89 protein-coding genes and 2 pseudogenes (1 of these 91 running past the window's edge) are annotated in these 115,343 nt (G+C 37.4%); 45 read left to right on the forward strand and 46 right to left on the reverse strand.

Features of this window, described 5'->3' with window-relative positions; translation table 11 throughout:
- Window positions 1–137 precede the first annotated feature (137 nt).
- The 3 genes from ACFIMC_RS01810 to ACFIMC_RS01820 all read right to left on the reverse strand — a co-directional run bounded on the left by ACFIMC_RS01810 (window position 138) and on the right by ACFIMC_RS01820 (window position 4,436).
- Window positions 138–923, reverse strand: a complete 786-nt coding sequence (locus ACFIMC_RS01810; protein WP_375612973.1) for a BA14K family protein — start codon at window positions 921–923, stop codon at window positions 138–140.
- Window positions 924–1,553: 630 nt separating this feature from the next.
- Complete coding sequence (uvrB, locus tag ACFIMC_RS01815) at window positions 1,554–3,863, reverse strand: excinuclease ABC subunit UvrB (RefSeq protein ID WP_375612972.1); 2,310 nt, start codon at window positions 3,861–3,863, stop codon at window positions 1,554–1,556.
- A 258-nt stretch (window positions 3,864–4,121) separates the two neighbouring features.
- Window positions 4,122–4,436 carry an SH3 domain-containing protein gene (locus ACFIMC_RS01820; RefSeq protein ID WP_375612971.1) on the reverse strand — a complete coding sequence of 105 codons (315 nt, stop codon included), beginning with the start codon at window positions 4,434–4,436 and terminating at the stop codon, window positions 4,122–4,124.
- A gap of 338 nt (window positions 4,437–4,774) precedes the next feature.
- On the opposite strand from ACFIMC_RS01820, the gene greA reads away from it, so the two are divergent.
- Together greA and ACFIMC_RS01830 are read left to right on the forward strand one after the other, a co-directional pair.
- Window positions 4,775–5,248 carry a transcription elongation factor GreA gene (greA, locus tag ACFIMC_RS01825; RefSeq protein WP_007347010.1) on the forward strand — a complete coding sequence of 158 codons (474 nt, stop codon included), beginning with the start codon at window positions 4,775–4,777 and terminating at the stop codon, window positions 5,246–5,248.
- A gap of 17 nt (window positions 5,249–5,265) precedes the next feature.
- A complete protein-coding gene (locus ACFIMC_RS01830) occupies window positions 5,266–6,324 on the forward strand; it encodes a glycosyltransferase family 4 protein (protein ID WP_375680705.1) in 1,059 nt (352 codons plus the stop codon).
- A 1,210-nt stretch (window positions 6,325–7,534) separates the two neighbouring features.
- Here ACFIMC_RS01830 and ACFIMC_RS01835 read toward each other — a convergent pair.
- A complete protein-coding gene (locus ACFIMC_RS01835) occupies window positions 7,535–8,929 on the reverse strand; it encodes a TrkH family potassium uptake protein (RefSeq protein ID WP_375631664.1) in 1,395 nt (464 codons plus the stop codon).
- Window positions 8,930–9,239: 310 nt separating this feature from the next.
- On the opposite strand from ACFIMC_RS01835, the gene trxB reads away from it, so the two are divergent.
- Entirely contained in the window at window positions 9,240–10,196 is a 957-nt protein-coding gene (trxB, locus tag ACFIMC_RS01840) for a thioredoxin-disulfide reductase (protein WP_375612968.1), read from the forward strand.
- Between the two features lie 42 nt (window positions 10,197–10,238).
- Complete coding sequence (locus tag ACFIMC_RS01845) at window positions 10,239–11,144, forward strand: LysR family transcriptional regulator (RefSeq protein WP_273791217.1); 906 nt, start codon at window positions 10,239–10,241, stop codon at window positions 11,142–11,144.
- A gap of 1,161 nt (window positions 11,145–12,305) precedes the next feature.
- Here ACFIMC_RS01845 and ACFIMC_RS01850 read toward each other — a convergent pair.
- The 3 genes from ACFIMC_RS01850 to carB form a co-directional block, all read right to left on the reverse strand.
- A complete protein-coding gene (locus ACFIMC_RS01850; RefSeq protein ID WP_375671835.1) occupies window positions 12,306–13,508 on the reverse strand; it encodes a pyridoxal phosphate-dependent aminotransferase in 1,203 nt (400 codons plus the stop codon).
- Window positions 13,509–13,830: 322 nt separating this feature from the next.
- The gene (locus ACFIMC_RS01855; RefSeq protein ID WP_012754908.1) at window positions 13,831–14,040 is read right to left on the reverse strand and encodes a cold-shock protein; all 210 of its coding nucleotides are present in this window, start codon (window positions 14,038–14,040) and stop codon (window positions 13,831–13,833) included.
- 247 nt (window positions 14,041–14,287) lie between these two features.
- Entirely contained in the window at window positions 14,288–17,773 is a 3,486-nt protein-coding gene (gene carB / locus ACFIMC_RS01860) for a carbamoyl-phosphate synthase large subunit (protein ID WP_375680706.1), read from the reverse strand.
- An 817-nt stretch (window positions 17,774–18,590) separates the two neighbouring features.
- Between carB and ACFIMC_RS01865 the strand changes: the two genes are divergently transcribed.
- Window positions 18,591–19,115: a methylated-DNA--[protein]-cysteine S-methyltransferase gene (locus ACFIMC_RS01865; protein WP_375611196.1), complete on the forward strand. Its 525-nt coding sequence runs from the start codon at window positions 18,591–18,593 to the stop codon at window positions 19,113–19,115.
- Here the strand turns inward: ACFIMC_RS01865 and ACFIMC_RS01870 are convergent.
- The 9 genes from ACFIMC_RS01870 to thiC form a co-directional block, all read right to left on the reverse strand.
- The gene (locus ACFIMC_RS01870) at window positions 19,112–21,433 is read right to left on the reverse strand and encodes an ATP-binding protein (RefSeq protein ID WP_375620708.1); all 2,322 of its coding nucleotides are present in this window, start codon (window positions 21,431–21,433) and stop codon (window positions 19,112–19,114) included. The genes ACFIMC_RS01865 and ACFIMC_RS01870 overlap by 4 nt on opposite strands.
- A 286-nt stretch (window positions 21,434–21,719) precedes the next feature.
- Entirely contained in the window at window positions 21,720–24,347 is a 2,628-nt protein-coding gene (gene pepN, locus ACFIMC_RS01875) for an aminopeptidase N (protein ID WP_375680707.1), read from the reverse strand.
- Window positions 24,348–24,420: 73 nt separating this feature from the next.
- On the reverse strand, window positions 24,421–25,260 hold the full coding sequence (locus ACFIMC_RS01880) for a uracil-DNA glycosylase family protein (RefSeq protein WP_375671832.1): 840 nt from the start codon (window positions 25,258–25,260) through the stop codon (window positions 24,421–24,423).
- Between the two features lie 448 nt (window positions 25,261–25,708).
- Window positions 25,709–26,467 carry a hydroxymethylpyrimidine/phosphomethylpyrimidine kinase gene (locus ACFIMC_RS01885; protein ID WP_375671850.1) on the reverse strand — a complete coding sequence of 253 codons (759 nt, stop codon included), beginning with the start codon at window positions 26,465–26,467 and terminating at the stop codon, window positions 25,709–25,711.
- Window positions 26,458–27,063 (reverse strand): thiamine phosphate synthase, encoded by a 606-nt coding sequence (locus ACFIMC_RS01890; protein WP_375659684.1) that lies wholly within the window; start codon window positions 27,061–27,063, stop codon window positions 26,458–26,460. Before ACFIMC_RS01890 ends, ACFIMC_RS01885 begins: the two co-directional genes overlap by 10 nt.
- A complete protein-coding gene (locus ACFIMC_RS01895) occupies window positions 27,060–27,833 on the reverse strand; it encodes a thiazole synthase (RefSeq protein WP_273791116.1) in 774 nt (257 codons plus the stop codon). The genes ACFIMC_RS01890 and ACFIMC_RS01895 overlap by 4 nt, the downstream gene beginning before the upstream one ends.
- Window positions 27,834–27,837: 4 nt before the next feature.
- Complete coding sequence (gene thiS / locus ACFIMC_RS01900) at window positions 27,838–28,035, reverse strand: sulfur carrier protein ThiS (protein WP_375671831.1); 198 nt, start codon at window positions 28,033–28,035, stop codon at window positions 27,838–27,840.
- Window positions 28,036–28,038: 3 nt separating this feature from the next.
- Window positions 28,039–28,989 (reverse strand): FAD-dependent oxidoreductase, encoded by a 951-nt coding sequence (locus tag ACFIMC_RS01905; protein WP_375671830.1) that lies wholly within the window; start codon window positions 28,987–28,989, stop codon window positions 28,039–28,041.
- Window positions 28,986–30,821, reverse strand: coding sequence for a phosphomethylpyrimidine synthase ThiC (gene thiC, locus ACFIMC_RS01910; RefSeq protein ID WP_375668210.1), 1,836 nt, complete (start codon window positions 30,819–30,821; stop codon window positions 28,986–28,988). The genes ACFIMC_RS01905 and thiC overlap by 4 nt, the downstream gene beginning before the upstream one ends.
- Before the next feature lie 1,864 nt (window positions 30,822–32,685).
- Here thiC and ACFIMC_RS01915 point away from each other — a divergent pair.
- Window positions 32,686–33,660, forward strand: a complete 975-nt coding sequence (locus ACFIMC_RS01915; protein WP_375671829.1) for a tail fiber protein — start codon at window positions 32,686–32,688, stop codon at window positions 33,658–33,660.
- A gap of 1,128 nt (window positions 33,661–34,788) precedes the next feature.
- Here the strand turns inward: ACFIMC_RS01915 and ACFIMC_RS01920 are convergent.
- The 5 genes from ACFIMC_RS01920 to ACFIMC_RS01940 form a co-directional block, all read right to left on the reverse strand.
- Window positions 34,789–35,622, reverse strand: coding sequence for a heme ABC transporter ATP-binding protein (locus ACFIMC_RS01920; protein WP_375612959.1), 834 nt, complete (start codon window positions 35,620–35,622; stop codon window positions 34,789–34,791).
- On the reverse strand, window positions 35,619–36,716 hold the full coding sequence (locus ACFIMC_RS01925; protein ID WP_375671828.1) for a FecCD family ABC transporter permease: 1,098 nt from the start codon (window positions 36,714–36,716) through the stop codon (window positions 35,619–35,621). Before ACFIMC_RS01925 ends, ACFIMC_RS01920 begins: the two co-directional genes overlap by 4 nt.
- A 5-nt stretch (window positions 36,717–36,721) precedes the next feature.
- The gene (locus ACFIMC_RS01930) at window positions 36,722–37,624 is read right to left on the reverse strand and encodes a hemin ABC transporter substrate-binding protein (RefSeq protein WP_375649502.1); all 903 of its coding nucleotides are present in this window, start codon (window positions 37,622–37,624) and stop codon (window positions 36,722–36,724) included.
- An 18-nt stretch (window positions 37,625–37,642) separates the two neighbouring features.
- Window positions 37,643–38,686: a hemin-degrading factor gene (locus tag ACFIMC_RS01935; RefSeq protein ID WP_375638087.1), complete on the reverse strand. Its 1,044-nt coding sequence runs from the start codon at window positions 38,684–38,686 to the stop codon at window positions 37,643–37,645.
- 263 nt (window positions 38,687–38,949) lie between these two features.
- The gene (locus tag ACFIMC_RS01940) at window positions 38,950–41,127 is read right to left on the reverse strand and encodes a TonB-dependent hemoglobin/transferrin/lactoferrin family receptor (RefSeq protein ID WP_375680708.1); all 2,178 of its coding nucleotides are present in this window, start codon (window positions 41,125–41,127) and stop codon (window positions 38,950–38,952) included.
- Between the two features lie 243 nt (window positions 41,128–41,370).
- Between ACFIMC_RS01940 and ACFIMC_RS01945 the strand changes: the two genes are divergently transcribed.
- Entirely contained in the window at window positions 41,371–42,141 is a 771-nt protein-coding gene (locus ACFIMC_RS01945) for an energy transducer TonB (RefSeq protein WP_375671849.1), read from the forward strand.
- A 976-nt stretch (window positions 42,142–43,117) separates the two neighbouring features.
- On the opposite strand, the gene ACFIMC_RS01950 is transcribed toward ACFIMC_RS01945, so the two are convergent.
- Entirely contained in the window at window positions 43,118–45,208 is a 2,091-nt protein-coding gene (locus ACFIMC_RS01950; RefSeq protein WP_375671826.1) for a lytic transglycosylase domain-containing protein, read from the reverse strand.
- Window positions 45,209–45,458: 250 nt separating this feature from the next.
- Here ACFIMC_RS01950 and dapA point away from each other — a divergent pair, with 250 nt between their 5' ends.
- Both dapA and smpB read left to right on the forward strand, forming a co-directional pair.
- Window positions 45,459–46,343, forward strand: coding sequence for a 4-hydroxy-tetrahydrodipicolinate synthase (gene dapA / locus ACFIMC_RS01955; protein WP_375612952.1), 885 nt, complete (start codon window positions 45,459–45,461; stop codon window positions 46,341–46,343).
- Between the two features lie 18 nt (window positions 46,344–46,361).
- Window positions 46,362–46,838 carry an SsrA-binding protein SmpB gene (smpB, locus tag ACFIMC_RS01960; RefSeq protein WP_012231306.1) on the forward strand — a complete coding sequence of 159 codons (477 nt, stop codon included), beginning with the start codon at window positions 46,362–46,364 and terminating at the stop codon, window positions 46,836–46,838.
- A 48-nt stretch (window positions 46,839–46,886) separates the two neighbouring features.
- Here the strand turns inward: smpB and ACFIMC_RS01965 are convergent, their stop codons facing one another.
- Entirely contained in the window at window positions 46,887–47,555 is a 669-nt protein-coding gene (locus ACFIMC_RS01965; RefSeq protein ID WP_375630891.1) for a uracil-DNA glycosylase, read from the reverse strand.
- Between the two features lie 570 nt (window positions 47,556–48,125).
- On the opposite strand from ACFIMC_RS01965, the gene rpoZ reads away from it, so the two are divergent.
- The 11 genes from rpoZ to panB all read left to right on the forward strand — a co-directional run bounded on the left by rpoZ (window position 48,126) and on the right by panB (window position 57,525).
- Window positions 48,126–48,524 (forward strand): DNA-directed RNA polymerase subunit omega, encoded by a 399-nt coding sequence (gene rpoZ / locus ACFIMC_RS01970; RefSeq protein WP_273791104.1) that lies wholly within the window; start codon window positions 48,126–48,128, stop codon window positions 48,522–48,524.
- A 128-nt stretch (window positions 48,525–48,652) separates the two neighbouring features.
- Window positions 48,653–50,878 carry a RelA/SpoT family protein gene (locus tag ACFIMC_RS01975; protein ID WP_375612951.1) on the forward strand — a complete coding sequence of 742 codons (2,226 nt, stop codon included), beginning with the start codon at window positions 48,653–48,655 and terminating at the stop codon, window positions 50,876–50,878.
- A 16-nt stretch (window positions 50,879–50,894) separates the two neighbouring features.
- Entirely contained in the window at window positions 50,895–51,473 is a 579-nt protein-coding gene (gene pyrE, locus ACFIMC_RS01980; RefSeq protein ID WP_375613047.1) for an orotate phosphoribosyltransferase, read from the forward strand.
- A gap of 93 nt (window positions 51,474–51,566) precedes the next feature.
- Complete coding sequence (locus ACFIMC_RS01985; protein WP_375606309.1) at window positions 51,567–52,157, forward strand: DUF2062 domain-containing protein; 591 nt, start codon at window positions 51,567–51,569, stop codon at window positions 52,155–52,157.
- A 20-nt stretch (window positions 52,158–52,177) separates the two neighbouring features.
- Window positions 52,178–52,579: a holo-ACP synthase gene (acpS, locus tag ACFIMC_RS01990; RefSeq protein ID WP_375612950.1), complete on the forward strand. Its 402-nt coding sequence runs from the start codon at window positions 52,178–52,180 to the stop codon at window positions 52,577–52,579.
- Window positions 52,580–52,658: 79 nt separating this feature from the next.
- A complete protein-coding gene (gene lepB / locus ACFIMC_RS01995) occupies window positions 52,659–53,471 on the forward strand; it encodes a signal peptidase I (RefSeq protein ID WP_375611213.1) in 813 nt (270 codons plus the stop codon).
- Window positions 53,452–54,159: a ribonuclease III gene (gene rnc / locus ACFIMC_RS02000; RefSeq protein ID WP_375612949.1), complete on the forward strand. Its 708-nt coding sequence runs from the start codon at window positions 53,452–53,454 to the stop codon at window positions 54,157–54,159. The genes lepB and rnc overlap by 20 nt, the downstream gene beginning before the upstream one ends.
- Window positions 54,152–55,054 carry a GTPase Era gene (era, locus tag ACFIMC_RS02005; protein WP_375631705.1) on the forward strand — a complete coding sequence of 301 codons (903 nt, stop codon included), beginning with the start codon at window positions 54,152–54,154 and terminating at the stop codon, window positions 55,052–55,054. Before rnc ends, era begins: the two co-directional genes overlap by 8 nt.
- A gap of 28 nt (window positions 55,055–55,082) precedes the next feature.
- The gene (gene recO, locus ACFIMC_RS02010) at window positions 55,083–55,829 is read left to right on the forward strand and encodes a DNA repair protein RecO (protein WP_375638092.1); all 747 of its coding nucleotides are present in this window, start codon (window positions 55,083–55,085) and stop codon (window positions 55,827–55,829) included.
- Between the two features lie 23 nt (window positions 55,830–55,852).
- Window positions 55,853–56,713 carry a pantoate--beta-alanine ligase gene (gene panC, locus ACFIMC_RS02015; RefSeq protein WP_375671825.1) on the forward strand — a complete coding sequence of 287 codons (861 nt, stop codon included), beginning with the start codon at window positions 55,853–55,855 and terminating at the stop codon, window positions 56,711–56,713.
- Entirely contained in the window at window positions 56,710–57,525 is an 816-nt protein-coding gene (panB, locus tag ACFIMC_RS02020; RefSeq protein ID WP_375671824.1) for a 3-methyl-2-oxobutanoate hydroxymethyltransferase, read from the forward strand. The genes panC and panB overlap by 4 nt, the downstream gene beginning before the upstream one ends.
- Before the next feature lie 98 nt (window positions 57,526–57,623).
- Here the strand turns inward: panB and ACFIMC_RS02025 are convergent.
- The 3 genes and pseudogenes from ACFIMC_RS02025 to ACFIMC_RS02035 form a co-directional block, all read right to left on the reverse strand.
- Window positions 57,624–57,766, reverse strand: a pseudogene (locus ACFIMC_RS02025) (integrase); the annotation flags it as partial.
- Window positions 57,767–58,117: 351 nt separating this feature from the next.
- Window positions 58,118–58,735, reverse strand: a complete 618-nt coding sequence (locus ACFIMC_RS02030; protein ID WP_375610152.1) for a YfbR-like 5'-deoxynucleotidase — start codon at window positions 58,733–58,735, stop codon at window positions 58,118–58,120.
- Window positions 58,728–59,600: a YgfZ/GcvT domain-containing protein gene (locus ACFIMC_RS02035; protein WP_375629274.1), complete on the reverse strand. Its 873-nt coding sequence runs from the start codon at window positions 59,598–59,600 to the stop codon at window positions 58,728–58,730. The genes ACFIMC_RS02030 and ACFIMC_RS02035 overlap by 8 nt, the downstream gene beginning before the upstream one ends.
- Window positions 59,601–59,664: 64 nt before the next feature.
- Here ACFIMC_RS02035 and ACFIMC_RS02040 point away from each other — a divergent pair, with 64 nt between their 5' ends.
- Window positions 59,665–60,993 carry a dihydroorotase gene (locus ACFIMC_RS02040; protein WP_375612943.1) on the forward strand — a complete coding sequence of 443 codons (1,329 nt, stop codon included), beginning with the start codon at window positions 59,665–59,667 and terminating at the stop codon, window positions 60,991–60,993.
- A 417-nt stretch (window positions 60,994–61,410) separates the two neighbouring features.
- Here the strand turns inward: ACFIMC_RS02040 and ACFIMC_RS02045 are convergent, their stop codons facing one another.
- A complete protein-coding gene (locus ACFIMC_RS02045) occupies window positions 61,411–61,779 on the reverse strand; it encodes a TIGR02301 family protein (RefSeq protein ID WP_375612942.1) in 369 nt (122 codons plus the stop codon).
- A gap of 497 nt (window positions 61,780–62,276) precedes the next feature.
- Here ACFIMC_RS02045 and cysS point away from each other — a divergent pair, with 497 nt between their 5' ends.
- From cysS to pssA, 5 genes are all read left to right on the forward strand, one after another.
- Window positions 62,277–63,785, forward strand: a complete 1,509-nt coding sequence (gene cysS / locus ACFIMC_RS02050) for a cysteine--tRNA ligase (protein WP_375611222.1) — start codon at window positions 62,277–62,279, stop codon at window positions 63,783–63,785.
- Between the two features lie 39 nt (window positions 63,786–63,824).
- Window positions 63,825–64,496: a DUF421 domain-containing protein gene (locus tag ACFIMC_RS02055; RefSeq protein ID WP_375611298.1), complete on the forward strand. Its 672-nt coding sequence runs from the start codon at window positions 63,825–63,827 to the stop codon at window positions 64,494–64,496.
- A 115-nt stretch (window positions 64,497–64,611) separates the two neighbouring features.
- Window positions 64,612–66,495, forward strand: coding sequence for an ABCB family ABC transporter ATP-binding protein/permease (locus ACFIMC_RS02060; protein WP_375620728.1), 1,884 nt, complete (start codon window positions 64,612–64,614; stop codon window positions 66,493–66,495).
- 117 nt (window positions 66,496–66,612) lie between these two features.
- Entirely contained in the window at window positions 66,613–67,311 is a 699-nt protein-coding gene (locus tag ACFIMC_RS02065; protein ID WP_375612939.1) for a phosphatidylserine decarboxylase, read from the forward strand.
- Window positions 67,312–67,319: 8 nt separating this feature from the next.
- Window positions 67,320–68,159 carry a CDP-diacylglycerol--serine O-phosphatidyltransferase gene (gene pssA, locus ACFIMC_RS02070; protein WP_375611225.1) on the forward strand — a complete coding sequence of 280 codons (840 nt, stop codon included), beginning with the start codon at window positions 67,320–67,322 and terminating at the stop codon, window positions 68,157–68,159.
- 70 nt (window positions 68,160–68,229) lie between these two features.
- Here pssA and ACFIMC_RS02075 read toward each other — a convergent pair whose 3' ends face one another.
- The 9 genes from ACFIMC_RS02075 to rpsF all read right to left on the reverse strand — a co-directional run bounded on the left by ACFIMC_RS02075 (window position 68,230) and on the right by rpsF (window position 77,153).
- Window positions 68,230–68,979, reverse strand: coding sequence for an SDR family NAD(P)-dependent oxidoreductase (locus tag ACFIMC_RS02075; RefSeq protein WP_375613045.1), 750 nt, complete (start codon window positions 68,977–68,979; stop codon window positions 68,230–68,232).
- A gap of 2 nt (window positions 68,980–68,981) precedes the next feature.
- Window positions 68,982–70,475: an amidophosphoribosyltransferase gene (purF, locus tag ACFIMC_RS02080; RefSeq protein ID WP_375671823.1), complete on the reverse strand. Its 1,494-nt coding sequence runs from the start codon at window positions 70,473–70,475 to the stop codon at window positions 68,982–68,984.
- Between the two features lie 82 nt (window positions 70,476–70,557).
- Entirely contained in the window at window positions 70,558–71,133 is a 576-nt protein-coding gene (locus ACFIMC_RS02085) for a CvpA family protein (protein WP_375612938.1), read from the reverse strand.
- Between the two features lie 142 nt (window positions 71,134–71,275).
- Window positions 71,276–72,652, reverse strand: coding sequence for a DNA repair protein RadA (gene radA, locus ACFIMC_RS02090; protein ID WP_375612937.1), 1,377 nt, complete (start codon window positions 72,650–72,652; stop codon window positions 71,276–71,278).
- Window positions 72,653–72,658: 6 nt separating this feature from the next.
- Window positions 72,659–74,149: a replicative DNA helicase gene (locus tag ACFIMC_RS02095; protein ID WP_375610161.1), complete on the reverse strand. Its 1,491-nt coding sequence runs from the start codon at window positions 74,147–74,149 to the stop codon at window positions 72,659–72,661.
- A gap of 596 nt (window positions 74,150–74,745) precedes the next feature.
- The gene (rplI, locus tag ACFIMC_RS02100) at window positions 74,746–75,342 is read right to left on the reverse strand and encodes a 50S ribosomal protein L9 (RefSeq protein WP_273791080.1); all 597 of its coding nucleotides are present in this window, start codon (window positions 75,340–75,342) and stop codon (window positions 74,746–74,748) included.
- Between the two features lie 25 nt (window positions 75,343–75,367).
- Window positions 75,368–76,348, reverse strand: a complete 981-nt coding sequence (locus ACFIMC_RS02105) for a hypothetical protein (RefSeq protein ID WP_375640129.1) — start codon at window positions 76,346–76,348, stop codon at window positions 75,368–75,370.
- A gap of 149 nt (window positions 76,349–76,497) precedes the next feature.
- Window positions 76,498–76,746 carry a 30S ribosomal protein S18 gene (gene rpsR, locus ACFIMC_RS02110; RefSeq protein ID WP_012754957.1) on the reverse strand — a complete coding sequence of 83 codons (249 nt, stop codon included), beginning with the start codon at window positions 76,744–76,746 and terminating at the stop codon, window positions 76,498–76,500.
- Entirely contained in the window at window positions 76,746–77,153 is a 408-nt protein-coding gene (rpsF, locus tag ACFIMC_RS02115; protein ID WP_375612935.1) for a 30S ribosomal protein S6, read from the reverse strand. The genes rpsR and rpsF overlap by 1 nt, the downstream gene beginning before the upstream one ends.
- A gap of 335 nt (window positions 77,154–77,488) precedes the next feature.
- Here rpsF and ACFIMC_RS02120 point away from each other — a divergent pair, with 335 nt between their 5' ends.
- From ACFIMC_RS02120 to gmk, 7 genes are all read left to right on the forward strand, one after another.
- Window positions 77,489–78,076 (forward strand): undecaprenyl-diphosphatase, encoded by a 588-nt coding sequence (locus tag ACFIMC_RS02120; RefSeq protein WP_375612934.1) that lies wholly within the window; start codon window positions 77,489–77,491, stop codon window positions 78,074–78,076.
- A 77-nt stretch (window positions 78,077–78,153) separates the two neighbouring features.
- Complete coding sequence (fabD, locus tag ACFIMC_RS02125) at window positions 78,154–79,098, forward strand: ACP S-malonyltransferase (protein WP_375612933.1); 945 nt, start codon at window positions 78,154–78,156, stop codon at window positions 79,096–79,098.
- Window positions 79,099–79,116: 18 nt separating this feature from the next.
- Window positions 79,117–79,854, forward strand: a complete 738-nt coding sequence (gene fabG / locus ACFIMC_RS02130) for a 3-oxoacyl-[acyl-carrier-protein] reductase (RefSeq protein WP_375612932.1) — start codon at window positions 79,117–79,119, stop codon at window positions 79,852–79,854.
- Between the two features lie 261 nt (window positions 79,855–80,115).
- Window positions 80,116–80,352, forward strand: a complete 237-nt coding sequence (locus ACFIMC_RS02135; protein WP_004860281.1) for an acyl carrier protein — start codon at window positions 80,116–80,118, stop codon at window positions 80,350–80,352.
- A 101-nt stretch (window positions 80,353–80,453) separates the two neighbouring features.
- A complete protein-coding gene (gene fabF, locus ACFIMC_RS02140; protein ID WP_375612931.1) occupies window positions 80,454–81,716 on the forward strand; it encodes a beta-ketoacyl-ACP synthase II in 1,263 nt (420 codons plus the stop codon).
- 96 nt (window positions 81,717–81,812) lie between these two features.
- Window positions 81,813–82,922: an endolytic transglycosylase MltG gene (gene mltG / locus ACFIMC_RS02145; RefSeq protein ID WP_375680709.1), complete on the forward strand. Its 1,110-nt coding sequence runs from the start codon at window positions 81,813–81,815 to the stop codon at window positions 82,920–82,922.
- Window positions 82,923–83,228: 306 nt separating this feature from the next.
- On the forward strand, window positions 83,229–83,906 hold the full coding sequence (gene gmk, locus ACFIMC_RS02150; protein ID WP_375634333.1) for a guanylate kinase: 678 nt from the start codon (window positions 83,229–83,231) through the stop codon (window positions 83,904–83,906).
- 29 nt (window positions 83,907–83,935) lie between these two features.
- Here gmk and rsmA read toward each other — a convergent pair whose 3' ends face one another.
- The 6 genes from rsmA to lptF all read right to left on the reverse strand — a co-directional run bounded on the left by rsmA (window position 83,936) and on the right by lptF (window position 91,475).
- On the reverse strand, window positions 83,936–84,766 hold the full coding sequence (rsmA, locus tag ACFIMC_RS02155; RefSeq protein WP_375671821.1) for a 16S rRNA (adenine(1518)-N(6)/adenine(1519)-N(6))-dimethyltransferase RsmA: 831 nt from the start codon (window positions 84,764–84,766) through the stop codon (window positions 83,936–83,938).
- Entirely contained in the window at window positions 84,757–85,770 is a 1,014-nt protein-coding gene (pdxA, locus tag ACFIMC_RS02160; protein ID WP_375671820.1) for a 4-hydroxythreonine-4-phosphate dehydrogenase PdxA, read from the reverse strand. The genes rsmA and pdxA overlap by 10 nt, the downstream gene beginning before the upstream one ends.
- Window positions 85,770–86,726 carry a SurA N-terminal domain-containing protein gene (locus ACFIMC_RS02165; protein ID WP_375620739.1) on the reverse strand — a complete coding sequence of 319 codons (957 nt, stop codon included), beginning with the start codon at window positions 86,724–86,726 and terminating at the stop codon, window positions 85,770–85,772. Before ACFIMC_RS02165 ends, pdxA begins: the two co-directional genes overlap by 1 nt.
- 109 nt (window positions 86,727–86,835) lie before the next feature.
- The gene (locus ACFIMC_RS02170; RefSeq protein ID WP_375680710.1) at window positions 86,836–89,196 is read right to left on the reverse strand and encodes an LPS-assembly protein LptD; all 2,361 of its coding nucleotides are present in this window, start codon (window positions 89,194–89,196) and stop codon (window positions 86,836–86,838) included.
- Window positions 89,197–90,288: an LPS export ABC transporter permease LptG gene (gene lptG / locus ACFIMC_RS02175; RefSeq protein WP_375671818.1), complete on the reverse strand. Its 1,092-nt coding sequence runs from the start codon at window positions 90,286–90,288 to the stop codon at window positions 89,197–89,199.
- Entirely contained in the window at window positions 90,285–91,475 is a 1,191-nt protein-coding gene (lptF, locus tag ACFIMC_RS02180; protein ID WP_375671817.1) for an LPS export ABC transporter permease LptF, read from the reverse strand. Before lptF ends, lptG begins: the two co-directional genes overlap by 4 nt.
- 396 nt (window positions 91,476–91,871) lie before the next feature.
- Here lptF and ACFIMC_RS02185 point away from each other — a divergent pair, with 396 nt between their 5' ends.
- The 3 genes from ACFIMC_RS02185 to ACFIMC_RS02195 are packed head-to-tail and all read left to right on the forward strand — an operon-like array spanning window position 91,872 to window position 92,750.
- Complete coding sequence (locus tag ACFIMC_RS02185) at window positions 91,872–92,318, forward strand: DNA polymerase III subunit chi (protein WP_375629226.1); 447 nt, start codon at window positions 91,872–91,874, stop codon at window positions 92,316–92,318.
- Complete coding sequence (locus tag ACFIMC_RS02190; RefSeq protein ID WP_375629223.1) at window positions 92,318–92,497, forward strand: hypothetical protein; 180 nt, start codon at window positions 92,318–92,320, stop codon at window positions 92,495–92,497. The genes ACFIMC_RS02185 and ACFIMC_RS02190 overlap by 1 nt, the downstream gene beginning before the upstream one ends.
- The gene (locus tag ACFIMC_RS02195) at window positions 92,487–92,750 is read left to right on the forward strand and encodes a hypothetical protein (protein ID WP_375629333.1); all 264 of its coding nucleotides are present in this window, start codon (window positions 92,487–92,489) and stop codon (window positions 92,748–92,750) included. The genes ACFIMC_RS02190 and ACFIMC_RS02195 overlap by 11 nt, the downstream gene beginning before the upstream one ends.
- Here ACFIMC_RS02195 and ACFIMC_RS02200 read toward each other — a convergent pair.
- On the reverse strand, window positions 92,747–94,036 hold the full coding sequence (locus ACFIMC_RS02200) for an MFS transporter (RefSeq protein WP_375620745.1): 1,290 nt from the start codon (window positions 94,034–94,036) through the stop codon (window positions 92,747–92,749). The genes ACFIMC_RS02195 and ACFIMC_RS02200 overlap by 4 nt on opposite strands.
- Window positions 94,037–94,606: 570 nt before the next feature.
- On the opposite strand from ACFIMC_RS02200, the gene bafA (ACFIMC_RS02205) reads away from it, so the two are divergent.
- The 5 genes and pseudogenes from bafA (ACFIMC_RS02205) to ndk all read left to right on the forward strand — a co-directional run bounded on the left by bafA (ACFIMC_RS02205) (window position 94,607) and on the right by ndk (window position 107,119).
- Complete coding sequence (gene bafA, locus ACFIMC_RS02205; protein WP_375680711.1) at window positions 94,607–100,096, forward strand: BafA family autotransporter; 5,490 nt, start codon at window positions 94,607–94,609, stop codon at window positions 100,094–100,096.
- A 363-nt stretch (window positions 100,097–100,459) separates the two neighbouring features.
- On the forward strand, window positions 100,460–103,024 hold the full coding sequence (gene bafA, locus ACFIMC_RS02210) for a BafA family autotransporter (protein ID WP_375632648.1): 2,565 nt from the start codon (window positions 100,460–100,462) through the stop codon (window positions 103,022–103,024).
- Between the two features lie 314 nt (window positions 103,025–103,338).
- Window positions 103,339–103,570 (forward strand): annotated as a pseudogene (locus ACFIMC_RS02215) (integrase); the annotation flags it as partial.
- Window positions 103,571–103,851: 281 nt separating this feature from the next.
- Window positions 103,852–106,428 (forward strand): BafA family autotransporter, encoded by a 2,577-nt coding sequence (gene bafA / locus ACFIMC_RS02220; RefSeq protein WP_375680712.1) that lies wholly within the window; start codon window positions 103,852–103,854, stop codon window positions 106,426–106,428.
- 268 nt (window positions 106,429–106,696) lie between these two features.
- The gene (gene ndk / locus ACFIMC_RS02225; RefSeq protein WP_375612918.1) at window positions 106,697–107,119 is read left to right on the forward strand and encodes a nucleoside-diphosphate kinase; all 423 of its coding nucleotides are present in this window, start codon (window positions 106,697–106,699) and stop codon (window positions 107,117–107,119) included.
- 329 nt (window positions 107,120–107,448) lie between these two features.
- Here the strand turns inward: ndk and pgsA are convergent, their stop codons facing one another.
- The 3 genes from pgsA to ACFIMC_RS02240 form a co-directional block, all read right to left on the reverse strand.
- On the reverse strand, window positions 107,449–108,030 hold the full coding sequence (pgsA, locus tag ACFIMC_RS02230; protein ID WP_273723320.1) for a CDP-diacylglycerol--glycerol-3-phosphate 3-phosphatidyltransferase: 582 nt from the start codon (window positions 108,028–108,030) through the stop codon (window positions 107,449–107,451).
- A gap of 72 nt (window positions 108,031–108,102) precedes the next feature.
- A complete protein-coding gene (gene uvrC, locus ACFIMC_RS02235; protein ID WP_375638105.1) occupies window positions 108,103–110,082 on the reverse strand; it encodes an excinuclease ABC subunit UvrC in 1,980 nt (659 codons plus the stop codon).
- A 399-nt stretch (window positions 110,083–110,481) separates the two neighbouring features.
- Window positions 110,482–111,345, reverse strand: a complete 864-nt coding sequence (locus ACFIMC_RS02240) for a 23S rRNA (adenine(2030)-N(6))-methyltransferase RlmJ (protein WP_375612916.1) — start codon at window positions 111,343–111,345, stop codon at window positions 110,482–110,484.
- A gap of 1,644 nt (window positions 111,346–112,989) precedes the next feature.
- On the opposite strand from ACFIMC_RS02240, the gene tatA reads away from it, so the two are divergent.
- The 4 genes from tatA to serS all read left to right on the forward strand — a co-directional run.
- A complete protein-coding gene (tatA, locus tag ACFIMC_RS02245; RefSeq protein ID WP_375612915.1) occupies window positions 112,990–113,292 on the forward strand; it encodes a twin-arginine translocase TatA/TatE family subunit in 303 nt (100 codons plus the stop codon).
- A gap of 55 nt (window positions 113,293–113,347) precedes the next feature.
- Complete coding sequence (locus ACFIMC_RS02250) at window positions 113,348–113,752, forward strand: twin-arginine translocase subunit TatB (protein WP_375631753.1); 405 nt, start codon at window positions 113,348–113,350, stop codon at window positions 113,750–113,752.
- Window positions 113,749–114,531 carry a twin-arginine translocase subunit TatC gene (tatC, locus tag ACFIMC_RS02255; protein ID WP_375612913.1) on the forward strand — a complete coding sequence of 261 codons (783 nt, stop codon included), beginning with the start codon at window positions 113,749–113,751 and terminating at the stop codon, window positions 114,529–114,531. Before ACFIMC_RS02250 ends, tatC begins: the two co-directional genes overlap by 4 nt.
- A 61-nt stretch (window positions 114,532–114,592) precedes the next feature.
- Window positions 114,593–115,343 carry the 5' portion of a serine--tRNA ligase gene (gene serS / locus ACFIMC_RS02260; RefSeq protein WP_375612912.1) on the forward strand. 527 nt of this gene lie beyond the right edge of the window, so 751 of the gene's 1,278 nt are visible here — the first part of the coding sequence; it begins with the start codon at window positions 114,593–114,595; its stop codon lies beyond the right edge, outside the window.

Here is a 115,343-nt window from a genome sequence, read left to right on the forward strand (position 1 = left end):
CATGGTCCCAAAAGTAGCATAGGCTATGAGCGCCAAAATAATCCTTTTCTTCAAGATTTTAATATATGAGCAAATAAAAAACGCTTTGAAGCGTTTTTTTGTGCCATTTAAGACTTTTTAGTAGGACGGAACAGAAGTTAATTTATTGGGGCATAACAAATGTGTTCCAAACCATTACGGTCTCGAAAGGTCCCTGTTTTAGGGTTAAAGGAACGGTATTTTTTCTTGCAATAGTTAAGCCAATCAGATTCTAATGATTGCTGGAGTGGCTCATATGCCACTGTTTGCTGCACTTGATAAACTCTTTGATTTTGCGGAACTTTTTGATAAATTACCTGATTTTGTGGTACTATTTGATAAACCACTTGTGGCTGTTCTGGTTTTTTTAAAATTGTACCAAGAATCGTACCTGTTGCAAGACCAAGAATACCCACCGCTAAAGCATCTCCTGAGTTATCTATATGAATATTACTGTGTTTTGTCTTTTTGCGCTCGACGTAATGATATGTTTTGTTTTCAACATGATGATAATGGTGGTGGTGGTGATGATGATGTTGTTGTTGTTCCGTCTTACTCTGTTTGGCTACAGACCTTTCATGTTTGGCTTTAAATCTTCTCTTGTCGTCATCAGAACTTTTGTGGAAATCATCAACAAACTTTTGGAAATCATCAGATAAAAAGCTACGTTTTTTATCAGAACAATGGGAGCGAGAAAAACCGCAAGGCAGAATATCAGCTTTCTTCCTCATTTCCCTTATCGCATCATCTGTTTCTTTACGCATCTTCCTCATCATATCATCTATTTCTCTCGAGATAGAGTCACTACGATTCCATGCCATATCCGCAAGCGTTGCATTTAGCGGCATCAAAACGGTCACAGTTGACATTGCTGATAATACCGCTAACCTGATCACTTTTTTCATAATGATGCTCCTTGTGTAAATTCGTATTTTTCACATCCTACACGTTTCAAACTGAATAGAGCCTGAACAATTTTGGGCTTTATTGTGACAAAAAAAATAAAAATTTATTTAGTTAAATCTATCGCGGAGACAGTAAAATGAAATCATAACAGAATTTTGATTTCAATTAATGTACTCTGCTTGAGGTTAATTAATAAGTTTGTATTGAGAGTCCACGATTTTTTACTATGGAATATAAACTCTTTATTTAGGGATAATTTTTTATTGTTTGGTACAATATGAATTGAACAATAGGGATATGAATAAAAGTTATCATTTTTTATCATAGGCTTATGGTTCTATGAGAAAGTCTTATTTTACTTTATTTGTGTTATAGGACAGTGTCCTATTTGAATATTTTCTTGTAAGGATAAATAATATTGAGTTAGATATCAGAGTATAACTGTATAAAGATAATATATTTTAGAAAATTTTTATAAAATGTTCTCTCTCATGTTGTTTTAGACAAATTGAAGCACCCTTGATGTTGGAGGTTGTCTATTTTTCGGATAACGCTGTTTGCTTTTGAGCTTTCGTCTTTTTTTAGAAGAACTGAAGATTATTTTATGCGGTTTGAAATTTTTTGCTCCTTCATTGATTGCGTTTTTTTCGTTTTATTGTTGCTTGATTAGGGGTGTTTTTACGAGATTTTCCTTTTTGATTTTCCAAAATACCAGTGTCCATGGTTGGTCCCATGTGTGCAAGGTTTGGTTTGGAGAAAAGACTTGGTTGTAATACGCGCTCATGGGTGGATTGTTCGCTATGATGTGTTAAGGGATTTTCCGCGAGTTCTAGTTCTATCTTTTGTAATTGTTTGATTTCATCGCGAAGGTGTGCTGCTTCTTCAAAATTAAGATCAGCAGCTGCTTCATGCATTAATTTTTCGAGGTGTTTAATATGAGATGCTAAATTGTTGCCAACCATATTTTTTTTCTCGATGACATCAGGGATATTTGTACGAATATGGTTGTTTTCATAGCCTGAATTGAGAATATCTCCGATATTTTTTTTGATACTTTTCGGTGTGATATGGTGTTCTTCATTATAGGCTATTTGTTTTTGTCGACGTCTTTGTGTCTCCTGTAAGGCTCGTTTTATGGAACCAGTGATCGTATCTGCATAGAGGATAACACGGCCATCTACGTTACGTGCAGCACGTCCGATTGTTTGTATGAGGGAAGTTTCAGAGCGCAAAAAGCCCTCTTTATCGGCATCTAGAATGGCAACAAAACCACATTCTGGAATATCTAAGCCTTCTCGGAGCAAGTTGATACCGATGAGGACATCAAAGGTGCCAAGCCGAAGATCGCGTAGAATTTCAATGCGTTCTAATGTATCAATGTCGGAATGCATATAGCGTACACGAATACCTTGTTCGTGGAGATATTCCGTTAAATCTTCGGCCATACGCTTGGTTAGGACGGTCACTAGTGTGCGGTAGCCTTTTTGAATTGTTTTACGAATTTCATTCACAACATCATCGACTTGATTTTTGGCTGGACGAACCTCTGTTGGTGGGTCAACAAGCCCTGTGGGGCGAATAACTTGTTCTGCAAAAGTACCGTGAGATTGTTCTATTTCCCACCGTCCAGGTGTTGCGGAGACAGCAATCGTTTGTGGGCGCATAGCATCCCATTCTTCAAAGCGCAAAGGACGGTTATCCATACAAGAAGGGAGGCGAAAACCATATTCTGCTAAGGTTGCTTTTCTGCGAAAATCACCTCGGTACATACCACCAATTTGGGGAATGGTTACATGGCTTTCATCGATAAAAACAAGAGAATTGAGTGGAATATATTCGAATAAAGTTGGGGGTGGTTCACCGGGATTTCGTCCTGTTAAATAACGTGAATAATTTTCAATTCCCGGACATGAACCGGTGGTTTCCAACATTTCCAAATCAAAAACTGTACGTTGTTCTAAACGTTGTGCTTCTAAAAGACGTCCAGCTTCGTTCAACTCATCGAGGCGTTGAACGAGTTCCATTTTGATAGATTTCATCGCTTGGTTAAGTGTTGGGCGTGGTATTACGTAGTGTGAGTTGGCATAAATTTTAATTGATTGAAGATCGCCTGTTTTTTGTCCGGTGAGAGGATCAAATTCCGTAATTGTTTCCACTTCATCGCCAAAGAGCGAAATACGCCAAGCACGATCTTCGAGGTGGGCAGGGAAAATTTCGATTGTATCCCCTCGTACACGAAAGGAACCACGAACGAAGTTGATATCTTGTCGATAATACTGTTGAGAGACTAAATCAGCCAAGAGTTTTCGTTGATTGAGTTTGTCCCCTTTTTCTATTTCGAAGGTCATGGCCGTATAGGTTTCTACGGAACCAATTCCGTAGATGCAGGAGACAGATGCGACGATAATAACATCATCACGCTCTAAGACAGCGCGTGTTGCAGCATGGCGCATACGGTCGATTTGTTCATTAATTGAGGATTCCTTTTCAATATAAGTGTCTGAGCGTGCAACATAGGCTTCTGGTTGATAATAGTCATAATAGGAAACAAAATATTCGACGGCATTATGGGGAAAAAAACTTTTAAATTCCCCATAAAGCTGCGCTGCTAGAGTTTTATTGGGAGCTAATATTAAAGCTGGACGCTGTGTTTTTTCAATGATATTGGCCATTGTATAGGTTTTCCCTGAGCCGGTAACACCCAAAAGCACTTGTGTACGTTCATTTTTTTGAATTCCCTCAACCAGAGTTTTAATGGCTTGAGGTTGATCTCCCGCTGGTTTAAAAGATGTTTCGAGTTGAAATGGAATACCACCTTCAGATTTTTCAGGACGAATGGGGCGGTGAGGTGTCCATAATGCACCATTCTTAAAAAGAGGATTACCTGAAGCAATAAGAGCAGAAAGAGCTTCTACTGTTGCAGTAACACCATTTTTCATTGTTGTATCCTTTGATAGAAAAGTGCTGGTGATTTTAAAGAAAATACTAATTTTTACAAATTTATTACGACAACAGCAAAACGTTATTGAACAGATTTATTTTGGTTTATTAGAGCTTTCATTAGGATATTGATCAAGTTTTTTATGAGACAAATTCTTCGAAGTATTTCTTTGGAAGGAGCATATTTGTGGTTGTTCGTGAACACTATTGCATTTTTGCCATGATGATATTCAAGAGGGCATAAGTTATTATAGCTGTTATGGAGAATAATCGGTACGTTTGGGCATTAAAGACATTGTATATGTGTGATAAAGATCATTTCCATCTTTAAATGAAAGATAACGAGATGACACCCAACCTATTTGAGTGTTATATCGGATATGGCACCAATTTCCTTCACAGTTTTTAACAAAAACTAATTCTCCAGCAGAGATTAAGCCGCAAAGTGCATATTGAGTGCTGGGACCTGTTCTAAAATTAAGATTTCTCGTAACAAAAGCATCTGCTGCCTCTGATATTGTTGTGGCTAAAAAGAAAGAGCCAAACATAAAAAAAATGACGATTTTTTTCATTTTTCTGTAAAGAATTTCTTTAGAGATTTTCTATCCTTCTCTCTTCATATTCTATATAATTTCTTTTACTAGATTATGATAAAACAGAAAAAAATACAATTCTTTCTTCTTTAGGACACTTTAAAGAGAAGAGTGAAGTTTAACGTTTTAAACACCAAAATGAGATGTTTTAATCACTATTTGTGCATGTTTTGTTTCCTTTATTTATTTTTGTATGGAAAACAGTGATACTGTACTATATAATAAAAAAGATCGTAGTTTTCGGATTCCAAAAGTAATTTTGGAAGCCGTTTTTTGTATTTTTATTAAACCTTCCGTGTAATAGAAAGGGACGGATTATGGAAAAAGTTCCGATGACTACAGCTGGTTTTGAGAGTCTTAAAGAAGAGTTGCGTTGGCGTCAACAACAGGAGCGTCCGCGAATTATTGAAGCAATTTCTGAGGCGCGTGCGCATGGTGATTTATCTGAAAATGCTGAGTATCATGCAGCTAAAGAAGCGCAAAGTCATAATGAGGGGCGTATAAATGAGCTTGAAGATTATATCGCACGAGCAGAAGTTATAGATGTCTCGCGTCTTTCAGGTGACAAAATAAAATTTGGTGCAACCATTAAACTCTTGGATGAGGATACTGAGGAAAAAAAAGTGTATCAGATCGTAGGAGATCAAGAAGCTGATGTAAAGGTTGGAAAAATCTCTATTTCTTCGCCTATCGCACGTGCACTCATTGGCAAGCAAGAGGGTGATGTGATTGAGGTGAATGCACCAGGTGGTGCGCATAATTACGAGATCATTAAGGTTCAGTACATCTAAATAACATATGGATTATTATGCGTGTATCTTTGGACGAAACTGAAATTATTGCGCCTCACTTTAAAAGGCGTTTATCGGGAGTAACATCTACGATTATTCAGCTTATTCCACTGCAACGCGAACAAGGTGTGCGTATATCCACTTTGGGGTTTGGTTTACCACGAACTTTGCCAACTCTTGCCTTTAGGGACCTTTTCGGACTTTGGAAAAGTCCGAAAGGGAAGCCATTTCGTATTTGGCATGCACGACGCAATATTGAGATGCTTTGTGGGATCTTTTTGCGCGATGTTTTGCGAATGAAGCTTAAACTCATCTTTACTTCGGCTTCACAACGTCATCATAAGCCTTTTACCAAATGGTTGATTCGCTGTATGGATAGGGTTATAGCTACCAGTACACGTACGGGCGCTTATCTAGAAGTGCCTCATAAGGTTATTATGCATGGGGTGGATGTGAGGCGTTTTATTCCACCACACACTCTTGATGATTGCTTTTCTTCGACAGGATTTCCAGGAAAATATGCGGTAGGATGTTTTGGGCGTCTGCGCTACTCAAAGGGAACAGATTTATTTGTTGATGCCATGATAGCATTATTGCCTGACTATCCTGAATGGACAGCACTTATCGCTGGTCGTACGACAGAGCAATATTATCATTTTGAAAAAGAATTACGCCAAAAGATTGCTAAGGCTGGTCTGGATGATCGCATTATTTTTCTTGGTGAGATTCTGGACATCCCTTTATGGTACCGTCGTTTAACACTTTATGTTGCACCCTCTCGTACAGAAGGTTTCGGTTTAACACCATTAGAAGCAATGGCATCACAGGTTGCGGTTGTAACGAGTGATGCAGGAGCTTATAAAGAATTGGTTGTAGAAGCGACAGGAACAGTTGTAAAAGCAGGAGATGGAGCGGCTTTAACAGCAGCAATTGAACCTTATTTTGCTGATGTAGAAAAAACATTGGCATCCGGAAAGAAAGCTTTAACCCATGTTCGTACGCACTTTCCTTTGGAAAAAGAGGCAAGCAAGATTGAAAGTGTTTACAAAGAACTGTTTGCAGAAAAAAGACTTTGATTATTATATCAAAAATCTTCTTGAGGAATGATAAAAGTATTTTCCTTAAAGGTTTTTCATAGTTATCAAGAAAACAGCTCAATGATATAAATGTTATTTTACAAAATTTATATTGTCTTTAGTAGAACACTATAAGAAGTTCCCAAAATTTTGGATAAAAGATTAAAAATGTATACGCTTGAGAGCGATATGTAGTTTATGATAAAGCATACTAGGAGAGAAGAAAGCTACTTTTATTCATTGATATTTTAGAATAAGAAAATAATGCTTTAACTCAAGTCTGGGGATTTATGCACTATCTTATACGGTGTCGTGCTGATATTGTTGGTTTTGTAAGACTTAAATAGATAGCAAAAAAAACGTTTTCTTGTCTTAAAAAGATAATGATGGTATCTCCATGGATAAAATAGTCGTACATATTTTCAATAAATTCATGATAAGATGGATTTAAGATCAATATATATATATATGATTTTTATAGATAATTTACCTTTTCAATTTGAATAAGAGCTTTGAGTAGCGTAAGATTTTCTTATGTCAAATCTGTTGATATTAACAATGAGAGCTATCTTCTTGCACATCACAATTGGAAGAAGGCATGTGGTGGATAAAAACTATTGAAGACAGGGTGTAAAGAGATTTCTTATAAATTGTCTGAAATGCAGGCTGTTACGACATTAATAGAAAGAAAATAATATGGTGGTACTAATTTATATCTTATTTTTTGGTACCGACTTGCACCTTATTGTTATTTAAGTAAAAATGATGGTGCCCATTTTATATCTTTCATGAGGGCTGTCGTGAAATGGGGGTGATGAGTATTGTGAGATGTTTTTTACAAGCTTGTGAGTTCGTAATATAATAGCATTTTTTTCTATAAGGGTGTAACTCTATTAAAGAGAAAAAACACTTTTATCAGCAAATATTCATATTTTTTGCATGAGAGATTATTCGTAAAAAAGAATGTTCTATGCGTCCACTTTATTTGATAAAGAAGATCAATAAAGTGAAGTTTTATATGTTATGGCTTTGAGAATATCGGTATTTGATTGTTTTTGTTGAATTATTTTTATATCATTGATATGATGTTTTGTATGAAATTTTAGGAAATCTTCAGTAGATTGGGTGAGGAGTGAATATTATGACGCATACTGTTCTCGCCTTTTTATCTTGTAAATTTTTTATCATGGTAGCATAAAATATCTCTGCATTAGAATTGTTCACGCCAGAAAGCGGGAATAAAAAGGACGAATATTGTTATGATTTCAAGGCGTCCAGCTAACATTAGAAAACTTAAAATCCATAAAGCATGATCGTTGATTGTAGAGAAATTACCAGTGGGGCCAATAATATCTCCAAAGCCTGGACCAACATTTGAAAGTGCGGTTAAGACCCCCGTAAAGGCAGAGGTAAAGTCAAGACCGGTTGTAAGCAAAAGTGCAGTGCCGATAACAAGGCAAAACATATAAAGACAGACAAAAAACAAAACGGCTTGAGCAACATCATTTGATATATTTGAGTGATCGTAGCGCGCTTTTACAACGACATTAGGAGAAAGAAGTTTTTCTATATTTGTTTGTGTAATACGCCAAAGAATAATGAGGCGATTGATTTTCATGCCACCAGAAGTAGAACCAGCACATCCGCCTGTAAAAGAAACAATAAAGAAAATTCCAAGCGCAAACGGTCCCCAAAGTTGATAATCTTCAGCGCTGTAACCGGTGGTGCTAATAATGGATGAAAGGTGAAAAATGACATCAAGGAAAATCAAGTGGAACGCGCGATGATCATAAAACCGTAGCCATGCCGCTAAAGCAAAGCTGAAAAGGAGAACGATATGGAGAAAAACAATCACTTGTGGGTCAAGGAAGCGTTTAGAGTGTCCAGGAAGGACTAATTTAACATAAAGTACGAAAGGTAAAGCAGAAAGCAACATGAAGATTGTTGAAATAATTAAGATGGCTGGTGTATCAGAAAAATAGCCAAAAGAAGCATCATGCGTTGAAAAACCAGCTGTTGCTACTGTACTCATTGCATGGTTAATGGCATCAAATAAATTCATGCCTGCAGCAAAATAAGAAAGCATACAAGCCAATGTTAACCCAACATAAGCGATGATAATTCCGTTAGCAATTTGGTTGATGCGAGGCAATATTTTTTCAGATTTATCAGATGATTCCATATGAAAAAGTCGCACGCCACCCACACGCAGTGAAGGCAAAATTAAGAGGGCTAAACCGATAAAACCAATGCCCCCAATCCAGCATATAAGAGAACGCCATAATAAAATACTTCGCGATAAATTATCAAGATCAGAAAGGACTGTGGAGCCTGTTGTTGTAATTCCAGAAACAGATTCAAAAATGGCTCCTGCTAGAGAAATGGGAAGAGGAGAAAGATAAAGAGGTAAGGCACCTACGATGCTTCCTGTAAGCCAAAGACAAACAGTGAGCATAAAGCCAAGCCGTGCTGAAAAGCGACAAGTAGCTCCCTTAGTTGCTAAAAGAATCAGCGTTGCTAACATGGTGGTTATGGCACAAGAATAGAGAAAGCTTATCCAATTACGATTGTTGTCGTGCAAATCCACAAAAATTGGCAAAAGCATTGCTCCTCCCATGATTAAGGCAAAACGTGCACAGACATTGATAATAAATTGAAAAATGATCGTTCCCTATCTTTGTATCTCTTTTTATTATGGTTTTGTGCTCATAAGAAGTTACATTTTTCTCTTTATAGGATAAGGATTAATTCTTAACATTAGCGTGCCTTGATGAATTAGTAATCAGACCTTTTCATAAAACTTGAAAAGAAGTATACATAACATAATTAGGGCTCTTGAAAAATATTTTTTTAAAAGGCTGCATTCCGTTATCATTTATAGAATAATTAATTTATAATAAAGTGAAGGGGATTTAATGGTACAATCGCATATTCGTCTGCTAATTATTGGCTCAGGTCCGGCTGGTTATACAGCGGCGGTCTATGCAGCAAGAGCAATGCTTAAGCCGGTTTTGGTGACGGGCTTGCAGCAGGGGGGACAATTGACAATTACAACTGATGTTGAGAATTATCCAGGTTTTGCAGATCCCATTCAAGGACCATGGTTGATGGAACAAATGGCAAAACAAGCTGAGAATATGGGGACAAAAATTGTCTATGATACAATTATAAAGGCTGATTTGTTGAAGTATCCTTTTGTCTTATATGGGGATTCAGGAACACAATATTCTTGTGATGCACTGATTATTGCAACAGGAGCTCAAGCGCGCTGGCTTGGTTTAGAAAGTGAACAGACCTTTATGGGCGGAGGTGTTTCCGCTTGTGCTACATGTGATGGCTTTTTTTATCGTGATAAGGACGTTATTGTCGTGGGAGGAGGAAATACGGCTGTTGAAGAAGCACTTTATTTATCGCATTTGGCTAAGAGTGTAAGCGTGGTTCACAGGCGGGGACAGTTTCGGGCAGAAAAAATTTTGCAAGATAGGTTGCTGGCTTGTAATAATGTGCGTGTTCTTTGGGATCATGTGGTTGAAGAAATTGTGGGGCTGCCAGCTCAAGATTCAAAGGGCGCTGTTGTAACAGGGGCACGTCTGAAAAATGTTAAGACAGGTCACGAGATGAAAGTGAATGCAGAGGGCATATTTATTGCCATTGGGCATGATCCTGCTGTTTCTCTGTTTGAAGGACAGCTGAAACAAAAACGAGGCGGCTATTTATGGACAGCACCCGACTCAACAGCAACAAGCATTGCTGGTGTTTTTGCTGCTGGGGATGTGACAGATGAAACATTCCGCCAAGCTGTAACAGCTGCGGGAAGAGGATGTATGGCAGCGTTGGAAGCAGAACGGTTTTTGGATATACCCAGGCGTTAGTCACTCATTGAGAACATAGAGAATATAGAGGTAGAATTAATTGTGGCGCCACCGTTGGATTGGGATAAGTTAAGGGTTTTTCACGCTGCAGCAGAAGCGGGATCTTTTACGCATGCTGCTCAAAAACTTCATTTATCTCAATCAGCCGTTTCACGACAGGTTTCGGCTTTAGAACAAGAGGTTGGGGTATCCTTATTTCAACGTCATGCGCGTGGTTTGATTCTTACAGAACAGGGAGAAACTCTTTATCGTACAGCTCATGATGTTTTGATGAAGCTTGAAAGTGTGCGTTTGCAATTAAGTGAAAGCTATGCAAAACCAACGGGGCACTTGCGTGTGACCTCGACCTTTGGAATGGGGGCAGGGTGGATTGCAGAGCGTATGCCAGAATTTCTTAGTCTTTATCCTGATATGCAGGTTCAGCTTTTGCTTTCCGATGAAGAGCTTGATTTGACAATGTGTCATGCGGATTGTGCTGTTCGCTTACATCAACCCAAACAACCTGATCTTATACAAAGAAAACTCTTTACAATTCATATGCATGTCTATGCTTCGGAAAAGTATATTGCAAATTATGGAAAGCCGGAAAAATTGTCTGATCTCGATGAGCATCGTATTATTTCGTTCGGTGAACCTGTTCCACCTTATTTGTCTGGTTTAAATTGGTTGGAAAAGGCTGGTAGAAGTGATGGATCATTGCGCGTTTCAGTTTTACAAATCAACAATATCATCTCAATAAAGAATGCGCTTATGCGTGATCTTGGGATTGCTGTGCTTCCTGATTATATCGTCAATAATGATGAGCATTTAGTGCGTCTTTTTCCTGATATGGTTGATATTCCTTCTTTTGATACTTTTTTTTGTTATCCTTATAATTTAAAGAATTTGGCAAGGTTAAATGCTTTTCGAGATTATATTTTTTTAAAAGCTCGCCAGTGGTCTTTTTAATATTAATATCTTAATTTATAAGGAATAATTAGCTGTTTTGCAACTTGAGACTCCCGTAATATTCTTTCGTTTCAAATTTGCCTATATTGAATCAATTAAAATTATTTGTTGCACATTAAAAGTGGAGGGAGTCCGTACGGGTAAATATTTTTGAAAAGAGGGATAAATGTTTTTTATGAATACTAGCAACCGTGAGGGTTATTATATATTGAAAAATGGACAATCGTGTGATGGTGTAGTTAACATTTTTACTATTTAATTAAAGAGAGTGGTACATGATGGAGACAAATTTAAAGCTATGTGTTTATTGCATAGCAGATACGCTTAAGTCTTTATTGTGCTTTTCCTTATAAAATGACATAGAATACTATCTCTTGATTATGTTGCCTCCCAGTTTCGTTTTCTTGAGTGTTCCCTTACGAAGATCTATCAGATTGATTTTATCTCTGAGGATTTTCCAAATTTGCCGGACATATGTCCGGCTTTTTTTTAATTTTTGAAAGAGTCCCTAGAAATTGCAATATATGGGAAGATGATAAAGAAAAAATTTCGAAACTGGTGGATATCCAACAATTTTTTTAAGAATACTAAAATTCAATGAGGAGTTTGAGAGGGGATATTCTATTGTACTGTAAAAGTCTGTCTTTTAGGGGTGTGATATAAAATATTTAAAACCTTATACATGAAGTGCTTTTTATTAGAATGTGAGGTGAATATTTAAGGCAGGTCTTGTTCATAAAGCCTATGAAGTAAATCAAGTAGTTATTAAATAGAACTTAAAGGAAACTGGATTGCTTACACAACGATGGGAGGTGGCTTCTTCTTCGTTTTAGGACGAAGAAGAAGCTGAGAAATAGAAGAGATTTTATTGTAAGGGCCTTTGATTATAAGGGCAATTGTGTTTAAAAGTGCTCGGTCTTTTTTAGAGTTATAAATTGAATGGAGAAAGTAGAATAGGCTTGTCATCTCTTATGATAATAGACCGATTCATTTATTTGATAGCTAAATTTTTTTGATCTTTATCTACAGCATCTATTTTTGTGTTTATTCATAGATATTTTTGCTGAATCGATAGATTTAGACTATGACACAGTTTCAGATATTTTCTCGGATATACTAACATTCGGCAAAAAACAATCACAAGAGATGATATTAAAAATTTTAAATTAAACTGTTGCAAAAACGCTGTATACGTATACAAGCTTTTTCAAGTAATTCTTCTGATGTTGCATAAGAAATACGAAAAGTTGATCCAAGTCCAAAAGCAGATCCTTGGACGACAGCAACAGCTTCTGTTTCTAGAAGCGCTATGGCAAAGTCTTTATCATTCGTAATACGTTGACCATTGGGTGTTTTCTTTCCAATAAGTCCGGTGCAAGAAGGATAAACATAAAAAGCACCCTCAGGCGTTGGACAGTGAATGCCAGGAGCTTGATTTAGCATGGAGACAACGAGATCACGGCGTGCTTGAAAAATACTTTTATTTTTAGCAATAAAGTCTTGTGGCCCGTTGAGTGCTTCAACCGCAGCCCATTGTGAAATGACACTTGTTCCAGATGTTTGCTGTCCTTGAATGGTATCCATGGCTTTAATTAATTCTTGTGGTCCGCCTGCATAACCGATTCTCCATCCCGTCATCGCATAGGCTTTAGAAACACCATTCATTGTGAGTGTACGCTCATAAAGCGCTGGTTCTACTTGAGCTGGAGTCACAAAGGTAAAACCCTCATATGTGAGATGTTCATATATATCATCGGAAAGGATATAAACATGAGGATATTTTACTAAAACATCTGTAAGTTTTTTCAATTCATTATGTGTATAAGCGGCACCTGATGGATTTGAAGGAGAGTTAAAGATGAACCATTTGGTTTTGGGGGTAATGGCAGCTTCTAGCTCTTGTGGTTGGAGTTTATAAGAAAATTCGGCTTTTGTTTCTAAAAAGACAGGCGTACCATCGTTGAGTGCGACCATTTCTGGATAACTAACCCAATAAGGGGATGGAATGATGACCTCATCTCCTTTATTCAAAGTTGCCATGAATGCATTAAAGAGAATTTGTTTTCCACCGGTACCAACAATAATTTGTTCTGGTTGGTAAAGAAGGTTATTTTCTCTTTTAAACTTTGCAGAAATTGCTTGGCGCAATTCTGGAATTCCTGATATGGGAGGGTATTTTGTTTCTCCCCTTCGAATAGCTTCAATAGCCGCGTTTTTGATGTTGTCTGGGGTATCAAAGTCTGGCTCTCCAGCACTTAAAGCAATAACATTGCGCCCTAATGCTTTTAAATGGCGGGCCTTTTGAGAAGCAGCAATTGTTGCAGAAGGTTTGATACGAGACAGTTTGTCGGCAATAAAAGCCATAATTTTAAATCCTTATATTATATCAACAAATGGTTATTGCTTTAAGGATATTCTATAAGAGATTATATTGTATGCAATAAAAAACTTCCAAAATACTCTTACACGGGCTTTATATTCTTCTTTTTTGAGATATTTTACAAGATAATCTCTTCGTAGATTTTATGAAAGTTTTTGAGGAAGTATAAGAGAGGTTTGATAAATTGTGCAAAGGAGATAAGCAGTCTTTTATTTTAACAAGGTAAAATAATGCTTTATACAAAATAAAAAAATCTTCGTCTTTACAGACGAAGATTTCTAAATAAAATATTGCAGAATTTAAACTTTAAAGTGCTGCAAGGTTACCAGCGGCAAATTTTCCTGAACGACGATCTTGAAGAACATCATAAGAGATTTTTTGCCCTTCATTAAGACTGTTTAGACCTGAACGCTCGACGGCAGAAATGTGTACAAATACATCTGCACTACCATCGCTAGGCTGAATGAATCCGAAACCTTTTGTTGTATTAAACCACTTAACTGTTCCTGTAGACATAGGAAACTCCTTAGAATATATAATTATATTGAGCATTGAAGCTTTCATTTCTTCAATACGGTTGTAGATCGAAATTAGGTGGGAGAAGTTTCGTCGAAAGTGCAGATTGCACAGGAAAGAAAGTCACGTAACCGAAAATTCGATGAAACCTCTATAAAAGTTTTTAGAACAAAAAGCAAGTCTTAATCAATTTTTATATAAAGAAAAAATAAGAAAACAGTGTATATTTTGCTAAGTAGAAAAAAATTCAACTAAAATAACTTTGTAGTGAACGTACCTCAAGGTGCCTTTTTTTGAGTGCTTTGATCGCTTCTACGACGGCTTCGGCTCCAGCTATTGTTGTATAATAGGGAACATTTTGCATGAGTGCTGCATAACGTAATGATTTTGAGTCTGAGATGGCACTGGCAGTGCTAGTTGTATTAAAAATCAATTGAATTTGGCGATTACGAATAGCGTCTTCAATATGGGGGTGTCCCTCTAGAACTTTGTTAATTTTTTTTGCTTCAACGTGGTGTTCGGTGAGAAATTTTTGTGTTCCACTTGTGGCGACAACAGAAAAGCCAAGCTCAGTTAAACGTTTTACAGGATTTAAGATGCGTTTTTTATCTTCATCCCTTACAGAAACGAACAAAGTTCCCTCTTTAGGGAGTTTTACACCAGCTCCAAGTTGGGCTTTAGCAAAAGCAAGCGAAAATTCATAGTCAAGTCCCATAACTTCACCGGTTGAGCGCATTTCTGGACCAAGAAGTGTATCAACACCTGAAAAACGAGCAAAAGGAAATACTGCTTCCTTGACGGCAATATGTTGTTTTTTTTGCAAAGAAGGTAATCCACCATAAGCTTCAAGAGCATCATGAAGCGTTTCTCCTGCCATAATACGTGCAGCCATTTTAGCAATAGGGCGACCAATCGTTTTTGCAACAAATGGGACAGTACGTGAAGCACGGGGATTGACTTCTAAGACATAAATGGTGTCATCTTTTATAGCATATTGTACATTCATTAAGCCGCGAACATGAAGTGCTTGTGCTAATGCTTTGGTTTGGCGCTCTAATTCAGTAACTATTTTATTTGAGAGCGTATGGACTGGTAGAGAACATGCTGAATCACCAGAGTGGATACCAGCTTCTTCAATATGTTCCATAATACCAACGATTAGTGTTTCTTTGCCATCACATAGACAATCAACATCTACTTCAATTGCTTCTGTTAAATAGGTATCAAAGAGAAGCGGATTTTTACCAAGCAATATATTGATTTGTCCTGTTGTGTCGTTAGGATAACGGACTTTGATATCTTCTGAAATTAATTCAGGGACACTCTCAAGTAAATAATTTTGTAAGCTACGTTCATCACGAATAATTTGCATAGCACGTCCTCCTAAAACATAAGAGGGACGTACAACCAAGGGGAAGCCTAGTTCGTGGGCAATGAGGCGTGCTTGTTCAATGGAGTGGGCAATACCATTTTGAGGTTGTGTTAAATTAAGTTTAAATAACAGTTTTTGAAAGCGATCTCTATCTTCTGCTAAGTCGATAGCGTCAGGTGAAGTACCTAGGATGGGGATGTTGTGTTTTTCTAGAGCGCTTGCCAATTTCAAGGGTGTTTGTCCGCCAAATTGGACGATGACTCCAACCAAATCTCCTTTTTCCTGTTCTGCTTCTAAAATAGCGATAACGTCTTCTGTTGTTAAAGATTCAAAGTAAAGGCGATCAGAGGTATCATAGTCGGTTGAAACTGTTTCAGGATTACAGTTAATCATAATCGCTTCAAATCCTGCATCACGCAGTGCAAAAGCAGCGTGGCAGCAACAGTAATCAAATTCAATACCTTGCCCAATGCGGTTTGGTCCACCGCCTAAAATAGCAATTTTTTTGCGTTCAGAAACGTGTGCTTCCGAGTGCTCTACACCTGCAAAGGGAACTTCATATGTTGAATACATATAGGCTGTAGGAGAAGAAAATTCAGCGGCACAAGTATCAATCCGTTTGAAGACGTGTTTAACATTCAGTGATTTACGTAAAGCTGCGATATAATCGGGTTCTTTCCCTGTAAGGGAGGCTAATCGCGCATCTGAAAAGCCCATAGCTTTTAACATACGTAAATTATCTGCGTCTTGGGGTAATCCATGAATGCGGATACGCTGCTCCATTTCAATGATGGAGGCTATTTGTTCTAAAAACCACGGATCAATTTTGCTAATTTGGTGAATCTCATTTAAGGGTAAGCCTGTGCGCATGGCTTGAGCAATATAGCGTAGACGATCAGGGCTTGGTATGGCAATGGCTGAGCGTATAGAACTTTTTTCATCACCTTCAGCATGCTCTGGAATCATAATTTCATCAAGACCCGTAAGCCCTGTTTCAAGTCCACGGAGTGCTTTTTGTAACGATTCTTGAAAAGTGCGTCCAATTGCCATGACTTCTCCTACAGATTTCATCGCAGTTGTGAGGACAGGTGATGAACTGGGAAATTTTTCGAACGCAAAACGAGGAATTTTTGTCACAATATAGTCAATAGAAGGTTCAAATGATGCTGGTGTTGCACCACCCGTGATATCATTTTTTAATTCATCAAGTGTATAACCAACAGCCAGTTTAGCCGCTACTTTGGCAATGGGAAACCCCGTTGCTTTTGAGGCAAGCGCTGAAGAGCGAGAAACACGCGGATTCATTTCAATAACAATGAGGCGCCCATTTTCAGGATTGACAGCAAACTGTACATTGGATCCCCCCGTTTCAACACCAATTTCTCGCAAAACAGCAATCGAAGCATTACGCATACATTGATATTCTTTATCGGTTAAGGTGAGAGCAGGTGCTACAGTGATCGAATCACCGGTATGAATCCCCATCGGATCAATGTTTTCAATAGAACAAACGATGATACAATTGTCGTTCTTATCACGAACAACTTCCATCTCATATTCTTTCCACCCTAAAACACTTTCTTCAATTAATACTTCTGTTGTTGGTGAAGCTTCAAGCCCACGTTCAATAATTTCATAGAATTCAGAGCGGTTATAAGCGATTCCACCACCAGTTCCACCAAGGGTGAATGAAGGACGAATAATAGCTGGAAGCCCAACAACATCAAGAGCTTGAACTGCTTTTGCTGTTGCATGAGCGATATAATGTTGTTTGCGATCAGCTTCGGTATGTCGCCAGTTGCGCTCAAGTTCTTCGAGTGCTTTGTCAAGCGCAGCACCAGAAAGCTTTGCTTTAAGTTCAGCACACGTTTTTGCGTGTTGTTGGCGATTTTCTTCTTTCAGTTCTGTTGCATTGGCTAACATAGAGCGTGGCGTTTCCAAACCGATTTTTGCCATCGCTTGGCGGAATAAAGCACGATCTTCAGCTTTATCAATAGCATCAGCATTGGCTCCTATCATTTCAACATGATAGCGGTCTAAAATACCCATACGCTTTAATGATAAAGCAGTATTGAGGGCTGTTTGTCCTCCCATAGTGGGTAAAAGGGCATCGGGACGCTCGTGAGCAATAATTTTGGCAACTATTTCAGGAGTAATGGGCTCTATATAAGTTGCATCAGCTAGATCTGGATCTGTCATAATCGTGGCAGGATTAGAATTTACCAAAATAATTCGGTAACCTTCTTCTTTTAATGCTTTACAGGCTTGAGTGCCTGAATAATCAAATTCACATGCCTGACCAATGATAATAGGTCCTGCTCCGATGATAAGAATAGATTTTATATCTGTGCGTTTGGGCATGACTTTTTCCTATGACAAATATCTGTGTGCGATTGTTGCGGGCAAAATATTTTAGTTCTGAGGCTACCGTCATTTTATAAGTTAAGTGAAAAAGAAAGTAAGCATTAAAATACCTTTTCCATGCTTTTTTTCATAAAATTGAAGATAAATTTCTTTTTTGAGTTGAGTCATCTCGTCAGTTTATCAAAAGTATGACCTTTGATAAAAAATAATAACAGTGCTCCAACAAATTAGAATATTCAAGCATACTGTGGAGCATAAAAAGCCGGAACATCTTTCCAATCCATTGCCGGCATACTTTCTTTGTGTTTTATGACGTTTTTTGCTTAAGAGAGCACGCGCTTTTTCTGTTGCTTGTAAAACATAAGCTATTATTTATGGTTCGATGGGATTTCGTAAAATAAAATGGGAAGCTTATCGTGTTGTTCCGTAAAATACTGCCGTTTAGAGTTGTGATATAAGGTATGAAAATTTACCACATTAAGGTGTTTTTGTTAGAGTGTATGATAGAATTCAGAGCAGGATTTGTCTGTAGAGAGCTTATGAAATAAACCATATCAAATGGGTTCAGTTGGAATCTGTTATATAAAAAGCAAGATTGTTGATAGATCAGCTCTGGTCGAAGTTTCCGTCTTAGGGTAGGAAGAAAGTCAATCTATGTATCTTTCCATTTCATAAAAAGGTGAGAGTGTATTTTAATACAATGGCTAAGGAGATAATTTCAGAATGATTTTGTTTGTTTTTAAAAGATAGTGAATACTCTCCCTTTACTTTATGGATGATGTTCAAAACTTTTTAAAATATAAAGAAGGCTAAAATGCTGAATATTTCCCAAACGAGAGTATTCTGTCTGAAAGATGTATCAATAGGAAAGCTTTTGGTGGCTAGGTCTCAAAAAGGGATTTGTCATATAGCGTTAGGAGACACTATAGAGCAATTATTACAGGAGTTTACGATACGCTTTGGTGATGTACAACAAGTTGTAGGTGACAATACATTTAAGAGAGAAGTTGCCCATATTATAGCCATGATAGAAACACCTAAGCTGGTAAAAAAATATAATTTTCCCTTAGATATAAATGGTACAGTTTTTCAACGACAAGTATGGGCAGTATTATGTGATATACCATGTGGTGAAACAATTTCATATGAGATCTTAGCATGCCGTATTGGTATGCCGAAAGCTTTTCGTGCCGTTGCTCATGCCTGTGCACGTAACGAATTGGCTATTATCATTCCGTGTCATCGTGTTGTGCGTAAAAATGGTTTTATTTCAGGGTATCGTTGGGGGGAAAAACGGAAACAGATTTTACTACAACGGGAACAAAATGGAAAAATTTAACTTTGTGTGATGGGCATTATAATCGTTACAGTTGTTCCTTTCATTTCTTTTGAAGTAATTTCAAGTTTTCCTTTGTGGAGTTCTAGCAAGGAGCGTGAAATGGCTAATCCAAGACCTGAGCCCGTATGAGATTTAGTGAGCTGATTTTCGACTTGTTCAAAAGGTTGCCCAAGTTTTTTAATTGCTGATTGGGGAATACCAACGCCTGTATCTGTAATTTTAAAAATAAGGTTATTTTTTTTCTTGAAAGCGCAGACATCAATATTTCCGCCAGAAGGCGTAAATTTAACGGCATTAGAGATGAGATTAAGGAAAATCTGTTTCATTGCACGACCATCAACTTCAGCATGAAGTTCTGGGGTAATGTTTGTTGTAACAACAATATTTTTTTCTTGAGCTTGAGGTGTTAGTGTTCGTACTGCTTCACTAATGATGGGCTCAAGATCGGTATTTTTACAATCAAGCGTAAATCTTCCTGCTTCGATTTTTGACATATCAAGGATGTCATTGATAAGGGTTAGAAGATGGGTTCCTGAATTGTAAATATCATGCATATATTCCTTATAGCGTTGTGAACCAAGAGGACCAAAAGTCGATTGCAACATGATATCTGAAAAACCAAGAATAGCATTCAGAGGCGTGCGCAATTCATGAGACATATTGGCTAAAAATTCTGATTTAGCCTTATTAGCACTTTCGGCGCGTTCTTTTTCTGCTTTCAGACTTTTATTAAGTTTTTCAACTTCTGTTGCGCGTTGTTGAGCACTCCCTCGCGCGCGCTTGAGTTCTTGAATGAAAGAGAAAAGACGCCTTTCACTGTCTTCAAATTTTTCCTGTTGTTGTTTAAGCTCAGAAATGTCAGTACCAATACAAACCAATCCTCCATCTTGGGTTCGTCGTTCGTTAATTTTGAGCCAACAACCATCTGCCGTTTGGCGAATACTGGTTAAGTTACCAGTACCATCATCTTTAAGGGGATATTCACTGAGTGCAGGGCGTGCCATGGCTTCGACGGTTGCACGTTGGATACCTGATTGGAGAATTTGTTTAGGAATAGCGGCATATTCGCAAAATTTGCTGTTGGACATGACTAAACGTCCTTCAGCATCCCACAAGACGAAAGATTCTGAAATGTTTTCAATCGCATCACGGATACGAAGGTCGGCTTGCGCTGTTTGTTCAGCCAATTGTTGCTGTTCACTAATATCGAAGGAAATACCAACCAAATGGGGTTCTTCTTCTTCAGTAACTTCGGCACGAATGCGCATCCATACATAATGACCATCAGCATGACGCATAGGAACGTTAATATCGATATGCTTTTTTTTACCGCTCATTAATTCCTGAGCAAGGTCAAAAAAATTCGCATCATTTGGATTGATAATGGCGCTAATTTGGGAAATTGAGAGCAATGCATCTTGAGGGACATAGCCGAGCATTTCGTACATTGCTCGTGACCAGTAGACGCGTCCACTTGCCATATTCCAATCCCATAGTCCACAGCGTCCACGCATCATTGCCATATCAATACGGTTTTGAATTTTTTCTGAAACAAGATCTGTTTTGCGTGCTCGTACAATTTGGTTGTAATAAGCATAAAGAAGAGCAAGGATAACGCCACTAGTTCCAATGAACATGGTTATATTTAACGAGAGAGCTTTCCGCCATTCCATGTAAATATGTTGCATTTTTTCACTGATGAATACCCCATATTGTCCATTTTCTGTTTGCTGAAAGGAAGCGAGAGCAGGAATATCTTTTCCTATTGTAATTTTCATGATTCCAGCATGTTTTCCTAGAGCTTGTAAAGTAATGCTTTCAGAGGTAAAATTCTGTAAGGGTTTTCCTAAGACAATCTCGGAACTTGATGAAGCTAGGACATTGCCTTTTTGATCGACAATAGCAATAACAGCGCTGGTTTTTATAAAACCTTTGTTACGAAAATTAGTCAGGATATTTTGTAAATGATTATGAGAAAGAGCAGCAGCTTTTCCTTGTCGAGTGGCGGCAAGTAAGTCACGGTCGATTGTATTGGTAATATGAGAAGCTAAGAGAGCGATGGTAGAATGCGTGTTTTTATCAATTGTGTTGCGCCAATCATAGATTGATAGGAAACGGATTGCTGCTAGTATAACAAGAAATGCAAGAATTACAAATGGGAGTGAACGTCGCAGCCAAGGTTCAATAAAAAGAAGTTTTTTATAGGCAGAACCAGAAAACAGATTGGTACGCTCTGTCCGCTCCTTGCGACTTTGAGCGCTTGATTTTGAATCAGCATACACCTCCCTTGGCGCATTATATGCGTCCAATTTAGCCATCTCGCGTTCCTTTAATTCTGGAATAATGTGATTTAAAAACTGCTTCGATATTCATAGTAACCCCATCGAGTGCAATGAATCAAAACAGGAGTCTTCTGTCCAGTCTTTTTTTAAAAAAAAATAATTTTACTTTTATGATTTTGGAATATGAAAAGAAAAAAGTACTTTAAACGTGATCTATAAACAGGCTTAGATTGCCTGTTTATAGATTTAATGATGATCGAATAGTTTATAGAATTTATTTTAAAAAATATTATAGCATATTGATTTAAAATAATTTTTTGTTTCAAGTAAGCAGACGGTTGATGATATCAGCAACATCGCTTGATAATTTTGGCGCAGCAGCAATCATTTTTAATTCAGTTTCAAGTTTTTGTTGTCGAATAGGTTCTAATTGTCGCCAAGAGCGCATCATTGTTAATAATCGTGAAGCAAGCTGTGGATTTTTTTTGTCAATTTCCAAAATAACTTGGCAAAGAAAATGATAAGATGCTCCATCCATCCTGTTAAAGCCCGTGAGATTGTTAGAGGCAAAAACACCGATTAGAGAACGTACACGATTAGGATTATCTTGTGAAAACAGCGGATGTTGCATGAGCTTTTGAACATTCTCGAGTGTTGATGTGCCAGCAACCATTGCTTGAATAGAAAACCATTTATCCATGACCAAAGGGTCATTCTGATAGCTGTTTTCAAAATCATTTAAGGCATTTTGTGCCTGCTCACTTTCATTAAAACGCTTCACGAGAACAGCGATACTCGCCATACGGTCAGTCATATTATCAGCTGTTGCATACTGTATAGCAGCTCGATTTGGATTGGCTTCAGCAATGGAAAGGTAATCCAGTATGATATTCTTTAATGCTCGCTTTCCAGCTTGTGCAGTGTTTGGTGAATAGGGCTCTTGGGTTTGCATTTGTCCATAGAATTTTGTTAAGAGCTCTTGATGAGTTTGTGCAAGTGAAACTAAAAACTGATTGCGGACATAATGAATACGATCTGGGTCAATATTTTTACCGATTGTATGAGCAAGCTCAACTTCACTAGGTAAATTTAAACAGAAGGCACGAAATTCAGGCTCTAAGGTTTCATCTGTTATAATCGTTTCAATCAGCTTTAGCAAAGCAGAAGGAAGTGTTGCTTTTTCTTGTGTTTTATCTTGAATGCTTTGAATCAAAGCTTGCGTCATTAAATGATTAAGAGATTGCCAGCGATTGATGTGATTGTCATCATGTTGTGCAAGAAAAATAAGTTCTCTTTCATTGAATGGAGTGTGTAGAATGATTGGTGCTGAAAAGTCTCGCAGCAGTGATAAAACGGGTTTTTCACGCAGTCCCTTTAATGTAAAGGTTTGGCTTTCCTTGGATAAAAGCATAACATCTGATTGAATATCTGTATCTGCTTCATAGGTGAGGTTTTCTCCATTAGGTCCTAGGAGTCCAAAAGCGATAGGGATAAACATGGGCTTTTTTGTTTTTTGTTGTGGGGTAACGGGAATATGTTGCTTTGCATGAATTGTTAAAACACCATCGCTATAATGACTATCGATTTCTACATTGGGTGTTCCTGCCTGTTCATACCATAGCATGAATTGGGAGAAGTCTTGACCAGACACTTCAGCAAAACAGGTAATAAAATCTTCAATTGTACAAGCTTGTCCATCATGACGTTGAAAATAAAGATCAGTGCCTTTACGAAAAAGAGTAGGACCTAAAATAGTCCGTATCATGCGAACAACTTCAGCACCTTTTTCATAAACAGTTGTTGTGTAAAAATTATTAATTTGGCTATATTGACGAGGACGCACAGGATGCGCAAGAGGTCCTGCATCTTCTGCAAATTGCGTTGCTTTTAATGCTTTTACATTTTCAATTCGCTGTAGGCTGCGTACATTTTGATCTGATGAAAATTCCTGATCACGATAAACAGTGAATCCTTCTTTTAAACAGAGTTGAAACCAATCGCGACAGGTAACACGATTACCGCTCCAATTATGGAAATATTCATGTGCAATGACACGTTCAACATTTCTATAATCCTGATCGGTTGCTGTTTCAGGATCGACAAGAACATATTTATCATTAAAAACGTTAAGGCCTTTGTTTTCCATTGCTCCCATATTAAAGTCGGAAACAGCAACAATATTGAAAACATCAAGATCATATTCGCGCCCAAAACATTGTTCATCCCAACGCATGGAACGTTTAAGAGCATCCATTGCATAGGTTGCGCGTTCGGTTTTTCCTTTTTCTACATAGATACCAAGCTCGATACGTCGTCCAGATACAGTTGTAAAATGGTCTTCTAACTTATCAAGATCTCCACCTACTAAAGCAAAGAGATAAGATGGTTTGGGATAAGGATCTTCCCAAATGGCAAAATGGCGATTATTTTCTAAAGTTCCTGTTTCCACCAGATTACCATTTGAAAGCAAGATTGGGATTGTTTGGGTATCTGCTTCAATTTTCACTCTATAGGTAGAAAGAACATCTGGGCGGTCGTAAAAATAAGTAATACGACGAAAACCTTCCGATTCGCATTGTGAGCAATAAACACCATTTGAAAGGTAAAGCCCCATAAGTTGGCGGTTGCTTTCAGGATTCAGTTCTGTAACCAATTTCAATGTAAAAGGAGCCGTTGGTGGCGTTGTAATTTCTAAACGTGAAGGAGTCACTTTATAAGTGTTTGGGGCTAATATCTCATCATTAATAGAAACGGAAATTAAAGTAAGATCATCACCAGAAAGAACAAGAGGTGTTAATTCTTTTGTATCGTGACGGGATTCAATAGACAATATGGCTGTAACATAGGTTTTTGTCGGTGCTAATTGGAAAGAAAGTTGTGTTTTAGGGATAACGTAAGGGGTTGGTTGGTAGTCTTCCAAACGATAAATAGATGTTATTGGCTGTTTCATAGTTTTTTCCCATTTGTATTTTAAGAGTTAAAGAAGGGTGTGTTAATTTTAGAAGCAATATAGGATTAAAGAATTACAAAAGGCTGTCGAGGCGATTTTTTACTTCTAAGAAGTCTATCCATGTAAGCTTCTTTTGACTAGGGGTTCTAAGAAGGTAAGCTGGGTGGAAAGTTGGCATAACAGGTATTTTTATATTATCCTTGCTTTCATAGATATGCCATTTCCCTCTTGTTCGGATAATCCCATTTTGAGATCCAGTAAGAAACTGTGCAGCAACGCCTCCTAGTGCTATAAGAACACGAGGACGCGCTAAATAAATGTGCCGTTCAATAAAAGGGCGGCACAAGGCAACTTCTCTTGGTGTTGGTGTACGATTTCCTGGCGGACGCCAAGGAATAGTGTTGGCAATGTAAACATTATTTCTTGTTAAGCCAATTGATGCGAGGATTTTATTAAGCAACATCCCAGCTTTTCCCACAAAAGGAATTCCTTGTATATCCTCGTCTCGTCCTGGTGCTTCGCCTATAAGCATCAGGGGGCTTCCTGCTGTTCCATCTGAAAAACAGGTATTTTTTGCTGTCAATTTTAATGAACAGCCATTAAATGCAAGGAGAGCAGATTTTAATTCATCAAGTGTCTTTGCACTTTTTGCACTCTCTATAGCTGTGGATTCATTTTGTATAGTCCTAGAGTTATGCAGCTGATGATGATCTAATTTTACGGTTGGAGATGTTTTGGGAGATGCTTGTTGATTATGAGAAATGTTCACGACAGATATTAATTTTCTCTCTGAACAAGCAGACTGCTTAAAACGATCAATAGGGAAATCCGTCAGAACGGCATCCGCACCACTTTCTTTATAAAAGTTTAAGAGTTCTTCATAGGAAATTGAGCACGGCGTTTGATTTAACATTTTACTTTTTCTAATGATCTAGCGATTATAGATCAAACAAAATTATCCTTCAAGTTTTATTAAATGTATTCGCTAGCCATTAATGTATAAGAACGCTGATAGGATTCTCTCTTTTCACAAAAAAGGCAAATCGTAAAATGCGAATGTTCGCGATTATATACATCTTTAAATGTACAATTTGTTTAAATTGCGCTATTTCAACTTTTTAAACAGACTAAACGCATTCATAATAAAAGATTTTTTTACTGAATGCAAGTGGTGTGATAATATTTGTTATCATTATATTATATATTTAATACTTAATGAAAGTTACTTTTGTAGTATTTTATTTATAAAATAAAGTATAAATTTTTATTATTATATTTAATATTTTTAATAAAAGTTATTAAAAAAATATAATAATATGAAATATATAAATATTACTTTTATATGAGAAAATACTAAGACGTTATAAACTATTTTTACAATGGGTTAAAAGCAATGTGTGGATATATTCTTTTGCTTTTTTTACCGCTGAAATGAGAGGTTCATTTAATGCTAAATGCGCTGCAATAGCGCTTGAGAGAATGCAACCTGTTCCTCGCATTGTTCCTTTTAAACGTGGAGTAGAGATATTTATGACTTCAGTTTTGTCAATGAAGCTATCAATTGCAAGAGGCCCCTCTGCATGTCCCCCTTTTACTAAAATAGAGCGAGCTCCCAATGACAAAAGTTTTTTTGCTTGTTGTATTGCTTGCTTATCATGAGATGCCAATGGACTTTGGCTAAGAAGAGCGAGTTCTTCTCTATTCGGTGTTAAAAGATCAACATGAGGAAGCAGTTTATCGATCATCGTGTCGATGATTGTTTCCGTTATTAGTTTTCCTCCTGATGAAGCGACAAGTACAGGGTCCCAAATAACTGGAACATGGGGATAGTCTTTGAGTACGTTACAGATTGCTGCTATAATTGCTTTTGTCCCCGTCATACCGATTTTTATTGCGCTTATTGGATTTGCTTCTAGGGCAGCACGCATTTGCGCAGCGACGAGGTCTCCACGCATTGGAATGATTTCGACAACGCGATTATCATCTTGTACGTTAACACAAGTAATTGCTAAATTTGCTTTTATTTGAAAATGCGCAGAGGTTTCTATATCACGAACAATACCAGCACCTCCTGTTGGATCAGTGCCCGCAACAATAAGAATGGAAGGTATCAACGCCATGTTTGTGTCACTTTTATCCACTGTTGTACACGCTCTTCAGGTTTTTTATGGAGGATAATATCAGTCACAACAGCAGCACTATTTGCTCCTGCTTTTAAAACACCAACTGCGCGTTCTGGTGTTAAACCACCAATACCCACCAAAGGTAAAGCACCAATCCGCTTTCTCCATTGTTTGATTTTCTCTAGTCCTTGCGGCATCCATTTCATTTTTTTTAAGATTGTCGGATAAATAGGACCAAGTGCAATATACTCAGGATTAGCAGAGAGTGCGGTATCCAATTCATGTTCATCATGTGTACTAAGACCAACTTTTATATCACTTTTACGAATTGCGTGAAGATCAGCATTGCTCAGGTCTTCTTGTCCCAGATGAATAAAATTGCACTTTTCATCAATTGCTATTTCCCAATGATCATTAATAATTAATTGTGCTCCCAATTTATTGCATATGTTTTTTGCACGCTTGATATGTTGACGGATTAGTTGTTGATTTTCATGTTTCATACGCAATTGTACGAGCTTGATACCAAGAGGAAGCAAACGTTCAATCCAATCAGCGTTATCAACGATGAGGTAAAATGGATCCAGTTTCATGAAAATACTGCTTTTCCAATGATTGGCGTTGAAGGGACTGCTACACTGCGTGCTTCGATCATGCCAGCTTTATATCCCATACGTCCTGCTTGAACAGCTTTAGAAAATGCTTCAGCCATTAAGACAGGATCACCTGCTTTAGCAACTGCGGTATTAAGCAGTACTGCATCATAACCGAGTTCCATCGCAATAGCGGCATGTGATGGGCGTCCAATGCCGGCATCAATAACAAGAGTAGCATCAGGAAGATAAGCACGGATAGAACGCAATCCATCAGTATTATGAGGTCCTTTGGCAGAACCAATAGGAGCACACCAAGGCATAATAACACGGCAACCAATGTCAAAAAGTTTTTCAGCAACAATGAGATCATCCGTTGTATAGGCAAAAATTTTGAAACCTTCATTGTTTAAAATTTGAGCTGCTTCGATTAAGGAAAAAATATTTGGCTGTAAGGTGTCTGAATTACCGATAATTTCGAGTTTAATCCAAGCTGTTTTAAAAAGATCTCTTGCTAATTGGGCTGTGGTTACGGCCTCTTTAACAGTATAACAACCAGCAGTATTAGGAAGCACTGTTACCCCAAGTTCTTGAAGAAATTTCCAAAATTGTCCACCTTGTTTTCCACCTGCAGTTTCACGGCGCAAGGAAACAGTTACAATTTCCGTATTCGATTTATGAATAGCATCACGAAGGATTGCTGGTGAAGGATATTGCGCTGTACCTAATAGAAGACGGGAAGAGAATTGTCGTCCATAAAGATTCAGCATAATTTTAGCCTCCTTGCATTGGGCTTAAAATTTCAATTTTATCTCCTTCATGCAAGACAAATTGGCTTCGTGCATCTATGGGAACAACTTCAGCGTTAACAGCAGTTGCAAGCCAATTTCCTTCATACTCCAATTCTTCAAGCAAGAGACCGAGAGTCATAACTTCTGTTTGGACTGTTTCACCATTAACAAATATTTGCATGTTTTATTCCAATGCCAATTCCATTGCTCGTTTTGCCATTTCTGGAGACAACAGAAAACCATGTCTATAAAATCCATTAATAGAAATAAAGTTACCATCTTTATGCACAGAAGGGAAGTTATTAGGATAACATGGACGAACACCAACGCCAGATTCAATAATTTCTGCTTCAGCAAAAGCAGGATGTAAAGTATAAGCCGCGTTGAGCAGTTCCATCATTGATCTTACAGAGATTGCACCATCAAAGTCACTTTCAATCATCGTTGCACCAATCATAAAAATATTATCTTGTCGAGGTACAATGTAGAGAGGAAACCGTGGGTGAAGAAGACGAATTGGACGCGAAATTTTAATATCGGTGCAGCGCACGAGAAGCATTTCGCCGCGTACGCCCCGTATATTTTTATCTTTTCCTAAACGTGCTATTCCTGTCGCATCAATAACAATATCAAAATTTTTTTCAGCTATTTCTACATCAACAAAACAGGCTCCATTGTTGAGAAGCTTTTCTTTTAAAGTCATAAGTGCTTTGCGAGGATCAATATGGGCTTCATTTTCATAAAAGAGTGCACAGTTAAAACGTTCCGCAAGATCTGGTTCAAGATGAGCTATTTCTGTATTATCTACGGTTTTGTGATTATGCGTACGCACAGAAAATCGTTCAAGCTCTCCTCTATCTCGTGTAGGTGCAACCACTAAAGTGCCTTTTTGTATGACAAGGTTTGGGAGCGTTTTACGCCACCATTGTATAGCTTGTACACCAAGATCTTCAACAATTTGTTCTGCACTTTCCCTTTCACAGTAAGGTGCAAGCATTCCTCCTGCATACCAACTAGCACTTCCTATAGGTGAATGAGGGGGGGCCGATACAGTAACAGAAGCACCTTTTTGCTGTAACATAAAGGCAACTGTTAAGCCGCCTACACCTGCACCTTTGATAAGAATGTTCTTCAACTATTTACTTTCTTTTTTTGAGGAGGAACAATTTCCATATAAAGGTCACCATTTTTCTGATATTTTTCGGCCATGGCGATCATACCTTCCCCTTTTGTTTTTCTTATTGCGGCTGCCTCACGAATATCATGGGAAATACGCATAGAACAGAACTTTGGTCCACACATGGAACAAAAATGCACCAATTTATGGGCTTCTTTAGGCATTGTCTCATCATGAAAGGCACAGGCTGTTTCTGGATCAAGAGAAAGGTTAAATTGATCATGCCATCTAAAATCAAATCGTGCACGCGAAAGAGCATTATCGCGCAATTGTGCTCTAGGCAAACCTTTGGCAAGGTCTGCGGCATGAGCAGCAATTTTATAAGTAATCACACCAGTTTTTACGTCATTCCTATCGGGCAGTCCTAGGTGTTCTTTAGGTGTTACATAACACAACATAGCAGTTCCAAACCATCCAATCATAGCGGCACCAATTGCTGATGTAATATGGTCATAACCAGGAGCAATGTCTGTTGTAAGAGGTCCCAAAGTATAAAAAGGCGCCTCATGACAAAGATCTAATTGTTGCTCCATATTTTCTTTAATTTTGTGCATTGGGACATGCCCAGGGCCTTCAATCATAACCTGTACATCTTTTTTCCAAGCAATTTTTGTCAATTCTCCCAAGGTTTTAAGCTCTGCAAATTGGGCTTCATCATTGGCATCGGCAATAGAGCCAGGGCGTAACCCATCTCCTAATGAAAGAGAGATATCATATGTTTTTGCAATATCACAAATTTCATCAAAATGTTCATAGAGAAAGCTTTCTTTGTGATGATGGAGACACCATTTTGCCATAATAGAACCGCCTCGTGAAACAATACCTGTTACACGATCAATGGTCATAGGAATAAATGGTAATCTTAATCCTGCGTGAATGGTAAAATAATCAACACCTTGCTCTGCTTGCTCAATAAGGGTATCACGGAAAATATCCCATGTTAAGTTTTCGGCAATACCCTGTACTTTTTCGAGTGCTTGATACAGAGGAACAGTCCCGATGGGCACAGGAGAATTTCGAATAATCCATTCACGAATATTGTGAATATTTCGACCTGTAGAAAGATCCATAACTGTATCTGCTCCCCAGCGAATGGCCCAAACCATTTTATCAACTTCTTCTTCCATAGATGAAGTTACTGCTGAATTGCCAATATTAGCATTAATTTTAACACGAAAATTACGCCCAATAATCATGGGTTCGCACTCTGGATGATTAATGTTTTGTGGAATAATGGCGCGTCCACAAGCAATTTCATTGCGCACAAATTCCGCAGTATAAATTTCTGGTATTGATCCAGCAAATGTTTCATTTGATGGTACATTCTGCCGTTCTTTTACTACTAATCCTTCATTTTCTCGTATAGCCACATATTCCATTTCTTCGGTAATAATGCCTGCGCGTGCGTAAGCCATTTGTGTAATTGCTTTGCCATTTTTTGCTCGTAAAATAGAACGTTTTTGCTTAAAGGCTGGAGTAAGGTTTTTATCAGAAGTCAATCCATTATCTTCAGGTTTAACTAATCGTGCAGGATAAGTTTCAGTATCATCCCGCTTAGAGAGCCAAGGCAAGCTAATTGCTGGCAGGCCTTTTGTAATATCAATGATCATATCTTTATCTGTGTAGGGGCCAGAAGTATCGTAGACGTTTAAAGGTTTTTCACCACTGCCATCAGCCAGTGAAATTTCACGCAATGGTACGCGCACATCAGAAAAGAGAAGGCTCTGTTGATAAATTTTGCGTGAAGCGGGAAAGGGGCTACAACTGATTGATGGAGTATTTTTCTGCACAAACTTTTTCCTTATAGACACGGAGTTCAAAAATAGGTTGCGATGTTAATGGAGTTACGATGTTAATGGAGGTGTATTCAAATTATCAATCACGAGCATTCAGATGAATAGAGATAGTATTGCTTTGTAGCAAAGAAAACCCAATACAGCTCAAGAAAAGTTATTTTGAAAAACTGATACAATATCTATTCTAATATTTGCATGCCTCCTCCCACTTGAAGTATTTTTGTTAATACGAATATGGTTGGCTTAAATATCTATATTGTCAATCATAAAAATATATTTTAAACGATTTTGGTGTGTTTTTAAGAGTGAAAATAGATATTATGAAGTGATAAACTATGATATTGAAGCTTTTATAAACCAGAATAAAGTTAAAAACGGATTATCAGGGAAAAGTAGATAGTTTATGGCTCTGATTGAGATTTTTTTCATATTAAAATAATAACTCAGAATACCATAAGATCCTCTCATCATATATCTTTTCGTATAAAAACACTTCCTTGCACGTCATAAGTGGGAGCGTATGGGGCAAAGCACTTGAAGAAAGGAAGCCAAATGTCATTTAATGAACATTCTAAGAGTGAGGCTGTCAAAACGTGGGGGCCAACAAAATGTATGATGGGTTCCTCTTGTATCTTCAAAAGCTTGAAGCTGATGATCTATAATGGCTTGCTATTGTATCATTGACGTGCGCTGTCGTAAAATGAAAGGAGTATATTTTGAGCAATATTTCTTAAAAAGTGCGTAATATGCAATATCATTATATTTTGTTTGGGGCATTCTATTCTTCATGAGGGGGATGTTCCCATTAAGAATGCGATAAACAAAAGCGGGAAACAATACCTAATCTTTATTATTAAAAATAATATTGTCTTGAATTAAGAAGAACACCAATAATTGCAAGATGTTGTTTAGAATGATTTATTGTTCTTGCAAAAAAAATATACATATAATAATATATAGAGGGAGATGTGCTAAGTGTGGGAGGGGAAAAGTTGGTTATGGGGCGTTTAATAAACAAGGATATTGTTCATAAAAATTGGGGGAGGGGCTGGGTTATGCTTTTTAATTTTTGCCGGATCGGATACAACCTTCAAATTTTGTGAAGGTGTGTGATATTTAATATTTCAAAGTATTTTATTTCCAGTTTAATGAAAGTGTGGAGCAAATGTCCATATTGAATATATTCTCTGTGATACATTTAGATTGAACAAAAGCTTATTCAAAAAAAACATTGGTGCTAATCTTGTGACACAATTTCAGAAATCAATTGAATAAAATAGAACAAAGTATCTGCATGTGAATAAAAACATAATGAAGCATGCAAAAAAATTGAAGCTAATTTTTAAAGTTTTAATACAAATGATAGCCAAAAGATAGAATTTCTTTGTTTAAAATATATGGTATAAAATATCGACGAGATAGATTTAAACTATTGAAAAAAATAAAAAAAGATAATGTTTAAGTCAGAAACTTTCTATGTGGATGATAAGTTATTACATTCAGTAATGGTTATATGAAATCCATAATAAGGAAAAATTTGAATAGTATTTATAAATTTTGCAACAAGATGCAAGATTTAAAAAATAATTATATAACAACAGCAAAGCAACAAAACAAGATATTAAGTAACATCAGATGAGGTGGTTACATTATACATTAGAAGAGAAAGCATTAATACTAATGTTATGAAAAGCGTCTGGTGAATTTAGGTTATAAAATTGGAAGGAGTGAAGAGAGATAAAATGCGTAAATAAGGATGGTGCAGTGGTTATGATGTACCAATCAACAGCGGCAGCACATTTTAGTGCACAGAACGAGAAGTTGTTAGAAAAACTATGAAAATAATGGGGGATTTAAAATGTCTAATATCTATGATTGGTCTCTAAAGGCTGATGAAAATGCTTATTCAGATAGTATCATTAATTGGGCAGAAGGACAGCCGCCTAGTTCTGTTAATGATAGTGCACGGGCGATGATGCAGCGCGTGCGCGAATATCTTGCAGATAATGGTGGATCTATTAATTCAAGCTTTATAGTAAATTTGGAAGATAAAACAACATTAATTACCTTAAAGACAGTTTCGCCTATAAAGAAATACAACAATGATATCGTCATACGTTTTAAAGCTTGTGGTGTAAATATTGGCGTGACAACAATAACTGTTAATAATATAGGAGAAAAGCTTATCTATAAAGCCACTGATGCGGGGGTTATACCATTAGAAGGTGGAGAATTTCAAACAGATGGCATTTATGAAATGGTATACAATAATGGTGTTTTAATAAAAGAGCATGAGGGTTGGTATTTATTAAACCCTACACCACCAAAGATAGAAAGTTTCCCCTCTGGATTCATTGCAACATTTGCTATGCAAAATGTGCCAAATGGTTGGCTTTTATGTGATGGTAAGGCCTATAAGCGTGAAGATTATCCGCAGTTATTCGAGGCAATAGGTGATAAATGGGGAAAAGACAGCAATAAAACTTTTAAAGTTCCTGATTTTAGAGGCATGTTTTTACGCGGCTTTGATAATGGTCGGGGTTTAGATGGTGGTAGAAAGTTTGCAGATGAACAACGAGATAGCATAAAATCACATACGCATATTGGGAGTATTGAAAACGCAGGCGAGCATGCGCATAATTTTGAGTATCAAGGGGTAGGATGGCCCGTTGGTGATATTGGGAGACTCCCGAATCATTATACTTATAATGCGACCCTGAAAGGGAGAACAGCTTCTGCTGGTGCACATACACACAAGGTAACTCTTTCCCATACGGGTGAGGCAGAAACGCGCCCTGTTAATACAACCGTTGTCTATGCTATAAAATCATGAGTATGTTTAAGTAATAATAATAATCTATACACCTTGATAATTTTGTTAACGCGGAGCAATTCCGCGTTATTTTTTATGCATATGAAAAGGAAATCTATATTGTTAATAGGATACTTGAGAGAGTCAAAAAACAATTTAAAAATGATTGAAAGAAAGAGTTAAGGATATAATTTATTTTATAATTATATGATAACATAGGGAAAATATGTAAAAATCATTTAAACTGTACCGTGAAGTGATCTAGAGATACATTTTTTCATAAGGTGTTTTGATAGGGGGTAAGGTGATAAAATTATTCAACCTGAGGCATAAATAAAGTACAATATTTTAACGTTTTTTTGTGCAAAAACAGCATACCTCCGTATGAGTTAATTCATCTTATAAAGATATCTCTCACCTTGTTGTCGATTTCATTTCTTTGCATTGCCATGGTGGAGGCTTTATCTGTAAATGATAGTACCTCTTTGAGTGGAATCATCGTTATGCTTGTGAAGCAGCAGACAAACGCTATTTCTATACTCTCTCCTCATCCCTATATTCCGTATTGTTTTTGCATTAGGGGGCTTACAAGAAGCGTTATTGAGTTTATTTTAAAGTTTTTATTCAATAGGTTAATTCTTTATGATATGCCAATAAACAATTTTTTAATAGAGAGAGAAAAGTAAAAAATATTAGTATAAATTAATATTTATTTATAAAAAAAGCTAAATTATATGTATTATAAAGAAAACATTACCATTAAAGCTACAAATAAATCTTTTATGGAGGGGAGAAAGGTACTTGATTTCTATATAGTCCTTAGAAGATATAAATAATACAGCCGTTATTATAACAAAGGCATTTGTATGTATTTCTTGAATCATTTTTATAAAGATAAAAGTAATAGAAAGAGTGGGAAAACGCATATTTATGTTGTATAAATTCGTATTATCTAAAAATTTGATAACAAAACAAAACTTCACATGTTTTTAGTTACGTAAAATCTTGAAAGATTTTAAACTGGTATTTTTTTCAAAAAATATCTTTAGGGTAATTGGTCTTCTTTTTTTATGATAGATGACAAAAAGGAATTCATATAAAAATAAAAAAGATTCTTGAATATTTGCGTGTTTTATTTTGCTATGGACTTTAGTTTTTAGATTGAAGCCGATAGCTTAGAGATCTAATTTCATAGGAGGATGTCGTTTGAGGGAGTATAAAAGGGATATCTTCTTTAGGTAATTCAGAAACGTTTAAAGAACAATGATAAACATTGCGGAGATTTTGTGTTGTCAAAACATTAGTTGCATTTCCTTCGCAATAAATCTCACCTTCCTTGAGCAAGATCATGTTATCTGCATAATGTGCCGCGAGATTGAGGTCATGAAGAACAGCAAGAACGCCGCCACCAGAATAAGCAAATTGTTTAGCAATATCCATAACGATGATTTGATGTTGAATATCGAGGCTAGCAATAGGTTCATCTAATATCATCCAGCGAGGAATCCCATTATGAACAGGTTTCCAGACTTGGCAAAGTACACGGGCAAGTTGTACTCTAGCTTGTTCTCCGCCTGATAATTGGTGATAATACAGGTTGCCATAATCAGAAAGGTCAACGCACTCTAAAGCTTTCTGGATAAGATTTTGCAATTCGGCTTTGGCAATGCTAAATTGGTTTACAGAAAGGCCAAGCCCTACAACTTCATGGACTAAGAATGGAAATACGAGCGTTGTTGATTGTGGTAGTACAGCGCGCATTTTTGCCATTACATGAGTTTTTGTTTGGCATACATTATAACCATTTAAGGTTATTTTTCCACTGTAAGGAATTTCACCACTCAGAGCTTTGATAAAAGTACTTTTTCCTGATCCATTAGGACCAATAATAATGGTAAAAGCACCACTTTTAGCTTGAAGATTAATGTGTTTAAGAATCTGCTTCTTTCCGCGCTGAACACAAATATTTGTCGCTTCAATCATGAAAAGTCTGTTCCTCGTTTGCATATAAGGATCCATAGAAAGAAAGGTGCACCAAAAAGTGCTGTTACAATCCCAATCGGCAATTCTGCGGGGGCAACAATTAAGCGTGCAAACATATCAGCAAAAATAAGTAATGCTGCTCCCAAGAGAGCAGAGCAAGGAATGAGATAGCGATGATCAGGACCAATGAGTTGACGTAAAATATGAGGAACAATAATACCAATAAAACCAATACCACCACTGACAGCAACAGCACTACCGCACATAAGAGCAACAAGGGGAATAGCAATATTTTTGACGCGTTGAATATGGAAACCAATATGGACAGCAACAGCTTCTCCAAGAGCAAGGGCATTAAGTGCTCGTGATAAAAAGGGAGAGAAAAGAAGACCAATAACGATAAAAGGGAGAACGAGCCATACTTTCAACCATGTAGCGCCCGCAAGAGAGCCCAGACTCCAAAAAGTGATATCACGCAGTTGTTGGTCATTTGCGACAAAAATCAATGTTCCGACAACAGCACTGCTTAATGCACCAAGAGCAATACCAGCAAGCAGCATGGTTGCAATAGAGGTAAAGCTGTTATGCGTTGCTATTATGTAGAGAATAATCGTTGATAAAAGTCCACCAAAAAAAGCACCTATGATAACTTTATAAGGCTCTAGAAAAGGTGCAAAAGAAACAGGAAAAGCAATGCCGACAACAATTGCTAAGACTGCTCCAAGTCCAGCACCTGCTGATACACCTACAATTCCGGGATCTGCAAGAGGATTACGAAAAAGCCCTTGCATAAGAACACCGGAGACAGCTAAAGCTGCTCCAATCAATAATCCCAAGATAACACGGGGAAGCCTTATGTCGATGAGCACGAGGTAATCACGCGTTTTACTACTTACCGAAAAATCTTGTGTAAGCATCACATGGAGGAGATCAACGGAAGAAACCTTTGCTGCACCATTCAAGAGCCCACCAAAAATACTGAAAATAAGGAATATTATTAAGCTTAATAATAAAATTTTTCCCTGCTTTGAACGGTTTATTTTTTTACCTTCTTTTTCTTTAGGTAAATGCATCTTGGATGTACCGTCTACCATTTTTATCAGCTCTTACCGTTTTGATGTGCACCATAAAGTATCTCAATAAGCTCTCTTGATGCGTCTGCAGTACGTGGACCAAATCCCAAAAAATACATAGCATCCATCTGTTTTATGGCATGATTTTTCGCTGCAGTTGTTGCTTGAACTGCCGGTATGGCTAAAATCTTATCAATGCTGGTTGATCTTGCACCATGTTTTACAAGCAAAATAACATCAGGATCTGATTTCAATAATGCTTCGCCGTTGAGAAGTTTATATCCTTTATAATCGGTGATAGCATTGATAGCGCCTGAAAGTTTGATCATACTATCAGCTGCAGTACCTGTTCCAGATGCCATGACGCGTCCATTTTGCACAGAGAAAACAAAAAGAACACGCTTTGGTGTTGTTACTTTCGCCAAACGCGCATCGTTGTCTAAAAAATTACGCTTCAATTTCTCAATTAACGCCGCGGCTTGCACTTCCCGATGAATGGCTTGACCAACGAGGCGAATCTTTTCTATCACATTTTCACGGGAGTAGTCTTCTGGTATGATCACCAGAGGTATTGATGTTTTTTTGAGAATATCAATTGTTGAAGCGGGACCACTTCCTTCAACAAGCAATATACCCTCTGGAGCAAGTGATAAAACCCCCTCAGGTGAAAGAGCACGCATATATCCAAGCACAGGAAGCTTGAGCGCTTCTTGTGGGTAGACGCTTGTACTATCACGGGCGACAAGTTGATCTTGGGCTCCCAATGCATAGACAATTTCTGTAAGTGCTCCGCCGATAGAAACAATTCGAGCATTTTCAGGAAAACGCGTTGCAGGTTCAGCAATTACTTGTTTAGAAAAACAAGTAAGAGAGAGCAGTAAACACGTAAGAAAAAGGTTTGATAACCTATGTAAAAGAGATATGAACATGTCTAACCTTATCTTATCTTAGTTACTGCTGTTTTCTTGGCATGATGGCAAACTATTCAATAAAGAACGCCAATCTTCACGTTCTTTTTGACCCTCCTTGCGTACGCCAAAAAATTGAATAACCATCTCATCATCTTTATCGAAAACTTCAAGTGAACTGACATAACCATCACGGGTAGGTTTGCGAACATGCCATACTCTAGCAATCCCAGACGTGAGTAAATGAAGGTCAAATCTTGGATCAAGAACATTAAGCCAAGGTCCCATTTGCTTAATATTTTTTACAGTCCCACTAAAAATTTGAATACACCCTTTATTCCCAACAAAACACATGATTGGCAGTTCTTGTTGTGCGACTTGGTTAAGCATTATTTCAACAGCATTTACCTGTAATTCATCGGCAAATTCATTACCAACATATTTTACAGCATGATGTCGATTAATTTTAAATTCGGAAATAATTTTGTGAAGTTGGTGTACATCTGTCATTTTCCGCCAACGATCCCGAAAACTCTCAATATCCAATTCTGTTATGTCACATTGGGCTGGGAGAGAAACGGGAAGAATGTTAAGAACAGGAGACTGATCTTCAAGAAGGAGCTTTTCAACAAGTTCATTCCACTCTTCCATATTTGTCATATCTTTAGAATAGACCTTTAAAATAGCAACGCCATGTTGATCAAAGAATTGCAGACTTTTTGTAGGTTTTCCAAGAATAACGACATCATATTCAAAACCGAACTTCCATTGTTTTGTAAAAATACGCAAATCAATTTCACCAAGTGTGATAGGAATATGTTCGTTTTGAACAATTTTTTCAAAGCGTCCCGTTATTTCGTGAACAGCATATTCATTGCGAGTTAAGACCATGACGGTTCCAAGTCGAGGTGCATTTTCCAAGAGAGTAGCAACATCAGTTTGTAGCCTTTTTGCTTTTCCAATGGTACAATAAGCCGCAATAAGCTCCGCTTCAGATATACCAATCGAAACCGCAAAATCGCGGTTTCGCATTTCTTTTTTTTCTTCACGCAAACGAAGAATCATTTCAGCTGTATGTGCCATGAATTTACCTTATGTTACTTAACTCAAAAACTAACTTTCAAATTTTACAATTCCAAGGCAATAAATTAAATTCTTTTAAGAGTTCAATCTATCACAAAATAACACTCTATCGCCAACAGCTGAGCAATCAAAAAACGATAAAACAGAAAGAATTAAAACTTTTCTACCAAATCTTTGTAATTTTAAAGATGTTGAAAATAGAAACACAATAATTAATCCTTTTATCAATACGATTTTATTGACCGAATAATTAACAGAAGTGACTAAAACTTTTGTACAAACGACACCTTAAAGTTACGACTAGGCTGGCTATAATAATCTTTTGGTGTTGAACTTTTACCTGAAGGAAGTTCAGATACATTCCAATATTTTGTATTGAAAAGATTATAAACACCGGCTCTTAGAATAGGTCCCGTTTCACCGAATGGTTTCCACCACCCTGTCATATCAACGACATGATATCCTGGAATTTTTTGGTAATCAGATTCTCCGGCTACTTTGTCACGTTTAGCTGCCAAAGTAAGGATAATATCGCTTCCCCAAACCTCTTTTGCATATCCTAATCCGATAACTGCTTTCAAAGGAGGAATTGAGTTAAGATACTCCTTTTTATCAAGATCTTTTCCTTGTGAATAAGCAAGAGCAACATTGCTATGAAAACCATTTTTAAGAACTAAATGGGCTTTTGTCTCAACACCAAAAATTTGCACGTGAAAACGATTCATGTAATGCCGACGCGCAAATCTAAATTCCTCTGATGGCCCTCTATCCTCAGTATCTATGAAATTCTTATATTTATTGAAAAAGGCATTGAAGGAACCACCGAAATTTACATTTCCATACCGTAGACCAACATCATACCCATTGCTTGTTTCTGGTTGAAGATCAGGATTCCCTTTCACGTAATAAGCAGAAGGTTTGATATAAGAGACGTAAAGTTCTGAAATACGTGGTGCACGAAAAGCCTGTGCCCACTGAGCATAGAGCGTTACTTGATTACGAACATCCCACTCCACGCGTAATTTAGGAGAAAAGCGTGAACCATTTCTTTCTGGAGGGAATTTATCAGAAATCAGTGCTTTCTCATAAGAAGGTGTTTTCTGAGGAACATATTTGTACCAATCATACCGGATTCCCGGTGTTATACGAAAACGATCATCAACCAACCCAATTTCATCTTCAAAAACAAAACCTAAATTGTAACCATTTGTGTCTGGTGAATCTGATCGATTAGCAGGAACAAAAAGACATCCCCGAGCGTATTCTTTTATATGACAATTGTCTTTACCTAACAAATAGTGATGAAATTTAGATGACGAAACATTCATTACAAACTTTAACGTATGGTTTATAGTGCCAAAATCCACTTTTTTAAGGGCATCAGCATTGAAACCATAATTGATATTACGCAAGAAATTATCTCTCAAATAATCCCCTTTGGGAGCTGAAACACGAACGCCTGTCATAACGTAACGACTTGATTGCCTTTGCCAATAAAGCTGCCCATTAAACGCATCAAGAACTGCATCACCATTACCATTATAATTATAAGAAAGAGAAAAGCGCTCACGAAGTTTATTATCCTGCTCATAAACGGAACCTGGAGCGTATCTTTTAGACGAATTTAATTCATGTGTGTTACTATTATGACCAAAACGCTCTGCGGTAAAACCAAGGCGGTGATTATCACTCAAATATTGATGAATTTTAAAAAGCAAGTTATTTTTATCAAAGTGAGAAGGGTTTTTGCGCGTGCGTTCCTCATACCCTTCTACTGTTCCCATATTTTTGCGCTCATGACCTTCTACATAAGATCCTTGAAAAAGTAAAAATGTCTGGTAATTACGCACAGCAAAAGCTTGATCGATGCGCCAGCTGTTATCAACAGAATTATAACCACCTTTTATAAGGCTTCCCCAATTCTTTTCTTCCACGATCAGGTCTTCAGGATCAAGGGTACGCAACGCAATGATTCCCCCTAAGGCGCCAGAACCATAAAGACTAGAATCTGATCCTTGAATAGTATCAAACGTAGAAAGAGCATTGAAATCAAAAGTTGTGTTTCCACCTCCACCACGGAATATATCATTAAACCATGGAAGAGAAATACCATCCATTGTCATAAGAACACGGTTTGCATCTAAACCCCGAATAACGAAACTGTTATTTTCTGAGTTATAGGATACGGAAGGATTAAGACGACTCACATCATAAACATCAGTTATTTGTCTTTCATCAATATTCTTGTTGGTCTTACGATCAGTCAGAATGGTTATTGAATTTGAAGCATCTTCTATTTTTTTTCCTTTAATAAGGATTGGTTTAAGTTCAGTGACAGCACTTCCATCTTTATTTTGTGCAAAAACAAATGAAGGTATACAGACCGATAATGCACTTAAAATTACACAGCTTTTATAGATATTTTTTCGTCTTATTTGCATAACACATCATAACCCTTTTAAACATCCCCTCTCTGTTTTGAAATTTTTTTAATACAAAAAGGCTGGACTCACTGATTAAAACTTGCCAGCCAAGCAGGAATGATTTTGACAACGGCACAAAATCATTAGAAGACCATATTAAACATGACAAAATCAGTCAAGAAAAAAGTTGCAATTTCAAAATAGCCTGTTTTAATGAGATTGAACACCAATATTAAGCTTAAAATAGTGGCAGAAGAAACGATGAATTTTGCAAATACGAAACAATTATTAACTCTTTGGATTGGTGCATTTATTGGGGCTTTCTTTTTGCATGTATTATTGGCAGCACAGTTTTATTTTCAAAGTACTGGTATAAGTAATGGTTTGCTCTCGTCGGAGATTATGCTGACTTTTATGCAAGAAACTGTATATCCGGATGTTGATACAGACTTGCCAGATATTCATAGAGAGTTGGATATTAATACAGAGCAAGAAGTATTACAGTCTGATCTCCTAGAGCAGGAGTCAGAAGGATTGGAATCCGTGGATGAAGTTCAATCGGAAGAACCTCAGCATATAGTAGAACAAGATGACTTAAAGCCTTTGGAAGAACCCCTACCTCAAAAAGTGGAGCATAAAGCGTTTATCAAAAAAACAATACCGATGCCAAAGGCTGTAGTAAAGCGCTCCAATGCAAAGGCGGTACGTTCTTCTTCCATCAACAAGGGCGGCGGGACAGCAGGGCTTGAAGATATGTTGTTAATGGAGTGGTTAGCAAAGGTACAGTCACAATTAGAAAGACAAAAAAATTATATTGTGGGACAGCGCACCAATCGTACAAAAGGAACGGTGAAGTTAGAATTTATGGTGCATGAGCAGGGGAGTATTTTTTCTAGTCGTGTAGTAGTCTCTGCTGGTGACCCGGAACTTGATCGATTAGCGATGGCAGCCCTTCGACGCGTTGGTTCTTTTCCACCACCACCACCATCAAAAGTGAATAAAACAATTAGAGTATCCCTAATATTTAGCTGATTTTTATGCGGGGCGCTTTCTTATAATATATTGATTTATAATGATTGTTTATAATTTTAATGAAAGTTCAAATATAATTTATTCGAATTTTTTTGATGTTGAATCAATCAAAACCATCCGCTTACTTATGATACAAGTTGAGGAGGAGCATGGATAAAAAACTTCTAAAAAGCAGTGAATATACTTCTTATGAGTGCTCTAAATGAAAGGGCTTTTGCAACATTGGGAGTTAAGGGATGATAGAGCTATAGCTTTTATTAATTAAAGGTTAATCGTGTCTAATCGATTTTTATACCATTCGTGAGAGGATTTTCGTAAGTACTTTTCAGATACACCGTTGTGAAATGGACTTAGAAACATTAAAATAAAAGAGGAATTATAAATAAGAAAAACATACTATTTTGGGATGCTCTGTTTTGTGTGAAGGATGTGAGCTTATATGTAAAAATGAGAAAAAAAAGCAAAGTTTCATCTTCATCATTAAAAGATATTGACATATTTTAAAGTCGTAGAACCGAATGAAAGGGAAGGGGCAGAAGAGAATTGTTTGTCTTTAAGGCTTTCTAACTCAATGAGTCTGTCTTTCTGTTATCAGAGATAATCCAAACGATATATATAATAACGTGCTCTTATTTGGTATAGAAATGTTATAAGCAGGAAAAATAGTCTTAAAAGATGCTGTTTCACAAGATTTGAATATTGACTAATAAGCAACAGTAAAAGGATGAGCTATTTGTTTCACTCTTCTCTTATATTTGTAATCTCTATGATATTGTCGTCTATGTTGAGAAGAAATGAATTATTTGTACTACCTGTTGATTTATAATGATAATTCATCATTTCGAATTTATTAATACTGAATCAATTAAAATTACTTTCTTATACGTCCTAAGAAAGTGGGTATGGTACTATTTAAAAAGGAATAAAAACACTTCTTATCAACGCTTTCAAATGCTATTTGGGAAGTTAAGGCATATTATTTCCGTCGACCAGAAAGCAAGTCGGTTTTTATATCTATTTTCCCAGTGAGTCTTGCTTTGTAGACACCATAATTTTCCATGACACGCATCACGTAATTACGTGTTTCTGTATAAGGAATACGTTCAATCCAATCAATGACGTTATCGAGAGATTGACCTCGAGGATCGCCATAACGTTTTATCCATTCATTGACTCGACGGGGACCCGCATTATAGCCAATAAGAGTTAGTATATAGGATCCATTAAAACGTTCTAATTGTTCATTGAGAAAATGAGCACCTAATGTTGCATTATAATGAGCATCACTGCTAAATTTTTTAGGAGACCATGCGATTGAGTATTTTTTTGCCAGTGCTTTTGCTGTTGTAGGAAGCAATTGGAGTATACCTTGTGCACCTGCTTTTGATATGGCTGTTGGATTAAATTCGCTTTCTTGGCGTGCAATGGCATAGATAAGCGATTTTTCTTCTACAGAAATATTAGCAGAAGCTGGTATAGCTCCCAGAGGATGAGAGAGTGCACCGACATTTTTCCCCTGAAAAACAGCCATTTTTCCAATTTTGAGGCTGGTATAATAGTCTCCATTTTTTTCTGCCATAACAGCCAGAAGAGCTAATTCACCGGGGCTTTCTATTTTTTTTCCGAGCTCTCTATAAAAAATTTTAGCAAAATCAGCATAGCCGGCTGCTTCAAGACGTTGAATTGCTTTGATCGCTTTTCGTGCACTAAAATGTTGTCGCTCAGCGGTTGTTGGTTTGGGAAAGAAAACTTTAAGCTTTTTTTGGTTGAGTCGTGCAGCGGCTAATTGACCATAGTAAGTTGCACCAAAATGAGCTGCGCGATGAAAGTATTGCTGGGCATTTTGATGTTCTTCTAGCGTTTCTGCTGTTCGTCCCATCCAGTAATATCCACGTGATGCATAAAAAGGTAAAGAAGAGAGTTGAGGAATACGTGAAAAATGCTGCATTGCCAATTTAGGGTTATGAAGAAACCGTAGTGCATACCACCCTGCATGAAACTCAGCATCGACGGCTAATGCAGATGTTATACCAGTGTGCATTGCAACAAGTTGATAAGCAATTTTTGGTTTGTTTAAATCGAGCATTTCACGAGAAAGGGCGCGTTGTTCTTTCCACAATGAATGAGGGTTCATAAGGCGGAATGCATCTTTTGATGTTTTCATCATGAGTGCTGCTGCTGCATCATATTGCTCTGTTCGTCGAAGATGGCGTATTCGAGCAAACTGAAAAAGAGGATCTTTTTGCCATGATCTCTCTACAGCTTTTAATTTTTGTGTAGCTCTAGGATCATTTTTTTCAACGGCCACAAAAGCATTAAAAAGAGATTGAGCATGGGCTAATTTTGCAACGCGTGCTGCTGAATCAAAACGATGTGCATAGAGCATAAACTGCATGCGTCTCAAATGATCAATAGGTTTTAATGCAGCGTTTGCATTTTTAAGAACAAATACTTCTTCTTTTGCATTAAGCTGTGTTTTATGCCACCATGGCGCAATAACGTGTTGAGCACGAGTGGTTTGTCCCGTTGCGATAAGTGCTTTAGCGAAGAGAGCCATCCCTTGTGCTGTTTGGGGCGGGTGATGAGAAAATTTTTGGATGATTGCGCGTGTGACGTTGGTTTCGTTAAGAAAAGCACGTTCAGCATTGCGTTGCATCGTTTCTATACCGGGCCATCCTTTTAGCATGTTGATTGCATTAAATATTTCAGAACTGGGTATATTAGCTTGGTTTGACACCCCCAGCGCCCATGTCAAAATATGACGATCAAGGCTATGTTTTTCCATTGAATTACGAAGATTTATTGTTTTTGCAATATTGTTGTTTGCTAGTGCATCTAGCCCAGTTTTCAGTTGCTGAAGTGTAGCAGTATTGTGTGATGTAGTGTGTATCTGTTGAAGAGATTCTTGAGCTTCTTTTGCGGTAAAGGGAGTAGGGCGAACCAAAGGGATTGGTACTTTCCCTTGCAAAAGGGGTGTTTGCGCGTATGCACTTGAAAATAAAATTCTTATTGCCAGTATAAGTGTAGTAAAGGTTGATACGAAAAGAGAGGTGGATAATACACGCATAGAGAAAAGACCTTGAGACCTTGCTTTTTGTAAAAACTTAAGGATTTATAGAACACAAGCATGAAAAACGCGTTAATATAGACGGCTTATTTTAAAGAAATGTTCAACATTTAAGGAGGGACATTTTCATCTTATGGGGGCTTTTTTTGAAATTCATCTTGCTTCAATGATAGAGCAAGATTATGTTCTATTTAAAATTTATAAAAGGCGATTATAAAAAAATAAAAGCAAACATTATAGGGAGTTTATCATGCTCAAGGGAGCTATAACTGCGCTTATCACACCGTTTGATAACAAGGGCGCGATTGATGAGAAGGCGTTTTGTGATTTTGTTGAATGGCAGATCACACAAGGGATTAACGGAGTAAGCCCTGTTGGGACAACAGGTGAATCAGCAACGTTAAGTCATGAAGAACATAAGCGGATTATAGAATTGTGTGTTGAGCAGGTTGCAAAGCGTGTTCCTGTTGTTGCTGGAGCGGGATCAAATAGCACAAGCGAGGCTGTAGAGCTTGCACAATACGCGCAAAAAGCTGGTGCAGATGCAGTTTTGGTTGTCACTCCCTATTATAATAGACCAAATCAATCTGGTTTATACAAGCATTTTTCTTCCATTGCCAAAGCTGTTTCTATTCCGATTATAATTTATAATATTCCTGGTCGTTCTATTATCGATATGGCTGTAGAAACGATGAAAGACCTTTATCAAGATTTTAACAATATCATTGGTGTTAAGGATGCAACGAGCAGAATTGAGCGCGTTAGTGAACAAGGTGAAAAGTGTGGAAAAGATTTTGTGCAGCTTTCCGGTGATGATTGTACGGCGTTAGGTTTTAATGCACATGGAGGTATGGGGTGTATTTCAGTTTCTTCTAATGTTGCTCCAAAGCTTTGTGCTGAACTTCAAGCCGCTTGTTTTCGTGGTGATTATAAAACAGCACGAGAATTAAATGATCGCTTGATGCCTCTTAATCGTGCTGTGTTTATTGAACCTAGTCCAGCAGGTATTAAATATGCTGCTGCAAAATTAGGATTTTGTGGTGATACTGTGCGTTCTCCTATTGTTCCATTAACAGAAAGAACAAAGAAGATTATTGATGCAGCCCTCAGTCATGCTGGTCTTTTAAAAGCATAAAATGATATTGACAAAGCCATGAATAAAAAAAAGAACGCGCCCGTACGGAAAATAATTGCTGACAATCGTAAAGCACGTTTTAATTTTGAAATCCTTAATAATCTCGAGGCTGGTCTTGTCCTTCAGGGAGCGGAAGTGAAGTCCTTACGTTCTAATCATGCCAATATTGCTGAAAGCTATGCGAGTTTTGAGAATGGGGAATTATGGTTAGTAAACAGCTATATTCCTGAATATACGCAGGCTAATCGTTTTAATCATGAACCACGACGTTTGCGCAAATTATTACTTTCAAAACGTGAGATGGCACGTTTTTTTAATGCAACGTCTCGTGAAGGAATGACACTTGTTCCTCTCAAACTTTATTTTAATGAACGAGGGCGCGTTAAGTTGGAGATCGCTCTAGCGCGGGGGAAAAAGCTTCATGATAAGCGCGAAACGGAAAAAAAACGTGATTGGGGACGTGAAAAAGCAAGACTTTTAAAAAGATATGGATGATGGATGCAATTTCGATATTCTTTATTTATAGCACTTTTTAAAACAGTTTTAGCATTGATCTAAGTATGTTTTTGCTGCTTGAAAGATTTGGTGAAACATGGCGTCTGTCAAGCGCCCAGTATTTGTATTATAACGAGAACAGTGATAGCTCGAAAAGATGCGTAATCTGCCGATGTTATTGATTTCACCGTGTCCAAAAGGGTGAGATAAAACTTTTGCATTAAGGGCACGTATCGTTGAATGGTGCGCAATGGTGCCTAAGGTAATAACGGCTTTAAGTTTGGGAAGATTTGTTAAAAGAGGTGAGAAGAAATAGCGGCACGTGTTAATTTCTGCACCGGTGGGTTTATTTTCTGGTGGAACACAACGAACAGAGTTAACAATTGCTGCATCAATAAGTTCAAGAGTATCGTCTGCTCTTTCTTCAAAGGTTCCTTGGGCAAAACCAAACTTTTTTAAAGTTGAATAAAGTAAGTGCCCAGCATAATCACCAGTAAATGGACGTCCAGTTCGATTTGCTCCGCGTAATCCAGGAGCAAGCCCAACAATAAGAAGGCGTGTTGTATCTGGCCCTTTATAAGGAAAGAATGGGCGCACCGGTGCGTTATACCAACTTGGTTCTTTTACACGCCAGCCAGCGATAAATTGATGAAGCCTAGGACATAAATTGCAATTTTGGGGTGGTTCTGGGCAAAGTGATGTTAATTGGCTATTCATGGTGTTAGGCATCAATCGTTTTTCTATTTTTTTGAGTCTTTATATAGCGTATATGACGGGTTATGTTTTGATAAACAATCTATAATGAATATAAATAAACTTTTTTAGAAGAAAGTTTAATATAAACTTATTGCTCATTATTGTGTAAAGAGAGATCATCTTTCAGTAATTCATTCGATGAATAAGAGTGCGATACACATGATGTTCAAAGAAAAAAGTTTTCTCTTTAGATAAAGATATTATCATAAAAAGTATGTATAAGGCTGCTGTTATTGCAAAGGGTTTAAACAGCAGGTATTCCTTTTAAAAGGATAAGGACTCCAGACAAGTATTTTGTCAAGAAAGACCTCCCTTTGTTTGAAGTCAATCTATTGGAATGCTTTTAAAAGAAATTTTGATAACAAGCATGAATAGGTTATACATTTTTATAAATTTTCCAAGATTTTTTTTAAATAAGTTCTTTAATCAAAAAATATAAAAGTTTGTGTTGTTTTTCTTGTGTTTTATTTTGATTATTGTATATACTCCTCTATCCGCTATTAAATTTTTTTATTTGAGAAAGAGGCATAAATGGCCCGCGTAACGGTAGAAGATTGTATTGATAAAGTTGACAACCGCTTTGAATTGGTACTTTTAGCAGGTCATCGGGCGCGTCAGATTTCACAAGGAGCGCAGATTACGGTTGATCGTGATAATGATAAAAATCCAGTTGTTGCTTTGCGTGAAATAGCAGAAGAAACATTGTCGCCTGCTGATTTAAAGGAAGACCTTATTCATTCGTTGCAAAAGCATGTGGAAGTAGATGAGCCAGAAATGGCAAGTGAATTTATTACCCATTCAGGTGAAGCTGAAAGTGTTTTTAATACGTCGTCGCAAGAAGAAGGTACTTCATTTGATCATATGTCAGAAGAAGAGCTTTTAGCGGGTATTGAAGGTTTGGTTGTTCCAGAAAAAAGTGACGATTATTAATTGCAGCAATTTATGTTACAGGAGTAAAGATACCTTGTCATGTAAGGAGCAATTATTTTTCTTGTCTTTTATTGATAGGACATGTTCAATAAAGATTAGAGGTGTGAAAAGATAAAGGATATGCTCGTATGATGCGTCAGTGTGAGCTTGTTGGACGTGTTCAACGTTACAAGTCTGACGTAGATGAGGCTCTTTTAAACAGGGCCTATGATTATGCAATGAAAAAGCATGCACATCAAAAGCGTGCGTCAGGTGATCTTTATTTTTCTCATCCTTTAGAAGTTGCTGCTATTTTGACAGATATGCGGTTGGACGAGGCAACGATTGCTGTTGCTCTTTTGCATGATACAATTGAAGATACAAGCGCTACACGAGCAGAAATTGATCAGCTTTTTGGTTCTGAAATTGGGAAGTTGGTTGAAGGGCTTACAAAGCTTAATAAGCTTGATCTTGTATCAAAGAAAGCCGTACAAGCAGAAAATCTTCGTAAACTTCTTATTGCTATTTCTGATGATGTTCGTGTTCTTTTAGTCAAACTTGCTGATCGTCTTCATAATATGCGTACCCTTGGTGTTATGCGTGATGATAAACGTCGGCGAATTGCTGAGGAGACGATGGATATCTATGCGCCACTTGCAGGTCGTATGGGTATGCAGGATATGCGTGAGGAATTAGAGGATCTCTCTTTCTTTTATTTAAATCCAGAAGGTTATCGTACAATTACCAATCGACTTTCTGAATTATTGAAACACAACCGTGATTTGCTTTCCACAATTGAAAATGAATTGACAAAACTTTTTTTGGAGCATGGTATTAAAGCAGATGTTAAAAGCCGTCAGAAAAAATCTTATTCAGTTTTTCGCAAAATGGAAAGTAAAGCATTATCTTTTGAACAATTATCGGATATTTTTGGATTTCGTGTGATTGTTGAGTCCGTGAATGATTGTTATCGTGCTCTTGGTGTCATTCATACGACATGGCCAATGGTTCCTGGTCGTTTTAAAGATTATATCTCTATACCAAAGCAAAATGATTATCGTTCTATTCATACAACAATTGTTGGTCCTTCAAGACAACGTGTTGAGTTGCAAATTAGAACGGCTTCTATGGATGAAGTTGCTGAATATGGGGTTGCTGCTCATTCCATATATAAAGAGCATGGTTCCAATTATTCGACTGTGAAGTTATCAAGTGAAACGAATGCCTATGCATGGTTGCGTCAAACGATACAATCTTTGTCTGATGGAGATAATCCAGAAGAGTTTTTAGAACATACAAAACTTGAGCTTTTTCAAGACCAAGTTTTTTGTTTTACGCCGAAAGGTCGATTAATTGCTTTTCCTAAAGGAGCTACGCCTATTGATTTTGCTTATGCCGTCCATACAGACATCGGTGATTCTTGTGTGGGTGTAAAAATCAATGGTCGTATTATGCCTTTAATGACCAAATTAAAAAATGGTGATGAGGTTGATATTATTCGCTCACACGCTCAAATTCCGCCAGCAGCATGGGAATTTCTTGTTGTCACGGGTAAAGCACGTTCAGCTATTCGACGAGCAAGTCGTGCAGCGGTACGTAAACAATATTCGGGTTTAGGATATCGTATTCTCGAGCGTTCATTTGAATATATGGGAAAGCAATTTTCAAAAGACCTTTTGAAGAAAGTTTTGCCACGTTTAGCACGTAAAGATGTAGAGGATGTATTGGCTGCTGTTGGGCGTGGAGAGCTGTTTTCCGCTGATGTGATTAAAGCGGTTTATCCTGATTATCAAGATCACCGTGTGGTACAAAAGTCATCTTTTAAGCCTGGGGAAGAAGGTTGGTTTAATATTGAAAATGCTCAAGGTATGATTTTTAAAGTTCCAGAAAATGAAAAGAATGCAAAGGTCGAGAATCATCAATCTAAAGCCTTGCCTATTAGAGGAACCCGTGGAGATATACCCGTACGTTTTTCACCGGAAGGAGCAGTACCTGGAGATCGGATTGTTGGTATTATGCAGCCAGGAGCTGGGATCGTTATTTATCCAATACAGTCTTCAGCTTTGATGGCGTATGATGATCAGCCAGAACGATGGATTGATGTTCGCTGGGATATTGATGCCCAAATGAATGAACGTTTTCCTGCACGGATGAATATTTTAGTTGTAAATAGTCCTGGTTCTCTGGCTGAAATTACACAAATAATTTCTGCTAACGATGCCAATATCCAAAATTTATCTTTTATCCGTACAGCACCAGATTTTACAGAAATTATGATTGATTTGGAAGTGTGGGATTTAAAACATTTGAATCGTATTTTTTCTCAGTTAAAAAAGGCAGGTTCAGTAAGTACAGTACGGCGGGTTCATGGATAAAAAGAAAGATTTTGCAATGAAGACACAAGATGTCATTGATATTTTTAAACAAGCAGATGCTATTCTAGAAGGGCATTTTATTTTAACATCGGGGCGCCATAGTGCGACTTATATGCAAAAAGCGAAAGTATTCATGCATGCTGACTTGACGGAAAAGTTATGTCGTGGATTGGCTGAAAAAATCAAAAAATCTATCGAGGGAAAAATTGACTATGTTGTTGGTCCCGCAATTGGCGGTCTTATTCCTTCCTATGAAACTTCACGTCACCTTGGTGTTCCTTCTCTTTGGGTAGAGCGTGTAAATGGCATCTTTGAATTGCGTCGTTTTGAAATCAAGAAGGGTGCACGGGTTGTTATTGTTGAAGATATTGTAACAACGGGGCTTTCTATTCGTGAGACTGTTGAAGCGCTTGTTGCAGCAGGAGCAGAGGTATTGGCCAGTGCATGTATCCTTGATCGTTCTGGTGGTAAGGTCAATGTTGGAGTTCCATTGATTGCGCTTGCTGAATACGAGATAACCTCTTATGCTAGTGATGCACTTCCTGCAGAGCTTTCTGTTCTTCCCGCGATTAAACCAGGCAGTCGAAATATTTAATTGTCGTTCTATTTTTTTTGTGCAAAAGCTTAAAAAGATTAATTTGGATGATATAGATTATTTCATCATTAAAAGATGTATATTGAGAGTCATATGCTTTTTCGTCGTCGAGAACCAATAGATTTTGTAACGCGTATTCGACTTTGGTTATGGCCACGTCGTTCATTTTCTCGCTCATTTTGCTACATACATAAACGTATTTTGCGTATATCAGCAACACCGCATGAAGTAGCATTAGGGGTTGCTGTTGGCGTTTTTTTAGCTTGTTCCCCTTTCTTTGGGCTGCATATTATTTTGGCAATATTTTTTTCTTGGCTTTTGCGTGCAAACTTTGCTGCCGCAATCATTGGGACAATTTTTTCTAATCCACTCACATTTTTATTGATTGTCATGGCTGATTATAAAGTAGGGTATTTTTGTTTATCACTTTTTAGCGATGTCAAAGAGATTTCTCTTTCGCAAATTCGTGCTCTATTTAATGGTTTGACATTGTCAAATCTCTCTCTCCTCTTTAAAGGCGCATGGGACACAATTATGAGTCCTATGATTTTAGGGGGAACTCTTTTAGGTATTGTTTTTGGTGGTTTATCTTATATAGGTGTTTACAGAGCAACGGTTCGTTTTAAACAAAAGCGATATCAAAAGATTATAAAAAAAAGGCGTTTAAAGAAGCGCTCATCGTGAGAAAGATCGGGTAATATCTTATGATTATTGGTCTTGGAAATGATCTGGTTGATATACGACGTATTGAGAAAATGTTGGTTCGTTATGGTGAGCGTTTTATCCAACGTATTTTTACGGATATTGAAAGAAATAGATCTGAAAATCTCAAAAAAAGCTCCTCGTCCTATGCAAAAAGATTTGCTGCTAAAGAAGCATGTGCTAAAGCCTTAGGAACGGGAATCGCTTGTGGTATCAATTGGAAAGACATGGGGGTAGTTAATTTGCCATCTGGTAAACCAATAATGCAATTAACAAATCGTGCGCAAGTGCAACTTCAAAAGTTATTACCTCCTCATCATGATGCAGTTATTCATCTTAGCATAACAGATGATTTTCCTTGGGCACAGGCATTTATTATTATCGAAGCACTTCCACGTGGATAGATGGCGTGAGAGATTGTGCTTTTGTTATTTGAATATTATGATGAAAAAAATTATATCTGTGATGAGAAGGCAGTTGGTGATGATCCAAAAAGATAAAGTGCATAAAAAAGAAAAAAAAGGTGGGCTTCGTGAATTTATTTCTGTTTTAATACAGGCTTTGCTTTTAGCAGCGTTTATTCGGACACTTTTTTTCCAGCCGTTTAGTATTCCTTCCGGTTCAATGCGTCCTACTTTGTTGGTGGGAGATTATCTGTTTGTTTCTAAGTATGCATATGGGTATTCTCGTTTTTCCATCCCCTTTTCTCCTCCTCTTTTTTCTGGACGGATTTGGGCATCTCAACCTCAACGTGGAGATGTGGTCGTTTTTCGCTTACCAAGTAATCCGAAGATTGATTATATAAAACGCGTTGTTGGGCTACCAGGTGATCGTATACAAGTTCGTCAAAGTGTCCTTTATATTAATGATGAGGCTGTTTCACGTCACTTTATGGGGGAGATTGATAATTCTGATATAACAGAGGTTAACTATCCTGTTGAGGTTTATCGCGAGACAATGCCTAACGGTGTCAGTTATGATACACTTGATTTAGCTTTCATCCCGAAAGTTGATGATACAGAAGTCTTTGAAGTTCCTCAAGGACATTACTTTATGATGGGAGATAACCGCGACAATTCAGATGATAGTCGTTTAGATGTAGGCTATGTTCCAGAAGAAAATCTTATTGGTCGCGCGAGCGTGATTTTCTTTTCTATCAGTAATGGTTCAAGTGCTTGGCAGATTTGGCGCTGGCCATTTGATGTGCGTTGGAAACGTTTGTTTTCTTTCATAAATACGGTTCATGATTTGCCGCTTATCAAGCAAGGAAACAACGATGAAACGTCTCATGATTGATCAGCTTTTCAAGCTGACGGGGCATCGTTTTAAAGATGAAGAGAGGTTAAAGAAGGCATTAACACACTCGAGTGTACAAGATTCGGAACAGGGGAATTATGAACGACTAGAGTTTCTAGGGGATCGGGTTTTAGGGCTTTTGATTGCAGAGATGCTGTATCAACTTTTTCCTCAGGCAAGTGAAGGTGAATTATCAGTCCGTTTAAATCATCTGGTCAATGCACAGACATGTGCTGATATTGCGCGTGAAATGAGACTTCCTGATATGATCCGTGTTGGTTTTGAGATGAAAAATTTTGAGGGACGTCGACTTATCAACATGCATGCAGATGTCGTGGAAGCTTTGATTGCCGTAATATATCTCGATGGAGGATTGGAAAGCGTTCGCCCTTTTATTCAAAAATATTGGCAAAGTCGGGCAAAGAAAATGGATGCTGGTCGACGTGATGCCAAGACAGAATTACAGGAATGGGCGCATATCCAAGGCAATGCACAACCACATTATCAGGTTATAAAACGTTCAGGTCCAGATCACGATCCTGTTTTTATGGTAGAGGTCAGTATTTCTGGGTTTGCTTCAGAGATTGGGCAGGGAAGCTCCAAAAGATATGCTGAGAGAATGGCAGCTGAAAAAATTTTGCGACGAGAGGGTGTATGGAAAACAGTAGGAAAAAATGATCATGAGTGACGTTATGAAAACGCGTTCTGGGTTTGTTGTGCTTATTGGGATGCCTAATGCCGGTAAATCGACATTGGTTAATCAATTGGTTGGAACAAAGGTTTCAATTGTAACACATAAGGTACAAACAACACGAACTTTAATCCGCGGTATTGTCATTCATGATGATGTGCAAATTGTGTTGGTCGATACACCGGGTGTTTTTCGTCCCCATAAGCGCTTAGAACGAGCCATGGTCTCTGCTGCTTGGGGAGGGGCTAAGAGCGCTGATGTTCTACTTGTTTTAATTGACGCTCAAAGTGGTCTTTCGGATGAAGTTGATATGATGTTAGATATTGTAAACAATATGAAACAAGAAAAAGTTCTTGTTCTTAATAAGGTTGATACAGTTGTTAAATCATCTCTTCTAGCGTTAACCACTAAAATAAATGAACGTGTAAAGTTTGCGCAAACATTTATGATTTCTGCTCTAAACGGTTCTGGTTGCAAGGATTTACTTCATGCGTTGAGTAACATGATGCAGGAAGGGCCATGGTATTATCCGGAAGATCAAATTTCTGATATGCCTATGCGTCATCTTGCTGCTGAAATTACGCGTGAAAAACTTTTTCTTCGTCTTCATGATGAACTTCCTTATTCCTCAACGGTTGAAACAGAAAACTGGGAAGAGCGTTCAGATGGTTCCGTTAAAATTAATCAAGTTATTTATGTCGAGCGTGAGAGTCAGAAAAAAATTGTCTTAGGAGCAAAAGGCGATACAATTAAAGCGATTGGTCAAGCAGCACGTAAAGAACTCATGGAAATTATGGATCAAAAGGTGCATCTTTTTCTCTTTGTGAAAGTGCGCGATAATTGGGATACCGATCCAGAACGTTATCGTGAAATGGGATTGGATTTTTTTTAATAAGATTTTTAAAAATAATTAAAGTAAAATGAAGTGGAAAGAACAAGCCGTTATACTTGGTACACGCCAATATGGTGAAACAAGTGTTATTCTTGAGATTATGACACGTGAACATGGTCGTTATATGGGAGTGGTAAAAGGGGGGCGCTCGCGTCGCATGGCAGCTCTTCTTCAACCTGGAAATTTTGTGGAGGCTGAATGGTGGGCTCGTTTAGACGAACATTTGGGACTTTTTCGGCTTGAAGCTCTTGATTTACATGCGGCACGATTAATCTGTCTACCAGAAGCACTTTATGCTTTGCAATTGATAGCTTTTCATTTGCGGCTTCTTCCCGAACGTGATCCGCACCCCATTTTATATGATATTTTACACCTTTTTATGCAGAATTTTGATGAACCATTTGTAAATGCAGAATTGCTTGTACGTTTTGAAATGCGGCTTCTTGAAGAACTTGGTTTTGGTCTTGATTTATCTTGTTGTGCTGCAACAGGTCGTCAGGAAAGGCTTCATTACGTATCACCAAAATCTGGACGGGCTGTCTGTGAAGAAGCAGGGGAACCTTGGAAAAAAAAGCTTCTCATTCTACCACAGTTTCTTGTACACAGAACGACTCGTCCTGCTGATTTTAGTGACATAATAAATGGTTTTATACTGACGGGTTTTTTTCTTATGCGTCATGTCTGGGAGCCACGAGATATAAAGCAGCCGTCAGTGCGCATGAATTTGATACAATTGTTTGAGCGCCAATTTGGTGTACAGGCATTAATTGGTTGATCTGATGATAATTGAATGGGAAAATGAGAATTTTAAAGACAATTGCTGAAGTCCGCCAATATACTTCAGAGGAACGACGTTTAGGTTTTTCGATTGGTTTTGTTCCAACAATGGGGGCATTGCATGATGGCCATCTTGCATTAGTACAGTATGCAAGAGCAATGTGTGATCGCGTAGTGGTTTCTATTTTTGTCAATCCAAAGCAATTTGGACCTCAAGAAGATTTTTCTCAATATCCAAGAGATTTGAAGGGCGATTGTGCTTTGTTAAAAGAAGTAGGTGTTGAATGTGTTTTTGCTCCTTCTGTAGATGAAATGTGGCCACTGGGGAATGATACAATTGTACAAGTGAAAAAATTATCACGTATTTTGATGGGAAAATTACGTCCAGGGCATTTTTGTGGTGTAACAAGCGTTGTTGCTAAACTTTTTAACATTGTCCAACCAGATAAGGCTTTTTTTGGGGAAAAGGATTTTCAACAAATTTTAATTATTCGGCGTATGGTTGAAGATTTGGCTTTTCCTATTGAAATCGTTGGAGTTCCTATTCTACGGGAGTCAGATGGTGTAGCGTGTTCTTCACGCAATCAGCTTTTAACATTAGAAGATCGTAAAGCTGCCAAAATTATTCCTGAAAGTGGAAAAGCTGCTGAAAAGCTTTATCATGAAGGTGAACGGTCGGTTGATAAATTATGCAAAACTGTTCGTGATATTTTACAACAAGAAACGCGTGCAATCATTGAAGCGATAGATTTACGGGATATGGAAACTTTATGCGTGGTTAAAGGAACATTGAATAAACCAGCAGTTTTACTTCTTACTGTCCGCTTTGGTGAGATAAGGCTGATTGATCAATATATATTGCAAGAGAAGGGTGGAAAATGAGTGTACATAAAACCGTAAAGCGTATAACATCTTCCGAAATACGTGCACGAAAGGGACAACAGCCAATTGTTTCTTTAACAGCTTATCAAGCTTATACTGCGCGGATTGCTGATCCATATTGCGATATCCTTTTGGTTGGTGATAGCGTTGGGATGGTTGTGTATGGGTTTGAGACAACGCTTCCTGTTAATTTAGATATGATGATTTCACACGGGAAAGCCGTGGTGCGTGGATCTCAAAAAGCTCTTGTTGTTATTGATATGCCTTTTGGTTCTTATGAGGAAAGTCCAGAGCAAGCTTTTTTAAATGCATCGCGCATTCTTGCACAAACGGGGTGTGGTGCAGTTAAGCTTGAAGGGGGCGTTTATATAGCCGAAACAGTAGATTTTTTGTGTAAACGTGGCATTCCAGTGATGGGGCATATCGGTCTTACACCCCAAGCAATGAATCGTTTTGGTGGTTTTAAAACACAAGGACGCAAGGAGAATGATTGGCAAAGAATTGAAGCAGATGGAGCAGCGATTGAAGAGGCAGGTGCTTTTGCTGTTGTTTTAGAAGCAATGGTTGAACCTTTAGCGGTGAAACTGACAGATAAGCTTTCTATCCCTACGATCGGTATAGGGGCGTCCAATCAATGTGATGGGCAAGTATTGGTTATGGAAGATATGTTGGGCTATGGTTCTCATGTGCCAAAATTTGTACGCCGTTATGGAAATCTTGAACAAGCCATGGAAACTGCAATAAAGAATTATGCAGAGGATGTCACATCTCGTGCTTTCCCAGCGGATAATGAAGTTTATAAACTAAAATAAACTTCAGTTTAAGATGAAAGGTTTGACAAGAGAACATTTGTTATTTTGATAATGAATGTGCATTTTTAATATATTTTGTATGCAATTTGAACTGTGATTTTTTCCATTTCTTTAATGAAGTCACGCCTCTCATGCAAAACAGAACGCCATTGGGTCGCTAATTCACGTGCTTTTTTAAAGAAAGCTTTCTTAAGGTATCCAATCCTATTTCGCGACGGCGTTCGTGAATAGTATAGTGGTAAGTCCCTTATGAAGTGTATAAAATTTATAGAGTACTCCCGTCTTTACGCTTCATAAGAGAGCAAGCCGGCATCATCACACACTTTGCCAATTTTCAATGCTGCGACAGCGCTTAGCACTTGAGATGGTTCATAAGAAGCATTTTAACTCTTTCTTTAAAAAATTTTACCCACACGCCAGACCCGCTTGTGGTGTGCAAGAGAATGATTTTGATTGTTTCAATATAAACAGATTTGAAATGAGTGAAGCTTACGATATTAGGAGCTCTCATTCAAAATGAAAAAACAATGAATTATTATTATAAGTCAGTGTGATGATTCTGTAATGACAAGGAATCAACAATGCGAAGGGGCTATAATCTTTGGACATCCAAGTCATTAAAGCGCGTTAAAAATGCGTTTTCAATGTGTTGGGTAGAATAGGGGGATAAATTCAGATCATCGGGTAAAATATTATTGGGAGAGCCAAAATAGTGAAGGGCTTCTTCTGTATTAAATCCAGCAAGCGTAATCGCTTCATAATAGGCAGCGATACGGTCGGCTTGTTTAATTTTTTTTAAAAGTTTTTGAGAAAGATCAACGGGAAGAGAAAAGCGCATGTGGATAGCATCTTGGATGCGCTTTTCAACGCGTTCATATTGTTTTCCTATAACAGCTTTAAAAGGGGAAATCATATCGCCGATGACATATTCTGGAGCATCATGAAGAAGGGCATAAAGACATTCGTTGCTTCCCGATTGTGGAAAAAGTTTTTGAAATATTTGTTCAACCAAAAGTGAATGTTGTGCAACAGAATAGGCATGCTCTCCTCGTGTTTGACCGTTCCAACGTGCTACGCGAGCAAGTCCATGGGCAATATCTTCAATTTCAACATCAAAAGGAGAAGGGTTGAGAAGATCAAGTCGCCTTCCAGAGAGCATTCTTTGCCAAGCGCGGGCTTCTCCATTTTTTAATAATTCAGCTTTAGCCATGAGTGTTTTCTATAGTATTTTCAGGAAAGGTAAAATTCATATTTTCAGCAATGCTTATAGTGACAGGAATGTTTTTTACAGTAAAGGGGATGTTATGATCCATAGCATCTTTGACGTGGTCAATACGCATTAAAGCAAGAGCCTCATTTTCTACACATGTTCCCAAGTAGCCAAGCACTTTTGTTCCTGCTTCAATGCTAGATTGAGGGGTTAATTTACACTGGCCTTTTACAATAAAAATACGGCGACGTGCTGCACGGCGGTGGTGCATTCGTGAAACAATTTCTTGTCCAATATAACATCCTTTATTGAATGCAAGTCCATTGATTTGATCGTAATTAATATCATGAGGAAAGACTTTGCCAATTTCATAGTCTTGATCACTTTCCGCAATTGCATAACGGATACGCAATTGATTCCATGTGTCATGATATTCTGAAGTTAAAAAAGGTTTTTTGCCATAGATTCGTATTATTTTTTCTTTTTGTGGGAAGCGTTTATCAACAAAACTTGAATCAAAATTTAAAGCATCTGATTCATTATTCAAAGAAACTGTAACAAGCTCTTGGAATGGTTGTGTAATTTCTACTTTTTTGCGCAGCTTATAGAGCAACAGACGCTTATGGAGCGTATCAGCTAAAGGCATCCTGATATCAATCAGGTAACCATCTTCTTTTTTTCCGATAAGAAAATCAGCAAGAACCTTTCCTTGTGGGGATAAAAGGGCTCCAGGGAAAAGTTCCTGTGGACTGATTTTTTTTACATCTGTCGTGATCAGGGATTGTAGAAAATCTGTTGCTTCTTCGCCTGTAATTTGAATAAGTCCGCGGTTTTTTAAGCAAATGGCATTTTGTTTTTCAATCATGGTTCTTGCCTTTCTGCTCAAAGTTACATAATCGATAAGTGAGCAATATGTAAGGAGCGTGGTTATGTTTAAAACATTTGATACAATTTTTAAAGGTGCAACACTTGTGAATCATGATGGAAGAAGCAAGCGTGATATTGGTATTACAAATGGTCGTATTGCTGAAATAGGCGACCTTACATGTGCATCGGCTAGTGAGGTCATTGATTGTACGGGGCTTCATATTTTACCAGGAATTATTGATAGCCAAGTGCATTTTCGTGAGCCAGGAAATGAATATAAGGAGGATTTGGAAAGTGGCTCGTATTCTGCTGTGTTAGGGGGTGTTACGGCAGTTTTTGAAATGCCTAATACCAATCCATTGACAACATCAGAAGAAACATTAAGCGATAAGGTTCAACGCGCATTTCATCGAATGCATTGTGATTTTGCATTTTGGGTTGGAGGAACGCGTGAAAATGCTCATGAACTATCTGAATTAGAAAGACTTCCTGGTGCGGCTGGAATTAAAGTCTTTATGGGGTCCTCTACCGGTGATCTTTTGGTTGATGATGATGAAAGTGTACGCCTTATTTTGAAGAATACACGCCGTCGTGCGGCTTTTCATTCTGAAGATGAGGCGAGGCTCAAAGAGCGTAAAATATTGCGTATTGAAGGGGATGCATCGTCACATCCGATTTGGCGTGATGAAGTTGCGGCATTAAAATGTACGCAGCGTTTGGTAAAAATTGCTCATGAGACGAAGGCTCGGATTCATGTGTTACATCTTTCGACAGAAGAAGAAATTGATTTTCTAAAAAAACATAAGGATGTTGCAACAATTGAAGTGACACAACATCATTTGACGCTCACGGCTGATGATTATAAGAAGTTTGGTACATTAATTCAGATGAATCCGCCTATTCGTGAGCCGCGCCACCGTGACGCTCTTTGGTACGGTGTTCAACAAGGAATTATTGATGTCTTAGGTTCAGATCATGCGCCTCATACTCTTGAAGAAAAACTTCAACCTTATCCCTCTTCACCTTCAGGTATGACAGGCGTGCAAACAACAGCAGCAATTATGTTGACACATGTGAATGCAGGAAAAATATCTCTTGAACGTTTTGTTGATCTCACTTCACATGGCCCTAGTCGTATTTTTGGTATAAGTTGTAAAGGGCGCATTGCTGTTGGGTTTGATGCTGATTTAACCATTGTTGATCTTAAGCGAGAGGAAATTATTACGAATAGCTTAATTGGTTCTCGCGCCGGTTGGACACCTTATGATGGTCAAAAAGTTAAAGGTTGGCCTGTTGGGACTATTATCCGTGGTATGCGCGTTATGTGGGAAGGTGAAATTGTCACACCTTCACAAGGAGAGCCTGTTAAATTTATGGAAACTTTGGTGTAAACAGATTAAAATTATAAGTATGCCGTAAAATACCATCCTTTAGAGTGGTGATATAGGGTATGTCAGCCTCTTTGGTACATAAGTGTTTTTTTAATGAGTGGTGAATATTCTTAGGCTTGTTTGTAGAAACTATGCAGCAAATTACATGTGCTAGAAGCCAAGAGAAACCTTGTTCAACAAGAACCTAGATTATTTACAGAGCAAATTTAGTTAAAAATCTTTGTCCGTTAAAGTGTGGGGAGGAAGCCAAAGAACAGTTTTGTATGGGGAAAAAGGCGCATATGAATAAAAGCGTATCAAGACATTATTCTTTAAACGTCTCTCTATTTTCAGAGCTGGTTTATTGCTCCCCGCATTTGTGAAAGGAGTATCATTGATATCGCTAAGATTGAGAGAGCTACTTTTTGTATAGATTAATTATTTATAATGCATGAGGAGGTTTTCAGATAAAATTCTTCCTTCCTCAATGTATCTTTGGTTGGCTTCAATGGCTGCTTGTGTACAATGATGATAATTTTCTGAGAAAGCACGATACGCTTCATTAAACGCTTCATAAAAATAAGCACGTCTTTGTGGAATGGGGCGTTCTGCTTCAATCAGTGCATTCATATAGTCATACCATTGGTTTGTTGGAGGCTCGCAAAGATTTTGGAGAGAATGCAATGATCCCAAAATTTCTGCTAGTCGGAGTAATTTTTTTTCATAAGGTGGAGATTGTTGTGCAAAGGTTGGCATTGAAATGACAAGAAATATTAAAATAATGATGTTCATCAATCTATACCGCATTATTTTTATTGCTTTCTTTGAATAAAACTCTGTAAAGATAAAATAATTTTGTCATGAGAACGGTGTAAAAATAAAGTTAATTGCTACATTATTCTCAATTATTGATTATAAAATATAGGGCGTAAGAGGCAGTAAGGAACCCATTGTGGAATATTGAAAATACTGACGAAGCTTTGTGTGGTTAAAAATTTAAGATTTTCTTTCTGCAAACTATCTATTTTTCACATAGATTTATATTGTATTGCCTATAGATTTTTTTCTAAGCTCATTTTCTTTAAGGAGAGAAAGCATCTCTAATGATAGAACGCTTTTGTCCAATCAAATAAAATAGATTGTTTTTATGATAAACGATGGATACAGCCGTAAATACAATGGGAAAATGGTAAGAAGAATTTACTATAAGATACAAGTTTTTAGCTTAAACCGCGTAATACAATGATTTGAGATAAGATACATCTAAAAGGATCGGTGCATAATATCGTCCATGGAGTCAATAAATGAAAGAGTTGCGATTTTATAATACGCTAACACGTAAAAAAGAAAAATTTACACCAATAGATGCGACAAGAGTACGCCTTTATGTTTGTGGACCGACAATTTATGATTATGCGCATATAGGAAATGCACGTCCTGTTATTGTTTTTGATATTTTATTTCGCTTATTGCGTCATGTTTATGGCAATGAGCATGTTCTATATGCACGTAATATTACAGATGTCGATGATAAAATTAATGCACGAGCAGCTAGCGAATATCCAAACGTATCATTGAATGAGGCTATTCGTCACTTAACAGAACGTACATATTCTCAGTTTCAGCAAGATACCATAGCACTTGGTTGTCTGTTGCCAACCAGTCAGCCACGCGCCACTGAGCATTTAGAGGAGATGCGCTCTTTAATTGAAAGGTTGCTTGAAAAGGGGCACGCTTATGAAGCGGAAAATCATATATTATTTTCTGTAAGTAGCATAAAAAATCCTCCCCATTATGGGGCATTTGCAAATCGTTCTTTAGATGAAATGAGGGCGGGGGCGCGTATCGATGTTGCTGCTTATAAAAGGGAAGAGATGGATTTTGTTTTGTGGAAGCCTTCTGTGGAAGGAGAACCAGGTTGGAAATCACCGGGCGGAATTCCTGTTTTAGGTCGTCCAGGTTGGCATATTGAATGTTCTGCAATGTCAATGGCAAAGTTATTAGCGCCCTATGGCGGTGGTTTAACCTGTGATGATCCGACCGCCAATGTTTTTGATATCCATGGTGGTGGAATTGATTTAATTTTTCCTCATCATGAAAATGAGATTGCACAAAGTTGTTCAGCTTTTGGGACGGAGCGAATGGCTAATTTTTGGATGCATAATGGTTTTTTACAAGTTGAAGGCAAAAAGATGTCGAAAAGCTTTGGCAATTTCATAACTATTCGTTCTGTTTTAGAGAATAATTTGGGGGAGTTTAATGGTATTTTAACCGATGAAATGAAGCAAAATTGGGCTGGTTTGTCTGCGCGTTTTTCGATGTTGCAAACGCATTATCGTGAACCATTAAATTGGACAGCACAGCGTTTAATACAATCGAGCAGCGAACTGTATCGTTGGTATGAATGGCTTCGCAGCAAAAAGAGTGAGATGAAAAACAATGAAGCAATTGATGATACTTTGATAGATGCACTTAGTGATGATCTTAATACTCCAAAAGCACTGACTCTTTTGCGAAAATTTTATAAAGAAGGAAATGCTTTGGCTCTTCTGAATGGGATGAATTTATTAGGACTGTTAAGACAAGAATGGATTAAAGAAATAGATTGCCCATTATTTACGAGAAAAACTTTCCTTGATACAAAATTTATTGATCAGCGCATTGCCGAAAGACTAAGACTTATCCATAATAAAGAGTGGGAAGCTGCGGATACAATTCGTGATGAGCTTGCAGCCAAGGGGGTTCTTTTAAAAGACAGTAAGGATCCGCAGAGTGGTGAGCGCATAACTGTGTGGGAAATAAAGCGACACTAATGTCTCTATTCCAGCAGCTCCATAAAAAAGGAGAATATGATGGAATTTTTATATCATTATGGGTATGTTGCACTAAAACTAGTTGTAGGACTTATCGCTTTCCTCTTGATTTTAAGAACCACAGGTCGTGGTAGTCTTAGTCAAATGACGCCAGTTGATTTGGTAAGTAATTTTGTCATGGGAAGTATTATTGGAGGCGTTATTTATAGTCCGGATGTTAGCAGTATTCAATTGTTGATTGTCTTATTTATTTGGCAGACTTTAGTCACATCTCTTAATTTTCTGATGCGCTATTCAGTTTTTTTTCGTCGTCTTATTGCAGGACGACATATTGCATTGGTTTTAGATGGAGTATTTCAAGTGGATAAGATTAAAAAATTAGGTATCAGTGTGAATGATCTGATTACAATGTTGCGCATTAAAGGCTGTAGTTTACATGAAGCTGCTTTCGTTCGTTTAGAAACCAATGGCGATTGTTCCGTTATTAAAAAGGAAGAAGGAAAGAAGTCTATCATTTTAATACAAAATGGTGAAATTCTTGATAAGGGGCTGAAAGAGATTGGTAAAACAAAAAAATGGCTTCAGGCAGAATTGAAAAAAAAACATGTAAAAGTTGAAAATTTATTTGCAGCAGAGTGGTATGAAAATACAGATCAAAATAATAAATTGTATAGTGGATTATTTCTTGTTCCTTTTTCAAAAACAGTCTAACTTCAAAAAACAGGTAGGTATAGCTTATTGGAAGCCATAATGAAGAGATGAATCTATAAATAACCACAGAGGGTATTTTGCCTGTTTGTGCGGATGATAGAGAAGTAAGGACTTTATGAAACGCAATGAAATGACAAAAACTGTATCATCAGATACAGGGAAGACTCTGCACACACTTTACAATTTATGGCCCTATATGTGGCCGGTAGGGCGGCGTGATCTAAAAATGCGTGTGCTATGGGCAATATTTTATCTTGTTTTGGCTAAGCTCGTTCTCATATCTGTACCGTATTTATTTAAATATTCTACGAATGTGCTTGATTCAAGCTTTCAGCTACCTGAATGGTTCCCATCCAGTTGGATTATTCCCATCATGCTTGTTTTGGCATACAATGTCGCGCGTATTATGCAGGCTGGATTAAATCAATTACGCGATTCCCTGTTTGCCACTGTTGGTCAATACGCTGTTCGTCAATTAGCTTATAAAACCTTTGTACATATGCATGAGTTATCTTTGCGATTTCATTTGGAACGCCGAACAGGTGGGCTTTCTCGTGTGATTGAGCGTGGAACAAAAGGAATCGAAGCGATCGTAAGATTTTCAATTCTTAGTACAGTACCAACAGTTTTAGAATTTATATTAACGGCACTGGTATTTTATATAAGTTATGGGTGGCATTATCTTCTCATTGTTGTTGTAACGGTTGGATTATATATTTTGTTTACCATTAAGGCGAGTGATTGGCGTATTCGCATTCGACAAAAAATGAATACAGCGGATACTGAGGCGAATACTCGCGCTGTTGATTCTCTTTTGAATTTTGAAACGGTCAAATATTTTGGTAATGAAACTCTAGAAGCCGATCGATTTGATGCTTCTATGGTAGGTTATGAAAAAGCCGCAACAAAGATTTGGACATCTTTAAGCTGGCTTAATTTTGGTCAGACTCTTATCTTTGGTATTGGAATGACGATCATGATGCTGATGTCAGCTTATGAAGTTTTTTATAAGACACAAACTTTAGGAGATTTTGTTTTTATTAATGCGCTTTTAATGCAACTTTCCATTCCACTAAATTTTATTGGTTCAATGTATCGTGATATTCGACAAGGTTTAACGGATATTGAAGCAATGTTTGATCTTTTAGATGTTCAGAAAGAGATCGTTGATAAATCGGATGCTAAACCGTTAGAGATAAGCGATGGGACCATTTGTTTTCATCAGGTAAAGTTTTCCTATGATTCGAGACGTCAGATTCTCAGAGATATTGATTTTGAAGTTCCTGGAGGAAAAACAGTCGCTATTGTCGGTCCATCGGGTGCCGGTAAATCTACTATTTCTCGGTTGCTTTTTCGGTTTTATGATGTTGATGCAGGCTCTATCACAATTGATGGGCAGGATATTCGTGACGTAACACAAAAGAGTTTGCGTGAAGCGATTGGCATGGTCCCACAAGATACGGTGTTATTTAATGATACAATTGCCTATAATATTTGCTATGGGCGTCCAAGTGCTACAGATGAAGAGATGCGCAAAGCTGCTGAAATGGCACAAATATCAAAATTTATTGAAATTTTACCGGAAGGTTTTCAGTCTATGGTAGGAGAGCGAGGTCTCAAATTATCAGGTGGTGAAAAACAACGCGTGGCTATTGCACGGACACTTTTAAAAGCTCCTCCACTTCTTATTCTAGATGAAGCAACGGCGGCTCTTGATACGGCGACGGAACAGGAAATTCAACAAGCATTGGATATTGTAAGCCGTGGACGTACAACATTGATTATTGCGCACCGTCTTTCTACTGTTATCAATGCGGATGAAATTTTAGTTCTTAAAAGTGGTCGTATTATTGAAAATGGGACGCATACAGAGCTTTTACGCAAGAAAGGTCTCTATGCTTCAATGTGGAATAAGCAGCTTGAAGCATCGCAAGCAGAAGAAAAATTACGTAAAATGCGTGAAGAAGATGAGACGAGTGTTGTTAATCGTAAAAAATAAATAGAGCAAAATGTAATCTATATCTTTATATGGAGTGATTGATTAAATACATAAAAAGACACAAGAGGAACAAAAAGCTTTGTTGCTTGTTTAAGTTTACGATGAATAGGAAATTATATGAGTATTCTGCAATCTTTCCATAATAGCTTTGTAACGGTTCATAAAGAAGGTTATCCTTTTATTGTAGCGTTTTTTGTTATTTCGCTCATTCTTGGTTGGATATGGAGTCCGTTGTTTTGGTTTGGTCTCGTTCTCACGGTGTGGTGTGTATACTTTTTCCGTGATCCAGATCGTGTGATCCCTTTGAATTCAAATTGGGTTATGTCGCCTGCAGATGGGCGTATTTCATTTGTGGAATCATGTGTTCCACCTGAAGAATTAGGATTAGGGAAAGATGAAATGATCCGTATTTCCATTTTTATGGATGTTTTTTCATGCCATATTAATCGTATTCCTATCAGTGGTACAGTAGAGTCTATCGTTTATCATCCAGGTCGATTTACCAATGCTGACTTTGATAAAGCTAGTCAGTTTAATGAGCGTAATGGGGTGGTAATTGATAGCAAACATGGTAAAATTGGTGTCGTACAAATAGCGGGAATGGTTGCGCGCCGGATTGTTTGCTGGTCAAAAGAAAACGATGCCGTTATGACTGGTGAGCGATTTGGATTGATTCGTTTTGGTTCTCGCCTTGATGTTTATATACCAACTGAAATGAAATTGCGTGTTGCAGTTGGACAGACAGCAATTGCTGGAGAAACAGTTTTGGGTTCTTTTGATGATAAGAGTGCCACAACGGACTTCAGATACGATTAGGACTCACAATGAAAAATTTTTCGCCATTTTCTTCATTCAATCCTGAGGGGCAGCATGATGATGTTGCAAATCGGCGGCGTTCACCTACATCAATGCGGTATGTCATTCCCAATATCATTACTATTTTAGCAATTTGTGCAGGGATGAGCAGCATTCGTTTGGCTTTTGAACATCGCTATGAAGCTGCTATTTTAATGGTGCTTTTGGCCGCAGTTTTAGATGGTGCTGATGGTCGCATTGCCCGTTTAATAGATGGTAGTTCATCTTTTGGGGCACAGATGGATTCTCTTGCTGATGTTATAAATTTTGGTGTTACCCCTGCACTCATTGTTTATTCTTTTATCTTGAATCAAGCGAATCATATTGGGTGGGTTGCTGCCCTTGTTTATTGTGTTGCTTGTTGTTTGCGATTAGCACGTTTTAATGTGATGTTAGATAACCCCAATATACCTAAGTGGCAGAGAAGTTATTTTGTTGGTGTTCCAGCACCAGCAGGAGCATTATTACTTTTATTGCCTACCTATTTAGGCACTCTTGGTTTGGTCCCCAATTGGGGGTGGGCATTATTTTTTAGTCTTTATACTGTAATTATTGCTTTTCTTTTGATTAGTCGTTTACCGGTATGGAATGCAAAAACAATTGATCAAAATTTAAGGCGCGATATCGTTATACCTTGCATGTTGGTCATTGTTATTTATGTCGGTTTTCTTGCGACTTACACATGGGAAACTTTATTGATTACAGCTGTTAGCTATATGATTTTTCTCCCTTGTAGTTTTATCGCTTATAATAAACGTGCTACTTTAGAAGAGAAAAAGGCTGATGCTAAAGCTATCCAAGAATTATAAAGTGCTTCATTCTTCTGTCGAAAAGCACAGGAAAAAGAGAGAGTCAAACGATTTACTTCTCATATGATGATCAATCAGGTACATGATAATCTACAAACCGATTTTTATGGACATTAAAGAGTTTTCCAGTTTCCTTTAAATCAGGTGATAACAAATGGACTATCTTTTTTGCAACCTCTTGTGGTAAAGGAAGAGTTTGTGGATCTTCACCGGGCATAGCTTCAGCGCGCATGGCAGTGCGTGTGGCACCAGGGTTGACACAATTAATCTTAATAGGGGTTTGTTTGAGTTCTTCTGCCCAACAGCGGGCAATCACCTCTAAAGCCGCTTTAGAGGCTGCATAAGCTCCCCAGAAAGGGCGCGCAGCATGCGCAACGCTTGAGGATAACAGGATGGCTCGTCCAGCATCAGATTCACGTAATAAAGGCTCAACGGCTTTCATTAAGCGCCATTGGCTGAAAAGATTTATTTGAAAAACATCTTCAAATACCGTGTTTTCTATATGCGCTATTGGTGAGAGTGTTCCAAGAATTCCTGCGTTTGCAACGATAATATCAAGTTTTTTCCAGCGTTTGGCAATTGAGATAGCAAGGGTATCGATGTTTTCCATATGATGCAAGTCAAGGGGAACAAGGGTTGCATGAGCTCCTTTTTCTCGGATTTGATTATCTAATTCAGTAAGTCCACTGACTGTTCGTGCAAGAGCAATAATATGAGCACCGCGTGCAGCAAGCTCGAGTGCCAAATAATAGCCAATCCCTCTTGATGCGCCAGTAACAAGTGCAACACGCCCATGGAGACTAAAGTCACGTTTTGTCATCATTAATCTCTTGTTTTAAGAACAGATGATTGATGAATTTTGGAGAGATTTTCTTGATCAACCAGATGCGTAGGATAATATCCAGTAAAATAATGGTCAGTAAATTGTGGATCGGCGTTATTCCGTTTTTCCCCTGCTACAGCAAGATATAATCCATCCGTTGAAAGAAATTCTAATGAATCCGCTCCAATAAAATCACACATAGATTTTAAATCTGGATATTGATTTGCTAAAAGGTTTTCAGCTTTAGGTGTATCAATACCATAAAAGTCAGGATAAAAAATCATAGGGCTAGAAATGCGCATATGAACTTCTTTTGCTCCTGCATCGCGAAGCATTCGTACAATTTTAAGGGATGTTGTTCCACGCACAATAGAGTCATCAACCAGAATAACACGTTTTCCTTCAATCACAGGACGGTTTGCCGAATGTTTTAACTTGACGCCAAAAGCGCGAATTTGTTGTGTTGGTTCGATAAAAGTGCGGCCAACATAGTGATTACGAATAATACCAAGCTCGAAGGGAATTCCAATTTCTTGTGCATAGCCAATTGCGGCAGGTGTTCCTCCGTCAGGAACAGGAACTACAACATCACCCTTACAGGGGGCTTCTTGTGCTAAACGAATTCCCATATTTTTACGTGTTGTATAAACACTACGCCCTCCAACGATTGAGTCTGGGCGGGCAAAATAAACATATTCAAATAAACAAAGCTTTTCTGGTGTCTCATTTTCTGGTTTTATAATTTTTTTCGTAATTTCCCCATTTTTTTGTATTTCACATATGATGATTTCTCCATTTTTAACATCACGGACATATTTTGCTCCAATAATATCAAGAGCACAAGTTTCAGAACAAAAGATAGGCTTACCATCAAGTTCCCCCATCACGAGAGGTCTAATTCCTGTTGGATCGCGTGCCGCAATAAGCTTTGTACGTGTGAGCGCTAACATAGCATACCCACCTTCTACTTGCCGAATCGCATCAACAAAACGATCAGAGGACGATTCATAACGTGAGCGAGCGATAAGATGGAGAAAAACTTCTGAATCTGACGTTGATTGACAGATAGCACCAGAAGCGATGAGTTCACGGCGTAATGTGAGACCATTGGTAAGATTACCATTATGCGCAATAGCAATACCTCCAACTTTCAATTCAGCAAAAAGGGGTTGAACATTGCGTAATGCCACTTCTCCAGTTGTTGAATAACGGGTATGTCCAATAGCACGATTTCCTAGTAAGCGGGCAAGTGTTGCAGGGTTTGTATAGTGATCGCCAACAAGACCTAAATGCTTTTCTTGATGAAATATTTTATTATGGTAAGAAACAATCCCAGCTGCTTCTTGCCCACGATGCTGAAGTGCGTGGAGTCCAAGAGCTGTTAATGTTGCGGCATCTTCATGCCCAAGAATACCAAAAACTCCACATTCTTCATGAAGGGTATCATCATCTAATGAAAATTCTTGACAGAAAACATCGCTTTTTATCATCATATTCTTTCAGTTGTGATATGGAGGAATCATTAATATCACATTTTACATCATTTAGTTCTCTTTCCTCATGAAAAACTATTCTCTATTTTTTGAAAATTATCTTTTCATGAGAGTGTTGCTCATACGTAAGTTTATTGCTGTCTTTAAACAAATTTTCCGTCTTTTCGAGAACAGATCCAATATCTTTGGGGAGTATTTCCCAAACTTTTTGTCCCAATGAATCTAAAATAGGCCTTGTTTTTGCATTTTTTAACCAATTCGCTTGAAGCTCGGGTTTAATCAGTGCATTAATCAGCAACATACCGATGACCATGATAAGTAAACCACGAAGTGCTCCAAAAATAAAACCAATAGCACGGTCAAGGATACCAATTCGACTATCAATAATAAAATCAGAGATCTTCATTGTAATAATTGAAGTAATAATGAGAACAATAATAAAAATTGTGACCAATGTTGTGATCAATGCAATCATTTTATTAGAGAGATATTGTTCAAAGAAAGGTAAGACAGGTTTGAATAAAAACAGTGTCGTAACAGCTGCAACTGCCCAAGAAATCAACGATAACACTTCACGTGAAAATCCTCGAAGCATAGCAAGAAAAGCGGAAAACAGGATGATTACTACGACAATTCCATCAAGGATTGTTATGATCATTTGTTTGTTCCTTATACATAAAGTTGTGTTCTTTTAAGTCTGTGTGCAAATATATTTTTTGTTATGCCATTTTTTGTTCTTATAGCAAGGATCTTTTGTATTTTATAGAGTTTTTTCTATATTATCATATCTGTGGTGCAGATCATTTTTTACTTACGGTAAGAGTAGCAACGAGTTCGGGAAGGTCGGAGAAAGTTTTTTGTTGAAAGTTGAGCGACTTCATCATTTCGGTTGTTGTTGTGGGGTGAAAGGCTCCTTGAAAGCCGAGTTTTTTTGCTTCATTGATGCGCTGTGCTGAATGTGCAACAGCGCGGGTAGCTCCTGAAAGACTGACTTCACCAAAATAGACATAATCCGTTGGCAATGCGATATTGGCAAGAGAAGATACCAAAGCAGCGGCTACAGCTAAATCAGCAGCAGGTTCTGATATGCGATATCCACCTGCCACGTTCAGATAGACATCATGCTGTCCAAAACGAATGCCACAATGAGCTTCTAAAACAGCAAGAATCATAGAAAGACGATTTCCATCCCATCCGACAACCGCACGTCTTGGTGTCCCAAGGGAAGAAGGAGCAACAAGCGCTTGAATTTCTACGAGTATCGGGCGTGTCCCTTCCATTCCTGCAAAAACAGCAGCGCCTGGTGCTTTTTCATTACGTTCCCCTAAAAATAATTCAGATGGATTTATCACTTCGCGTAATCCTTTATCAGACATTTCAAAGACACCAATTTCATCTGTTGGTCCGAAGCGATTTTTTACAGTTCTAAGAATGCGATAATGATGTCCTCCTTCACCCTCAAAATAGAGAACGCCATCAACCATATGTTCAACGACTCGAGGACCAGCAATTTGTCCATCTTTTGTAACATGCCCAACAAGAACAACGGCGGCTCCTGTTTTCTTGGCAAAGCGGATCATAGCTTGAGCACCGATACGTACTTGTGTGACAGTACCAGGTGCTGAATCTGCTGTATCTGACCATAGGGTTTGAATCGAATCGATAATCACCATATCAAGGTTTTTATGTTCGCTTAAGGTTGCCAGGATATCTTCAACATTGGTTTCAGCAGCAAGTTTTACTTCTGTATTGTTAGCTTCAAGCCTTTGTGCGCGCAGACAAATTTGCGCAATAGCCTCTTCACCTGAAACATAGATGACATTATATCCTTTACGTGATAAAGCAGCGGCTGTTTGTGTTAGCAATGTTGATTTACCAATACCCGGATCACCTCCAACAAGGAGTGCTGATCCACGGACAAAGCCCCCACCGGTAACACGATCAAGTTCAGCAATACCAGAATGAATACGTGGAGCATCTTCGATATTTCCAGAAAGAGATGTGAGTGTGACAATGCGTCCTTTACGAGCATTCTGCTTAGGACCACTTCCTATGCCGCTATTTATAGTTTCTTCGATAAGGGAATTCCATTCCCCACAAGCGCTACATTTCCCTGCCCAACGAGAATGAATGGTTCCGCAATTTTGACAGATAAATTGAATACGATTACGCGCCATGTCGATTTAACCAATTTGCTCTGGAAGGTAATTGCTATCGGCCAGATCACTAAAGCGTGTGAAATCAGATTGAAAGGCAAGGGGCACGATTCCTGTCGGCCCATGGCGCTGTTTTGCAATAATAACGTCAGCTTTTCCAAAAGCTTTATCCATTATTTCTTGCCATTTCGTATGTTCCAAGCTACCTAGTTTTGGTTCTTCATTTTTGAGATAGTATTCTTCGCGATAGACAAACAGAACGATATCGGCATCTTGCTCAATTGAACCAGATTCACGTAAATCTGAGAGCTGTGGACGTTTATCTGTTCTATTTTCTACTTGACGAGAAAGTTGAGAGAGAGCGATAATAGGAATATTCAATTCTTTTGCTAATGCTTTTAATCCTGTGGTAATTTCTGTGATCTCTTGAACACGATTTTCTGATGAACGCTTTGAACTGCTTGTCATGAGTTGGATATAGTCAATAAACAAGATATCTAAACCATGTTGCCGCTTGAGACGCCGCGCACGAGCAGCTAATTGCGTAATTGATATTCCCCCAGTTTGATCAATATAAAGTGGTGCCTTTTGTAGTTGGTTCACCGCACGAATAATTTTTGAAAATTGTTCATCTGAAATATTGCCACGCCGAATATCAGAAGAAGAGACTTCTGTTTGTTCAGAAATAATACGGGTTGCAAGCTGTTCGGATGACATCTCAAGTGAGAAGAATCCCACAATGCCGCCTTCATTTTCTTGGATATTGGCATTACGATTATAAGCATTAGCAATATTAAAGGCAATATTGGTAGCCAGTGAGGTTTTACCCATACCAGGGCGGCCCGCAAGGATAATTAAGTCAGATGCTTGTAATCCTCCCATTTTTTCATCAAGTGTTTTAATATGGGTGGCTATCCCTGATAATTGTGAAGAGCGCTTTTTCGCAGCACTTGCCATATCGATAGCTTTTTTAATAGCCTCATTAAAATTTTCAAATCCACCTCCATATTTCCCTTTTTCTGCTAGCTCAAATAACTGATTTTCAACAGTTTCAATTTGTTGGGTAGGTGTGAGTTCTACAGGAGCATCAAAGGCTGTATTGACAACTTGAGTTCCAAGGTTAATCAAAGACCGTCGGATAAAGAGATCGTAAATGACGCGTCCATAATCTTCAGCGTTAATAATAGTGACTGCCTCTGTGGCTAAGCGAACAACATATTGGTATACAGTAATATCTCCAATTTTTTCTTCCATTTGGATATAGGGCTTGATTGTAACTGGATCTACACGTTTTCCTATTTTAATAAGGTGAGATAAAACATGATAAATTTTTTGATGCAATGGTTCAAAAAAATGTTCTGGTTTTAGAAAATCTGAAACGCGGTCAAGAGAATCATTGTTGATAAAGATGGCACCAAGCAATGCCTGTTCAGCTTCAATATTATGCGGAAGTTGCCGAAAAGAAGGAGAATCCTCTTTCTTTGAAGAGCTGACATTAACAACGTTAGTTTCTTCCATAATATTTTTCCACTAAAATTCTAAGTCTAGCTACTTTAGGCGATAAATTGAAAATCGTATAATTAAAAGAATAGAGCTACAAATCTTCATTTTAAGTTAAAATTATATAATTTTTTAAAACTCTCTTTTCGTTCCTCATTTATCATTTGTGTATTATTTATATAACGTCTATCTATTTCATTTTATAATATGTGATTTTAAAGTGGAAGTTTTGCTACTCTAAATTTAAGTATTTTTAAGTTACTTAACCTTAAAATTCCAATATCTGTGTAAGTAGAATTATTTTTTTTATAACTGAAATTATTTCAGATCATGTAAGGATATAATCAACTTAACGCTCATACAAACTTTAGCCTTAAGGGTAGAACTTTAAATTATTTTTGCTTTATATGCTGGAAAAAAAAAGACATTTCACTCTTAGTGATATTATCATTCTCGGCATGTAATGCCTTTAAATAATATATTTCTAATTCTTTCATAAAAATTAGGTTCTTTATGTACGATAGCCATAAAATACTCACTTTTAAAGTGTGAGTATTTTATGAGCGATATTTAAAATGGAATAAAAAATATAAAACAGAAAGCAAAAATAGCAATTAAGCTTCTTGATGAGAACTGTTTATATCGTTGTCATTAATTTCTTCTGCCAATAATTCCTCCTGACTTTCTTCTAATAATTCTTCTTGAATATTATATATTTCTTTAGCCGAAGTGAGGGTTTCACCTTCTGCTTGGCGTTGTGCTTCACTGGTAGAACGCGCAACATTAATAATCACAGAAATTTGAACCTCTGGATGTAAGCTAAGAGTGATAGTGTGAAGACCGATCATTTTTATTGGATGATTAAGTTCGATTTGATTTCTTCCAATAGAAAAGCCTTCATCTGTTATGATTTCAGCAATATCACGTGTTGACACAGAACCATAAAGTTGTCCCGTTTCACCAGCAGAACGAACAACAATGAATGATTGTCCATCAAGTTTTTCAGCAATTTTTTGCGCTTCGCTTTTGCGTTCAAGATTACGTGCTTCAAGTTGTGCACGTTGTACCTCAAAATGTTTTTTATTAGCTTCATTTGCGCGTAAAGCTTTACCTTGAGGCAAGAGAAAATTACGCGCATAACCATCTTTAACTGAGACAATATCACCCATCTGACCAAGACGAGGAATGCGCTCAAGTAAAATAATATCCATAGTTTTTCCTTTCGAACAAATAAATTTAGTGGAGTTTTTTGCGTGATTGAAAATTGTATTGAATAGCAGCCCAAATTCCCATCAAAAGCATCATGAAAACAATAGGTGGAGTAAAAACGACTGTAAAAATAGCAATATAAACAAGAGAAAGTATAATAATCCGACCGTTTACCCCTTTTGTAATATTGTGAAGATATGCTAGACCGCTAATTAATATGATGACAGTGTATGCAGTACTAAAGGCAAGGGTACTCAAGTTAAGAGAAGCGCTCAACTCAATCATCGATGCTATGCAAACAATAATAAAAATAATAATTCCAGAAATTGGAAGGCGGAGAGTTTGGCTCCAATCATCACGGGGTCTTTTCAGCCATTTCATATGTTGTGCTGCTATCATGGAAAAGTAAAGGTTACCAATGAGAAAAACCAAACTATAAATAGTCAAAGAAAAAGCAGTAAAAGTTGCTGTATGCGTCATTAAAAGCTCATTAAAAGCGCGTATATCGGCTTCTTTTATTGACTGTGTTTGTTGCAGAGTTTGTGCTATGTTTTCGGTGATTTTTTTTGCAACGATGGGTGTGGAAGGACGTGTTTGAACATAGAGCCCAATGAAAGTTGCTATAAGAGCGATAAAATTAGTTAAATGAAAAATAACCGATGATAATGGATACCATATCAGTTCGTTTTCTTTTTGCGCTGGTCGTGCAAGCCCAAGAAGCCAAGAAGCATAGACAGCAGGAAGGAAAAATAAGAACATAAAGCCAAGAGCAATATAGGTATTAGTGGTTATGATAAGAACAACAGTGGCACTTATGAGGGCGATGAGACTGGCTAATGTTCCTTGACCGAACGCAACAATAAAAATTGGCAATGAAAGAAAGCAGCCAAGAAGAAGAGAAAAAAAGGGCGCGATATTTGCAACACTGATGATTGCCAGTCCTATCACAACAGCAAATAATCCTGCCAAAATACCGGTTAATATCTCATAAGTACGATTTTTTTTCATTTATTGCTGTCCTGCTTTCTGCAGTTAGAGGCGTGTCAATACCCCAACTTTGACATTTAATAGCTTAACATAGGATACAACAAGCTATTTTTTAACCATATAAGAAAAGCAACTGGAGAAACTCTCCAGTTGCTTAGCGTATTGATTGCTTACTTTATAACGTACGGAAGTAAGCCTAAAAAGCGAGCACGTTTGATAGCATTAGCTAATTCACGCTGTTTTTTCTGACTAACAGCAGTAATCCGTGAAGGAACAATTTTCCCACGTTCGGAAATATAACGTTGTAACAACTTGATGTCTTTATAATCAATTTTGGGAGCATTGGTCCCTGAAAAAGGACATGTTTTACGACGACGATGAAAGGGGCGACGTGCAGAGTTTTGATTAGTATCAGTCATCATTCTACCCCTTCTATAGTATTTTCACGTTGACGACGTGGAAAACGAGGACGCTCTTCATCATGTCCAATGTGACTATTGCGATCAAGGTGTGAGAGCATAGCAGATTTTTCTTTTTCGTGTTTTTCTACGCGAATGGTCATATAACGCAAAATATCTTCATTGATGCGCATCTGACGCTCCACTTCAGCAATTGCTGAAGCTGGTGCATCAATATTGACTAAGACATAATAAGCTTTACGGTTTTTACGAATACGGTAAGCAAGAGGACGAAGTCCCCAATTTTCTATACGCCCAACTTTTCCACCATGCGCTTCAATGACACCTTTGTAGAGACTCAAAAGTTCATCAACTTGCTGCGGTGCAATGTCTTGTCGGGCAAGGAACATATGTTCATAAAGAGCCATTGTTTTGCCTTTCTTCAATTAAATTTCACCGGTTTTAGCGCAAAGCCTCTGCGACTTGTCTTTTTTGGAAATCCAAAGAAGAAAGGACGCGTTTACAATTCGAGACATCTCAGAGCGGAGATACGGGAGGCCGGAAACATTGTATTTCCTACTGATATTTTACAGCCCTCCGTTCAACCTCCAGCTAAAGTGCCGGCAACGAATATTTCATATCTACAGGTTATCTTTTAAAATAGCAAGTTTATGCACACAAAAAAATTGATTTGTTAAATCTTGATATATTTCCTTCTTCTACAAAAAGATAATACTGTAATATAAAGGCAAAGGAGGGAAAAATGGACTTTTTAAACCAGATTGATGTTACACTCTTTGAAATGTTTGTCGGCAATCATCAAGCTTGGTCGATTGTAGTTTTGTTTAGTATTTTTTGTGCAAAGTTTTTAATTTATATTATTCCTCTCCATCTTTGTGCGTTGTGGTTTTGTGGTGGGGAGAGGGAACGGTGTGTTGTGCTAAGCATTTGCATGAGTATTTGTGCATCTCTTTTCATAGGTTATCTCATTTCTCTTTTTTATTTTCATCCTCGCCCATTCGTGGTAGGGCTGACGACACCGCTTATTCAACATCGTGCAACAGCTTCTTTTCCTAGTAATCATGCCTTGACCATTGCATCTTATGCAGCTAACTTTTATTTTTACCGATACAAAGTTACTTTTAAATTTGCCACCGTATTTTTGTGTTTGATCTGTTGGGCGCGCATCTTTGTGGGTGTACATTATCCCTTTGATATTTTAGCAGGTGCACTTTTAGGAAGTCTCATAAGTTTGGGTGTTATTCAGTTTATAGCACCCTATTTTCCTAAGTTTTTATATCAAATTCCGCCCTTAAAATATAATTTTAGGTGTGGTATTCGTTTTAAATAAAGGGCTTTATATTGATTTGTGCGGATGAATAAGGTCAAAAGAAAATAATTTAATTGTACAGTTTTAGGAGTTGATAAATGGGTGCAGCTTTTATTTTTCCAGGGCAGGGGAGTCAACTTGTTGGTATGGGGAAAGCGCTTGCAGAGCAATTTATTGTCGCACGGATGGTTTTCGAGGAAGTTGATGATGCTTTGGGTGAGAAATTATCAAAGATCATTTTTGAAGGACCAGCAGATGTTTTAACGTTAACAGCAAATGCACAACCGGCATTAATGGCTGTATCTATGGCTGTCATTCGTGTGATGAAACAATTAGGGCTTCGTATAGAAGAAAAGGTAAGGTTTGTTGCTGGTCATTCTTTAGGCGAATATTCGGCTCTTTGTGCTGCTGGTACATTTACTCTCACAGATACGGCAAGACTTTTGCGTATTCGTGGCAATGCTATGCAGGCTGCGGTCGCGGTTGGTGAAGGTTCTATGGCTGCATTAATTGGTTTAGAAGAGCACATTGTGGAAGAAATTTGTGAAACTGTTTCTGGAGAAGGACTATGTCAGATTGCTAATGATAATGGTGGTGGGCAAATTGTTATTTCCGGTAAAGCAAAAGCAGTTGAGGCAGCGGTAGAGATTGCATCAACAAAAGGTGCAAAACGTGCACTTCTTCTTCCTGTTTCTGCACCTTTTCATTCATCTTTAATGCAACCTGCTGCTGATGCCATGAAGAAAGCACTTTTGACTGTTAACAAAATGTCCCCTATTGTTCCTTTGATTGCCAATGTTTCTGTTGCACCTGAGAGCAATCCAGAGCGTATTACTACTCTTCTTGTCCAACAAGTGACTGGGAGGGTGCGATGGCGTGAAACAATAGAATGGATCGCTGCTAATGGAGTTGATACGCTTTTTGAAGTTGGTTCTGGAAAAGTATTAACAGGTTTAACGCGTCGTATTAACAAAGATATAAAGGGGGTAACCATTGGAACAGTTGATGAAATAGAATCAGCGCTAGGTATGCTCGGCGTTTAATCTATAAGGAGTTAAAAAATGTTTAGATTAACAGGACGTAAAGCTCTTGTAACGGGGGCTTCGGGAGGAATTGGTGAGGCAATTGCACGCTGCTTTCATGCACAAGGAGCCATTGTTGGACTTCATGGAACACGCGAAGAAAAGCTTAGAGAAGTGGCGGCAGAATTAGGGCAGAATGTTTTTGTATTCCCCGCTAATCTTTCTGAACGCCAATCGATTAAACAATTGGCTGAAGTTGCAGAAAGAAAAATGGATGGCGTCGATATTTTGGTTAACAATGCGGGAATCACTAGGGATGGTCTTTTTGTGCGTATGCAAGATAAAGACTGGGATGATGTTTTAGAAGTTAACCTAACAGCTGCTTCTCTTTTGACGCGTGAATTAATACATTCTATGATGCGCCGCCGTTATGGAAGGATTATTAACATTACATCTGTTGTTGGTGTTGTGGGAAACCCTGGACAAACGAATTATTGTGCTGCAAAAGCAGGCTTGATAGGTTTTTCTAAAGCATTGGCACAAGAAATTGCTTCGCGAAACATCACTGTCAATTGTATTGCTCCAGGATTTATTAAATCCGCAATGACAGACAAGCTTAATGAAAAGCAAAAAGAAGCCATTATGGCTGCGATTCCGATGAAACGTATGGGAAGTGGGCAAGAAATAGCCGCTGCTGCTGTTTATTTAGCAAGCGATGAAGCAGCCTATACGACAGGTCAAACACTCCATATCAATGGTGGAATGGCAATGATTTGAGTATTTATTTTATTCCACATTGATTTATGAGTTGTATTATTTTAGATAGTAACGATTGAAATGGATAGATGCATCTATTTCTTTAATATGGTCGTTGATCAATTGATGTCGGAATGTCAGATTGGTTCATTTTGTAGGGGATATCCACAGGATGTTTTAAATCATTACTAAAATCTTTTAAAGTAATGCATCTATTGCTTGATTAGATGAACCGATATAGTTAACCAAATTATAGGAAAATATAAATTCGAGGATTTCAACATGAGTGATACAGTAGAGCGCGTTAAGAAAATTATCGTGGAACATCTTGGGGTTAATGCTGATAAAGTTGTAGAAAATGCAAGCTTTATCGATGATCTAGGGGCTGATAGCCTTGATACGGTTGAACTCGTTATGGCTTTTGAAGAAGAGTTTGGGGTAGAAATTCCAGATGAAGCTGCTGAAACGATTTTCACAGTTGGCGATGCAGTCAAGTTCATTGATAAAGCTTCTGCGTGATTACTAAAGGGCAAAGGCATAAATTGCTTTTGCCTATATTCTTCGGAGCTCTTTTGAAAAGAGAGCTTTGAGAGGTGAAGTTTAGTTCAAGGTTAGAAGTTATGAGGCGTGTTGTTGTTACTGGTTTAGGGTTGGTATCTCCATTAGCTGGTAATACTGAATATAGTTGGAAACGACTTCTTGAAGGAAGAAGTGGTGTCCGACGTATCACTGAGTTTGATGTGTCAGATTTGCCATGCCAGATTGCTGCGCGTATCCCCTTAGGGGATGGAACAGAGGGGACTTATAATGCTGATTTGTATATGGAACCTAAAGAGCAACGTAAAGTTGATGCATTTATTGTTTATGCAATGGCAGCTGCTAACCAAGCGCTTGCAGATGCCGAATGGTTTCCTAAGAGTGATGAAGATCAGATTTGTACAGGCGTGTTAATTGGTTCGGGAATTGGGGGAGTTGAGGGTATTGTTGAAGCTGGTTATACGCTTCGTGATAAGGGCCCACGTCGTGTTTCTCCTTTTTTTATTCCGGGTCGTTTGATTAATCTTGCTTCTGGTTATGTGTCTATTCAATATGGTTTACGGGGGCCTAATCATTCTGTTGTAACGGCTTGTTCAACAGGGGCGCATGCGATTGGTGATGCGGTACGTTTGATTATGTTTGGTGATGCAGATGTCATGGTGGCAGGGGGAACCGAATCTCCAATAAATCGGATATCTCTTGCAGGTTTTGCAGCTTGTAGAGCTCTTTCCACTTGTCGCAATGATGATCCTGAACGGGCGTCACGTCCTTATGATACTGATCGTGATGGTTTTGTGATGGGGGAAGGAGCAGCTGTTGTTGTTTTAGAAGAGCTGGAACATGCCAAAAAACGAGGAGCGCGTATTTATGCTGAGGTTATTGGCTATGGTTTATCTGGTGACGCTTACCACATTACAGCGCCTTCAGAAAGTGGTGAAGGGGCTCAGCGTAGTATGATAGCTGCTCTTAAGCGTGCACAAGTGAATGTGAGTGAACTTGATTATATTAATGCTCATGGTACATCTACGATGGCTGATTCCATAGAGCTAGCGGCTGTTGAGCGTGTTTTAGGGAGTTATGCACCACAAGTTTCTATGTCATCAACGAAATCATCTATCGGGCATTTACTTGGTGCAGCCGGTGCTGCTGAGGCTATTTTTTCTATTTTAGCTATACGGGATAATATAGCCCCAGCGACACTTAATCTTGACAATCCATCGATTGAAACGAAAATCGATCTTGTACCACACAAACCGCGTGAACGAAAGATTGATACGATTCTTTCTAATTCTTTTGGATTTGGTGGGACAAATGCATCGTTGGTGATGCGACGTTTTAGGGGATAATAAGTATTTTTATTTAATTTTTGCTTTTGAGTTTTCTACTTTATTATAAGGTGAATGAGAAATTATAATATTATCCTTAATCGCTATTGAGGGGTTATGTCCGATGTGAAAAATGGAAAATCATTAAAGGACGTAAGTGATTCCTCTTCGAATCATTTAGCAGATAGTTATGACATGTTAATACATAAAAAACGAAAGAAATCATCTATCGTCCGTAATCCGTTGGTCATTCTCGGTCATTTTTTTCTTATGCTGATTGTGATTATTCTTTTTGCCATAAGTATTCCTCTTTATATTGGAAAAAGTATTTTTGAAGAAAAGGGAAAAATTGAGGAAGAACAAATTGTTCTTATCCATCCTGGTACCGGAATTCGTGAAATTGCTTCATTGCTAGAAAAACGTGGTTTCATTCGATCATCAGATATTTTTGTTTATGGGGTTGGTTATCACCAAAAAACAACGCATCTGAAGGCTGGTGAATATTTAATTCCAGCTCATGCTTCGATGCAGGATATTATGGATATTCTTGTGAAAGGAAAATCTATAGAGTATACATTTACAGTACCTGAAGGTTTAACGGTTCAGCAAGTTTTCGATCGATTAGCTGCGAATGAAATTTTGATTGGAGACCTTCCAAAAATTTTGCCTCCAGAAGGCTGTTTAATGACGGATACGGTTCGTTTTATTCGGGGGACAACGCGTAAAGAGATTGTAAATAGATTGCGTGAAGGACAGACAAAATTAATTCATGCTATATGGGCTACGCGTTCACCTAGTTTACCTATTAAATCAATTGATGAATTTGTTATATTAGCCTCAATTGTTGAGAAAGAAACGGGAATTGCAGCAGAAAGACCAATGGTTGCTGCGGTATTTTATAACCGCCTTACAAAGCATATGCGTCTTCAATCGGATCCAACAGTAATTTATGGTCTCTTCGGAGGAAAAGGAAAACCATCCGGTCGTGCGATTTATCGTTCAGATCTTGAGAAGGAAACACCATATAATACTTATAAAATTAATGGTTTGCCCCCAACGGCTATTGCAAATCCAGGTCGAGATTCTTTGAAAGCGGTGGCACATCCACCAAGCAGTGATGCACTTTATTTTGTTGCTGATGGTTCAGGAGGGCATGTTTTTTCTCGAACTTTAGAAGAACATAATATGAATGTTCGCAAGTGGCGAGAATTAAAGGCAAGACATTGAATTTATAGTGATAACACATCTTTTTGCATCGTAAATGAAAGTCTCAAATATAGTAAAATTTTTCTATTTAAACTTTTTATGAGAATGATAAAAAATTATTTTCTTGTCTGTCACAAGTGGGAAGTGGGATTAGCGTATGGATAAAAATATTTAAGAAAGACGTGAATATACTGCTAATACCTTATCTCAAAAAAGAGCAGAATAACATTGAGAATTTCTAAGAAAACACATTGATTAGGGGATAGGTTGAGATAATGTATAATTCAAATTTTGGAGAAACATTTATGAACAAAGTAGAGTGATGTAATGACAGTCTTTGAAAGTAAATTGAGTACTATAAAAATGAATAAACGCCGCGGTTTTTTATTTATTCTCTCTTCGCCTTCAGGTGCTGGAAAATCAACAATTTCTCGATTACTTCTAAAAGAGGGACAATTAGAGCTTTCCGTAAGTATGACCACAAGGAAAAGGCGTCCTAGTGAAGTAGATGGGCTGCATTATAACTTTATTTCAAAGGAAGAGTTTGAATATAAGCGTGATAGAAATGAATTTATTGAATGGGCAGAAGTTCACGGAAATTATTACGGCACTTTACGTGAAACTGTTGAAAACGCATTGAATGCTGGCCATGATATGTTATTTGATATTGATTATCAAGGTACCGAGCAGCTACAAAAAAAGATGCTAGGAGATACTGTATCTGTTTTTATCCTTCCACCATCAATGAAAGAGCTTGTTTCGCGTTTACATCGTCGAGCAGAAGATAGTCAAGATATCATCAATTTGCGATTAGAAAATGCACGAACGGAGTTAAAGCATTGGCGTTCTTATGATTATGTTGTGATTAACGAAGATTTAGATCAGTCTTTATCTTTTATTAAATCAATTTATTTAGCTGAAACCGTAAAACGTGAGCGTTGTTCTTATCTTGGATCTTTTGTTGATGGGCTTATTGCTGAAAAAATCGATAAATGTTGTGATTAAAAAAGGTTTTATAACACAAAGTGCATTTTTTAGAGCACTAGATGCGCTAAAATTACAAATTCAGAAACCGAGAGCGTTTCAGCACGGCGCGTTCCGTCAATTCCAGCTTTTTCTAAGAGCACTTCACCTCCAAGTATTTTGAGATTTTGACGAAGCATTTTTCGTCTTTGCCCAAAGGCGGTTTTTGTGACGAGGCTTAGTTTTTGTGCAGAGCAGGAAAGAGGTTGTATTCGCGGAATAATATGAACAACGGAAGACGTTACTTTAGGTATTGGTATGAAGGCTTGAGGGGGGACATCAAAAGCAATTTTAGCAGTGGTACGCCAGCCAGTTAAGACACTAAGACGTCCATAATGAGTAGATTGAGGTTTAGCTGTAATCCGTTTGGCAACTTCACGTTGAAACATCAATGTCATTGATTCATAAAAAGGAGGCCATGGTTCAGTCAAAAGCCAATTTAATAAGAGTTTTGTCCCAATATTATAGGGAAGATTTGCAATAATACGAGGTTTTTCTGGGCTTGTTTCAAAGAGTTTTGAGAAGTCTTGCTTTAGTGCATCATTACAAATAACTTTTAATTTTTTAGGATAGTGTTTTTCTATTTCTAAGAGAGCCGGTATGCAGCGCTCATCGCGTTCTATTGCTGTTACAATGGCACCCTTTGCTAGCAAGGCACGTGTGAGACCTCCAGGACCAGGACCAATTTCAAGAACAGGTTTTCCTTCTATATTGCCTGCTTGATGAGCAATTTTAGATGTTAAATTAAGATCAAAAAGAAAATTCTGCCCCAAAGATTTATGCGCTTGTAATCCATATATATCAATGACCTCACGCAGAGGAGGGAGATTATCTATTGGCATGGGTTTAAACTATTTTTTGCAAGTTGATTTGCAAGTTTAAGAGCAGCAATAAAGCTTTCGGGAGAGGCTATCCCTTTATCAGCAATGTCAAAAGCAGTTCCGTGATCTGGAGACGTGCGAATAAAAGGTAGACCTAACGTGACATTAACAGTGCTGTCAAAGTCTAATGTCTTAACAGGGATAAGGGCTTGATCATGATACATACAAATGGCAACGTCATATGCCTTTCTTGCACATTCATGGAACATTGTGTCGGCAGGTAGCGGGCCTGCAATATTGAGTCCTTTCTTTTTAAGATATTCAATAGCAGGAGTGATAACTTCAATCTCTTCTTTGCCCATTGCACCTCCTTCTCCAGCATGAGGATTAAGACCAGCAACAGCTAGTCGGGGTGACGTTATTTTAAACCGTGTTTTTAAGTCACATTCAGTAATAAGTACCGTTTGAATAATTAAATCACGGGTAAGCTGTGAAGGAACATTTTTAAATGGAATATGAACAGTTATTGGTACTGTTTTTAATCGAGGTCCTGCTAACATCATAACTGGATGATAGTATTTATGAAAAGCTTTATGGGCCAAATCGGCTAAAAATTCTGTATGACCTGGAAATTGAAAACCGGCATCATAAAGACTCTTTTTTGCAATAGGACAAGTGATAAGTGCACATGCATGGCCATTTTGAATCAATTGAACACAGCGTTTAATTGCTTCAATAATTCCAGCTGTATTTTTCGATGAAGGTATACCTAATTGATCACTTTGTTTGTTTTTTAACGGTATGATAGGAAGAGCGCTTTGAAAATTTTTTGCAGGATTATTGATTAAAACAGATTGCACCTCAACATCAATCTGTAAAAAACGAGCGCGCGAACGAATAACATCTGGATCAGCAAGAAGTACAAAAGGTGGAATTTGGCGCGTAACACGCAAATTCCACGCTTTTAGTACTATTTCAGGACCAATTCCGGCAGGATCACCACCGCTAACAATAAGAGCAGCCATTATGAATTTTGAATGCGTGCCACTCGGCGCAGTTCTCCTAAATATTTGTCGCTTAATTCTTCAAGTTTTTGCGGGCTTCTTTTTTTACTATCTTGAAGAGAAAATATCAGTCGAGCGACATAATCATCAGAAACTCTTTTTATTTTGCAGACAGCAATTGCTTCGATTCCATCAGATGTTTCTTGTAATTTTGTCATTTTTCCAGCAGGCGTTTCAAGAATAGCTTGTTCCCATGCATTAGGAAGTTGTGGCTCCAGAAACTTTCCTAAGTGGCGGATAGTAACGTCTAAAATACCTCTTGCTTGATTGTGAGCATTGGCACATCCACGGAAATGTGCGCGAAAATTACTTGCTTCTCTTTGACGTCTTTCAAAGATCTCTGAACGACGATGTGCAGGAATGACAAAAACAATTCGCTGTAATGTATATTCGTTGGTTGAAGGTTTTACACCACCATTTTTTAATATTCTGCGTACAGCTTCTTGTTCGCTAATCATACCTGTTTCAGCTTGATAGCGTGCGCTAACAAGACGCCCCCATCCTATTTGTCCACGGATGTAATCTTTAAAGTGTTGCACTGTGATCTCAGTTTGGATCAGAATCTGGTTGAGCTGATCAATCGTCATATTATTTTGTGTCGCAAAATTCTCAAAAGCTCTATCAACTTCATCATTGCTTACTTCAATATTACGACGTTTTATTTCAATATTTTTTAGCTTTTCATCAATAAGCTCTTTTTTAGCCTGTGCCACCAAATTGCCTTGCTTTTGTTGTAGCCTGAGAAAAGCAAGGCGTCTTTGTATATCATAATTTGTGATGGGGTTGCCATTAACTGTAACAACAATAGAAGTCTGCGCAAAGACTGTCGGAATCAAAAATCCATTTATTAGCAGGCTACTTACGCTCAAAGATGCAATATAAAATAAAGCAAGAAAACGCTTTTTCAATTTATTCATGTAAATAGGCTTTCGCATTGTTTATTAATTCTCATCAACAACTTAAAATACACGCTTTCTTTCATAAAAACAATGATAAGTTAAATGACTGATACATTCCCTTTATAAATTAATCTATCTTTTTTCCGATATCTGCAATCGTACGCAATGAAAGAGAGAAATTAAAGTTTTGCAAGGGTGCTTTCCTGCCTGGATTCGTTACCTGTTGATAACCGAATGTTAACCCGAAACATTCATCCATATAACTCAAGCTAATTCCTCGCTTTATAAATGTACCAGATACTAAATCATAACCGGCGTTGCTATTAATGGACCAATAATCTGCTAATTTAAGTCCTGTTTGAAAAGAAATTTCTTGGCGCTCTTGAGAATATTCATAGTCTGGTTGCTTTGCGATATAGGCATATTGTAGAGCCGCCCAAAAATTTTGCCATTTTTGTGATGCTTCGATTTCACTACGGCGGATTTTTCCTGTTTTTTTGTCAAAGCGTCCACGCGTTTCTAAGGAAAAACCACTTTTATGGGTTGTACCAAACATTGCAACATAGTCTGAACGTTTTGCCTCTAAGCTAGAATGAGTACCGACATTGATAAAGTCCTTTTCTGCAAAAGAATTCTTTCCTGCTAGATGGAAGGATTGTCCAATGAGACCATAAAGAGACCAATTATCATTAAGGCTTCCAGAATATCTTATACCTATATTGGCTCTTGTACCACCTTCTACACGATCATAACCAGAAAATTTGTCTCGTTGAAAGAGAGTGGTTGCATCAAAGACAAAGCTTTGAGCATCTTCATTAGGAATTTGTCCAATATATTGTTCATTATTGCGTATAAAAATTTGTGCAGTTGGTTCTATAATATGTGTAGAATGATTAGCTGTAATGAGGAAGGGATAACGTAGTTCCAACCCTGCTGTTGCCATGCCACGAATTGCTGAACCATGAATTGCGGATAAGGCATTGTTTTCTATAGAATCTGTGTGATTTTCGCTTGCATTGGTTGTAATGATATCAGCTCGTAGAGAGAGAAGAGGGGTTAAGATGAGTCCGTTGTGCGTGTTGAAGCGCTTTTTCCACTGAAGCTCGTTTGTTAAACGCAAACTATTTCCAGCCATACCAGAAAGTTTTACTGTGTTGAGAGGGTTTCCGTTCTGGTCGGGTGAACTGAAGTCAGCATGGCGACGATAAACTGATTGCATATTACTATGGAAGGTAAGCTCTCCATTATAAATGGGTTCATCTGGTGTGAAAAAATAATCGATGCGTGGTAAGACCCACGCTTGTCGAGAGTGACGTTCATAATGAGGATCATTCAGTATTGAATCTTGAACTTTAAAATGATAAAAACGCATATCAAAATAATTTTTTCCTGCAAGACCATTCAAATAGATCTGAGAAAGTTGTGTAGGATTGTTATAGTTTTCAAGTTTATAGGCACGACTAAAATACCGATCCGATTGTGCAAGAATATCCCATCCATAAGTCCAGTGTGAGTTAATACGAAAATCCCCCTTTGTCGCCAGCATATAACGGTTTTTATGTTGGGCATCAATCGTATCATTATCAAATCTATGCGGTTTCATTTGATATATATGAGCAAAGCGAATGTTATAACGGCCCGTTTTTAAACGCTGACGCCATTCCCCTTCGGTTAAAAGCCCTTGTTGGGTATAAACCGTAGAAGAAAGGGTAAAATCATAATGGGGGGCGAGATTCCAGAAATAAGAATTCTTTATCCCCATACCGAGATAATCAGTATAAAAAAAATGAGGAGTAAGCAGACCGCTAGCACGCCTGACAGTTGGATCATAGATCTCAAAATTTGGAAATTTTATAATCGGTACACCAAAAACTTCAAAACTGCTATTTTCAAACCGAATTTTTTTGACGCTATTATTCCATATGATCTTTCTTGCTTTAATTTTCCATAGGACGTCTCGATCTGGTTTATAAGAGCAAGGTTCACAGGCTGTATAGGTTGCATTTTCAAAGACTGTTATGTGATTGTGTTTGCGTGTAGCATTTTGGGCTGAAAAGTGAACATTGTTGGCTGTATCAATACGTAAGGCGTTTACAAAACCCTCGCCAAGATCTTTGGTCATATCAATTTGGTTGGAATAAATTTTATTACCATCCTTTTGAGTAATTTCAACGTTCCCTTGTGCTATAAGCCGTCCTGTTTTTTGATTGTAAATAATTTTTTGAGCGACAACTTTATTGCCATCATATTCGATTTGGACATTACCGTGTGCAGAAACAGTGTTTTCATCACGATTGTAGATGAGTTCATCCGCAGAGAGCAAAAGAGGAGGTTCCGGATTTTGAATGCGACTTTGAGAAGGAGATTGAAGGCTTTGAGCGTGCGCACAATAAGATAAAGCACCTCCTAAAATAACCCCCACAACACTTTTAAAAGCGAGAGCACTTAATTTTGTTAAAATAGTTTTTTTAAGTGTTAATGCTTTCACTTAGCCATCCTCTTTATGAAGTAAAAAAGAGATTCCTAAGAATAACGCAATAACAACGGGTGTCCAAGCTGCAATAATTGGTGGAATATATCCAGCATTACCAAAAGCTTGAACAAGTACGGAAATAACATAAAGCATAAACCCAGCTATTACGCCACCAAGAATCAACATTCTAGATTGCCCAAAACGTGTAAAATTTAAAGATACAGTTGCTGCAATGAGGGTCATTGCCACAAGCAATGCCGGTAATGCAATCAAAGATTGGAAATACATATCAAAATTATTAGCAGAATAGCCAAATGAACGTGCAATCATAATTTTTTTTGGCAATTGGTAAAATGGAATAGTTGCGGGATTCACTAAACGTTCCGTTAAAAATTCAGGTTTTAGATTGGTTTTTATTTGCAACACGGTAAATTTTTCAGGAGGATGCCCTATTTTATAGATTGTTCCATTTGTTAATTGCCAAAATCCATTAGTCAAGGTTGCTTTTGGGGCGTTAATCCAATTTTTAACGGTTGCATTGTCATTGTATTGTACAAAGGTTGCATCGAGAAGAGAAAGTCCTTGATCGGTGATAGATTTAGCACCAATGGTTGTTCTGCCTAAATTTGTACGTTGTGTTAACCAGTGGATACTTGTATTGTGAAGAGGTGTTAGTACATTGTGATTGCGCCATTCAGTCATCTTTTTTTCTGCTTGAGAAAATCCCCATGCAGCAAGTGGATTAATGAGAAGAATTGAAAATAATCCTAAAAGAAAAGCTCCAAAACAAGCTGGCATAAGAAATTGCCATGCAGAAATACCGATTGAACGAGTCACCACAAGTTCAAGTTTTTTGTTGAGCGAGATAAGCGTTGCTATTGCAGAAAAGAGTGCAATGAAAGGGATAAGTTGTTGCATGATAAAAGGGATGCGTAAAACAGAGAGGAAAAATGCATCTTTTGCTGTATAATGCGGAAGGGAAGATAGCCTACCGGAATTCTCTGTGAAATCGATTAAAAGAGCAAGAACAAAAATGCTTCCCAAGAAATAACAAGTTATTTTAAGATAACGTATAAAAAAATATCGTCCAAGTGTCCACCCAATCATGATATTTTATCCGAGGAATCTTGAGATTTTCGATGTTCAAATTTGTTCATTATTTTTTGAAAAGCGATTTGAAGTATCTCATTAACTTTTGTGGGAAGCCCAATTTTATGATTCGTTAAAAGCATAAAAAAGACAAATGCACTTGTTCCTATAGGTATAATATAAAGGAGAGGAACGTATGCAAGATCGCTTTTTGATTTTTCTGCGAAAAAATATCCTATCCAATACACCAGAAAAGAAAGGGCAATTGCCGAGAGGTTTGCGGAATGACGAGCTTGTCGATGGGAGCGTACATCCCCTGCCGCTGCTAATGCAATAAGTGAAAAAACAATAGGGTAGAGCCATTGTGTTAATCTGCGGTGAAATTCAGCTTTATATTGGAGTGGTTTTCGTTGATAGTAGGGATCTTTTGGGTCAGGGTTTTGTAAATAAGAAAGAGACCGATCTTTTGGATAAAGAGTAGGTGTTTTATCACTGGGGATAAACTCTCCTAGGCTAAAAGTATATGAGCTAAATTGCACGATTGAAACACTGTTATTTTGATGATTGACTCTTTCTATTTCACCGTTATTGAGAACCAGAAAACTGCCGTTTTTATTATTCACAATGGATGCGTCTGTTGCATAATAAAAAAGATCAGTCTTAGGATCACGCTGGTCGGCAATGAAAAGGCGTTCAAGTGTTCCATTTGGATTTCGTTCGCCAATTTCTATGTAAAGGTTATTGGCGAGTTTTTGGAAGCTCCCTTCACTAATGAATAGATTAATAAGATCAAAATGAGCGCTTGCTAGCATTTGTCGCATATGAAGACGCGCTTGAGGAACAACAAAATTAGCTATAGAAAAGGAGATACAGGATGCAACAATAGCAAGAAGAAGGATAGGTTTCCAAACAGTACTTTTAGGAAAACCAGAGGCATTGATGACAGCAAGTTCTGAGTCTTGATGCATTGCTGAGAGGATGGTTGTAATTGCGATAACTAATGCAAACGGAATGACAACAAAAATAACAGAAGGAACCAATGAGAGTGAAAATTGTAAGACTGTGAGGAGTGTTTGTTTACTTGTTGTGAGAAAGTTTATCCGTGCAAGAATTTGTATAGTCCAACTAACGCCCACTGCTGCAATCATGACAGAATTAAACAAAACAAGGACACGTTTCAGGATGTAGAACTCAATAGTACGCATAAATTGGGGAAAATCCTCAGTTTTTAATTCGATAGCAAATATTCTTACTGCTTTCGGTTAAAATGTAATAAAGTTTGTAAAAATATCCTTTCATGAATTGGATATTTTCACCAAATAAATAATATAAAATTGCCTATGAGGTCCTCTTTAAATTTTCCGTACATTATATTTTATTTTCAACTATAGTCTACAAAGAATCTAGAAAATAACTTAAAAAACTTTTTTATTAACGTTGAAGATAAAAATTTTTGTCTTTTAAAGACACGTGCAAAAAGATAATGCATCTCAATCAAAAAAGAGGGTTTATATCTTGAACCGTTTCCTTTGTATTAGGGATATAGAATTTTTTTTAAAAAGATGTTAGCTTTTTATAAAGAATGATGAAGGCTTAAGAGATTGGATATTTTATTCTATCATTTGACGCAGTCAACGCTGAAGGATATTTTGCCGACGCTTGTGGAGCGTGCATTGGCTCGTTTTGGTAAAGTAACAATACAGTGTGTGAGTAAAGAACAACGCGATTCTATAGATATACATTTATGGGTTTATACTGATGAATCATTTATTGGACATGGAACGGAGTGTGATCAATATCCAAACTTTCAGCCTGTATTTCTTACGACAGGACAAGAAAATCCGAATGATTCAAAAATTCGTTTTCTCATAGAGGGAGCTGTTTGTTCGGATATTGATGCTTATCAACGGCTTGTCGTGATATTTGATGGTAGAAGTGAAGAGCAGTTGAATCTCGTTCGTGCACAGTGGAAAAAATATAAAATGGAAAATCATAATTTAACGTATTGGCAACAGACTGAAGATCGTCGCTGGGAAAAACAGATTTAATGCGTCTTGTATCTATTGTTCTGATTTTTATAGGATTACTGGGAATAGTAAATCCTGCACTTTTTATTACGGAAGGCTCAGGGGGAGGGCGTTGGGTTTTTATTGTGATTTTTCTTTTAGGCATGTTAAATATATGGACTATAATTAAAAAAACGAAACGCCATAATGATGATCATTGATCGAATTTTGCTTGTTTTATGGGCTGTGATGTTGGCCTTCTTTTGCGTTTCATGGTTGGGGACAACGCATATCTTATCAGAAATGTTTGCTGTTTCTTATATAAGCAATATTGCAGATTTTTTATTTTTCTTTTTGAGTGCCTTGTTTGCAGGAATATTGTGGTGGAAAATACCTCAACCCCTATCTTTAAAAACGAAACTGGCAGCATTTTTGCCGCCAGTCCTTATTTTATTCTTCGTTATTATATTTTAGTTGGATATTTCATCATCTGTAAATCCGACGAAGCAAATCAGTGAAATAAAAGAAGCAAGAAGCAAATAATAACCGATATAAGATGTATCGAAATGTTGCACCAGATATTCTGCAATATAAGGCGCGAGAGATGCTCCTATAATAGCAGATAAATTGAAAGTAATAGAAGAACCGGTATATCGAATTGCTGTTGGGTATGGTGAAGCCAAAACAGCACCAAGAGGACTGTATATCATTCCCATGAGAGACAAACCGATAACAGACATTGCAAGGACTCCTATAACTCCAGAATTTAAGAAATAAGGAATTGCGAAAGAATAAATACCGGTGATGATTGTAATCCAAATCATCAAAGTTCTACGTCTAATACGGTCAGCGAGTCTTCCCGTGATGACAGTAAAAATCCCACAAAAAATAGCACCGACAATTTCGATTTGAAGAGCTTGATGAAATGGCAATTGCAAATGGTTTGTTGAATAGCTTAACAAATATGTAGTAACCAAGTAAAACAAAACAAAAGTTGCCATACCAGAAAATATTCCAAGAAATAGGATTCGTGGACATTTTAAAAAGACATCTATGATAGGAACTTTGACATGTTTTTTACTTTCAAGAGTTTTTTTGAATTGAACAGTTTCATTGATTGAAAGACGGACCCATAATCCTATAATCATAAAAACAACTGAAGCAATAAAAGGAATACGCCATCCCCAGGCTAAAAGTTCTTCACGATCAAGGAAATGCAGCAGACCCAAATAAACAGCAATAGATAAAAACAAACCTATTGAAACGCCTAATTGGGGGAACATTGCATACCAGCCGCGCTTTTCTGGAGGGGCATTTTCTGTAGCGAGCAAAACAGCTCCTCCCCATTCTCCTCCTAATCCAATTCCCTGTCCAATACGGCACAAGGTTAAGAGGAAAGGGGCAAACCACCCAGCTATTTCATAAGTAGGAAGAAAACCAATAATGACTGTTGAAAGACCCATTGTGAGAAGAGAAGCGATAAGTGTTGCTTTTCTTCCAATCTTATCTCCAAAATGTCCAAAAACAACTGATCCAAAAGGGCGGGCAAAAAAGGCTGCTCCAAATATTAGGAAAGATTGTAAAATAGCAATTTGATCATTTTGTGTTGGAAAAAACACATGAGGAAATATAAGAGCTGCGGCAGTGCCAAAGACATAAAAATCAAAGAATTCAATTGTTGGGCCAATAAGGCTTGCAAATAAAATCCGACGAGGGGAGTTTCTGTTGCTTGTAGCTTTCATTTCTGAGTTTATAGACATGAATAGAATGTCCCTTTTAGTATATGACAAATCAAATGACGAGTTAACTGACTATAACTATAGAAATTTCAAATCGGTGTCGAGTCAATATTATGACACTTCGTTATATATTAGAACAATGATTATGGACTGATGGGTATGAATAAGTGCTCTATATATTATCCATATTGAATAAAATAAAGACACTGCTTTAAATGCTGTAGAAGATGGCAATAGGTGGCCATAAACGCAGCTCTCATTCACATTGCTGTTTCCTTTAAAGTTTAATGCCATTTTTATCTATTAAGGGATCAATCTTATTCGTAGATCAGTGTTTAGTGTCTCAAAATATTAAAAATATTTTTCATGGATGCAATTATAACACTTTTAAAGTGTATCTAAAAAATTAAATCTTTTAGTTGTGCATGCATTTAAAAACACATGGTGTATATTTGATCTGTCAGAGCTTAATCCATCGAATGCTTTGCTATCTTAAAAGACATGAGGTTGAGCAATTACGTTGTGTTGTTTTGATCTATGCACTTTTTTCTAAATGGGAGAATTTAAATTTAAAATTATGGAGTGTAAATAATGCAACGCAAATTGAAATTAAGTTTTTGTGCGGTAATGGCCAGTGGTTTTTTTGTCAAGATTGCGAGTGCATATGGAGTAGCTACACCAAGAGAAAAGTTATTAACACCAGTAAGTATCAGTGAACACCTAGAAGAGACAAGAAAGTTGTTATCAGAAGTGAGGGGACTAAAAGAAAAAAAGGGGGGATCAAAAAAGATAGAGAATAAACAGACAGTAGAAGGAAGTGATCTTTCAGAAGAGGAAAGGAAGAGATTAGAAAAGCTATTCTTTGAAGTACTCACAAATTCAATAATAAGCGATGGTGCTACGATCTATATTACTAACCGTGACTCTGAAGGTTCTGAAATAAATAGCTTTAACTATAAAGATGCAGCTTATTCCATTAATAATACGGTTAGAGAAGGGGGAAAACTCTACATTGATGCAGCAAGTGTTAGCAGGGATACGACAATTGAGCATGGTGGGATTGAGTTTGTCCAAAACTTGAGCAGTTCGGAATATGCCGCTGTTAAAAAAGGGGGGAAACAAATTGTTGAGAGTGGTGCAAATGCAGAAGGGGCTCAAATCCATGGCGGTGAGCAGATTATTTTTGGTAAGGGGTTTCTTGGGGATGGTTTGTCGCGTAAAGATAAGGAAAGTAGTGCTTATGGCACTGAAATTCATGCTGCAGATGGAATGCTAGGAATACAAAGTGTCTATAGTGGGGGGATGGCTGTTGACACAAAGATTATGAAAGGTGGTGTCCAGAATCTTGATGGTAAAGAGAATTTTCATAACGGTTTCTCAGAAGATGCTGATACAGCCGATATAAAAGATGAAGATTTTACAATTAATGAGGGGGCTTTTGCACTGAGTACCGAACTTTTTAAAAATGGTATGCAGAATATCTTTGCAGGAGGGAATGCGAGCGAAGTTACTTTATACGATAGAGCTACTCAGAAGATATATGATTCTGGATACGTGGATAATCTAACCATTAATCATCAAGCACAATCATGGGTTTTTGCCGGTGCGATATTAGATAAGGATACAAATGTTAATGATTTTGGCAACCTCTATCTCTATGCTGGAAATGGTGAAGCTGTTACGGAAGTAGAAAATCTTAATTTAAATGGAGAAGATAGCAAACTATACATTATTGCTCCTGAAGATAACAGCAAAAAACCTCACGTTAATATCCAGAATTTAACTGGAAGTGGCAGAGTTATTTTTACGTACTTAGGGACTAATAAGCATTACTCTAAGCTTAATATTGATGATCTTTCAGGTTCTTTACATTTTGATTTTAATGTCAACTTTGCCAAGCATCTTAGTGATTATCTTGTCATTAAAGAAAGTGGTTCAGGTTATCACACAATAAGTGTGGCTGATTCTGGGCGTGAAATTACAATCCCTTCCCACAAAAAGCTTAAATTAATTTCTGATCGCAGCGGAAATGCTCATTTTATTCTGGCAAACACTTTTGGTGAAAAAATCAAAGCTATTGATGCCGGAACCTATCGGTATAGTTTGAAACATAGAAACAATAAGGGGGCTGGTAAAATTTGGTATTTAGATGCGAATTATGCTCTTGATGAGACAAATACCTCTTTATTTTCTGATTTTAGCTTGCAACCATTTGCTATAGCTTCATTATCGAAGGATCTCACAGAACGCACAATTGAAAAGGGGATGATTGTTACGATTGCTGATCCTAGCTTTGATAGTAACGTTGAGAAAGTTGAAAGCACTGGAGAAACTTCGATTAGTAATACAGTTAAAGACGGTGGAAAGATCTCCGTTTATCACGGTGGTTTTAGCTTGTATACAACAATTCAAAGAGGCGGCACTGAGCTTGTTAGAACACAGGGTCTTTCACAGGATAGTACAGTTAAGAGAGAGGGAAAACAAAAGGTTAAAGATGGGGGAAAAGTTGAAGGGGCTAAAATTTACGGTGGTGAGCAGTTTGTTTCAGGAAAGTCTGATATCAAAGGGGAGATGGTAAGGAGTAGCGCTCATGACACTATCGTTTCTGGTGAGAATGGAGTGCGAGGATATCAGAATGTGTATGATGATGGAGAGGTTTTTAGCTCAAAGATCATGGAAGGAGGGGTACAAAATCTTTATGTGGAAGAAGATTTAGACCATTATAGCAGTTTTGCCTTTGATACGAAGGTCTTTTCTGGTGGACAGCAACATGTTTTAGCGGGAGGAATCGCGATTGGCGTTCTTTTAGAAGGGACTGCTTTTCAGGCAATAGATTTAGGAGGTTATGTAAAAGATTTAACCGTTAAGGATCAAGCACAATCGTGGTTACATGGTGGCGCAACATTGGAAGGAAAGACAACGGTTAATGATTCTGGACGGATTTATCTTTATGCTGGTGCAGAGCAATCTCGTACTGAAGTAGAAAAAATTGTCTTAAATGGCAGAGATACAAAATTGTACGCGATTGCCTCTAATATAGATGGTGAAAGTTCTTTGATTGAGAATCTGAGTGGGAATGGTCGTGTTATTTTTACTTCTACCGTGTTTAATCCACATTACTCTAAACTTGAGATCAATGATCTTTCAGGGAGTTTACATTTTAGGTTGCATACTAATTTTGCAGAACAGCGCGGTGATTATCTTCTGATCAAAAAAGGATCAGGTAATCACACCATAAGCGTTATCGATTCTGGTGTTGAAATTACCAATTCTCCTCTACAAGATCAGAATTTAGTTTTGGAGCTTGATTTAATTCATGTTCAAAGCGGAAATGCGCATTTTACTCTGACAGATTTTTCTGGTGAAGAGACGAGTACGATTGATGGTGGAGCCTACATGTATGGCTTAAAGACAAAAGATGATAATGGGGGAAAGACTTGGTCTTTGGCTACATCACAAATAACTTCTGCTCCTGTAATTCCTTCACCTCATGTGGAGTCGCCTATAGATAAGCTTCCTGAAAAAGAAGAAAATATGACATCGGCAAAAGATTTTAGTATCTCTGATGTAATTCATTACAGCATTGGGGAAGGAGGAGGAATTCTACAAAGCTCTTTGCTCGGTGATGATAACGTAGTTTATGTCTCTGATGATGGAGAGCAAGGTATTCTTAAGAAGTCTATTAATAATACAATTCAGGGATCAGGAAGACTTTATGTTGAAGCTGGTGGTTTCAGTAAAAATACAACCATTGAAAATGGTGGTACTGAGATTGTAGGGGAACAGGGGGTCTCAGAATCTACGATTATTTACGAGGGTGGAAAACAAAAAGTGGAGGGGGGAGGCTCTGCATTGAGAGCTGAAATTTATGGTGGGGAGCAGCTTGTTTTTGGAGATGGGTATGTGGACGGTGGAATTGTTGGGAGCAGTGCTTATGATACGACAATTTATGGTCAAGGTGACACACTGGGACAGCAGAATGTATATGATGATGGAATGGTTGTCAGAACAAAAGTGATGAGTGGAGGAGTACAAACTCTTGCTAAGTGGTTTCCTAATGATGATAACTTTGCAGAAAAAGCCGGCAGTTTAGCTGTAAATGCTGAAATCTTTTCAGAGGGTGTGCAGCGTGTTTTAGCAGGAGGTGAAGCAAATACAGTCATTTTACGCACTGGTGGTGTTCAAGAAGTCTATGCAGGTGGAATTGTAAAGAATCTAACGATTGAAGGTAATGCTAATTCATGGATTTCTCCTGGTGCAATATTAGGAGGAGAAATAAAAGTTCAGGATTTTGGTGGGCTCCATCTTGATGCTGGAGACGATGGTCAACAAACTATAGTAGAAAACATTGAATTAAATGGAGAAGACGCTCAATTATACTCCGTTGCTCGTGGGTTTGACGACAAAAGTACACGCATTCAGCAGTTAAGCGGTGTAGGAAAAGTCATTTTTACCTCTTTTGAAGATGATTTATATTACTCTCAGCTTTACATTGATAATCTAGCAGGGAGTCTACATTTTAACTTTAATGTTAGCCTTGCAGAAGAAAAAGGTGATTATCTCTTTATCAAAAATGGCCGTGGTTCTCACACAATAAGTATTTTAGATTCCGGTATTGAAATTGTTGATCCTTCTTCAACAGAACTTGATTTAATTGTTGATCAAAGTGGTGGCGCATCTTTTACTCTACAAAGTTTTTCTGGTGCAAAAATTCCAATTATTGATGGGGGAACTTATACCTATGGCTTAAAACACAAAAATATTGAGAATGAAGAGGGAAAAATTTGGTATTTGACTGCAGTTTACATGGATAGTGCGTCACACAGAAGCAGATCTATGCGGCATTTAAATCAAAATCAATCAGTTTTTTCTCTTTCAACTATTGCAGCACCACAAGCGCATGCTATTAAATTGCCACGTCGAAGAAAAAACCGCCAAAACTTAAGGCAAAAATCTCAGGTTTCTGTATCTCCAACTGTTTCCTCTCTTGGAAGTCATGTTATTGAAGTCTTAGGTTCAGGAAGTTCTCATCCTCTTTCTGATGAAAAACAACAAACTGCTGTTTCAACCTCTTCTCAATCTTTAGCCGATCAAATGATTGTGCGTCCAGTTCATAAAGAACAACCTTTTCCACAATTGAGTGAGAAACTTTCAGTTTCTCACTTTTTGACCACTCCCTCTACAGATGCGGTATTGTCTATGTCTGTGGCTCCAGCGATGGTTTTTCACAATGAAATGCAAACCGTACGTGCGGGAAGAGGAATTCTAGATAAAAGTAAAAAGAATACGGCTTTATGGACCTATGCGATTAAATCTAAAGAGAGTGTTGTTACAGAGCATATAGATTTTAAACTGGATCAGACCGGTATCGTTTTGGGGATCAATGGTTTAAGCGAGTGGGAAAATGGAGAATTTTATATAGGTGGTTTTGGCAGTTATGATCGTGCCCGTGTTGCGCATGCACGGGGGGGTAACAGTGGAATCAATACTTATGGTATTGGTGCTTATGTCACTTATTTTGATCATAGTGGATGGTATCTCGATGGTATTTTAAAATACAATCATTATCAAAATACTCTAAAAGCCGTTTCAACGAATGGTTTAGGGATTGAAGGAACATATACTCAAAGGGCATTGGGAACTTCCTTTGAAGCTGGTTATCGACTTAAGACGTCAAAGAACAGTTGGTTACAGCCTTATGGACAATTTACATGGTTACAAGTTGAGGGTAAAGAAATCAAGTTATCGAATGACATGACAGGTGACATGTGTCCATTCACTTCATTACGCAGTGAGGTTGGCTTATCTTTAGGATATGAATTTGGTTCTCACATGGATTCCTCATCGCTTGCGTATATTACAGCAGCATGGTTGCGTGAGAATAAAGATGACAATCAAACGTTAATTAATCAACGCCATCCATTTACCACTGACTTATCGGGGAATGCAGGTAAATTAGGAATAGGTTTAAGCAGTTTAGTGAGTGAGAAGTTAAAGTTATATGGTGAGGCCCATTATATTAAAGGGCGTAAAACAAAACAGTCCTTTCAGGGTATTTTAGGTGTACGCTATCGTTTCTAACGATATGGTTATTTTTTAGTTATCTTTAAATGTATGATTAGTTTTTTTAAGTTTTTAATGCAGCATCAGAGAACAATTTTTCAGAGTACGCAGCTTCGTTTTTCATGATAAACTGTATACCCTTATATACTTGATTATGCATTACTTTTTATCTTTGATAAGAAAACTCCGAGAAAATGCTAAAGAAGCACTATAAAAACGCCCTTATATTCTTGATCAAAAAAGTATTTAAAAACTATAAAGAACGGTTTTTTATGAGATAAGGGGGATTTTTAAGAAGGATTATTGCAATCTAAGGTTGAAAATATGTTTTGTAGAGCTAATTACGTTCAGTGTCTATGCAGGCGTGAAAGGGGGGAGGATATGGCTCTACAATATAAATGGAAACGACATTGTTGGATACTCATGTTGAGCAGCTGTTTTGTGCAGGCTGCTGCTGCAAATGAGAGGGGGATACCGCTTTTTTGTCAATCTTCAAGTTATGAAAATAGCAAAATATTTCAGGATCAATACAATGAGGATATGAAAACGGGAAGATGCATACTTGGAGCATCTAATGATGTTATTATAAGGGCGCGTAATGAATTAGACTTTTTAAAAAAGCCTAGCGATTTTACTGAGGATAAGGGCGCTAGAGTGTTTGTGAGTCAACAGGAGCTTGACAGCAGTCATCGTGAAAATGTTGAAAATAATGTACAAGAACACAATACTAAAATTCTTAAAAAACCTGAACTTATTTCCATTAAAGATGGGGCACTGTTAGAAAATTATATTCTTGATAATGAAGGTAAAGCATACATTTCAAATGATGGTGAGATTGATAGCCCAGGGCGATCCATTAATAACACAGTAAGGAATGGTGCAGAGCTTTATGTGTATGCAGGAGGACTCAGTGAGGATAGTAAAATTGAACATGGCGGAATTGAAAATGTTGAGGCTTTAAAGGGAAAACAAGGCTTTTCGAAAAATGCAGTCGTTAAAGAAGGTGGACAACAAAGTGTTGGAAATGGAGGAAAAGTAGAGGGGACTAAAATTTATGGTGGTGAGCAACTTGTTTTCGGGGAGGGGGATGTTGGAGAAGAGGTTAAAGGGAGTAGTGCTTCTCATACTATCATTTATGGTCAAGATGAAACACTAGGCCAACAAAAAGTATATGATGGCGGAAAAGTTTGGAATACGAAAGTTATGCAAGGGGGTGTCCAAGAGGTTGGACAAAAGTCTCAAAGTGCAAAAAATGGTGGTTTTGCATTTGACACAGAAGTTTTTGGCGGTGGTAAACAACGTATCTTAAAAGGCGGTCAGGCTATTGGAGTTATTTTAAATGAGAGTGCTATTCAGGAAATATATACTGATGGATCTGTAAAAAATCTAACAATGAATGATCAAACAAAATCATGGGTGCATGCTGGGGCAACATTAGAAGGAAAGACACAGTTAAATCATTCTGGGCAGATCCATCTTTATGCTGGGAATGATCAACATCATACCATAGTAGAAGATATTATTTTAAATGGAAAAGATACAAAACTGTACTCTATTACTGATGAGTTTGATGGAAAAAGTTCTTTGATACAAAAATTAAGTGGTGAAGGGAGTGTTATTTTTTCGTTTACAGGTTCTGATCCATATTATTCTCAGCTTCATGTGAATAATCTTTCAGGAAATTTACATTTCGCGTTCAATACTACGATTGCCCATAACCGTGGTGATTATCTCTTGGTTGAGAAAGGTGCTGGGAATCATACGATAAGTGTTGCTGATTCTGGAGTTGAAATCACGGATCCTTTTTCAAATAAGCGTGATTTAATTATGGATCAAAGTGGTGGAGCACATTTTACACTGACAGATCTTAAGGGTGACAAAATTAACGCCATTGATGGTGGAACTTATATGTATGATTTGAAAGAAAGAAAGGATGAAAATGGAAAAGTTTGGTTTTTATCTGCAGATCGCCTCAGTGGACCAGAAACCTCTATTCCAGATCCGGAAAATCCTTTTGTTCCTGGTGAAACAACAACGACACCCTCTACAGATGCAGTATTAACGTTGTCCGTAGTTCCTGGACTTATTTTTAATAATGAGTTGCAAATTATACGGAATGGTAGAAAAATTTGGGACAGAAATAAGAAAGATATCGAACTATGGACTTATGGGATTAAGAGCAGAGAACGTGTTGCGACAGGCCATACACACTTTAAGCTTGGGCAAACAGGTTTAGTTTTTGGTGCTGATCAGTTGAGTGAATTAAGGCATGGAGAGTTGTATGTTGGTGGTTTCGGTAGTTATGATCAAGCACGTATTTCTCATGCACGAGGTGGTAATAGTGATCTGAGCTCTTATAGCATTGGAACTTACGCAACTTATTTTGATCATCGCGGATGGTATATGGATGGTGTTTTGAAATATAATTATTACCGAAATAATTTGAAAGCCATATCAACGAATGGTTTAGCCATTCAAAGTCATTACAATCAGTGGGCGATAGGTGGATCATTTGAGATTGGTTGTTATTTTGAACCGGCACAGAATACTTGGATGCAGCCTTATATCAAGCTAACAGGTTTGCAGGTTGAAGGTAAAAGAATAAAACTTTCCAATGGAATGATAGGTGATCTAAGCCCATTAACTTCATTCCGCAGTGAAGTTGGATTGACTGCAGGACATGAATTTTTTGTGAGTTCAGAAACTTCATTAACAGCTTACATTATGGCAGCTTGGTTGCGTGAGAATATAAATAATAATTATACGACAATTAATAACCAGTATAAATTTATTACAGATTTGTCAGGCAGTGCGGGTAAATTGGGAATTGGTTTAAACGGTTCGGTCAATGATAAACTAACACTTTATGCGGAAGCACATTATCTAAAAGGACATAAGATTAAGAATGCTCTTCAAGGTATTTTAGGATTACGCTATAGTTTCTAAATATGTGTGCATGGCTGATTAACTTTACAAATGTAATTGTTTTGCAAACTTAAACAGATAACGTTCGGCTATGTCTTCTCGAGAGTGTAAGGACTTTCTCAAATAGTAGAAATGTCTTTATACTCTTTCTTTTAAAGGCAACATACTGAATTTATAATAATAATTCATTTCTATGCATGGTGAATGAGAGTCACAAAAATCATAGGATTCTCTCATTCCAAATCTGTTTATGTTGAATCAATCAAAATTATTCGCTTGGCACATCGCAAGCGGGATGAAGGTGTGTATAAAAACTATACAAAAAAGAAGTAAAAATGTCTCTGATGAATCGTCTCTAGTGTCAAGGGCTATCACAACATTGGGATGGCAAAGTGTATGATGATACCGGCCCGCTTCTTCATAAGCGTAAAGATTGGGGGTCAATGGCTTTACCGGTATACCATTCATGGATGACGTCGCGAAATGGGCTTGAGTGCATTGAGAGATGTCTCTTTAAAACAAGTGCGTGAATGTACAACCCAATGGCGTTTTGTTTTACGTGAAGGGGGGCGCCATTAAAGGGCACGAGCATTTTTTTCATCTATAATTCCAGATATGCAAATTATTCCTTGAATTTAAGTAAACACTTTGAATTTTATTCAATTTTCTGCCTTAAGTTAGAGCTTTTTAGTGGTTTATAGATAAACAACTTAAAGTTGTTTAAATTAAAAAATACACTAAAAAATTGTATTTAGACATAAATAAAACACATTATGATACAATCTAAAACGAGCTACCTATGTAGCCGCGGGGTATTTTTCTAAATAATTGAGAGTGGAGTGTGGATAATGCGGTATAAATACAAATTAAGTTTTTCAGTATTGATGATCAGTAGTTATCTTGTGCAATCTGCAAGTGTAGTTGAGAGTAGGAATAGAGTGCTAACAAGAGCAACACATGTGGTAAATAGAGAAGAGGAAGAAAAAAAAATAGCACTGATGTCTAATTTTTTTCGCAATAATACTATTCTCAAAGATGGTGATGTAGAGCTTGTTGATAATGGAGAAAGTTCTGTAGGTTCCACTATTAAAAAAGGAGGGATGCAAATAGTTACACGGGCTGGAATTGCAATGAACGCCAAAATTTTGGGAGGTCAGCAGTTTATTCATGAAGAGCCATATATTGATCTTACAAGCGTGGAGAGAAAAAGTAGTGCATATAATTCCACAGTTACTGGGGATGGTGGAACAGTTGGACAGCAGAATGTGTATGATGGAGCGTGGGGTTGGTATACGAAAGTGGGAGATAACGGAGAACAAAATCTTTATGCAGGACAAAGAAAAGAGGGGGGAAAATCAATGTATGCTGAGGTCTCTGGGAATGGGAGACAGCACGTCTTAGCGTTAGGAGAATCTTATGCTACTAATTTGAAAGATCATGCTATTCAAGTTGTATATCCTGAAGGGTTTGTGGATGGTCTGACTGTTAACAACTTTGCTAAATCGTGGTTCCATGTTGGTGTACAAGAGGTCCTTGGAGAAGTAAGGATCAATGATCACGGAGAACTTTATTTATTCGCTGGTGATAGGACAAATCATACGACTAAGAAAAAAATTCCTATAAAGGACAGAGTGGATGAAACAATATTTGAGGTTGGTGAACGGAATATGGGAGAAAAACCTCAGATTGAAATTGAAGATTTAGGGGGGCAAAATGGGACTGTTATTTTTACTTCTATACCGTATGATCCACGATATATTTCACTTCATGTTGAGAAACTTTCAGGGAGTTTACATTTTCGATTCAATATTAGTGCTACGGGGGATTCGAGTGATTACTTATCGATTGATGAGGGCGCAGGTAATCACAAAATAAGCGTTGCAGATTCTGGTCGTGAAATTACAGGTCTTCTCTCACAAAAGAATAGTTTGGTTACAGGGATTAATTTAATTACTGATAGAAGCCACAATGGAGGCGCTAATTTTACTCTGGCAGACCTTTCGGGTAAGGACATTACAGCTGTTGATGGTGGGGCCTATCAATATCAATTGCTGAAGAGAGATAGATGTGCTGATTCTAGTGGTAGTGCTACAATTTGGTATTTAGGAAGAGCCTCTGGAGGTACGACACGTTCGAATACTGAAGCACAGTGTGTAAACAAGAAAACGAAGATTCCTCTTGCATTATCTGATCAAGGTGCTCCTTCTAGAGGAAAAAATACAGGCTCTCGTAAACCTACTATAAAACAACCAGCTAAACCACGACCTCCACGTCATTTAAGAGGGGCACAGAATGTCTCTAGTGTTTCTGTATCTCCAACTGTTTCCTCTCTTGGAAGTCATGTTATTGAAGTCTTAGGTTCAGGAAGTTCTCATCCTCTTTCTGATGAAAAACAACAAACTGCTGTTTCAACCTCTTCTCAATCTTTAGCCGATCAAATGATTGTGCGTCCAGTTCATAAAGAACAACCTTTTCTACAATTGAGTGAGAAACTTTCAGTTTCTCACTTTTTGACCACTCCCTCTACAGATGCGGTATTGTCTATGTCTGTGGCTCCAGCGATGATTTTTCACAATGAAATGCAAACCGTACGTGCGGGAAGAGGAATTCTAGATAAAAGTAAAAAGAATACGGCTTTATGGACCTATGCGATTAAATCTAAAGAGAGTGTTGTTACAGAGCATATAGATTTTAAACTGGATCAGACCGGTATCGTTTTGGGGATCAATGGTTTAAGCGAGTGGGAAAATGGAGAATTTTATATAGGTGGTTTTGGCAGTTATGATCGTGCCCGTGTTGCGCATGCACGGGGGGGCATCAGTGGTATCAATACTTATGGTATTGGCGCTTATGTCACTTATTTGGATCATAGTGGATGGTATCTCGATGGTATTTTAAAATACAATCATTATCAAAATACTCTAAAGGCAGTTTCAACGAATGGTTTAGGGATTGAAGGAAGTTATAGGCAATGGGTGCTGGGCGCCTCCTTTGAAGCAGGTTATCGACTTCAGACGTCAAAGAACAGTTGGTTGCAGCCTTATGGACAATTTACATGGTTGCAAGTTGAGGGTAAAGAAATCAAGTTATCGAATGACATGACAGGTGACATGCGTCCATTCACTTCATTACGCAGTGAGGTTGGTTTATCTTTAGGATATGAATTTGGTTTTCACATGGATTCCTCATCGCTTGCGTATATTACAGCAGCATGGTTGCGTGAGAATAAAGATGACAATCAAACGTTAATTAATCAACGGCATTCATTTACCACGGACTTATCAGGGAATGCAGGTAAATTAGGAATAGGTTTAAGCAGTTTAGTGAGTGAGAAGTTAAAGTTATATGGTGAGGCCCATTATATTAAAGGGCGTAAAACAAAACAGTCCCTTCAGGGAATTATAGGTGTACGCTATAGTTTCTAACGATATGGTTATTTTTTAATTGATCTCAATGATAATTTTGATAGGAAGCATTTAAGATTATGAAAGAAGATTCAATATTTATTGAGATTCTGTAGCGTATCTTTATGATGGGATGAGCAATTGCAGGTATTTTTATTAAAGTTTTCTTTATAATTTATTCTATGTTTTTGAGAATTTGTGTAGATTTTTGCAGAGTCACTTGGCAAAGGGTTCCTTGCTCGCTATAGAAATGGCTAGAGAATATTATAAATGAAATAAAGGTGGTTAAATGGCTTTAGAGCGTACTTTTTCGATGATTAAACCAGACGCAACCCGTCGTAATTTGACTGGCGCAATTACTAAAATGCTTGAGGATGCGGAGCTACGTGTTATTGCGTCTAAACGTGTCTGGATGAGCAAACGTGAGGCTGAAAAATTTTATGCTGTTCATAAAGAACGTCCTTTTTTTAGTGAATTGGTTGAATTCATGTCTTCTGGTCCAACCGTTGTACAAGTTTTGGAAGGTGAAAATGCAATAGCTAAAAACCGTGAAGTAATGGGGGCTACGAATCCTAGTGATGCAGAAGAAGGGACAATTCGTAAGGTTCATGCTTTATCGATTGGCGAAAATTCTGTCCATGGATCCGATAGTGCTGAAACGGCAAAAACAGAAATCGCCTTTTGGTTTCCTGAGGTAGAAATTGTTGGTTAATAAAGCGTTTATAATAATAAAGCGTATATAAGAAGCAAAAATCCGAAACACTATATTTCGGTTTTTTGCTTATGAGATTATAGATTTTTTTGAAAGCATATGGAGCATTAATCGTTTTTTTAGCTTTTAATATTGCAGCTGCTTTTACGAAAATATAAAGGCTATTTACTCTTTTTTGAATAGCTTTTATCTACACGTCCCCCTTATTTGTAATGTGCAAAAAAGCATTTTATTGATCTATCATTAATAAAAATAAATCAATCTTATGCTATTCTCATCTCTTATTTAAGTACAAAAAGATAAATCATCATTATAAAATTCCATACTATTCATAGGATAACGTGTTTTAAACCTGCACGAAAATAATCCCACCCTGTCCACAATGTAAGGAGGGCAGAAATCCACAGCATAGTAATGCCAAACTCTACTGTGTAAGGGAAAATTTTATTACCGGCTGGTCCAGCTAAAAGAAATACAATAGCGATCATCTGTACAAAAGTTTTCCATTTTGCAAGACGAGAGACAGGAACACTAACTTTTAACTCCGCCAAATATTCACGTAATCCTGATACAAGAATTTCTCTGCAAAGAATGATAATAGCTGCCCATAGAGTCCACCCAGCGATGGTACTGTCTGCGGCAAGCAAGAGCAAACAAGCAGAGACGAGAAGTTTATCGGCGATTGGATCTAACATGCGACCAATATTGGATGTTTGTTCCCAAATACGAGCAAGGTAACCGTCAAGAAAGTCAGTAATGGATGCAACGATAAAAATAGAAACAGCAATCCAGCGAGTGATATCACTTGATTGTAGTCGCCCTTCTAAAAAAAAGCATGCAACAACCATTGGGACTGCAACAATTCGTGCATAAGTTAAAATATTTGGAAAAGAAAAAGTATGATTTTTCATGGAGCCATTTTTAATTCTTGTGAAAGAGAATATATTTCCTAAACGTAACAAGGCGAAGGTTATGAAACAAGCCTATTTTTCATGAAAATGGTTATAAATTTTTTGTGCAATTGTCATAGAGATTCCCGTAACTTTTTTTAAATCTTCAAATGAGGCACTAGCAACAGCTTTGGCACTTCCAAAATGATGAAGCAATGCACGCTTTCTTGTCGGACCGATATTTTCGATTTCATCAAGTGGGTTTTTGAATGTTGCTTTTTTTCGTTTTATCCTATGAGTTCCAATCGCAAAACGGTGTGCTTCATCACGCAGACGTTGCAAAAAATAGAGGATAGGATCACGTGGAGGAAGTGTAAAGGGGGGAATACCTTTTATAAAAAATCGTTCACGTCCCGCATGACGGTCAACACCTTTGGCGATTCCAACAACTGTGAAGAGATCATTTAATTGTAATTCAGCAAGTATTGCATGTACGCTGTTGATTTGTCCTTCACCACCATCGATTAAGATAAGGTCAGGCCAAATGGGAAAAAGATCATCATCTTTTATGTTATGACTTCTATTTGGCAGATCATGCTCTTTGATAAGGCGTGAAAATCTTCGTTTAATCACTTCTTTCATCATGCCAAAATCATCGCCAGGCGTGATATCTGTTGAGCGAATGTTGAATTTTCGATATTGATTTTTAATAAATCCCATTTGACCAGCAACAATCATAGCCCCTACAGCATTTGTTCCCATGATATGAGAATTGTCATAGACTTCTATCCGGTGTGGAGGAAAAGGTAGTTGGAATGTTTTAGCAAGACCTTGAAGCAATTTTGTATGGGTGGCTGTTTCAGAAAGCTTATGTTCAAGTGCTTCATGAGCATTGAGATAGGCACGATTAACAAGAGTTTTCCGTTCACCTTGTTTGGGTAAAGAGAGGGATACTTTGTGGTTTGCTTTGAGACTAAATGCTTCTGTAAGAAGTGCCTTTTCTTCAATTTCTTCAGATAAAAGGATGCTTTTGGGAAGTGGTTTATCATCGTAAAATTGGGCAAGAAAACTCGCTAAAATTTCAGTGCGGGAAAAAGAGGGATCTGCTTTAGGAAAATAGGCACGGTTTCCCCAATTTTGCCCCATGCGAAAAAAGAACACTTGAATACAGGTCATTCCTTCTTTTTGCGCAATTGCAAATACATCCGCTTCTTTTATCGTTTGAGGATTAATACCTTGATGGCTTTGTATGTGAGAAAGGGCTGATAAGCGGTCACGATAGGAAGCTGCTTGTTCAAAATCAAGATTTTCTGCGGCTTTATGCATAGCTTGAACCATATCGCTTTTAATAGATTGATCTTTTCCCGAAAGGAACGCTTTTGCTCCTTTCACCAGTTCTTTATAATCACTGTCACTAATTTCATGAGTACAAGGTGCAGAACATCGCTTAATTTGATAAAGCAAACAGGGGCGTGTACGGTTTTCAAAAACTGAATCAGTACAGGTTCGTAATAAAAAGGCGCGTTGTAAAACATGAACTGTTTGTGTCACTGCACCAGCAGAAGCAAAAGGACCAAAATAGTGAGCTTTTCGTGTTCGAGCACCACGATGTTTGTAAAGTGCAGGCACTCGATGATCATCTGTAATCATAATATAAGGGAAACTTTTATCATCACGCAGGAGTACATTAAAATGTGGATGCAATCTTTTGATGAGATTGGCTTCTAAAAGGAGTGCTTCTGTTTCTGTATGGGTGACGATAAATTCCATATGATATGTTGCACGAATCATGCGGGTAATACGATTATTGTGTCCTTGTTCACGTGTATAGTTTGAAACACGTTTTTTGAGATTACGGGCTTTGCCAACATAAAGAATATCACCATTTTCACCAATCATCCGGTAAACCCCTGGCTTATGCGGAAGGTGTCTAACAAACTCTTGTATGAATTTGATACCTTGGAACTGATTTTTCTCATTGCTTTGATTGGCATTATGCCATGTAACATTAGAGAGAAAAGAAAGTTTTTCCCGTTCATTTTGCGGACAATTTGTATTATTTTTCAGGACCATTCCGTTTGTTACGAATATGTTATTTGTTTAATATATGAAATATTCTTTTTTATTAAATAATGATTATTTATGTCTTTATAATTTTTTTCTATAAATAATATCTTATAACATAAGAGTATGATTTTAGAGAGCCGATCTTTCATAAAAAATATGAGAGTTGTTATTCTAAGACAGCTTTATGAATTTGCCCAATTTATCCATTAAAATGATTGAAATAAGAAATCCATGATGATTAAGAGGATAGACTTTCTAAAAGGAAAAAAATTAATTCACGCTGATCGTTCTTAGCTTACCATTATAATATGTTGGTATTATCCAAAGAATCAAAGAACTTTATCATTTAATGCCTTTGTATTTTACAACATGATATTTGATTTAGAAAAAATATCAGAGAAAGATCTAACATAACAGATGTTCTTTTTGAAGCCACTTATGCGTTATTTGGGCATTTTCATCTTGTCCCAGACGGTTGATAAGAAAGGGGCTGAGTTTTTTCATTTCTTCTTCCAAAAGGTAGGGAGGGTTAATAATAATCATACCACTTCCATTCATTGTCGGTGGACTTGAACTTTTTCGGATACGCATTTCAAGCTGTAGAATCTTAGGAATTCCGGTTTGATAAAGCGCGTGAAGAAAACTTTCAATTTCTTTGTCATATTTAACAGGATACCATAAAGCGTAGATTCCTCCAGAAAAGCGACGATAGGCTTTCGTTAATCCATCAATAAGGCGGGAAAACTCTCCAGTTTTTTCAAAGGGAGGGTCAACAAGGATAAACCCACGTTTTTCTTTTGGTGGTACATGAGCATTTAAGGAAAGCCAACCATCTAAATGCAGAACTTTTGTTTGATAATCTCCTGCAAAGTTTTTTGCTAAAATATGATAATCTTCATTGTGCAATTCTATTGCGGTGAGGCGATCTTGTTTCCGTAATAATTGACGAATAAGAACAGGAGATCCAGGATAAAATACAATTTCTTTTTCCCCTTTATTGAGGGCATCAATGATATCACACCATGGACAAAGGAGTGTTCTTAAATCTTCTGGGATAGGAGTTGAAAAAAGTCGTTGGACACCTTCGCGACACTCTCCTGTTTTATGTGCTTCTAAAGAAGAAAGGTCATAAATACCGATTCCAGCATGCGTATCTATAACGCGAAAAGCTTTTTCTTTGCGTTTGAGATATTCTACAATGCGAGTGACAATAATGTGTTTAAAAACATCAGCAAAATTGCCAGCATGATAAATATGCCGATAATTCATGGAGTAAACTCTATCATATGTATAACTGTACCGGATTATTAGCATAGAATAATAGAATTGATATCCATAAAAATACTCTTGTAGAAATCAAACAATACCCTCACTCCCACATTATACACTACAGAAAAAATATTAATGTCATCAGAGCATTTATTCACAGAGCTATTTTTATATAATGAGATTAATCATTAAAATTTTAATTTTTTTATATGAAAGATAGACAAGAAGAGATCAAACATTTCAATAGAGATATTTATGTTGTAAGAGAAATTTTTTATGATCGCGGACTCTTCTAGGAAGACTATAAAAAACACTCAATTAACGAGAATATTAGTGAAGTTTGTTGAAAATTGAAGGGTATCTTTCAAATTCATTCATCAATTTGCTTGTTTAAAGATTAAAGAATTTCAAATGCTTGATAAAAACATTGTTACATTTATAAGTTTTTTAGCAAGCGTAAAATTATGGATAGAGCAATAAAGTGCTGGTGTTATAGTGATAGATTTTTGTAAAAGTGTGAATGAATTTCATTGCTTTAAGCGGAGCCAAAGCTTTACATTATACACGCTAAATAGCTAGGTTATTGTGTATGATGCTAAAATAAAACTTTTGAAAATTGATATGTGCTCTGCAAGCTATCTCAATCAAAATGAGGAATTTTAAACTAAAGTAAATAGGTTTATCTATCTCTAACACTGTATTATCGAGCGGCTTTATGAGGTAATCTTATAAAAAAGGCTAGGATAAGAAATTCTTTTTATATGGATTATGCTTCGATACCATGCTTTTGATTGAATGTAATTTTCTATTCATGCCCATTCTGTTTTCAATACTGAGATAGGTTAAACACATGATATTATGAGAACGCATGCCCAGAATCCGGAGACTTGTAATAGTTAGAGCATACAGTGGCTTAGAGAGCTGGTTATATGGAGGTATTTTACTAAATAAAGGCACAAGCTGGTACCTTTTTTATTTTTTAGCAGTATTGCCATACCTCTTGGCACTTGAGTTGGTTCATAAAGTGCATTTTTACTCTTTCCGCTAATAGTTTTTATTTACACGCCAGATATTTAATTGAATACGATGATGGCTCATATTTCGTATTGTATATGGAATAATGGATGATAAAATTCCCACCCCAACGCAAAGAGTAAATGTTGTGCGTAAGATGATCGTTTTTGAAGAGACTGATGATGTGTTAAGAAAGTTTTTTAGAGATTTTTCTTTCTGATTTTTTTAATTGAATACGTAAAATGTTTTACAGCATGTTATGATTTTTATCAGTAAAGGATAATTTGGCGGAAATGTTTGTAATGATACGTACAACATTGTTTAAAAGGAAAGACATTGGCTATAGTATTTACAGGAAGATGAGTAACCTAAGAGATCAGATGAAGTTATTTTAGAAAAGTTTTTAAGTGTTTTGAACTTTGTATGAAGTGGTTTATCATTTTTGAATGGTTTGTGTTATAATACGCTAAAAAAGGATGAGAGGATAAAAAGTTCTTTTTGCAATAAAAGCGTGTAATTGCTTTTAAGTTAAGAAGAAAATATATAAGTAAGATATTATATTTGATACCTCCTTCAGAGGAAGCATGAATAAATGAAATCAAATTTAAAAGCATAAAGTTAGAGAGAATAATGGGTAATATTTTTTCACCAACGCATTTAATTATAATTTTATTGATTATCTTTGTGCTTTTCGGTCGCGGTAAAATTTCTGAATTAATGGGCGATGTTGCTAAAGGAATTAAAGCCTTCAAAAAAAATATGAAAGAAGAAGATGATAGCATTGAGGATAAAGTTGAAATGGCTCCTACTTCCCAAATGATTGATGTAGAATCTCAACAATCTCAGCCGTTATCGGTAAAACATGCAACAGCGCGCAGAAAGGTTTCTTCTGCTTCTAAAAAAAGCAAAACATCTGTTGCTAAAAAACAGTAACAAAAACGCAATCATCATTGTGCAATATTTTTTGATGAGAAAGTCGAATTAAGAGATGTTTGGGATTGACGGACCAGAGTTTATCGTAATCTTACTTGTTCTCATCATTGTCGTTGGACCAAAAGATTTACCTAAAATATTAAAGACAGTAGCAAAGATAAGAGCGTATGTGTATTCAACAGCAAATGAACTTCGTCATCAGTTTGATGATGTAATAAAACAAATCGAGCGCGATAATTTGCAAAAAGTATGTTCGGATATTAGCGATTCAAGCAAGAAGTTGACAGAGACTTTTGATCCCATTCAAAATACATTAGAAGATATCCACGATAATTTGGATGTTAAGGCAACACACCATAAATCAAAAAAAGATAAAGAAATTTTGGAATGCGATCAAAACGTAACCAATAAAGATACGACAGTATCTATTGCTTCTAAAGATAAAGAAGATATGTCATGAATGTTAAGAAAGATGAAGTTGATGCTAATATGGCTCCACTTTTAGAACATTTAATTGAACTTCGTCAGCGAATTATTTCTGCCTTGGTTGCATTTATGATCGCTTTTATGATGTGTTTTCTTGTTAAAGATTATATTTTAAATTTTTTACTATGGCCATATCAGTGGGCAATGAAAATAGCAGAGGGTAATCCTGAGGGGATTCGTTTACAATCAACGCAAGTATGGGAAACTTTTTTAACGAAGATGAAGCTTTCTGTTTTTGGGGGAATTATTTTATCTTTTCCCTATACGGCTTTTCAGTTTTATAGTTTTATTGCACCAGGGCTTTATAAAAATGAGCGTATGGCTTTTTTACCATTTCTCATTGGGGGGCCTATTTTATTTTGTATTGGGGGAGCGTTTGTTTATGGTCTATTAGCGCCAATAATACTATGGTTTAGCCTTTCTCAACAATTTCTTCCAGATGTTCATTTAAAAATAGAGTTTATAGTGCGTATTTCTGATTATTTGGGCTTTATGACATCGTTTATCCTAATTTTTGGTTTGATTTTTCAATTACCTCTTGTCATCAGTCTTTTAACAAAAATTGGATTTGTAACATCTCATGATTTGGCGTCTAAACGAAAATGGGCTATTTTGCTCTCTTTTATCATAGCGGCAATCATAACGCCGTCGGATTTTTTTACGATGTTTGCAGTGGCTTTACCAACGATAGCACTTTACGAGATTTCAATTTTAATTGCTTACAGTATAGAAAAGAGAAGAAAATCCGCTTAAGAAAAGTGTATAATCTTATGCGATAAGGAATGAATAAAAACAATATAAATGAGGAATTTTTATGCTTGATATTAAGTGGATTCGTGACAATCCTGAGAAATTAGATAAAGCACTCGTAAGTAGAGGTCTTGAGCCACAAGCTGAAAGGTTAATACAACTTGATCTTGCACGTCGGTCGTATATTGCTAAGGTGCAATTGGCGCAGGAACGTCGCAATGCTGTTTCAAAGGAAATAGGACAGGCTTTAGCGGTATCGGATCAGCAAATGGCTGAACGTCTTAGGGCTGAAGTTGAAGAGATTAAAGCTTTTCTTTCCTCTGCAACAGTGGAAGAAAAACAGCTGACGGAGAGTCTTGAGAAACTTCTTTCAGCACTTCCAAATATTCCATTAGATGATGTTCCAGAAGGTAAAGATGAAAGTGATAATGTCGTCATTCGACATTTTGGTACACCTCCAACATTTAATTTTACACCAAAGGAACATTTTGATCTTGGTCAAGATCTCAAACAGATGAATTTTGAACGAGCTAGTCGTTTGTCTGGAACACGTTTTACAGTACTTTCAGGGGCATTAGCACGGCTAGAACGAGCATTAGGCCAGTTTATGCTTGATGTGCATGTCAATGAGAATGGTTACACAGAAGTCTCAATACCTCTTCTTGTTCGTGATGAGATTGTTTACGGAGCAGCACAATTACCGAAATTTGCTGAAGACCTTTTTCGTACAACAGATGGTCGATGGCTTATTTCCACAGCAGAAGTGCCATTAACCAATTTGGTCAACGATGAAATTCTTGAAATATCAGATTTAC

This window comes from Bartonella sp. AP21QHHD (assembly GCF_042196205.1).
GTDB lineage: Bacteria > Pseudomonadota > Alphaproteobacteria > Rhizobiales > Rhizobiaceae > Bartonella.

What these genes read in the sequence shown, in the direction of transcription:
- lepB (WP_375611213.1), top strand. Translation starts at nt 52,659, where the DNA reads ATGATCCAAAAAGATAAAGTGCATAAAAAAGAAAAAAAAGGTGGGCTT.
- rplI (WP_273791080.1), bottom strand. Translation starts at nt 75,342, where the DNA reads ATGGATATTATTTTACTTGAGCGCATTCCTCGTCTTGGTCAGATGGGT.
- ACFIMC_RS02165 (WP_375620739.1), bottom strand. Translation starts at nt 86,726, where the DNA reads ATGAATAAATTGAAAAAGCGTTTTCTTGCTTTATTTTATATTGCATCT.
- ACFIMC_RS01890 (WP_375659684.1), bottom strand. Translation starts at nt 27,063, where the DNA reads ATGAAACTGGATCCATTTTACCTCATCGTTGATAACGCTGATTGGATT.
- ACFIMC_RS02060 (WP_375620728.1), top strand. Translation starts at nt 64,612, where the DNA reads ATGAAACGCAATGAAATGACAAAAACTGTATCATCAGATACAGGGAAG.
- ACFIMC_RS01810 (WP_375612973.1), bottom strand. Translation starts at nt 923, where the DNA reads ATGAAAAAAGTGATCAGGTTAGCGGTATTATCAGCAATGTCAACTGTG.
- pdxA (WP_375671820.1), bottom strand. Translation starts at nt 85,770, where the DNA reads ATGGCTGCTCTTATTGTTAGCGGTGGTGATCCTGCCGGAATTGGTCCT.
- pssA (WP_375611225.1), top strand. Translation starts at nt 67,320, where the DNA reads ATGAAAAATTTTTCGCCATTTTCTTCATTCAATCCTGAGGGGCAGCAT.
- ACFIMC_RS02120 (WP_375612934.1), top strand. Translation starts at nt 77,489, where the DNA reads ATGGACTTTTTAAACCAGATTGATGTTACACTCTTTGAAATGTTTGTC.
- ACFIMC_RS01930 (WP_375649502.1), bottom strand. Translation starts at nt 37,624, where the DNA reads ATGTTCATATCTCTTTTACATAGGTTATCAAACCTTTTTCTTACGTGT.
- ACFIMC_RS02065 (WP_375612939.1), top strand. Translation starts at nt 66,613, where the DNA reads ATGAGTATTCTGCAATCTTTCCATAATAGCTTTGTAACGGTTCATAAA.
- ACFIMC_RS02040 (WP_375612943.1), top strand. Translation starts at nt 59,665, where the DNA reads ATGTTTAAAACATTTGATACAATTTTTAAAGGTGCAACACTTGTGAAT.
- pepN (WP_375680707.1), bottom strand. Translation starts at nt 24,347, where the DNA reads ATGAAACAGCCAATAACATCTATTTATCGTTTGGAAGACTACCAACCA.
- smpB (WP_012231306.1), top strand. Translation starts at nt 46,362, where the DNA reads ATGAATAAAAAAAAGAACGCGCCCGTACGGAAAATAATTGCTGACAAT.
- recO (WP_375638092.1), top strand. Translation starts at nt 55,083, where the DNA reads ATGAAGTGGAAAGAACAAGCCGTTATACTTGGTACACGCCAATATGGT.
- thiS (WP_375671831.1), bottom strand. Translation starts at nt 28,035, where the DNA reads ATGCAAATATTTGTTAATGGTGAAACAGTCCAAACAGAAGTTATGACT.
- ndk (WP_375612918.1), top strand. Translation starts at nt 106,697, where the DNA reads ATGGCTTTAGAGCGTACTTTTTCGATGATTAAACCAGACGCAACCCGT.
- tatA (WP_375612915.1), top strand. Translation starts at nt 112,990, where the DNA reads ATGGGTAATATTTTTTCACCAACGCATTTAATTATAATTTTATTGATT.
- ACFIMC_RS02240 (WP_375612916.1), bottom strand. Translation starts at nt 111,345, where the DNA reads ATGAATTATCGGCATATTTATCATGCTGGCAATTTTGCTGATGTTTTT.
- rsmA (WP_375671821.1), bottom strand. Translation starts at nt 84,766, where the DNA reads ATGCCAATAGATAATCTCCCTCCTCTGCGTGAGGTCATTGATATATAT.
- mltG (WP_375680709.1), top strand. Translation starts at nt 81,813, where the DNA reads ATGTCCGATGTGAAAAATGGAAAATCATTAAAGGACGTAAGTGATTCC.
- carB (WP_375680706.1), bottom strand. Translation starts at nt 17,773, where the DNA reads ATGCCCAAACGCACAGATATAAAATCTATTCTTATCATCGGAGCAGGA.
- tatC (WP_375612913.1), top strand. Translation starts at nt 113,749, where the DNA reads ATGAATGTTAAGAAAGATGAAGTTGATGCTAATATGGCTCCACTTTTA.
- uvrC (WP_375638105.1), bottom strand. Translation starts at nt 110,082, where the DNA reads ATGGTCCTGAAAAATAATACAAATTGTCCGCAAAATGAACGGGAAAAA.
- fabF (WP_375612931.1), top strand. Translation starts at nt 80,454, where the DNA reads ATGAGGCGTGTTGTTGTTACTGGTTTAGGGTTGGTATCTCCATTAGCT.
- ACFIMC_RS02190 (WP_375629223.1), top strand. Translation starts at nt 92,318, where the DNA reads ATGCGTCTTGTATCTATTGTTCTGATTTTTATAGGATTACTGGGAATA.
- bafA (WP_375632648.1), top strand. Translation starts at nt 100,460, where the DNA reads ATGGCTCTACAATATAAATGGAAACGACATTGTTGGATACTCATGTTG.
- ACFIMC_RS02055 (WP_375611298.1), top strand. Translation starts at nt 63,825, where the DNA reads ATGGAATTTTTATATCATTATGGGTATGTTGCACTAAAACTAGTTGTA.
- ACFIMC_RS02030 (WP_375610152.1), bottom strand. Translation starts at nt 58,735, where the DNA reads ATGGCTAAAGCTGAATTATTAAAAAATGGAGAAGCCCGCGCTTGGCAA.
- gmk (WP_375634333.1), top strand. Translation starts at nt 83,229, where the DNA reads ATGACAGTCTTTGAAAGTAAATTGAGTACTATAAAAATGAATAAACGC.
- pyrE (WP_375613047.1), top strand. Translation starts at nt 50,895, where the DNA reads ATGAAGACACAAGATGTCATTGATATTTTTAAACAAGCAGATGCTATT.
- panB (WP_375671824.1), top strand. Translation starts at nt 56,710, where the DNA reads ATGAGTGTACATAAAACCGTAAAGCGTATAACATCTTCCGAAATACGT.
- ACFIMC_RS01835 (WP_375631664.1), bottom strand. Translation starts at nt 8,929, where the DNA reads ATGCTTTTGCCAATTTTTGTGGATTTGCACGACAACAATCGTAATTGG.
- ACFIMC_RS01950 (WP_375671826.1), bottom strand. Translation starts at nt 45,208, where the DNA reads ATGCGTGTATTATCCACCTCTCTTTTCGTATCAACCTTTACTACACTT.
- bafA (WP_375680712.1), top strand. Translation starts at nt 103,852, where the DNA reads ATGCGGTATAAATACAAATTAAGTTTTTCAGTATTGATGATCAGTAGT.
- rpsF (WP_375612935.1), bottom strand. Translation starts at nt 77,153, where the DNA reads ATGGCTCTTTATGAACATATGTTCCTTGCCCGACAAGACATTGCACCG.
- cysS (WP_375611222.1), top strand. Translation starts at nt 62,277, where the DNA reads ATGAAAGAGTTGCGATTTTATAATACGCTAACACGTAAAAAAGAAAAA.
- ACFIMC_RS01975 (WP_375612951.1), top strand. Translation starts at nt 48,653, where the DNA reads ATGATGCGTCAGTGTGAGCTTGTTGGACGTGTTCAACGTTACAAGTCT.
- lptG (WP_375671818.1), bottom strand. Translation starts at nt 90,288, where the DNA reads ATGATTGGGTGGACACTTGGACGATATTTTTTTATACGTTATCTTAAA.
- ACFIMC_RS01920 (WP_375612959.1), bottom strand. Translation starts at nt 35,622, where the DNA reads ATGATTGAAGCGACAAATATTTGTGTTCAGCGCGGAAAGAAGCAGATT.
- rnc (WP_375612949.1), top strand. Translation starts at nt 53,452, where the DNA reads ATGAAACGTCTCATGATTGATCAGCTTTTCAAGCTGACGGGGCATCGT.
- ACFIMC_RS01865 (WP_375611196.1), top strand. Translation starts at nt 18,591, where the DNA reads ATGCTGAATATTTCCCAAACGAGAGTATTCTGTCTGAAAGATGTATCA.
- ACFIMC_RS01885 (WP_375671850.1), bottom strand. Translation starts at nt 26,467, where the DNA reads ATGGCGTTGATACCTTCCATTCTTATTGTTGCGGGCACTGATCCAACA.
- ACFIMC_RS01870 (WP_375620708.1), bottom strand. Translation starts at nt 21,433, where the DNA reads ATGGCTAAATTGGACGCATATAATGCGCCAAGGGAGGTGTATGCTGAT.
- greA (WP_007347010.1), top strand. Translation starts at nt 4,775, where the DNA reads ATGGAAAAAGTTCCGATGACTACAGCTGGTTTTGAGAGTCTTAAAGAA.
- panC (WP_375671825.1), top strand. Translation starts at nt 55,853, where the DNA reads ATGAGAATTTTAAAGACAATTGCTGAAGTCCGCCAATATACTTCAGAG.
- ACFIMC_RS01940 (WP_375680708.1), bottom strand. Translation starts at nt 41,127, where the DNA reads ATGCAAATAAGACGAAAAAATATCTATAAAAGCTGTGTAATTTTAAGT.
- rpoZ (WP_273791104.1), top strand. Translation starts at nt 48,126, where the DNA reads ATGGCCCGCGTAACGGTAGAAGATTGTATTGATAAAGTTGACAACCGC.
- rpsR (WP_012754957.1), bottom strand. Translation starts at nt 76,746, where the DNA reads ATGACTGATACTAATCAAAACTCTGCACGTCGCCCCTTTCATCGTCGT.
- ACFIMC_RS02085 (WP_375612938.1), bottom strand. Translation starts at nt 71,133, where the DNA reads ATGATCATAACAATCCTTGATGGAATTGTCGTAGTAATCATCCTGTTT.
- ACFIMC_RS01925 (WP_375671828.1), bottom strand. Translation starts at nt 36,716, where the DNA reads ATGGTAGACGGTACATCCAAGATGCATTTACCTAAAGAAAAAGAAGGT.
- ACFIMC_RS01850 (WP_375671835.1), bottom strand. Translation starts at nt 13,508, where the DNA reads ATGGCTTTTATTGCCGACAAACTGTCTCGTATCAAACCTTCTGCAACA.
- ACFIMC_RS01855 (WP_012754908.1), bottom strand. Translation starts at nt 14,040, where the DNA reads ATGTCTACAGGAACAGTTAAGTGGTTTAATACAACAAAAGGTTTCGGA.
- ACFIMC_RS01915 (WP_375671829.1), top strand. Translation starts at nt 32,686, where the DNA reads ATGTCTAATATCTATGATTGGTCTCTAAAGGCTGATGAAAATGCTTAT.
- bafA (WP_375680711.1), top strand. Translation starts at nt 94,607, where the DNA reads ATGCAACGCAAATTGAAATTAAGTTTTTGTGCGGTAATGGCCAGTGGT.
- purF (WP_375671823.1), bottom strand. Translation starts at nt 70,475, where the DNA reads ATGATGATAAAAAGCGATGTTTTCTGTCAAGAATTTTCATTAGATGAT.
- trxB (WP_375612968.1), top strand. Translation starts at nt 9,240, where the DNA reads ATGGTACAATCGCATATTCGTCTGCTAATTATTGGCTCAGGTCCGGCT.
- ACFIMC_RS02045 (WP_375612942.1), bottom strand. Translation starts at nt 61,779, where the DNA reads ATGCGGTATAGATTGATGAACATCATTATTTTAATATTTCTTGTCATT.
- acpS (WP_375612950.1), top strand. Translation starts at nt 52,178, where the DNA reads ATGATTATTGGTCTTGGAAATGATCTGGTTGATATACGACGTATTGAG.
- ACFIMC_RS01895 (WP_273791116.1), bottom strand. Translation starts at nt 27,833, where the DNA reads ATGCTGAATCTTTATGGACGACAATTCTCTTCCCGTCTTCTATTAGGT.
- ACFIMC_RS02105 (WP_375640129.1), bottom strand. Translation starts at nt 76,348, where the DNA reads ATGAAAAAAAATCGTACTTATGAGATATTAACCGGTATTTTGGCAGGA.
- ACFIMC_RS01935 (WP_375638087.1), bottom strand. Translation starts at nt 38,686, where the DNA reads ATGGCACATACAGCTGAAATGATTCTTCGTTTGCGTGAAGAAAAAAAA.
- ACFIMC_RS01820 (WP_375612971.1), bottom strand. Translation starts at nt 4,436, where the DNA reads ATGAAAAAAATCGTCATTTTTTTTATGTTTGGCTCTTTCTTTTTAGCC.
- ACFIMC_RS01830 (WP_375680705.1), top strand. Translation starts at nt 5,266, where the DNA reads ATGCGTGTATCTTTGGACGAAACTGAAATTATTGCGCCTCACTTTAAA.
- fabG (WP_375612932.1), top strand. Translation starts at nt 79,117, where the DNA reads ATGTTTAGATTAACAGGACGTAAAGCTCTTGTAACGGGGGCTTCGGGA.
- ACFIMC_RS01880 (WP_375671832.1), bottom strand. Translation starts at nt 25,260, where the DNA reads ATGTTAAATCAAACGCCGTGCTCAATTTCCTATGAAGAACTCTTAAAC.
- ACFIMC_RS02095 (WP_375610161.1), bottom strand. Translation starts at nt 74,149, where the DNA reads ATGGAAGAAACTAACGTTGTTAATGTCAGCTCTTCAAAGAAAGAGGAT.
- ACFIMC_RS02200 (WP_375620745.1), bottom strand. Translation starts at nt 94,036, where the DNA reads ATGTCTATAAACTCAGAAATGAAAGCTACAAGCAACAGAAACTCCCCT.
- ACFIMC_RS01985 (WP_375606309.1), top strand. Translation starts at nt 51,567, where the DNA reads ATGCTTTTTCGTCGTCGAGAACCAATAGATTTTGTAACGCGTATTCGA.
- lptF (WP_375671817.1), bottom strand. Translation starts at nt 91,475, where the DNA reads ATGCGTACTATTGAGTTCTACATCCTGAAACGTGTCCTTGTTTTGTTT.
- ACFIMC_RS01945 (WP_375671849.1), top strand. Translation starts at nt 41,371, where the DNA reads ATGAATTTTGCAAATACGAAACAATTATTAACTCTTTGGATTGGTGCA.
- ACFIMC_RS02035 (WP_375629274.1), bottom strand. Translation starts at nt 59,600, where the DNA reads ATGATTGAAAAACAAAATGCCATTTGCTTAAAAAACCGCGGACTTATT.
- ACFIMC_RS02250 (WP_375631753.1), top strand. Translation starts at nt 113,348, where the DNA reads ATGTTTGGGATTGACGGACCAGAGTTTATCGTAATCTTACTTGTTCTC.
- era (WP_375631705.1), top strand. Translation starts at nt 54,152, where the DNA reads ATGAGTGACGTTATGAAAACGCGTTCTGGGTTTGTTGTGCTTATTGGG.
- radA (WP_375612937.1), bottom strand. Translation starts at nt 72,652, where the DNA reads ATGGCGCGTAATCGTATTCAATTTATCTGTCAAAATTGCGGAACCATT.
- uvrB (WP_375612972.1), bottom strand. Translation starts at nt 3,863, where the DNA reads ATGAAAAATGGTGTTACTGCAACAGTAGAAGCTCTTTCTGCTCTTATT.
- pgsA (WP_273723320.1), bottom strand. Translation starts at nt 108,030, where the DNA reads ATGAAAAATCATACTTTTTCTTTTCCAAATATTTTAACTTATGCACGA.
- ACFIMC_RS02135 (WP_004860281.1), top strand. Translation starts at nt 80,116, where the DNA reads ATGAGTGATACAGTAGAGCGCGTTAAGAAAATTATCGTGGAACATCTT.
- ACFIMC_RS02075 (WP_375613045.1), bottom strand. Translation starts at nt 68,979, where the DNA reads ATGACAAAACGTGACTTTAGTCTCCATGGGCGTGTTGCACTTGTTACT.
- fabD (WP_375612933.1), top strand. Translation starts at nt 78,154, where the DNA reads ATGGGTGCAGCTTTTATTTTTCCAGGGCAGGGGAGTCAACTTGTTGGT.
- dapA (WP_375612952.1), top strand. Translation starts at nt 45,459, where the DNA reads ATGCTCAAGGGAGCTATAACTGCGCTTATCACACCGTTTGATAACAAG.
- ACFIMC_RS02195 (WP_375629333.1), top strand. Translation starts at nt 92,487, where the DNA reads ATGATCATTGATCGAATTTTGCTTGTTTTATGGGCTGTGATGTTGGCC.
- ACFIMC_RS01965 (WP_375630891.1), bottom strand. Translation starts at nt 47,555, where the DNA reads ATGAATAGCCAATTAACATCACTTTGCCCAGAACCACCCCAAAATTGC.